This is a genomic window from Bacteroides sp. AF29-11, assembly GCF_003602895.1.
GTDB lineage: Bacteria > Bacteroidota > Bacteroidia > Bacteroidales > Bacteroidaceae > Bacteroides > Bacteroides uniformis.
Genome location: NZ_QTLY01000003.1, coordinates 372869 through 488211, shown reverse-complemented (window position 1 = coordinate 488211; position 115343 = coordinate 372869). Strand labels below are relative to the sequence as shown.

The window sequence follows — 115343 nt, the reverse complement described above, 5'->3', positions numbered from 1 at the left end:
CAGACCGGAATAAATATGGTTCACATTGTTTTGGAAATCAGAGAGGACCGCAATGCCATTGGTCGCTTGAGCGTACGCATGGGCATAGCCTTTGGCTGTTTCCAACCATTCATCCATGTCACTTTCCGCGTTGAAATTCTGCCCTGTCAGCAGGGATTGTAATCTGTGTTCCTGTTCGTGCATCCGGAAAATTGGTTATTATTCACCATTGCGGCATTGTCCTATTTTGCCTAATTTTGCGGCAAAAATACTAATAATAAACAACTTAGGCAATGAAAAAGACAATTATTTATCAGGCAATCCTTGCCGGATGCCTCACGTTGGCCGCATGCCAACCAAAAAATGAGACCACACAGAATGAAGCCAGACAAACCGGAAGCACCGATGTGGCAAGCAGAATTGCAGACTGCAAAGTCACTTTGGGCGATGTCACTTTTACCCATGCCATCAATGGCGCAGATACGTGTGTAAGTTTGCTGGCTGACGGGGCATTGGAATTCCGTTGTGCCGAAGGACTTGATTTCTTCTGCGACCCGAACGAAGGGAAGCTATCCAACAACACACTGCCCGTATTGCTTATTCCTACGGACAATACCAAACCGTTCACGCTGACAGCCAAGGTAACTCCTGAGTTCACAGCAGAGGGACTTTACAATGCAGCCGACCTGTTTGTGTATGTCAATGATACGCTTTGGCAGAAACTGGCCTTCGAGCAGGACGAATATGGCAATCACCGCATCGTATCGGTACGGACACAAGGCACATCGGACGACAACAACCATGACAAGATAGATGCCCCATCGGTCTATATGAAAATATCTTCCGATACCCGGACCATCGCCAGCTACTATTCATTAGACAAAAAGGAATGGCACATGGTACGTCTGTATCGTAATTACTATCCCGACCGGATTTATCTCGGTATCAGCAGCCAGTGTCCGCAACGCGGCAGATGCACAAGCCGTATCGAGGAAGTCACGCTAAGCCATGACAATGTGGGCGATTTCCGTATGGGAGAATAAAAGATTTGAATAGAGAGATTAAGGAAAATGGGCAAACGCATATTGATTTTGACCGGCAGTCCGCGAAAAGGCGGTAACAGTGACCTGATGGCAGACGCTTTTGCAAAGGGAGCGTCAGAGGCAGGCAATATTGTCGTGCGGTTTGATACTGCACATAAACATATTCAAGGTTGCAGGGCTTGCGACAACTGTTTCAGCAAGGGGAAAGCCTGTGTTTTCAATGATGATTTCAACGAACTGGCATCATTGATGGCGGAAAGTGACGCCATCGTATTCTGTACCCCTCTTTATTGGTACTCGTTTTCCACCCAGATGAAAGCTGCCATAGACAAGTTCTATTCTTTCATAATAGGCAAAAAGGAGTTGCCTGTCAAGGAGTGCATGCTCCTTTCATGCGGAGAGTTGGAAGGCCCTCATGTATTTGACGGTATGGTACGCTCTTTTGAACTCATTGCACAAGACAGGGGATGGAAAGACAGAGGCCACTATCTCGTCAACAGTGTCAGTGAGAAAGGTGCAATTTTAAATACCAACCACCTGCAAAAAGTTTATGATATGGGAAAAGGATTTTGAAATGTTTATTGAGAACACTATAAAAACATTTTGATGTAGTAATCACATTGGATAAAGCCACAAAGACTATGCAGCCCGTAAGCCGATAAAGACCTACGGGCTGTATTATAATCAATCAACAGCAGCTACCCATGAAACGACATACCGCAGACACAAAACATTTCCGCACGATGATTGCCGCAGGCTACTTGTTGGTATGCCTGTTGGCAGGAGGCATCATGTACCTGTGGCTTCAAGAATGGCAGGAACTTGAGGCATTGGAAACGGAGAACAAGCAGATAAATGCTTTCCGTCAGGAGATACATCATGCCTATGCCAAGACGATAGAACTTTCCCTTTTGGGTGAAACGATATTGGAATGGGAAGACGATGATGTGCAGACCTATCATCGTAAGCGTTTGGAGGTGGACAGTATGTTGTGCCGTTTCAAGCAATCTTACCCTACAGAGCGCATTGACAGCGTGCGCCACCTATTGGAAAGCAAGGAACAGCATTTGCGGCAGATAATGCAAGTCCTTGACGAGCAAGAGGCCATCAATGAACGGATAGCCGAACGTGTACCCGTCATTGCATGGAAAAGCACACAGGAAGAGCCGAAGAAAGCGAAGCGCAAAGGCTTGTTCAGGCTGTTCGGTAAGAAAGAAAAGCCGGAACCCACAGCCACTACAACCATGCTCTACACACTGAACCGTGACGTGATAGCACGACAAAAGACGCAAAGCCGCCAATTGTCCGAATACGCCGACAGCCTCGCCGCAAGGAACACGGAACTGAACCGCCAACTGCAAACGCTCATCCACCAAATGGACAAAAAGGTACAGACAGATTTACAACGGAGGGAAGCGGAAATAATCGCCATGCGTGAACGGTCATTTATGCAGATAGGAGGTTTGACAGGTTTTGCCGTTCTCCTTTTGTTGTTTTCATATATCATCATTCACAGATATGCCAAACAAATAGGCAAATACAAGAAAGATACCTCTTCTCTGATTGGACAACTCCGTGAATCCAACAGGAAAAACGAGGAATTGATAATATCCCGAAGAAAGGCTATGCACATAATCACCCATGAACTGCGTACACCGCTGACCGCCATACACGGTTATACGGAACTGATACGCAGCAACGGCACGGCGGAAAACAAACGCCATGCGGAAAGCGTGCTGCAAGCCTCAAAACGGATGATTACAATGCTTAATTCTCTGTTGGGTTTCTTTCGGTTGGAAAGCGGAAAAGAGAAGATGAATATCACCCTTTTCAGATTGCAAAGTATAACTGATGCACTGGAGGCGGAATTTCGACCTATGGCGGAAGTCAAGGATTTGAAACTCACCGTGGAAAATGATGCGGACGTTATCCTCATGGGTGACAGGGAGCGCATCATGCAGATAGGTGGCAACCTGCTTTCCAATGCCATAAAGTACACACAAGCCGGAAGCGTTTCTTTCCGTTCGGGTTATGACGGAAAGACGCTTGCCCTTATCGTGGAGGACACGGGCAGCGGCATGAGTGAGGAAGAACGGCAACGGGTGTTCGGGGAGTTTGAACGGCTCTCGAATGCCGCCACGCAGGACGGCTTCGGGCTGGGATTGTCCATCGTCAAACGCATCGTGGACATGATGCACGGTACAATCCGACTGGAAAGCGAAAAAGGCAGGGGTAGCCGTTTCACGGTGGAAATCCCCATGAATACGGTGGATAGCGTTTCCGATGAAGAAACGAACAAGTCGGAAAGCCATTTTGAACGGTCATTCTCCGTCATGGTGCTGGACGACAACGACATTCTTCTTTCGATGGTGAGGGACATGTACGCCCATTGCGGTATCCGTTGTGATGCGTGTGACAACACGAGCGACTTGATGGAGGCGATACGCACACGGAATTATGATTTGCTGATTACCGACCTGAAAATGCCGGAAATCAACGGTTACGAAGTATTGGAATTGCTGCGCTCATCCGACATCGGTAACTCCAAGACTATTCCCGTAATCGTGGCGACCGCTTCCGGCAGTTGTACTGAAGAGGAATTGTTGGCACACGGTTTTACCGCCTGCCTGTTCAAGCCTTTCGATATGGCGGAACTGATAGCAGTTTCAAGGAAATGCCTTTCTTTGGTAACGGACAAGGAAGAACAGCCCGATTTGTCTTCCCTGCTCGCCTATGGGGATAAAGCTGCCATACTCGACCGCCTGATAACCGAGACGGAAAAGGATATGCAGATTATAAGGGAAGCCGCAAACAGAAACGACCGCAATGCGTTGGACGAACTGGTACACCACCTGCGTAGTTCGTGGGCGGTAATCCGTGCGGACAGGCCATTATGGAAACTGCATGAATTGCTCCACCGTGATGAGGAATGCTCTAATGACGAGATAAAGCGTGCCGTGGACTCTGTATTGAAAATGGGTGAAATGATTATGGAACTGGCGAGAAAGGAAAAGAAGGAGGAAGTCAGATGAGAGTGTATGTGATTGAGGATAATCCCATCTATAACGATTACGTCTGCAACCTGCTCAAAAAGGGAGGGTTCGATACCGTGCAGGCTTACCGGATTTCAACCGCCAAGAAACTGTTGGCAAAAGCGGAGGAGGGTGACATCGTACTTGCCGACCTGCGCCTGCCCGACGGTGAGAGTATCGACCTGTTGCGGTGGATGCGCAAGGAAGGAAAGATGCAGCCGTTCATTGTCATGACCGATTATGCCGAAGTCCATACGGCAGTGGAGAGCATGAAACTCGGCTCTTCCGACTATATACCCAAACGACTGATTGAGGACAAACTTATTCCACTTGTCCGTTCACTGCACAAGGTACAAGAAGGGAAAAAGCATACTCAAATACCTATCTTCACACGTCAGGGCGAGGCATACCAAGATATCAAGAGGCGTGTCCGCCTTGTCGCTCCCACACGGTTGAGCGTATTGATACTGGGTGAGAACGGCACGGGCAAGGAACATATCGCACAGCACATCCACGCCCAAAGCAAACTGTCGGACAGGCCGTTTGTTCCCGTGGATTGCGGCTCATTGTCGCCAACATTGGCTCAATCCACCTTCTTCGGGCACAAGAAAGGTTCTTTTACGGGTGCTGACAGCAACAAGGCAGGCTACTTCGAGGAAGCCGAGGGAGGTACACTCTTTCTTGACGAGGTGGGCAACCTCTCGTTGGAAACGCAGCAGATGTTGCTCCGTGCCATACAGGAACGGCGTTACCGTCCCATCGGGGCAAAAGAGGACAAGACCGCCAACGTGCGGATAGTGGCGGCGACCAACGAAGATTTACAGAAAGCTGTTGCCGATAAACGGTTTCGGGAAGATTTGTTCTACCGCCTGAAAGAGTATGTGATAACCGTACCGCCATTGCGTGATTGTCAAGAAGACATACTGCCGTTGGCGGATTTCTTTCGTGAAACGGCAAACAAGGAGTTGGAACGTAATATTAAAGGTTTCAACGCCACCGCCCGTAATGCCCTGCTCACTTACCCGTGGCCGGGCAACGTGCGTGAATTGAAACAGATGATATTGGCAGCGGTACTGCAAACGGAGGGCGACACAATAACAGTGGAGGATTTGGAACTTGCCGTAACGAAACAGACCTCTTCCGTCAGTTTCGCCCTGCGTAACGATATGGAAGAAAAGGACAGGATTCTGCGTGCCTTGAAGCATGCGAACGGGAACCGTAAGGTCGCCGCCGAATTGCTCGGAATAGGACGTACAACGCTGTACAGCAAATTGGAAGAATACGGATTGAAGTATAAATTTCAGCCATAGCCTGTAATTCTCTGAAAATGGAGGCAACGATTAAACCGGATATATTCGGTTAAGATAAAAACGTCCTATAATAAAAATCATGGGACGCTTTGATATGTTTCCGATTTTTATTGCTACTTTTGCATCAAGACGAGTGACATTGATAGCAACTCACGGCAAAGCGCAGAAACAGACACGGTTGCCAACTCGTTACCTCAATTTTATTCTTCCTTTCAAACCTCTTATAAATAAAGAGGTTATAAAAGTTTTCCAGAATTTTGGCAAAATCTTGCCAACTTGTCGGCAAGAAAGACACACACTGTTCCCTATACCTTTATTATAGTGTGATAGCGTGACAAGTGTTTTTCCTTTTTAAAACTTTTATGTAGAATGATGATGGGCTTCTTTTATTCTGTTTTGTCGGATGGCATCAGAAGCTCTTCTTCATTGTAGCGCGGTCGGTCTTTCACTTCAATGTATATTTTGCCGATGTATTCGCCCACAATTCCCAAGGACACAAGTATCACGCCTCCTACCAACCAGACGGAAATCATCAGTGATGACCATCCGGGAACGGTGTTATGCTGTGTGTAGGAGTGAAGTGTCCATCCGGTGACACATAGTGCCACAAGAATAAAGATGCAGCCTATCCAAAAAATCATACGGACTGGTTTGACGGAAAAAGAAGTGATGCCGTCAATGGCAAAGTTGAGCATCTTCCGGAAAGGGTACTTTGATTCTCCGGCAAAACGCTTGTCACGATTGTAGTACACGCTGTCCGTCTGGTAGCCGATGAGGGGAACCAGCCCCCGAAGAAAAAGGTTGCGCTCGCGGAAGCGGCATAGGTGTTGTATAGCCCGCTGGCTCATCAGGCGGTAGTCGGCATGGTTGTAGACGGATTTTACCCCCATTGCCTTCATCAGCCGATAAAAGACCAAAGCGGTGTTGCGTTTGAAGAAAGTGTCGGTCTTCCGTTCTTTACGTACGCCATAAACGATGTCATTGCCCGCTTTATAGCTGTTTATCATGTCCGGAATCACCTGGATGTCATCTTGCAAGTCTGCATCAATGGAGATGGCTATCTCGCAACGCTCTTTTACTGCATTGAGTCCTGCTAGCAGGGCATTCTGGTGTCCTACGTTTCCTGCCAGGTTCAGTCCGCAGGCATAGGCCGTATTTTGGTGCAGTTCTTTGATGATAGCCCATGTCTGGTCGGTGCTTCCGTCGTTTACATATAATATATAGCTTTCCGGGGAAATTTGCCGGGCTTGTATCAGCCGGTCGAATAATTGGCTCAATCGTTTATGGGTTTCATGCAGCACTGCCTCTTCTTTGTAGCAAGGTACGACAACGGCGAGTATGGGAGAGTTTTCCATCATAGAACAAATCTTTTTGCAATATTCGTAAGAAATCGGGAGAAAAACAAATTATCACTCTTTTCTTTTGAAAACGAAACGTACGAGTAAGAAGTTGACCGGAATGGCGATGGCGAAAACCGGAATGGGGGCCAGAGGTTTGGGGATGCCCATCCAGAGAGAGAGGTTCAGCAACCCCATGTGTAGCAGATAGCTGCATAAGTGTGCTCCTCCAAATCCGAAGGCTTTTCTCCATGAGGGCTTTCGGCCGAAGGTAAAGTAAGCAGTCAGATAGAAATTGGCGATGAAGCTGAGAGCATATCCCAGTGTATAGGCTATGTTTACATTGATAACCCGTTGTAATACAAAATACAATCCGTAGTGCAGAGCTGTCGCAAAGATGCCCACCATTACGAAGCGTACAAATTCCGGTAGTTGTTTCAGCCGCTTCATCTTAACATTAAATATCTACTCTCTGTTGCCATTATCATTGGGGCGGCAAAGTTAGGCATTGTTTCAGAATTATTTGTAATTTTGCTTTGCGAAATTAAGCTGCATCTCAGCAAATTGCAAATAAATTTGCATCTGCTTTCGGTTTGCGCTATCTTTGCGTCCAGAAAACATAAAAAACAAATAAGGTATGTCGGACAGAAAGAAGGCGTTCTGGTTTATTGCGCTGCTGAGTGTGCTTGTGGTTGTTCCCTTTCTGGGAGAAACCATTTTTTATTCCAAGGGGGAACCGCGGGAGGCGATTGTTGCCCTTTCTATGCTGGAAAGTGGAAACTGGATACTTCCGGTGAACTATGGTACTGATATTGCTTATAAACCCCCTTTCTTCTACTGGTCAATAGCCGCCGTCTCTTCCCTTTTTGGAGAGGTGACGGAGTTTTCCGCCCGTTTCCCGTCTGCATTGGCTTTTTTAGCCATGCAGTTAATGTTCTTTGCCTTTGTGGCAAAACGTAAAAACGTTCAAACGGCGTTTCTGGCCTCTATTCTTCTTTTGTCTTCTTTCGAGGTGCATCGGGCGGCTGTCGCTTGTCGGGTCGATATGGTTCAGGTTGCCTTTATCGTTATTTCCCTTTGTCTGCTGTTCCGCTGGGATGAGAAGGGATGCCGCGGAGTGCCCTGGCTTGCGGTGTTGCTGATGGGATGTGCCACGTTGACCAAAGGGCCGGTAGGCTCCATATTCCCTTGCGCGTGTATCGGTGTGTATCAGTTGTTGCGCGGACGTTCTTTCTGGAAAGCGTTTTTCTCGTTGGTAGGTATCGGCTTGCTTTCTTTTGTTCCTTATTTAGCTTGGGTATACGTAGCTTACAGACAAGGTGGACAACCGTTCCTCGATTTGGTTCTGGAGGAGAATACCGGGCGGTTTATGGGCAAAATGTCCTACGAGTCCCACGAAAATCCTATATGGTATAATTTCCTGACTTTGATTTGGGGATGGATTCCCTGGACGTTGGTTCTGGTAATTTCCTTGTTTGGCTTGAAGTGGAAAAACATGCATTGTCTGCCGGAAGGGGAGACCCTGCTGTTGCGGTTGAAGAAGGGCTGGACTGCTTTCCGCAACCAGTCTCCGGTACAATTGTTCACGTGGCTGGTCATTCTGATAATCTTTGTCTTCTACTGCATCCCCAAGAGTAAGCGGAGCGTTTATCTGCTTCCCATCTATCCGTTTATGGCAGTGCTGATAGCTGAGTATCTGTTGGCTTTGGTACAAAAGGGGGCACGAGTTTTCAGGATTTGTGCAATCATCTTTGCTTCTTTGGGCTTGTTGCTTACGCTTGTTTTTGTCGTAGTTCGTCTCGGCCTGGTTCCCGACAGCGTTTTTGGAAGTGGACGCCATGCCGCTGAGAATGTAGCCTTTATGCATGCGTTGGAGGATGTGGCTTTGTCTGTTCCCAAGTGGCTCCTGGTAGCGCTTCCCGTAGTAGCCGCTGTCTGCACATTACGCATGGTGATAAAGCGTGCGGATAGCCGGTCATTATTATATGGCATAGCAGGATGTATGCTCTGCCTTTTCGTATCATTGGATTCGGTTTATCAGCCCACGGTGCTGGCTGTGAAATCAGATAAACATTTGGCTGAAAGGGTCAATACGTATGTTCCGGAAGGTGTGGTCTATTCTTACTCGAAAATGAGTTTCTATGGTGTTAACTTCTATCTGAAAGACCGCATGCGGCACATTGAAAAGGAACGTCCGTCCAGCGGGGAGGGCTATTTGTTGGTTCCCGTAAAGGAGGAGGAGAATATGTTGGGAGAGCTGGAACAGACGTATCATCTGGAAAGGATATTCCGTACAGACAGACGCAGTTGTGATATGCGTAATGAAATCTGCATGTATAAATTTAGGGCGATTGACATTCATAACCCATAATTTATAACTCATAACTTAAAATGAATCCGATAGATATCATTAACAAATATTATCCGGAAGAGAATGAGTTGCGGCATATACTGTTGACGCACAGCCGTTCCGTAGCCGACAAGTCGTTATGGATTGCCGACCGCCATCCGGAACTTTCATTGGATAAGGATTTTCTGTACGAGGCTGCCATGCTGCACGATATAGGCATTTTTCTTACAGATGCGGCAGGTATCCATTGTTTTGGCGACAAGCCTTATATCTGTCACGGTTATTTGGGAGCCGACCTGATACGCGGCGAAGGCTATCCCCGCCATGCTTTGGTTTGTGAACGCCATACGGGTGCCGGACTTTCATTGGAGGGAATCATTGCGCAGGATTTGCCCGTACCGCATCGTGAAATGGTTCCGGTCAGCTTGGAAGAACAAGCTATCTGTTTTGCCGATAAGTTTTATTCAAAAACTCATTTGGAAAAGGAGAAAAGTGTAGAAAAAGCCCGAAAAAGTTTGGAACGTTATGGTGAAGAAGGGGTACGGCGCTTTGATAATTGGTGCGAACAGTTCTTGTAGCAATCTAAATTTCTTTAAAAAGGGAGATTATCCGTATAAATTATGTACTTTTGCCCCTCCAAGCGTAAACTATTAGTTAATGACGCCATTGAAAGCAAATACATTCATATCATTCATACTACTATTCGTCTTGCTTCTTCTCTCCGGTGGGGCTGCTTCTCAGCGCCGTAGAACGAAGGTCGCGCCTCCGAATGTTCAGCGGACAGACACGTTGCAGGTAGGGGATAGTTTGCAGATGGGAGTCTCCCTGCAAGGGGGAAAGGGGCTTCCTGCCGATTCGTTGCAACAAGATACGGTAGCGGCTGCGCCTCCCAAGAAGGATGCATTGGATGCTCCCGTAGCCTACGAAGCCAATGACTCCATTGTATTTACGCAGAGTGGCTTTGCCCATCTTTACGGCCAGGGAAAGGTGAGTTATCCGGGTGCTGACCTGGAGGCTGATGTCATCTCTATGGATATGGACAACAGTACGGTTTTTGCCCGTGGCGTGGTCGATTCTGTAGGAACAGCCAAGGGAAGACCGGTCTTCAAAGACGGGGACACCTCCTACGAAACCGATACTATCCGTTATAACTTCAAGAGTAAAAGAGGTCTTATCAGCAATGTTGTCAGCCAGCAGGGCGAGGGATACGTGACCGGTAATAATGCCAAGAAAGGGAATAATGATGAACTCTATATGAGGAGCGGTCGTTACACGACTTGTGACCATCATGACCACCCCCATTTTTATATGCAGATGACTTATGCCAAGGTACGTCCGAAAAAGAACGTGGTGACGGGACCTGCCTATCTGGTAGTAGAGGATGTGCCGCTTCCGCTTGCCGTTCCATTTTTCTTTTTCCCGTTTTCTAGCAGTTACCAGTCCGGTTTTCTGATGCCTACCTATATGGATGACTCCAATCGTGGCTTCGGTCTGACGGACGGTGGATATTACTTCGCCATCAGTGACCAAATGGACTTGAAGCTGCGGGCGGATATCTTCACGAAAGGTTCTTGGGCGCTGAATATGGAGTCGAACTATGTGAAGCGTTACAAATATTCCGGTTTGCTGCAGGCAAGCTATCAGGTGACCAAGACCGGTGACAAAGGCTTGCCCGACTACTCGGTTGCCAAAGACTTCAAGGTGGTGTGGTCTCACCGGCAGGACCCGAAAGCGAGTCCGAATTCTACTTTTTCTGCCAGTGTGAACTTTGCTACCAGTAGTTATGAGCGTACCAATATCGGCAATATGTACAACTCCCAGGCAATGTCGCAGAATACCAAGACTTCCAGTGTCAGCTATTCGCGTAACTTTCCCGACCAGCATCTGAGCATCTCCGCTTCAGGTAATATTGCCCAAACCATGCGCGACTCCTCTATCGCGGTGACTTTACCGGACATGACCATTTCCTTGAGTACCATTTTCCCTTTCAAGCGCAAACATGCAGTGGGAGATGAAAAGTGGTATGAGAAGATTTCCGTTCGCTATACTGGCCGTGTGAAGAACAGTATCAAGACGAAGGACAATCTGTTGTTCAAGAAGAACCTGATACGCGATTGGGAGAACGGTATGCAGCATGAGATTCCGGTAAGTGCCACGTTTACTTTGTTCAAGTACTTCAATGTGACGCCTACCGTAAACTATACGGAGCGTTGGTACACCCGCAAGGTGAAGAAGGACTGGGACGATGAGCAAGGCAAGGAGGTGAATGATACGACCTACGGTTTTCACCGTGTATACGACTACAGTGCCAGTCTGGGTATCAATACCAAAGTTTATGGTATGTACAAGCCATTGTTTATGAAGAAGAAGGAGATACAGATACGTCACGTCATCACTCCCTCCATCAGTTTCAGCGCTGCACCCGATTTCACTTCGTCCCGTTTTGGCTATTATGACTCTTATATAAAAGACCAGAACGGCATTCGCGATACCGTGCAGTATTCCTATTATGCCGGTCAGGTGTTCAGTCCGCCAAGTGGAGGAAAGCAGGGGCTTATCAGTTTCAATATCTCCAATAACCTTGAAATGAAGTTCAAGGATAAGAATGACTCTATCCGCAAGGTGAGCCTGATTGACGATTTGAGTATGGGTATCAGTTACAACACGGCTGCCCAGGTGCGTCCTTGGAGTGACTTGAGCTTTAATCTCCGTCTGAAGTTGAGCAAGAGTTATACGTTGAGTATGAGCTCTACCTTTGCCACTTATGCTTACGAGTTTGATGAGAACGGAAGGGTGGTGCCCGGTAACCGTACGGAATGGTCGTATGGCCGTTTCGGTCGTTGGTCGGGATATGGTACGTCGTTCAGTTGGACCGTGAACAATGATTCGTGGAAGAAAATAAGGAACTTCTTCACCGGTCAGAAGGATGACGAGGAGCAGGACCAAGACCAGAATGCCTCGACGGAGGGAGACAGTGACATGGAGGGCGAAACCACCGAGGACGGCACTCCGAAGAAGAAGAAGGAAAAGGCTGCTGCCGATGCTGACGGCTATCAAGTATTCAAAATGCCTTGGTCCATCAACTTCAGTACCGGTTTCAATATAACGGAAGACACCAGTAAGCCCATTAATCGTAAGAACATGCGTTATCCGTACAAATTCAGCCTGAACTCCCTTAATATAAACGGTAACGTCAAGCTTACCAACAAATGGGCTATCAGCTTCAACTCCGGTTATGACTTCAATGCGAAGGAGATAACGCAGACCGCTTTCAACATCACACGTGACCTACACTGTTTCAGCATGACGGCTGCCATATCACCTTTCGGACGCTGGAAATACTATAACTTTACCATCCGTGCCAATGCAAGTATCCTGCAAGACTTGAAATGGGAACAGAGAAGCCAGACTCAGAGTAATATTCAGTGGTATTGATGTTTACCAAATTATTTCCGTCTCTCCATGTTCCCGCAAATACTCGTTTGTTTTGCTGAAATGCTTGTTCCCGAAGAAGCCGTTATAGGCGGATAGGGGAGATGGATGTGCCGAGGTAAGTACCAGATGTCGGCTACGGTCGATGAATGCCCCTTTACGTTGGGCGTAGGCTCCCCAAAGAATAAATACAAGATGCTCTTTTTCTTCGGCGAGAATGCGGATAGCCGCATCTGTAAATGTTTCCCAACCTCGGTTTTGGTGAGAACCGGCTTGGTGTGCACGTACGGTGAGGGTAGCATTGAGCAGCAATATGCCTTGCTCTGCCCAGCGTGTCAGATTGCCGGTAGTGGGGGCATCAGTGCCAATGTCATTTTTTATTTCCTTGAAAATATTAAGTAAGGAAGGAGGGAAAGGAACACCGTCATTTACGGAGAAACAAAGTCCGTGTGCTTGTCCCGGACCATGATAGGGGTCTTGACCGATTATCACGACTTTTACTTTGTCAAAAGGGCATAGGTTGAATGCATTGAATATCAGCTTTCCCGGAGGATATATTGCATATTTCCCATATTCGTCCCGTACAAAATCAGTCAATGTACGGAAATAATCTTTCTCAAATTCAGGTTGCAGATGTGCTTTCCAGCTTTCTTCTATTTGAACATTCATAATTGGATCTGTTAGTAGTTTCGGATGCTAAAGTACAAAATAAAAAATAAAGTCCAACCTTTTGAGGGGGTGAACTTTATATTATATGACGGGATAAATGTATATCAAATCAGGTGTATATTGTGTTCCTTGCACTCTTTGCGCATATCTTCCGGCCAGATACTGGCTTGTATCTCACCGATATGCGCCTTGCGCAGATAGAACATACAGAGGCGGGACTGCCCTATACCGCCACCGATGGAAAGCGGCAGTGTATCATTCATCAAGCGTTTGTGGAAGTAAAGTTCCAGGCGTTCCTCTTCGCCTTCCTCTTTGAGCTGGCGAAGCAGGGCTTCCTTGTCTACGCGGATACCCATGGAGGAAAGTTCGATGCTGCGTTGCAGGATGTGGTCCCATAGCAGGAGGTCACCGTTCAGTCCGGGGAGGTCGTTCAGCCCTTTGCTGGTATAGTCGTCGTAGTCCGGGGCGCGTCCGTCGTGCTTCTTGCCGTCGCTCAGCTTGCATCCGATACCGATGATGAACACTGCACCGTATTTCTTGCAAATGGCATGTTCGCGGCATTTGGGTTCCAAGTCCGGATACAGTTGGCGCAATTCTTCGGCATGGATAAAGTGAAGTTTCTGGGGCAGGCAAGGCTTGATTTGCGGATACATCTCATATACCATATATTCTGTGCGCACCATAGCTGCATAGATACGGGTTACTATCTCCTTGAGGAATTCCACATTGCGGTCTTCGGCAGTAATGACGCGTTCCCAGTCCCACTGGTCTACATAAAGGGAATGCAGATTGCCCAGTTCTTCATCGGCACGGATGGCATTCATGTCTGTGTAGATGCCATATCCCGGTTCGATATGGTATTCGGCAAGCGTGAGGCGTTTCCATTTGGCGAGGGAGTGCACCACTTCAGCTTTGGCGTCGCCCAAATCTTTGATAGGGAAAGTTACGGCACGTTCCACTCCATTGAGGTCGTCATTGATACCCATTCCTTTCAATACGAACAGTGGAGCTGTCACACGTCGCAGGCGCAGTTCGGAAGAGAGGTTCAATTGGAAGAACTCTTTAATTTGTTTAATCCCTAATTCAGTCTGTTTTAGGTCCAATAAAGGTTTGTAACCTTCAGGTGTTATCAGGTAGCTCATAAATTTATTCAGTATAACTTCTATTAAATTGCTCGGCAAAGATAGGAATAATATTGATACTTGCTTCTGTTTTGTGGGAAAAAAGAACAAAATGTTTGTGTAATTGCGGTTAGTCTTCTCAAAGTAATAATAAAAATATTCCTCGGTTTGATATAAAAAGCGTTTGAATGTTAGGAATCTGCTAATTTTTTTATACTTTTGCATCCACATTTGGCTCCGTAGCTTAGTGAATAGAGCGTCAGATTCCGGTTCTGAAGGTCGTGCGTTTGAATCGCACCGGGGTCACAAAGAAAGGAACTCCCTTTGCATGAATATTTTGCAAAGGGAGTTTCTTTTTATACAATACATCCAGAAAAGTCAACCATACGGTTCTCTTTCTTGTTATAATTTCCATAGAGTTAGAGGTATGAAACAAATAATATTTATTTTTGCAATGTTAATGACTTGTCTGTCCTATGCCGGTAAGCCGGAAGGACGGTCAGAAAGGAGAACAGACATGAAACCAATGAAAGAGATTTATCTGGCAGGAGGATGTTTTTGGGGTACCGAACATTTCCTGAAACAAATAGAAGGTGTGGAGGCTACCCAGGTGGGATATGCCAATGGAAATATAGCCAATCCTACCTATCAGCAGGTGTGTACCGGTACCACGGACTTTGCCGAAACCGTAAAAGTACAGTATGATCCCGATGAGGTGGACTTACCTTTCCTTATCGACCTTTATTTCAAAACGATTGACCCTACCAGCCTCAATAAGCAAGGGGGGGATAGAGGTACACAGTATCGCACGGGTATCTATTATACGGATACCGCCGACCTGCCTGTTATTCGTGAAACCGTTGACCGGCTGGCTGCCAACTACTCCCGTCCGTTGGTTGTAGAGATAGAGCCTTTGAAGAACTTCTATCTCGCCGAAGATTATCATCAAGACTATCTGGACAAAAATCCTGGTGGATATTGCCACATTAACCCCACCTTGTTCGACCTGGCACGTAAAGCGAAGATGAAGAAAGAAGGAGATGGCGAGTATTTAAACCTGGAAAAGTAACGGACAATGGATATACTGTTAATAAGTAATGAAGATACGTGCCGCAGCCGTATCGCGCAGGAACTCCTGCATGCATTTGGCAGGGGAATGAATATCTCTACGGCAGGAATTATGGAGGGGAACTGCGTTCCCGATGCCGTGTGCAATGTGATGGAACAGAATGGTTTCAGCGTGTCTCGCAAGAAACCGTCTGGTGTCGGGACCTATACGCACCGGTCGTGGGACTACGTGATTACCCTATGTAAAGAAGCCGGAGAAGAACTGAAATTTATCACTCTGGATGCCAAGCAGCAGGTGCATTTTGATTTTGAAGATCCCTTTAAAAATCGTTTTCAAAATGAAAGTGAGCAGGATCAACAAGTTGCCACACTCTATGAAACCGTGTACCGGCGGCTGTATGAATTTTACCGCGATGAACTGAGCGAGCAGCTGTTGCCTCGTTGTACGTGCGGTGCAAATACCTATTGCCGTTGTGAATAGTGAAATATGTGTTTTTTTTTTGAAGCAATCTCTTGACTCGTCCCTAAGGGCAGGACCTATCTTTGCATCATAAACAAAATGCGCATGAGTTTATGAAGAATAAAATGAAGTTTAAAATCGGAGAGTTTTCCAAACTTTGCCAAGTGACCGTTAAGACGCTTCGTCATTATGAAGAGATAGGATTGATGATACCCGTTGAAGTGGATGAGTGGACGGGGTATCGCTATTACGACATCAGCCAGCTCCGGTGTATGAGCCGTATTGTTTACCTCAAGCAATTAGGGTTCAGCCTCGAAGAGATATCCGAGTTGTTTGCCGATGGCAAGGAATTTCCGGATGCTGAATTGTTGAAGGTTAAAATAGAACGTTGCAAAAACGAGATTGAACACTTGATATGGCGGCAGACCGAACTTGCCAAATTGGAAAATTTACTCCATAAACAAGAGAATGTTATGGAAAAAGTGTTTAAGAAATCCCTCCCTTCAAGAATTTTTGCTACCCATCGCCGTAAAATAGACTCTTATCAGGAGCTGTTCAATCTTTGTCCGAATATCATCGGGCCTGAAATGTACCGTTTGGGTTGTGAATGTCCTGCCCCGGAATATTGTTTCACGGTGGAATATAATGAGGAATATGGGGTTGATATTGATATCGAGTTTTTTGAAGCGGTGGCTGAACGCAAGGAAGATTCGGAACTGATTAAATTCAAGGAACTTCCGGAAGTGCCGGTTGCGCTCTGTGTCAACCATTACGGTGCTTATGAGCATATGCCCGAAACTTTCGCCGAGCTTTTTGCGTATGCCGAGACAAATGGATACGAGGTCATTGACCGTGCCCGGTTTTGCCATATTGACGGCATTTGGAACAAAGAAACGGTGGATGAATGGATGACGGAAATTCAGTTGCCCATCAAACTTTCTTAATCAGCCTTTGATTTCTGCGGAAAGCTTTCAACCGTGAGAATACCTAAAAATAGGGATAGGTAGTCAACTTATTTTCTGCGAACTTTGCAGACTGAAAAAAGAATTGAAATGAGAAGCCTGCATATTCTGTTCATATTGGTAGTTGTCACTTGGCTCGGTTTTCCGCTGAGAGCGCAAGAAGCTATTTCTATCGGGACTCGCCACACTTTGTTTTCGCATGTCTTGAATGAGGCTAGAGAATATTGGGTGTATGTACCTGCAACCCGCCCGGGTGAAAAAGAGGAAAGTTATCCGGTTCTTTATTTGCTGGACGGTGATTCTTTTTTTCATTCGGTGGTAGGTTTTACTCGCTTGTTTTCCACCTCCAAAGTTTCTTCCTTACCGCCCTGTATCGTTGTGGCTGTCCTGAATACAAACAGAACCAGAGACTTTACGCCAACCTGTTCCGCTGCCCGGCGTGACGGAACTGTCCGTCCGGGCGATAAACCGGAAGGGGGTGGGGCAGGACAATTTTGCCGTTTTCTGACGGAGGAACTACGCCCCGCAGTGGAACAAGACTTGCCGGTGAATGGACAACACTTGTTGGCTGGACATTCTTATGCCGGGTTGTTCACGCTGCATGTTTTGCTGAATTATCCCAGTGCATTTGATACATACATCGCCATAGACCCCAGTTTATGGTGGGATAAAGGATATTTTCAGAAACAGGTAGAACGGCAGGTGGATAAGGTTGACTTTTCAGGAAAGCAACTGTATGTTGCGTTTGCCACTCAGCCGCGTCTTGATAGGAAGCTGATCCACTTTCCCCTGACAGATGATTTTATAGGGAGTGCAGTTCCTCGTATGGAGAAGCGGCATTTGCGGGTGGTATCAAAAAAGTTCCCGGAAGAGACGCATGGAACGGTTGCTCTTCCGGGATTTTATGACGGACTGAAAACGTTGTTCTTCCGTTCTGCGGTTGGAATTTCTCTGCCGAACGAACCTCTCTGAAAAAAAATCTATTTTTCAGTAAGCTGAATGATATGCGCCATTGTACTAAGGGGACTACCTATACCATGGTGAGGTCTGCCAAAATCCTAAAAGCGTCATAGCCTGAGTCGCCTTCCGGCAGGAAGCGCCGAGAAGCGCCGTTTCCTTATAAATCAGTATTTTCAGCTCCGGAGAAGGTTGAGTGTCCTTCTCCGGACACACTGATTAAAAAACTGCAAAAGTGCAGCCGGGGCTTCGTTGACTCCGGGCAATTGGAATAGTAGTACAACTACTGTTGTACAATGAGCGCAGCACCATATGCCCTGCTACCGTACGGAAGTGCATAAAAAAACAGTTGCCTGGAGAAACCCTCTCCAAGCAACTGTTTTCAGCTTCTTGATACTTAACTTTATAATCTACATATTCTAAATCTTTCTTGTCATCAATCGTCAATGTCAATCACCCTCATTTTAGAGTCAAATGTAATTTCCCAACGATTAGACAACTTTATCTCATACTCATTGTCATCGTACTCAATCTGAAGAATTCTTGCATCCGGATAATTGGTCTTTACATAGTTACGTATCGCTTCCGGTACAATCTGTGCAGGAACTTCACTTTGTCTGCATCGTACCTCCTTCCATTCTCCCGGTTTATCAAATTCTACCTTCTCCCCATTCGTGAACACCACATCATAGCTTTTATAAAACATTCCCGACTCCAATTTAGCCATTGCCACCTTATGGTCTTTAAAATAAGTCTTGATAAATGTCTGCGCCTTCGCCGGCAACTGGCTCACCTCTATCGGCTTATCATTATCTGCCATTACCATTGTGTGCACTGCAAACATACAAACCAACATCATAACTAACTTTTTCATACTTTTCTATTTTTAATAATTAATACTTTATTTGTTTTCTGTATTGCAAAGATGGGAAGGAAATCTGGAAAGAATTGGGAAAAAAACTCTATTTTTGGAAATGAAAAAAAATCTATTTTTGAAAATGGGTGTTGCGGCTCTTCACCTATGAATTTTTGTTTGCAATGAATATTATTTAAAGACACAATAGACTATTATGGCTATGAAAATATTAAATCAGTTTATCGATGATTTTGTAGGTGTTTTCCAATATCGGTTTATGGATACCTTTCAATATTTTAAAGAAAGGAAGAAAAGTAAATATTTGGGAGATAGATTTGAGGAATGGGTTGTGAAGAACTCTAATATTAGTAAAGAAGGTTATCCGGACCTCTGTGACAAGAAAATATTTTGGCGGCTTTTAGATTGGAGAGGTGATAAATACATTGAGGGTTATAGACCTCTGTCTTCATCATCTCCGGATTTGTTGATGGAGTGTGTTACCACTACGAGTACCATTCATGAAGTTGGAGATATTATAGCTGTAGAATGTAAATGGCGAAGTAAGATAGGTTTTTATCTCGATATAAAAGACATTGAAAAGTACGAAAGGTATATGAACTCTAATCTGTTGAACCGTCCGATAAAAAACTTGTTTTATGTTTTTGGCTTTGGATGGTGTGGTGACGGTCCGGAATCTGTTTATGTAGTTCCTGCCAGAGAATTGTACGATTATGATAAAGATACTCGTAGGATAACGTTCCCTATTAAAGAAACCGAGAAGGAGAAAATGAGTAGATTGGAGCGTTTTAAGAAGAAAGACAATAGATGCCTTCTGTATATCAAGTAATGGTATTACTTGGTTATATAAGCTCCAATCAACTGTTATATTGTTTGGGTCGCCGTCAATCTTTGTGGCGAAGGCTATTACTGGCATCTAATGCGGTTTGCAACCTTTCCCAGTCGTCACAAAGCGCCTGCATGGACGGAAACAATAAATCTGCTCCGGCATCCAGTAATACCTGCCTGTCCAGCGGACCGGTATTGACTGCCACAGTGAATATGCCGGCTGCTGTTCCGGCTTGTACTCCGATAGGTGCATTTTCTACAACTATAGCTTCGTTGGCTTGTACTCCGGCTTTTTCCAGTCCCATTAGATAAGGCTCAGGATGAGGCTTTCCGTATTTCACATCAAAGGCGGTCACCATGTGGTCGCGCTGAAACATACCAGGGAAGTTGTGGGCAAGGCGGTTCAGCAGGGAGTGTTGGCCCGAACCGGTGACAAGTACCGGAATAAGTCCTGCCGCTTTTACCTTTTGCAGCACTTCCCAAGCACCCGGCATACGTTCCGGTTCCGGGTGGGTACTGAATTCGGCGCTTTTCTCTGCATAGATGCTTTCTATCATCTCGGGAGTGGCATCCTTGCCATACTGGCGTTGATAAACGATGTTGATGGTGGAGGCTCCGGTACGTCCCTCGTGCATGTATGCCTCTTCACGGCTCAAGTGCAGGCCATGACGTTCCATTACTTTATGCCAGGCATCGGCATGGTAGGGCATGGAGTTGAATAACACACCGTCCATGTCAAAAAGAACGGCTTTCAGTTGGATGTAGGGGTGCCCGTGCTTTTCCAGATAACGGGCGATAGAGTTTTCGAACACTTGGTAGATTGAGGATTAAAAATTAAGGAATGCAGGGTAAATAAATTGAGAGTTGAAAATCGGGAAACGGCTTTTCATTGCGCTTATTGCACAGTCATTTCTCAATTCTCAACTCTCAATTCTTGATTTATCAAAGTCTTGCCTGGATGGCTTTGGACTCTTCTTCGTAGCCCGGCTTGTTCAGCAGTGCAAACATATTCTTCTTGTATGCTTCCACACCCGGTTGGTTGAATGGGTTGACTCCCAGAATGTAACCGCTGATGCCGCAAGCTATTTCAAAGAAGTAGAGCAGACCTCCGATGCTTTCTTCATTCAGTGCAGGGATAACGATGCGCATGTTGGGTACGCCGCCGTCAACGTGGGCAAGCTGTGTTCCCAATTCAGCCATCTTGTTCACTTCGTCCACGTGCTTGCCTGCCAGGAAGTTCAGTCCGTCGAGGTTGGCTTCGTCCGAAGGTACTTGCAGGGAGTGCTGTGTCTTCTCCACGGAGATGACAGTTTCGTAGATGGTACGTTCGCCTTCCTGAATCCATTGTCCCATGGAGTGCAGGTCGGTGGAGAAATCTACGGCAGCAGGGAAGATACCCTTGTTTTCCTTACCTTCGGATTCACCATAAAGCTGCTTCCACCATTCGCTTACGTAGTGCAGTTTGGGATTGTAGTTTACGAGGATTTCAATTTTCTTACCGTTCTTGTAGAGCTCGTTACGCGTAGCTGCATAGATGGCAGCAGGATTTTCTGCAAACGGAACATCTTTTCCACAAGCCTTTTCCATGGCAACTGCACCTGCAACCAGTTTCTCAATGTCGAAACCTGCTATTGCGATGGGCAGCAAGCCTACCGGAGTCAGTACGGAGAAACGTCCGCCCACGTTATCGGGGATGATGAAGGATTTGTAGCCTTCGTTGTCGGCCGTTACGCGGGCAGCGCCCTTTTTGGCATCGGTGATGGCAACGATAACCTTCTTTGCCATATCCTTGCCGCGTTGGTCTTCGCATTGCTTTTTCAACAGACGGAACGCCAAGGCCGTTTCAGTGGTAGTACCGGATTTGGAGATGTTGATAACACCGAATTTCTTGTCTTTCAAGTATTCGGTGAGTTCATATAGATAATCTTCACCGATATTGTGTCCTGCATACAGAATGACCGGAGCCGTTTTCTTGTCTTGCAACCAAGTGAAGCTGTTTGACAAAGCCTCTATCACCGCACGTGCACCGAGGTAACTTCCGCCAATACCGGCAACTACTACTACCTCGCAGTTGTCACGCAACGTCTGTGCGGTAGCCTTTAGGTCGGCCAGGTGCTCTTTAGTGATGGAAGAGGGGAGGTGCAGCCAGCCTAAGAAGTCGTTGCCCTTACCGGTACCATTCTCTAATGCTTCCTGTGCAGCCTTTACTTGGGCTTCATAGGCGAAAACGTTTTCTTTGGAGATGAATCCAAGAGTCTTTTCAATGTTCAAACTAATCATAATATTCTAGGTTTTAAATTCAGTATTTCGTTTTATCTTTTTTCGCGCTTACCGGAATGAATCGGTAAGCAGCTTGATTTCAATCGTCGGCGAGATACGCTCATACAGAATGTTGTATACTGCATCTACAATAGGCATGTTGACATGATAATGCTTGTTGATTTCCTTGATACATTTTGTACCGTAATATCCTTCAGCAATCATTTCCATCTCAATCTGCGCGCTTTTCACGGAGTATCCCTTGCCAATCATCGTACCGAATGTGCGGTTGCGGCTGAAATTGGAATATCCCGTCACCAGCAGGTCACCTAAATAAACGGAATCACTTACGTTTCTGTTCAGCGGATGTACCGTTTGCAGGAATCTGTTCATTTCCTGTATGGCATTGGACATGAGCACAGCCTGAAAGTTGTCGCCATATTTCAGACCGCTGCAGATACCGGCTGCAATGGCATATACATTCTTCAGCACCGAACTGTATTCAATGCCGGCAACGTCATTACTGACAGAGGTCTTGATGAATGAACTGGCCAGTTTGCGGGCAATGGTGCAAGCCTTGTCGGTGTCGGGACAAGCAATGGTCAAATAAGAAAGGCGTTCCAGAGCCACTTCTTCCGCATGGCAGGGACCTGCCAATACAGCAATATTCTCAGCCGGGACGCCATATTCCTTAGTGAAATATTCCGAGACAATCAAGTTGTCATCGGGCACAATACCTTTAATGGCAGTGATGATGAATTTATCCTTAATCTTAGTCTTCAGTTTCTTCAAGTGAACCTTCAGATAAGGGGAAGGTGTAACGAAGATGAGCGTATCAGATTCTTTCACGACATCATTGATGTTGGAGTTGAAGTTGATACGCTTGGTATCAAACTTGACGCCCGTCAAGTAGGCAGGGTTATGACCAAGCCGTTTGAAGTCGGCAATACGGTCATCGCGTCGCATGTACCAATTTATAGACTCCGCTTGTGACAGAACCATTTTTGCAATGGCAGTTGCCCAACTTCCTCCGCCCATGATGGCTATCTTACCGGGTAGTTTCATATCGAAATTAATAATTAAAAATTAAAAATTAAAAGAGGGGAAAGGAGTACCTTCCTCCTCCTCTTATCTTTAATCTTGCCTATTTAATTCTTTAATTTTTAATTCTTAATTCTTCCGACCCAGTCAGCAACTTCGTTTACGGTCGGGTTTGCCAGTTCCAATTTATATTTCTTGTTGATACCGCAGATGTCCATGTGGAGTTTTTGCGGATTCACATCTTTCATGTCACTCACCAGGTTGTAGCCGGCTTTCTGGATTACAGCCACCCAGTCTTCGGGGATGCCCAGCTCTGTGTATCGTGCAGGAGCATCTTTGGGGATAACCTTTTCCGGACGCATCTGCGGGAAGAAAAGCACTTCTTGGATAAAGGATTCGCCCGTCATTAACATGGTCAGACGGTCGATGCCGATACCGATGCCCGATGTGGGAGGCATACCGTATTGCAATGCTTTCAGGAAGTCCTGGTCGATGAACATCGCTTCGTCGTCTCCCTTTTCGCTCAAGCGGAGTTGGTCTTTGAAGCGTTCTTCCTGGTCTATCGGGTCGTTCAGCTCGCTGTAAGCGTTGGCAAGTTCCTTGCCGTTCACCATCAGCTCGAAGCGTTCGGTCAGTCCCGGCTTGCTGCGGTGCATCTTGGTCAGCGGGCTCATCTCTACGGGATAGTCGGTGATGAAAGTGGGCTGTATGAAAGTACCTTCGCAGAATTCTCCGAAGATTTCATCAATCAGCTTGCCCTTGCCCATGGTGTCGTCAATTTCCATATTCAGTTCCTTGCACACCTGGCGGATTTCGTCCTCGCTCTTGCCTTCGAGGTCGTATCCGGTCTTTTCCTTGATGGCTTCCAGGATGGGCAGACGGCGGTAGGGAGCTTTGAAGCTAATGGTCTTGCCGTCTATCTCGGTTTCTGTGCAGCCGTTTACGGCGATACAGATGCGTTCCAGCAATTTCTCCGTAAAACTCATCATCCAGTTGTAGTCCTTGTACTGCACGTACAGCTCCATACAAGTGAATTCCGGGTTATGGTTCTTGTCCATACCCTCGTTACGGAAGTTCTTGCCTATTTCATATACACCTTCGAATCCGCCCACAATCAGTCGCTTCAAGTAAAGCTCGGTGGCGATACGCAGGTAGAGGTCTATATCCAGAGAGTTATGGTGGGTGATGAACGGACGGGCGCTTGCTCCACCGGGGATGGATTGAAGAATCGGCGTCTCCACTTCCGTGTAGCCGGCTTCATCCAGCACAGCACGCATGGTCTTGATGACGGTGGCGCGCTTCAGGAATTTTTCTTTCACGCCGTCGTTCACGATAAGGTCTACATAACGCTGGCGGTAGCGGAGTTCGGGGTCTTCGAAAGAGTCGTAAGCCACGCCGTCCTTATATTTCACGATAGGCAGGGGCTTGATACTCTTTGCAAGTACGGTCAGCTTCTTGGCATGGATGCTGATTTCGCCCATTTGGGTACGGAATACGAATCCTTCAATGCCGATAAAGTCGCCTAAATCGAGCAAACGTTTGAACACGGTATTGTACATCTCCTTGTCCTCGTCCGGACAGATGTCATCGCGGGTGATATATACCTGGATGCGTCCTTTGGAGTCCTGCAATTCGATGAAAGATGCTTTACCCATGATACGGCGGCTCATGATACGTCCGGCAACGGACACTTGGCGAGGCTCTGCATCGTCGTTGAATTCAGCTTTAATATCGGTAGAGAAAGCATTTGTTACATACTCTGCTGCGGGATAAGGCTCAATGCCCATCGCGCGAAGTTCATTCATACTGTTGCGACGAATGATTTCTTGTTCACTTAGTTCTAATACGTTCATTTCGCTATATTTCACTCAATTTGGGTACAAAAGTACGAAACATTTTTCAGATAGCGAACCTTTTGACGGAAAATACGTACCTTTGCACCCGGTAAAAAGAAATAGGTATATAGTATGACAGCACAAAAGACACCCACAGCGTTGGGTACGGAGAGCATCGGAAAACTCTTGATGCAGTATGCCGTGCCGGCAATCATTGCCATGACGGCATCTTCTTTATATAATATGGTAGATAGTATTTTCATCGGTCACGGTGTGGGGACCATGGCTCTGTCGGCATTGGCACTGACTTTCCCGTTGATGAACCTCGGGGCTGCTTTCGGTGCATTGGTAGGCGTAGGTGCTGCTACACTGATTTCGGTAAAGCTGGGACAGAAGGATTATGATACGGCGCAACGGGTGCTGGGCAATGTGTTTGTACTGAATATTTTGTTGGGTTTGGCGTTTACCGTTATAGTCTTTCCTTTTCTTAATCCTATCCTTTATTTCTTTGGTGGCAGTGATGAGACGGTGGAATATGCGCGGCAGTTTATGGAGATAATCTTGTTGGGCAACGTTGTTACCCATCTCTATCTGGGTCTGAATGCGGTGCTGCGTGCTTCGGGACATCCCAAGCAGGCGATGTATGCCACTATTGCTACGGTGGCTATCAATACGATATTGGCTCCTATTTTTATATTTATGTTCGACTGGGGGATTCGCGGGGCTGCCATTGCTACGGTGTCTGCGCAGGTCATTGCCTTGCTGTGGCAACTCAAGCAGTTCAATAACGCCAATGAATTGCTGCACTTCCGCCGGGGTATCTTCCGTCTGAAGCGTAAGATTGTATTTGATTCACTGGCTATCGGTATGTCTCCTTTTCTGATGAACCTGGCGGCTTGCCTTATTGTAATCCTTATCAATCAGGGATTGAAGAAGTACGGAGGCGACTTGGCTATCGGTGCCTTTGGTATTGTGAACCGCTTGGTGTTTATCGTAGTTATGATTGTGATGGGATTAAACCAGGGAATGCAGCCCATTGCCGGATATAACTTCGGAGCAAAGTTGTACGACCGGGTGAACAAGGTACTGAAACTGACAATAATCTATGCCACCTGTGTGACAACCTTTGGCTTCTTGGTAGGGATGCTGGCACCTAATCTGGTGGTGGGTATCTTTACATCAGACGCAGAATTGACGGAACTTTCGGCTACGGGATTGCGTATTACGGTGATGTTCTTCCCCATTATCGGTTTCCAGATGGTAACCTCCAATTTCTTCCAAAGTATAGGGATGGCGGGCAAGGCGATATTCCTTTCACTTACGCGGCAGATGCTGATTCTGCTTCCTTGTCTGCTTATTCTGCCGCACTTCTTTGGCGTGGCCGGGGTGTGGTATAGTATGCCGGTATCCGATTTGCTTGCAAGCTTGATAGCACTGGTGATGCTGGTTTATCAATTCCGTAAGTTTAAGACTGCTGCAGCACATTAAAATAAAATTTTTCATATGCTTTCTGTAGATATTCCGTAAGAATATTTATATTTGCTATCTGCAAACTAATAGATTAACAAGCATATGGACAATAATTTTATAGTCAATATAGGCCGTCAGTTGGGTAGTGGTGGACGGGAGATAGGCGAGAAGCTGGCTACCCGTCTGGGAATTGATTTTTATGATAAGGAGCTGATTAGGCTGGCTTCCGAAGAGAGTGGACTATGTTGTGAGTTTTTTGAAAAAGCTGATGAGAAAGCTTCACAAGGCATTATTGGAGGGCTCTTCGGCATGCGTTTCCCTTTTGTCAGTGACGGGGCTATCCCTGCTACGAATTGCCTGAGTAATGATGCTCTGTTCAAAGTGCAAAGTGACGTGATACGCCGATTGGCGGAGGAGAAGTCCTGCGTGTTCGTGGGACGTTGTGCTGATTATATTCTTCGGGATAATCCACGCTGTGTCAATGTTTTCATTTCCTGCTCCAATGAAGAGCGCATCAAACGCCTTTGCCGAATGCATTCCATTTCTGAGCGTGAAGCGGAGGAGATGATGAACAAAGCGGATAAGAAACGCGCCGAATACTATAACTACTACAGCTATAAAAAATGGGGGGCTGCCGAGACATATCATTTGTGTATCGATTCCTCTGTATTGGGAGTTGAGAGAACGACGGATTTCATCGAGGAATTTGTGAAACAGAAACTCAATCTTAGGTGAACTGAGTGCTCGGTATGTCACGATTGGGATTCCTCTTACTGCTGTGGGTGTTCTTTCTGCCGGGTATAAAGGTATACGGAAGTTCCGAGACTTCGGCAAGTGTGGACCGGATGTCTTTCAATGCACACTGGAATACTCCTATCGAATCAATGAACGGTACACTAAACCTGGCGGATGACTATTACCTGACGGACGGTACTCCGGTGACCGACCGTAACTACGGGGAAATGAACAATGGAGTATTGGATGTGACGCGCCCCAATGCCGCCCATTTTGCCAACCGTGACCCACGGCTTTACAGCACTTTGTTTGTACGCGGCATGTCGTGGAACGGCAAGGGCGGGGAAGGCAATTGGTACGGTGGCGCAGCCGCTTCTTTGTCCATGGTCTACGTCATGAAATATTTCGACCCTAAGGACACCGGTAACTCCTGGGACAATGGGCAGGACTTCTACGTGGTACGCTATAATATCAGTATCGGCGATGGTATTCGTCCCAAAGAAACCCGTGCAGGGATGTTTTCGCCGAGCATACATGTTGCCGGTCCTGCGAAACATGTGCTGGTAGAACACAATATTATTCATGCCAATGCAAAGCCGGCTGCTAACGTGGACCGTACGATGATTACTTCCGATTCTTGGGATGGTTTTGCTGATGACACGTTTTTCAAACAGAATACTTTCTATGCTGCCGAGGCAAGCAGATTCTCTATGACAAGCTCTACAAACAATCTGTTTGACGGCAATTGGTACATTGGTACTTACCAGCAATTGCCTGCTGACGAAAAGGCGCATACCGTTTCAGAAACCTATCAGAGGAGGTGCTGGATGTGGACCGGAATGGGTATGAAGGGTTGCTTATGAACAACCGCATGGTATGCGGGGTGAAAGGCTACTTTGTGGATAAGGAGGCGATAGAATCTTTCTTTGATCGTTGCCGTTGATGGATAATCTTCAAAATAAAGCCTCCAGTCTTTTCAAAACTATAATATGAAAAGACCGGAGGTTTTATTTTAAGGAGGTTATTGCATTTCCTATTACATCATTGTCAGCAATATCATCTGCCCCGCCAAAATACGCAGGAACATAGTCAACGGATATACTGTAGAATAGCCTACTGCCGGAGCGTCATTGCCCGATGTCTGGTTGGCATATGCCAATGCAGGAGGGTCTGTGTTACTACCGGCAATCAGACCCATTAACGTGAAGTAGTTCACCTTGCAGTAGAAGCGGGCAATCATACCGATTATCAACAAAGGAATAACGGTTATCAGGAAACCATATCCCACGTACAGCAATCCGCTGCCTTCTACCACGGTCTGCACAAAATGCTCACCGGCTTCTATGCCGACGCTGGCAAGGAAGAGCACGATACCGATTTCACGCAACATCAAGTTGGCACTCATGGTGGTGTATGTCACAAGATGCATTTTGTGACCGAAACGTCCGATGAGGATGGCCACTACCAGCGGACCACCAGCCAAACCTAACTTAACCGGTGTCGGCATACCCGGGAATGCGATAGGCAGACTACCCAGCAGGATTCCCAAAAAGATTCCCACAAAAATAGTTACGATATTCGGAGTGTCCAAACGTTTCAACTGATTACCCAATACGCCGGCTACACGTTCTACGGCATCCTGCTGGCCGACCACCATTACACGGTCACCTACCTGAAGTACCAGATTGGGATCGGCAAACAAGTCCATACCCGAACGGTTGATACGGGTTACATTTACACCGTACATGCTGCGGAAGTGGAGGCTTCCCAACTTCTTGCCATTGATTTCGGACTTGGTGACGAGGATACGGCGGGAAACCATCGGAGTGTCCTGCTTTTCCCAGTCTACGTGTATTTCTTTTCCGATAAAGGCAGCCACCGCTTCGGCATCTTCTTCGGAACATACGATGAAGAGCTGGTCTCCTACGTGGAATATTGTTTCATGATTGGGGATACTGACGTGCCCCTCGTGGCGTATGCGCGAACATACAAACGGACGTCCCAGGAAATCCTTTATCTGGAGCAGGGTCTTTCCGGAAATTGATTCATTGCGTACTTCGAGGTGAAGCATGTGCGGCTGATGCTTAACATCGGCTTCCTGCGTGTTGAGTTCCTGTTCCTCTTTCTTGAGGTTCACCCGGCAGATATAGCGGATGGCTATGATGGAACCTATGATACCTACCACACCAAGCGGATAGGCGCAGGCATATCCCAGTGCAATGGGGTCTCCCGTATAGTTTATCTGGTTCAGGGCTTCTTGTGCGGCACCCAGACCCGGAGTATTGGTTACGGCACCATAGAGAATACCTACTATCATTGGCAAGTCTATCCCTCCGTCAATGAAGTAGATGCTCAATGCTACTGCGATATTCAGCAATACGATGCCGACAGCAAGCATGTTCAGCCGCATACCCCCTTTCTTAAAGGAAGAGAAGAAGGAGGGCCCGACTTGCAGACCGATACAGAATACAAATAAAATCAAACCGAATTCGCGGATGAAATGCAAAATGTGTGTTTCGCCCGTGAAGCCAAAATGGCCCATCAGGATACCGGCAAAGAGGACGAATGTAACCCCCAACGATACCCCGAAAATCTTAATCTTACCCAGCAATACGCCCACAGATATTACGAATGCATACAAACAAACGATGTGAGCGACAGATGAAGGGTCCCATAGCAAGCTTTCTAACCAATTCATAGTACCTTATTAATATGTCGTTTTTTAAATTTCGCGCAAAATTACTTAATAAAAAGGAGGTAGCAAAGGCTTTGTGGTACTTTTTGCTATATCAACTTTGCAAAAGTAGAGTATGCTTCCGGTGAATACGCTGAATCCGTATGGACACGGAGTCATCTGTAAGTGCAATTTTCTCTAAAAAAAGATTTTGTTCTAAGTATTTGTTTATATTTGCAAGTCTCTTGATGACAAAAATGAATAGTATTCATCTATTTAAATTTTAAATAAACTATGGCAGACAGTAAAGAAAAACTCTTCTCCGACTTTTCTCCCGTTTCCACTGAGCAGTGGATGGAGAAAGTTACCGCAGACCTGAAAGGGGCGGATTTCGAGAAGAAGCTCGTTTGGAAGACAAACGAAGGATTTAAGGTGAAACCTTTCTACCGTATGGAGGACCTGGAAGGTTTGAAGACGACAGATGCCCTTCCCGGCGAGTTTCCTTATCTCAGAGGTACCAAGAAAGACAACAATGAATGGCTTGTTCGTCAGGAAATCAAAGTGGAATGCCCCAAAGAGGCCAATGCCAAGGCGTTGGATATCTTGAATAAAGGTGTAGATTCACTCTCTTTCCATGTAAAGGCCAAGGAATTGAACGCAGAGTATATTGAAACTTTGTTGAAAGATATCTGCGCGGAATGTGTCGAGTTGAATTTCTCTACCTGCCAGGGGCATGTGGTGGAACTTGCAGAACTTCTTGTCGCTTATTTCCAGAAGAAGGATTATGACTTGACGAAATTGCAGGGCTCCATCAACTATGACTACTTCAACAAAATGCTGGCCAAAGGTAAAGAAAAAGGTGATATGGTGGCAACAGCCAAGGCGCTGCTCGAGGCTACCGCTTCCCTTCCGAAATACCGTGTATTGAATGTGAACGCGTTGACATTAAACAATGCGGGTTCTTATATTTTTCAGGAACTGGGTTATGCTTTGGCTTGGGGTAATGAATATATGAATCAGCTGGTTGATGCCGGTCTGCCGGCTGCAATGGTAGCCAAGAAGATTAAGTTCAATTTCGGTATCAGTTCCAACTACTTCCTTGAAATAGCCAAATTCCGCGCTGCACGTATGCTGTGGGCTAATATTGTGGCTTCTTACAGTCCCGAGTGTCTGCGCGACTGCGACAACAAGGGTAAGGATAACGAATGCCGCTGTGCAGCCAAGATGAAGATTCATGCGGAAACTTCTTCATTCAACTTGACTTTGTTTGATGCACACGTAAACTTGTTGCGTACGCAGACTGAGGCGATGAGTGCCGCCCTTGCCGGCGTTGACTCAATGACGGTTACTCCGTTCGACAAGACTTATGATGCTCCTAACGAATTCTCTGAGCGTATGGCGCGTAACCAACAACTGCTGTTGAAAGAAGAATCGCACTTCGATAAAGTTATTGACCCAGCTGCAGGTTCTTACTATATTGAGAATTTGACCGTCTCTATTGCCAAGCAGGCTTGGGACCTCTTCCTCACTGTAGAAGAAGACGGTGGTTTCTATGCTTCCGTGAAAGCCGGAAAAGTGCAGGCTGCCGTAAACGAAAGCAACAAGGCCCGTCATGCTGCAGTCGCCAAGCGTAAGGAAGTGTTGCTGGGTACCAACCAGTTCCCCAACTTTAATGAAAAGGCGGGAGATAAGAAACCGGTTGAGGCTACTTGCTGTTGCGGCGGCGGACATACCTGCGAAAAAGATGTTCCGACACTGAACTTTGACCGTGCTGCCAGTGAATTTGAAGCGTTGCGTCTCGAAACAGAGGCTTCCGGTAAACGCCCGAAAGCGTTTATGCTGACTATCGGTAATCTGGCCATGCGCCAGGCACGTGCACAGTACTCTTGCAACTTTCTGGCTTGTGCCGGATACGAAGTTGTGGATAACCTCGGTTTCCCCACCGTAGAAGAAGGTATAGAAGCAGCTATGGCTGCCAAGGCCGACATCGTGGTATTGTGTTCAAGTGATGATGAATATGCAGAATATGCTGTTCCTGCCTTCAAGGCTCTGAATGGCCGTGCCATGTTTATCGTAGCCGGTGCTCCTGCTTGCATGGACGACTTGAAGGCTGCCGGTATCGAGAACTTTATCCATGTCCGTGTCAACGTATTAGAGACATTAAAAGAATTCAACGCCAAACTTTTGAAGTAAGCAACTTCAATCGTAAATCGTAAATCGTCAAATCGTAAATAACATGATGCGAAAAGATTTTAAAAACTTAGATATATATGCCGCTTTTCAGCCCGTCAACGGTGCTGAGTGGCAAAAGGCTAACGGCATCCATGCTGATTGGAAAACGCCGGAACACATTGAGGTGAAGCCTGTTTATACAAAAGAAGACCTTGAGGGAATGGAACACTTGGGCTATGCTGCCGGGCTTCCTCCTTATCTGCGTGGTCCGTACTCGGTGATGTATACGTTGCGTCCTTGGACCATCCGCCAGTATGCAGGCTTTTCCACAGCGGAAGAATCAAATGCCTTTTACCGTCGTAATTTGGCTTCCGGACAGAAAGGTTTGTCCGTAGCTTTCGACTTGGCCACTCACCGTGGCTACGACCCCGACCACGAACGTGTAGTGGGTGACGTTGGTAAGGCAGGTGTATCTATCTGTTCCTTGGAGAATATGAAGGTGTTGTTCGATGGAATTCCTTTGAACAAGATGTCCGTCTCTATGACTATGAACGGTGCCGTACTTCCTGTTATGGCATTCTACATCAACGCAGGTCTGGAGCAGGGTGCCAAGTTGGAAGAAATGGCTGGTACTATCCAAAATGATATCTTGAAGGAATTCATGGTGCGTAATACCTATATCTACCCGCCTGCATTCTCTATGAAGATTATCTCTGACATCTTTGAATATACTTCCCAGAAAATGCCTAAGTTCAACTCTATCTCCATCTCCGGCTACCACATGCAGGAAGCGGGTGCTACGGCAGACATCGAGTTGGCTTACACCCTGGCAGACGGTTTGGAATATCTGCGTGCCGGAACGGCTGCGGGTATTGACATCGATGCTTTCGCACCGCGTCTCTCTTTCTTCTGGGCCATCGGAACGAACCACTTTATGGAAATTGCCAAAATGCGTGCCGCACGTATGTTGTGGGCAAAGATTGTGAAGCAGTTCAACCCGAAGAATCCGAAGTCGCTGGCTTTGCGTACGCACTCCCAGACTTCCGGCTGGTCGCTGACAGAGCAAGACCCGTTCAACAATGTGGGCCGCACTTGTATCGAGGCGATGGCTGCTGCATTGGGACATACCCAGTCACTGCATACCAATGCTCTTGACGAGGCTATTGCCTTGCCGACGGATTTCTCTGCACGTATTGCACGTAATACGCAGATTTATATTCAGGAAGAAACTTACATTTGCAAGAATGTAGACCCATGGGGTGGCTCTTATTATGTGGAAAGTTTGACTAATGAGTTGGCTCACAAGGCTTGGGAATTGATTCAGGAAGTAGAGAAGCTGGGCGGTATGGCAAAAGCCATCGAAACCGGTATCCCCAAGATGCGTATCGAAGAGGCTGCTGCGCGTACACAAGCCCGTATCGATAGCGGTTCGCAGACCATTGTCGGTGTGAACAAGTATCGTCTGGAGAAAGAAGCTCCGATTGATATTCTTGAAATCGACAATACGGCTGTCCGTCAGGAACAGATTGAGAACCTGAAGCGTCTGAAGGAAGGACGTAACCAGGCGGAAGTGGACAAGGCATTGGAGGCTATTACTGAATGTGTAAAGACCGGTAAGGGAAACTTGCTGGAACTGGCAGTCGAGGCAGCCCGTGTCCGTGCCACTTTGGGGGAAATCTCTTATGCTTGCGAAAAGATTGTAGGACGTTATAAAGCAGTAATTAGAACTATATCAGGCGTGTATTCATCAGAAAGTAAGAATGACAGCGACTTCCACCGTGCTTGTGAATTGGCGGAGAAGTTTGCGAAGAAAGAGGGACGTCAGCCTCGTATCATGGTAGCCAAGATGGGCCAGGACGGTCACGATCGCGGTGCCAAGGTTGTTGCAACCGGATATGCCGACTGTGGCTTCGATGTGGATATGGGACCCTTGTTCCAGACACCGGCCGAGGCTGCCCGCGAAGCGGTTGAGAACGACGTTCATGTAGTGGGGGTTTCTTCATTGGCTGCCGGACACAAGACATTGGTTCCGCAGATTATCGAAGAGCTCAAGAAGTTGGGACGTGAGGATATCGTAGTGATTGCCGGTGGTGTAATTCCCGCACAAGACTATGACTTCCTTTACAAGGCAGGTGTAGCTGCCATCTTTGGCCCCGGTACTCCGGTTGCCAAGGCTGCTTGCCAGATATTGGAAATCTTGTTGGATGAAGAATAATCCGACACGTTAAATGTTAAAAGAGGGACGGTATGTGTTTACATATCCGTCCCTTTTTCTTAATCTGTGTTATAGAACATACTTTTTTAGTTGGATAATTTGCAGATTTATCAGAAGTCCGTATCTTTGCAATGTGTTTTTCATAGTATTAGATTTAAGGTTAACAAAGGTTGGAGTACAGCGGTACTCCTTTTTTTATGTTCATATGTCAGCTTTTGGGGAGAAAAAATTACCAGGTCTATGTTATCGTTCCTTGCTTATCGTTTCGTTCTTGCCCCCTTTTTATTACCTTTGTCCCACTAAATAAAATAGCGAATGATAGTTTGTATTGCCGAAAAGCCCTCTGTGGCGCGTGACATAGCCGATGTATTGGGAGCGAGAGAAAAGAAAGATGGATACATCGAAGGAAATGGATACCAGGTGACCTGGACATTCGGTCATCTTTGTACGCTGAAGGAGCCGCATGAATATACCCCTAACTGGAGGTCATGGAGTTTGGGAAGCCTACCCATGATACCTCCCCGTTTCGGTATCAAGCTGATTGGCAACCCTACCTACGAGCGCCAGTTCCATACGATAGAGAACCTCATGCAACATGCCGATATGATTATAAACTGCGGTGATGCCGGTCAGGAGGGAGAATTGATACAGCGCTGGGTGATGCAGAAGGCCGGGGCGCGTTGCCCGGTGAAACGCCTCTGGATTTCTTCGTTGACGGAAGAGGCTATCCGCGAGGGCTTTGCCAAGCTGCGCGATGCGTCGGATTTCCAGCCTTTGTACGAAGCAGGCTTGTCGCGTGCCATCGGCGACTGGTTGTTGGGCATGAATGCCACTCGCCTCTACACCATAAAATACGGGCAGAACCGGCAGGTGCTTTCTATCGGTCGTGTGCAGACACCGACGCTGGCATTGATTGTAAACCGTCAGCTGGAAATACAGAATTTTGTTCCCAAGCAATACTGGGAACTGAAGACTGTCTATCGTGATACCACTTTTTCCGCCATCCTTCGGAAAAGTGAGGAGGAACTGGTACTGGAAGCCGAGAAGCAGAAAGAGGCCATAGCTGCCGGGAAGAAACCTAAAAAAGAAGAAGAGAATCGGGGTATCGACCCCATTACCGACCGCGAACGTGGGCTTGTTTTATTGGACCAGATTAAGAATTCTCCTTTTACCGTGACGGATGTCACCAAGAAAGAGGGGAGGGAGGCGCCACTCCGCTTGTTTGACTTGACTTCTTTGCAAGTGGAATGCAACAGGAAGTTTGCCTATTCCGCTGATGAGACGCTGAAAATCATTCAGTCTTTGTATGAGAAGAAAGTGGCTACCTATCCACGTGTAGACACTACCTATTTGAGTGATGACATCTATCCCAAATGCCCCGGCATCTTGAAAGGTCTGCGTGATTACGAGACATTTACAGCCCCTTTGACAGGAACTGCATTGTTGAAGTCCAAAAAGGTTTTCGATAACTCGAAGGTAACAGACCACCACGCCATTATTCCTACCGGCCAGCATCCGCAGAATCTGACGGATATGGAGCGTCGCGTATTCGATTTGATAGCACGCCGTTTCATTGCTGTATTCTATCCCGATTGTAAGTTTGCCACTACCACCGTATTGGGCGAGGTAGAGAGCATAGAGTTCAAGGCCACCGGCAAGCAGATTCTGGAACCGGGTTGGCGTGTTATCTTCGGCACCCCCTCGGCACAATCGCAGGAGGAGAAAGAGGAGAAGGGAGAAGAGGAGAATGTGCTTCCGGCTTTTGTGAAAGGAGAAAGCGGGCCGCACGTTCCCGATTTATATGAGAAGTGGACGCAGCCGCCCCGGCCTTATACGGAAGCCACCCTGCTGCGTGCTATGGAAACGGCGGGCAAGCTGGTGGATAACGACGAACTGCGTGATGCGCTGAAGGAAAATGGTATCGGTCGTCCGTCTACCCGTGCAGCCATCATCGAGACGCTGTTCAAGCGAAACTATATCCGCAAGGAAAAGAAGAACTTGATAGCCACCCCTACCGGTGTGGAGCTGATACAGATTATCCATGAGGAGCTGTTGAAGTCGGCGGAACTGACCGGTATTTGGGAGAAGAAACTGCGTGAGATAGAAAAACGGACTTACAATGCCGGACAATTCTTGGAAGAATTGAAGCAGATGGTATCGGAAGTCGTGATGAGTGTACTTTCTGATAACAGCAACCGCCACATCACCATCCAAGCGCCTGCTCCCGAAAAGGGCAGTAAGGCTTCTGCCAAGACAGAGGCTGCCGATAAGCCGAAAAAGGAGCCGAAGAAAAGAGCACCGAGAAAGTCTGCCGCCGCAGGTAAAAAGACGGAACAGGCTTCGGGCGCTGTGGCAGCTTCAAGTGTGGAGGTTCCCGTACAAGCTGACGATTTCGTCGGTCAGCCTTGTCCGATTTGCGGAAAAGGTACCGTTATCAAGGGGAAAACGGCTTATGGTTGTTCCGAATGGAAATCCGGATGCACATTCCGCAAGCCGTTTGAATAAGGGTAATCACATTAAATAATTCTCTCCGCCATGTATTTCCAGAGGGGAGCAGCCATCAGCGCCTGGCGGATGCTTCCTTGCTGCAGCAATTCCTTGACCTCTTGCAAGGAAAGCAGGTGTACGGTTAGGTTTTCCGTATCTTCCAACTGTTGCTCGGAGATTTTCTCCACGTCCGTAGCCAGGAAACAGTAGGTAATGTTGGTGTGGGTACTTGGATTGGGAGAGATTTGCATGAACTCTTTCCATACTCCGTTTCCATAGCCGGTTTCTTCCAAAAGTTCCCGTTGTGCGGAAACCATCGGAGAGCCGTCCTCTTCTTCGCATACCCCTGCACAGAGTTCATAGGATGTTTCTTGTATGCCATGCCGGTATTGGCGGATAAAGACGAATTGTCCGTCACGGGTGATGGCAATGGTATTCACCCAGTTGGGATATTCCAATATATAATAGGAGGGAATGTGGTTGCCGTTGGGCAGTACTACATGGTCCTTACGCACAGTGAGCCATGGGGCCCGATGAAGGTATTCGCTGGATAAGACGGTCCAGGTGTCTTTTGATTTTTCCATAATGGTAAAATTGACTATATTTTAAACAGCATCCCTCCGATATTATCTGTCGTGGCTCCCGTCACCGAGGCGAGGCATCCGGGTGTGTCCGCCATATAGAGGGCACCCAGGAAAGCAAAGATTAGGGCTTCCTTGTACTCTATGATTTGCCGACTGGGAATCACGATTTCACACGGACACAAGGCGTCGATACGTTCTATGAGGAACTTGTTGAATGCACCTCCGCCGGTAATCAGCAGCTTTCCGTTACCATCGGGCAAGGGGTGGGCGGTGATGATGCGTGATATTTGCCAGGCGGCATGCTCGTAAAAGGTACGTAGCATATTCTCCATACTCAAGCCATAACGCTCGAGCATGGGATATACCAGCGTTTCCACCCACTCCCGTCCCAATGACTTCGGTCCGGACTGATGGTAGAAATCCATTCCGTTCAGTTCGTCCAGCAGTTCTTGGCAGATGTTGCCTTGCCGTGCTATCTCGCCGTCACGGTCAAATTCCAATCCTATTTGCCGGCAGTAATGGTTGATGACGTAATTCACCGGACTGATGTCAAAAGCGATGCGCCGCCCGTCCTGCTCGAATGAGATGTTGGAGAAACCGCCGATATTCAAACAGAAGTCGTAGTCGGCAAAAAGCAACCGGTCGCCAATAGGTACGAGTGGAGCGCCCTGCCCACCCAGCATGATGTCCAGCCGCCGGAAATCCGAAACGGTAGGTATACGGGTTTCAGCGGCAATGGCGGCTCCGTCACCTATTTGGTACATGATTCTCTTTTGAGGCTCATGGAAGATGGTATGCCCGTGGGAGGCGATAATATCGGGGTGGACTCCAAATTCTTGCATGAACTCGTTGACACGTTCACCGAGAAACTTTCCATAGGAGCTGTGGAAAGTGATGAACTCCAAAGCACTCATTGTCTGTGCACCGGTACCCAATATCTGCTTCATGGCGTCGGGGTAGCTATAGCCTTTTGCACAGTCTATGTGGAAAGACCATTTTCCGGCTTGCTGCCGGAAAGTGCAACAACATACGTCCAGCCCGTCAAGGGAAGTGCCGGACATCAGGCCGATGGCTTGAATTTGGAAGTCTTTCATCCTGATTTTCTTGTTTTATTTATAATTGAGGTAGAATTCGACAACAGCTTCTATTCCTTTACGGAAGATGTCCAACGGTATATTCTCATTAGGTGAGTGGATGGCGTTGGATTCGAGCCCGAAGCCCATCAGAACGGTTTTGATGCCCAGTACTTGCTCGAAAGTGGAGATGATGGGGATACTTCCACCCCGACGCACTGCCAGCGGTTTCTTTCCAAAAGCTTTTTCAAAACCTTTTTCGGCGGCTTGGTAGGCGGGTAGGGTGATGGGACATACATATCCTTGGCCTCCATGCATCGGAGTGACTTTTACCTGTACTGAATCCGGCGCTATGTCCAGAATGTAGTCGGCAAAGAGCCGGGATATCTTGTGGTGGTCCTGGTGGGGAACCAACCGGCAGGATACCTTGGCGTATGCCTTGGATGGGAGCACGGTCTTGGACCCTTCACCCGTATATCCGCCCCAGATGCCGCATACGTCGAAAGACGGACGGCAACTGTTACGTTCCAGCGTACTGTAACCTTTCTCTCCGAAAAGTGCTTTTACATGGATAGCCTTTTTGTATTTCTCTTCGTCGAAAGGAATGCGGGCTATCATGTCGCGCTCGGCTTGGGGAACTTCTTCCACATCGTCATAGAAGCCCGGTACGGTGATACGTCCCTCTGCGTCCGTCACTTGGCTGATTATCTGGCAAAGTACATTGATGGGGTTGGCAACAGCACCGCCGAAGTGACCGCTGTGTAGGTCGCGGTTGGGGCCGGTCACTTCTATTTCCCAATAGGCCAGTCCGCGCAGTCCGGTGGTCAGTGAAGGCAGGTCTGCACCAAGCATGCTGGTGTCCGAAACCAGAATGACGTCTGCTTTCAGCAACTCTTTGTGCTCCTGGCAGAAGCTTTCTAAGCTGGGCGAACCGATTTCTTCTTCTCCTTCGAAGATGAATTTTACGTTGGTTTGCAGCAGTTCGTTGCGTACGAGGTATTCAAACGCTTTCACTTGTATGAAAGATTGCCCTTTGTCATCATCAGCACCACGTGCCCAGATATGTTCGTCGCGTATTTCCGGTTCAAAGGGGTCGCTTTTCCAAAGTTCGAGAGGTTCGGCTGGCATCACGTCGTAGTGGGCATATACCAATACGGTCTTGGCGTCCGGGTCTACGATTTTCTGTCCAAAAACAATCGGGTTACCTTTGGAGGGCATTACGAGGGCTTCATCCGCTCCGGCTTCGAGCAGCAACTGTGCCCAGCGTTCGGCGCAGGCAAGCATATCGTCGTGATGCTCGGGTTTGGCACTGATGCTTGGAATGCGAATGAGGCTGAACAAGTCTTCCAGCATTTTAGGCTCGTTCTCGGTGATGTATTTCTTTATTTCCATGGGTGAATATTATAGTTGTGTTGTTCTGTCAATCAGGTAATAATCCAACAATGTCATTGCTGTCATTGCTTCCACGATGGGTACTGCGCGTGGCAATACACACGGGTCATGGCGTCCTCGGGCTTTCAGGGTGGTGTCTACACCGTCAATGTTCACGGTGTGTTGCTCCATCAGTACGGTTGCCACGGGTTTGAAGGCTACACGGAAATAGATGTCTTGCCCGTTACTGATTCCACCTTGTATACCGCCCGAATGATTGGTGCGGGTCTCGATACGTCCGTTATTGTTGTAGAACACATCATTCTGCTCCGAGCCTTTCTGCTTTAATCCCTTGAAACCGTCTCCATACTCGAATGCTTTTGCTGCATTGATGCTGAGCATGGCTGCTCCAAGTGCTGCATGGAGCTTGCCGAATACGGGTTGTCCCAGTCCGATGGGGCATCCTTTGACGACACAAGTCACCACTCCTCCGATGGTATCTCCTTCTCCCTTTATCTTGAAGATGAGTTCTTCCATTTCTTTTGCCTTCGCCGGGTCGGGGCAGCGGACCGGATTGGTCTCTATCAGGTCGAGGTCGTATGCGGTATAATTTTCTTCAAGGCGGATAGGACCTACTTGTGAAGTGTACGCCGTGATGTGTATACCCAGCTGCTTCAGCGCCAATTTGGCCAGGGCACCCGCTACTACACGCGAGATTGTTTCACGGGCTGATGAACGTCCACCTCCGCGGTGGTCGCGGATGCCATATTTCACTTTATAAGTATAGTCGGCATGTGACGGTCGGTAGACTTCTTTCAGATTATTGTAATCGTCAGAATGTTGGTTTTGGTTCCATACAATGAATCCTATGGGGCAGCCTGTGGATTTTCCTTCGAAGATGCCGGAGAGGAACTCCACTTTATCACCTTCTTTCCGGGCGGTAGTGATACGTGACTGTCCGGGGCGGCGTCGGTCGAGCTCTGCCTGGACGAAATCCATATCAATGACTATTCCTGCAGGGAATCCGTCTATCACTCCTCCCACGCCCTTACCGTGCGATTCCCCAAAACTGGTAAGACGGAGAATATTTCCAAATGAGTTGAACATATCAAATGCTTTAAAGGTTTATATATGAGGTTAATGTGCCAATACGCTTTATAAGAAATGCTTTTGACTTTATAAAGATAACAACTTTTTTTTGGATTCGTTTGAACAGAATACATTTTTTTGCAAACAATAGTCCCTTGTGACGAAGATTTTATGCCGTATTAGGGCAGATCTTAATCTTTGGGTCGCATAAATTTATTCGTTATACCCAGGTTATACTTTCGTTAAACCATTGTATAGCGAAAGTATAACCTGGGTATAACGAAAGTATGACCTTAGTCTAATGAATTATAATTGGTGGAAAAAGTAGTTGGTTTCCGGTACCCGGCTAATTAAAATTAAAAATAGTAATGATTATCTTTAATATGTTAGTAAAACGTACCTTAAAAAAAGAACATCCTTTTTTTAGAAAAGACCTTGTCTGGTATTCTTAAAAAGTGTTACTTTGCACCTTTGATTTAAAATTGGGAAATTAATAGCTTCTTTGGAAGCTTTTTATTAACTAAACAAGTACTCAAAAAAGTATGAAAAAGAATTTATTTTATTTATTTGCATTGATCTGTTCAATGAGTTTATTCACGGCTTGTAGTGATGACGATGATGATACTTGGCAGCAAATTCCTCAGACAGAGTTATCTGGAGATAAGGCTGATTTGACTGTCAATGGCGTGAAATCAACCTCTGGTTCTGTTCAAATGTCTGTTAAAAATGAATCTGAGGGTATTTTAACCTTGAAAAATGTAATTCCAGGTTATGAGAATGTGCCTGTTAATGTTGAATTACAGAAACAATCAGGTGATTCTTTTATTTTTGCAGGTACTGCAAAATTGAATACAGCTCCAGCCATAACGAAAGAAGCTGCAAGCGTTCCGGCAATTATGACTGTTGAAGTAAGCGGCATTGTTTATTTAGATGGATCTATCAAAGTTGATATGAAAGCTTCTGGATTGGGATTATATGTAGGTACTTACAATGGAGAAAAGCTGGCACTGAAATATGGCGGTTCAGTAATGATTGGGAAAACGGCTGTTTTGAGTGCTGTGGATGGTAGCAATATGGAGCTTGTTTTGCAAGGTGTTGTTCCGGGAGAAGATCAAGTGAAGATTTCCAATGTGCAACCTGATGCTTCCGGAAGTTTTTCTGGTGAAGCTACTACAGCGGCAAATAATACGGTTAAGTATTCAGGTTCATTTTCTGCTGCTACCGGAGTGCTTTCTTTGGAGTTGAATGCAACTCTGGCAAATACATCAGATTGGGCAAAGACTTATGAACTCGCATCCTATTCAACAGTTGAAGGCTTTGAATGTATGGGAATGACATTGGCCAATTATCCAGTTGCCGGAGCTCTTTATTCAACTTGGAAAGCAAATGTAATGGAAGAGGGTGTAGTAACGGAAAAACCGGAAGAATATGTTGACCTAATGACTGGCTTGTTCAGATGTTTGGGAGGAGCTTTGCTGCCACAGACCTTGCATGGTGTAACTTTGTCTGCGGATGGTAATATTACTGCCGATTATGTTGCTAAGCCCAATATAGTTTTTGAAGCGAGTTGGATGATGGGAGTCATCATGTCCGGTGCTTTTCCTGCACAAAATACAATTAAGGATTTAGTAGCGGAAAGTGGTTGGACAACTTCACCTAAAAATTTGGCCTATTGGTTCCCGAAAGATGGCAAAATTTATGTAAAACTTGATATTGCTTCCATTTTAGCTACAGTCGGAGGCGAAAATATGGGTAATCTTAGTGGAATCATAGAACAAGTGTTGAACGGTCAGCCGGCTATGATTAAAGAACTTTTGAAGACTGTTGGATTTGATTTAGACAAGGTTAGTGATGCTTCTTTTGAGCATTTGCTGGGTATGGTTAAGAATGGTTTTCCTATGGTACCGGTTTCAAAAGATGGACATACATATTTATATTTAGATAAGGATGTATTCGACCCGTTGTTCAAAATGACCAATACGGGAGAAGTTGATGCTTGGGGGGATCCTGTTTATGCATCTGATTTTACTTATATTTGGGATGCTTTGGCTGCCTCTGGCATATTGCCGGAAGAAGCTAAGGCTGCAGGAATATTTGTGCAGTTGATTGGTAACTATTGGAATCTTTCTGCTCAAACCTCTGAATTTAATTTGGGATTGGATTTGATTGCGAAGTAAACTGATTCATGGAGCTGTATTTTGAAGTAGTTCCATAGCTATATAGAGAGTTCTCTCTTTCCAATTTGATAGAGAGAACTCTCTATATATCAGGGGGCAGGATGAGTTGTGGATTACTCGATTTTTCTTTAAATCAGAACATCTTTTCCATAGAAAAGATCTTGTATCTTTATTCTTTTTAAGCGTACTTCGCCCTTTAAATTAAAGAGATTTTATGGCCCTTTTAGGGGCTTTCAATAAACTGAAACTATTAAAAATATGAAGAAAAATTTGCTTTACTTATTTGCATTGATTTGTTTTATGGGTATGTTTACTGCTTGTAGTGATGAGGACAAACCAAACTGGAAAAAGCTGCCTACACAAGAAATTTCTGCCGGAAACTTGGCTTTGACAACAAATACTTTACCGCAAGTAGGTGCAAGTGTCAAATTAGCTATGGTAGATGAAAATAATGGGGTGCTGACTTTGACTAAAGCAATCAGAGGTGTCAATGAGATTGAGATTGATGTAGTTGTTACAGAACAAACAGGTGGGCTCTTTCAGTATCAGGGGACGGCCTCTGTTCCGACAACAAAAGTAGTATCTGAATTGGTTAGTTCCATTGCTGTGAAAGTTAATGGTAATATAACTATGGATGGTAAAGCTAAAGTTGAAGTGACGACGGAAACTTCAGGGGATTTGGTGAAGAAGTGGTTGCTTTGTGATAAGCTTTACACTACCACGGGAACTGATGTGAAAAGGAGACCTTATGCACCTGCCAAGATAAATTTACTTTCAACTTATAGTGGAGGTAAAACAGCTGATAATATTAGCAATTTGGGCAGTGGAATTTTGTCGGCTGTGATGGTGAAACTGCTAAAAGATGTAGAGTTCAAGGCAGACGGGAATATTGTAGCTGATTATGCACAAGAAATCAATATTGAAACAGCTGATATTGTTAAAGGTATATTGTCAAGTTTGCCTTCTACGAGCAATGTTTCCTGGGTGACTTCTCCGACAAATTTTGCTTATTGGTATGTTAGCGGCGACCATATCAATCTTGTATTGAATCTCTCAAGCATTATCAATAAGATTATGGAAAATCAAGATGGTGCTGATACTAAAAATACGGTTGCTTTAACGGAGATTCTGGAAGGATTAAGAGGAATGAAAGGTGCTGAAATAAAGGCCCTCTTGTCTGGACTTTTAGGAAATCTCGGTAGCGAAGGAATTTTGTCCAAGTTGGATCTTACAAAGATTTCGGATGCAGATGTTGAAAAGTTAGTGGGTTATCTTTTGGATGGCTTCCCGTTGAATTATGAAATATCTGAGATTACTGTATCCGATGGAGTTACAATAGATAACATTTATGTGTATCTCGATAAAGATTTTTTTGATATGCTGATGCCGCTTATTTATCCATTGTTGCCGGAATTGGATGCTTTGATAGATGGTTTGGATATAAAGATATTGGGAAGTCCGGTTGGTAAATACATTAGAACCATGTTGAATATTGAATCTATGACAGATTTAGAACAGGTGTGGAAAGAGAGCACCGTATTCAAAATAGGAATTGATATTTCATCAGGTTCTCATAAAGTTTCTAAGTAGTCTTGTTAAAATAGCGTTGCAAGCGAAAGAAGAGGGCGTTTTCAATTAGCACCCTCTTTCTTTTTGACTTATGTTTTGCCACCGAATCTGATTTTTTTATTAGTTTTTTCCTACATTTGCATATTGAATAATCAAACAGTGGAAACAAAATGACAGAAATTGAGAGACGACAGATTAATGCTTTAGTTAAATCTGAGGTGGTTCCTGCCATAGGTTGCACAGAGCCTATAGCTGTGGCATTATGTGTGGCAAAAGCTACAGAAGTTCTTGGTAAACGTCCGGAAAAGATAACAGTCCTTTTAAGTGCTAATATCTTGAAGAATGCAATGGGGGTGGGTATTCCTGGTACCGGTATGATTGGATTACCTATTGCTGTGGCATTGGGAGCCTTAATCGGTAAATCAGCATATCAATTGGAAGTTTTGAAAGATAGCACTTCTGATACCGTGGAAGAAGGAAAGCGCTTTATTGATGAGAAGCGAATCCATATATCATTAAAAGATGGCATTGAAGAGAAACTTTATATTGAAGTTTGTTGTGAGGCGGGAGAAGATAAATCTACGGCAGTCATTGCGGGCGGGCATACTACCTTTATATATATAGCGCTCAACAATGATATATTGTTGAGCAGGCAAGCAGAAGCCTCTACAGAAGCAGAGGAGAAAGCTCTTGATTTGTCTTTACGTAAAGTCTATGATTTTGCAATGACCACTCCGTTGGACGAGATTCGATTCATTCTCGAGACAGCCCGTTTGAATAAGGCTGCGGCCGAGCGTTCTTTTGAGGGTGATTACGGTCATGCTTTGGGGAAAATACTTCGTGGTACCTATGAACATAAAATTATGGGGGATAGTGTGTTTTCTCATATCTTATCTTATACCTCTGGTGCATGCGATGCTCGTATGGCAGGTGCTATGATTCCGGTTATGAGTAATTCCGGTAGTGGTAACCAAGGTATTTCAGCTACTTTACCGGTACTTGTTTATGCAGAAGAGAACGGAAAGTCGGAGGAGGAAATTATCCGTGCTTTGATGTTGAGTCATTTGACGGTAATTTATATCAAGCAGAGTTTGGGACGGTTATCTGCCTTATGCGGTTGTGTGGTTGCTGCCACGGGTTCCAGTTGCGGTATAACTTGGCTGATGGGAGGCACATACGAGCAGGTGGCATATGCTGTACAGAACATGATTGCCAATCTTACCGGAATGATTTGTGATGGTGCCAAACCCAGTTGTGCATTGAAAGTAACCACCGGAGTTTCAACCGCAGTGCTGTCGGCTATTATGGCTATGGAAAACCGTTGTGTAACTTCCGTGGAAGGTATTATTGATGAGGATGTGGATCAAAGTATCCGTAATCTGACAAAAATCGGTTCTAAAGGAATGAATGAAACGGATAAATTGGTATTGGAGATAATGACAAGTAAATAATATAGAAATTAAAAATTAAAGAATTAGAAATTAAAGAACCAAGCTACACTGTATTAAGCATGCCGCGTGGTAATTCTTTAATTTCTAATTCTTTAATTTTTAATTCTTTAGTGGCAGCATCCGCCTCCACATTCATGGTCGCCGCATCCGTCGCCACAGTCACCACAACCGCAGCTGCCGCAACCGCCACCCATCATACGGGCAACTTCAGCAAGCTCTTCGTTCGTAGCCGGACGGCTTTCCACCACTTCTCCGGTAAAGTTCAAATCACAACCTGCGAGTGGATGATTCATGTCCATTACAACTACGTCTTCCTTTACTTCTACTACACTTCCATTGATGCGTTGACCTTCAGAAGTCATCAAGGGGATGACGGCGCCTTCCACTACACGGTCGCTGTCGAATTCTCCTTCTATCATGAAGATTTCTTTGGGGAGGTCAATAACATGGTCGTCGTCATATTCACCATAAGCTTCTGATGCCGGAATGGTAAAGTCGAATTTATCGCCTATCTGCAAGTCTTTTATCTGGGCTTCAAAGGGTTCGAGTGTCATTCCCAGACCTGAGATAAACTGAAAAGGATGCTCTACGGGTGCTTCTTCTTCGAAATCTTTTTCTCCGTTTTCGATTGAGTACAGCTTATATGCTACGGTGATGTACTTGTTTTCTACTGTTTCCATTAATTTTCTATCTTTATTTAATTAGTAAATACTTTTTTTTGAGTATTTGAAGAGACAAAGATACGAATTTTTTGTTTCGGGATGTAGAGAGCCTTTGGTAATTTTCAGATTATTAAATGGTTTCAATGATTGGCAATACATTTACATTGGCTGTCTGAATGGTTCTATTTAGAACTGTTAAGTGATAAAATAGGATTTTAGGGCGACATTTTCTTACGATTATTCATATTTATCTTATTTTTTTCTTCAATTTGTTTGGAGATTATAAAAAAGCCCTTACCTTTGCAGCACGTTTGAAACAAAAAAGAAGAATTAAGTTATGAATTTATATACATCTATTAACCTGGCAGTCCTGCATATTATTCGCGTCGTGGTGGTGGCATCAAGAGCGTGAGAAAGGTTATGTATGTATTCGTACGTTAGAAGATAATTTATTAAGCCTTTCTCACTATAGTGGGAGAGGCTTTTTCATTAAAAGGAGATTTGAAAATGAAGCATCAGTTACGCAGCTCGTTCAGCACACAAGGTCGCCGCATGGCGGGAGCCCGTGCATTGTGGACGGCGAATGGTATGAAGAAGGAACAGATGGGTAAGCCCATTATCGCTATAGTCAATTCATTTACACAATTCGTCCCCGGACATGTACACCTGCACGAAATAGGCCAGTTTGTAAAGGAAGAGATTGAAAAGCTGGGGTGTTTTGCTGCGGAGTTCAATACGATTGCCATTGACGACGGTATCGCTATGGGACACGACGGTATGCTTTATTCCCTGCCTTCAAGAGATATCATTGCCGATAGTGTGGAGTATATGGTAAATGCCCATAAGGCGGATGCTATGGTTTGCATCAGTAACTGTGACAAGATTACTCCGGGGATGTTGATGGCGGCTATGAGGCTGAATATACCGACTGTGTTTGTTTCAGGCGGTCCGATGGAAGCCGGGGAATGGAACGGACAGCATTTGGATTTGATTGATGCCATGATTAAATCTGCTGATGAAAGTGTGGGCGATAAAGAGGTGGCACAGATTGAGCAACATGCCTGCCCCACTTGCGGATGCTGCTCAGGCATGTTTACCGCTAATTCCATGAATTGCTTGAATGAAGCGATTGGATTGGCACTGCCCGGTAACGGCACGATTGTAGCCACTCACGAAAATCGCAAGAAACTATTTGAGGATGCAGCCAAGTTGATTGTAGAGAATGCCTTTAGATATTATGAAGAAGGGGATGAGAGTGTACTCCCGCGCAGTATTGCTACCCGCGAGGCATTTTTGAATGCCATGACGCTGGATATTGCGATGGGCGGTTCCACTAATACGGTACTTCATTTGTTGGCTGTGGCTCACGAAGCCGGAGCGGATTTTAAGATGGACGACATTGACATGCTCTCCCGCAAGACCCCCTGCTTATGCAAGGTGGCTCCCAATACCCAAAAGTATCATGTACAAGACGTTAACCGTGCCGGTGGTATCATTGCCATCATGGATGAGCTTGCCAAGGGCGGATTGGTCGATACGAATGTCCACCGTGTGGATGGAATGACGTTGGCAGAGGCAATCGACCGGTATAGTATTACCAGCTCTAATGTATGTAAAGAGGCAATCAAGAAATACTCCAGTGCGGCAGCCGGAAAGTTCAATCTGGTACTCGGCTCACAAAATGCGTCTTATAAGGAACTCGATACGGACCGTGCGACCGGTTGTATCCGTGATTTGGAACATGCATACAGCAAGGATGGCGGTCTGGCGGTTTTGAAGGGAAATATAGCTCAGGACGGTTGCGTTGTCAAGACTGCCGGTGTAGACGAGAGTATCTGGAAATTTACGGGGCCAGCGAAAGTCTTCGACTCACAAGATGCGGCTTGTGACGGTATTCTGGGTGGAAAGGTGGTCAGTGGAGACGTCGTCGTCATCACTCACGAAGGGCCGAAAGGTGGACCGGGTATGCAAGAGATGCTTTATCCTACTTCTTATATCAAATCCCGCCATCTGGGTAAGGAGTGTGCATTGATTACCGACGGGCGTTTTAGTGGCGGTACTTCCGGACTAAGTATCGGACATGTTTCTCCCGAAGCGGCTGCCGGTGGTAATATCGGCAAGATTAAGGATGGGGACATTATCGAAATTGATATACCGAACCGTTCTATCAATGTGAAGTTGACGGATGAAGAGCTTGCAGCACGCCCTATGACTCCGGTAACCCGCAACCGTGAAGTCTCCAAAGCATTGAAAGCATATGCCAGTATGGTGAGTTCCGCTGACAAAGGGGCTGTGAGGCTGATTGATTAAAAGCCCCCCTTTCCGAAAGCGAGGGGAGGAGAGAATGAAACAAATTTTTCAAGCTACTATTGAGCTTTTAAATATAATGAATAGATAAAGTATGGCTGATAATAATAAAAAGAGTAACTTTTCCTCCCTCTCCCAAGGAGAGGGTCGGGGTGAGGCTCTAATAACAGGCGCAGAAGCATTGATGCGCTCTCTGGAGCATCAGGGAGTAAAGACTATTTTCGGTTATCCGGGAGGGAGCATCATGCCGGTATTCGATGCCTTATACGACCACCGGAAGGAATTGAACCACATCCTGGTTCGCCATGAACAAGGAGCAACCCATGCGGCACAAGGCTTTGCACGTGTATCAGGCGAGGTTGGCGTTTGTCTGGTTACCAGTGGACCGGGTGCTACCAATACTATCACGGGCATTGCAGATGCCATGATTGACAGTACGCCTATCGTTGTCATTGCCGGCCAGGTAGGGACGAACTTCTTGGGTACGGATGCATTTCAAGAAGTGGACTTGGTAGGCATTACTCAGCCTATCACGAAATGGAGTTACCAGATTCGTCGTGCAGAAGATGTGGCCTGGGCAGTGGCACGTGCTTTCTATGTGGCAAAGAGCGGACGTCCGGGACCGGTCGTGCTGGATTTTGCTAAAAACGCCCAAGTGGAGAAAACAGAATATGCGCCTACTAAGGTGGACTATGTCCGTAGCTATCTTCCCGTTCCCGAAATGGAGCCGGAGGCCATACGGCAGGCTGCTGAATTAATAAATGGTGCGGAACGGCCTTTGGTGCTGGTAGGACAAGGCGTGGAGCTGGGAGAAGCCCAGCAAGAGCTTCGTGCTTTCATTGAGAAAGCCGGAATGCCTGCCGGATGCACTTTATTGGGACTTTCCGCATTACCTACGAACCATCCGTTGAACAAAGGAATGCTTGGTATGCACGGTAACCTGGGGCCCAATATCAATACCAATAAATGTGATGTCCTTATCGCCGTAGGCATGCGCTTTGATGACCGTGTGACGGGTAAATTGGAAACATATGCCAAGCAGGCGAAGATTATCCACTTTGATATTGACCCTGCCGAAATAGATAAGAATGTAAAGACCGATGTTGCTGTCCTGGGAGATTGCAAAGAGACACTGGCTGCCGTTACCCAATTGCTGGAACCCGCCAACCATCAGGAATGGATTGACAGTTTCCGGCAATACGAGGAAGTGGAAGAGGAAAAGGTAATCCGTCCGGAATTACATCCGGCAGGAAAAGCGCTAAGCATGGGTGAGGTGGTGCGTGCTGTGAGTGAGGCTACCCATAACGGGGCGATATTGGTGACTGATGTCGGCCAGAATCAGATGATGTCCGCCCGTTATTTCAAATACAGCAAGGAACGTAGCATTGTTACTTCCGGTGGCCTGGGTACTATGGGCTTCGGCCTTCCGGCAGCTATCGGTGCCACTTTTGGACGTCCGGACCGCACGGTATGCGTATTCATGGGAGACGGCGGCTTGCAGATGAACCTGCAGGAACTGGGTACCATCATGGAACAAAAGGCTCCGGTGAAGATGATTCTGTTGAACAATAACTTCTTGGGCAATGTTCGTCAATGGCAGGCGATGTTTTTCAATCGTCGTTATTCGTTTACTCCGATGATGAATCCGGATTATATGAAGATTGCTTCGGCATATGATATTCCTGCACGCAGGGTAATGACCCGCGAGGAGCTGGCAAAAGCGATTGACGAGATGATAGCAACCGACGGACCGTTCCTGCTCGAAGCTTGTGTGGAGGAAGAAGGAAATGTAATGCCGATGACACCTCCGGGCGGTTCGGTCAATCAGATGTTGTTGGAATGCTGAAGTCATGCGAAATTAAAGAATTTACTCTATCTATGGATAAAAAACTATATACAATCATTGTTCATTCGGAAAACTTTGCCGGTTTGCTGAATCAAGTGACGGCTGTGTTTACCCGTCGGCAGATAAACATCGAAAGTTTAAATGTATCGGCCTCCTCCATCAAGGGGGTACATAAATATACCATTACCGCTTGGACGGACAAGGATACCATTGAAAAGGTGACCAAGCAGATTACCAAGAAAATAGATGTGCTGCAAGCCCATTATTTTACGGATGATGAAATCTATCAGCACGAGATTGCTCTCTATAAAATAACGACCCCTACGCTGGAAGAAAAACCGGAGGTGTCCAAAGTAATCCGTAAGTACAATGCCCGTATTGTGGAGGTGAATGCTGTATTTGCCATTGTTGAGAAGAATGGCATGAGTGAGGAAATAACCAATCTTTATGAGGAGTTGCGCCAGTTGGATTGCGTACTTCAGTTCGTCCGTTCGGGTCGCGTAGCCATTACGACCAGCTGCTTTGAGCGTGTCAATGAATATCTGGCGGACCGTGAAGCAAAATATCGTCAAAGTAAACACCAGGAATCATGATGAGCGAGAACAATAAGATAGGTACCTACAAGTTTGTTGCCGAACCGTTTCATGTCGACTTTACCGGACGGCTGACAATGGGAGTATTGGGCAACCATTTGTTGAATTGTGCGGGTTTCCATGCCAGCGACCGCGGTTTTGGCATCGCGACTCTAAACGAGGACAATTATACTTGGGTATTGTCCCGTCTGGCTGTCGAACTGGATGAAATGCCTTATCAGTACGAAGATTTCTCCATTCAGACTTGGGTGGAGAATGTCTATCGCCTTTTTACAGACCGTAATTTCGCTATCATCGATAAGGAGGGTAAGAAGATTGGGTATGCACGTTCCGTTTGGGCGATGATTAGCATGAATACCCGTAAGCCGGCAGATTTGCTGGCTCTTCATAGTGGCAGCATTGTAGATTATGTTTGCGATGAGCCTTGCCCGATAGAAAAACCTTCGCGGATAAAGGTGGCCTCAAAGGAACCGGTTGCTGCTTTGGTAGCCAAATACAGTGATATTGACATTAACGGGCATGTGAACAGCATCCGTTACATCGAGCATATCCTTGATTTGTTCCCGATAGAGATGTATAAGGAGAAGCGCATCCGTCGTTTTGAAATGGCATATGTAGCCGAAAGCTATTATGGGGATGAGTTGACTTTGTTCATGGATGATGCCGGTGAGGGCGTTTACGATGTGGAGGTGAAAAAGAATGGCAGCGAAGTGGTCTGTCGTTCTAAAGTGATATTTACAGAGAAATAAATAAATTTATCAACGTTGGCGTAAGCCACAAATAAAAATTAAAACAAAAAATGGCACAATTGAATTTTGGCGGTGTTATTGAGAATGTAATGACCCGCGAAGAATTTCCTTTGGAAAAAGCACGTGAGATTTTGAAAGATGAAACAATTGCAGTAATCGGTTATGGCGTACAAGGCCCGGGCCAGGCTTGCAACTTGCGTGATAACGGTTTCAATGTGATTGTAGGACAACGTCCGGGTAAGACATACGAAAAGGCTGTGGCTGACGGATGGGTACCGGGTGAGACTTTGTTCGGCATCGAAGAGGCTTGTCAGAAAGGTACTATCGTCATGTGTCTGTTGTCTGACGCAGCTGTAATGTCTGTATGGCCGACTATCAAACCTTATTTGACTCCCGGGAAGGCTCTTTACTTCTCTCATGGTTTTGCTATTACCTGGAACGACCGTACCGGCGTGGTTCCTCCTAAAGATATTGATGTTATTATGGTTGCTCCCAAAGGTTCCGGTACTTCACTTCGTACCATGTTCCTCGAAGGGCGTGGCTTGAACTCATCATATGCCGTCTATCAAGATGCTACGGGTAAGGCTTTTGACAAGACGATTGCACTGGGTATCGGTATCGGTTCGGGATATTTGTTCGAGACAACTTTCATCCGCGAAGCCACTTCCGACTTGACCGGTGAACGCGGTTCATTGATGGGTGCTATCCAGGGATTACTGTTGGCTCAGTATGAAGTATTGCGCGAAAACGGCCATACTCCTTCTGAAGCATTCAATGAAACAGTGGAAGAGTTGACTCAATCTTTGATGCCATTGTTTGCCAAGAACGGTATGGACTGGATGTATGCCAACTGTTCTACTACGGCACAGCGTGGTGCGCTGGATTGGATGACCCCGTTCCATGATGCCATCAAGCCGGTTGTACAGAAATTGTATGCAAGTGTGAAGTCGGGCAACGAAGCCCAGATTTCTATCGACAGTAACTCCAAACCCGATTATCGTGAGAAGCTGAATGCAGAATTGAAAGCCTTGCGTGAAAGCGAAATGTGGCAGACAGCTGTTACAGTTCGTAAACTTCGTCCGGAAAACAATTAATCAGCTTTATATAAATAGGTGAAATACCCTCTTCGGTGTTACCGGAGGGGGTATTTCTTTATTATTGATTCCCTATATTTTGAATAAACTCCAATAGCTTCCGGTAAAAACCGTGATGTTTCAGCGTCTCTGCCTCTCCCAATATCACCAGCTTCATACGTGCCCGGGTGATGGCTACATTCATTCTCCTTAAATCATTCAGGAATCCTATCTGTCCTTCTTCGTTGGCACGGACAAGGCTGATGAAGATAACATCGCGCTCTTGCCCTTGGAAGCCATCCACCGTATTTACAGTGAACAAGCTGCGATAAGGCTTGAGTGAAGCGTCTGCCTTTATCTTGCTACGGAGATATTGCACTTGTGCCTTGTAAGGGGAGATGATGCCGATGTCTATTTTTTCTTCCAGAATGCGGTTGCCACCGATACGGTTGATGTAGATTTTCAGTTCTGATAGGAGCAGGTCCGCTTCCGCCTTATTAATGCGTCCGAAAGTCTCTCCCACAAATTCTTCTTTGAAATCCATTTCGGAGGTGTCAATCCAGTGGATGGGGGTATCCCAGTCCAGGATGCCCCGGTAACGCACTTCGGGAGCGGCTTCCAACTCGCCATTATAAAACCATTGGGAAGGAAATTTCATGATTTCCTCGTGCATGCGGTATTGCACTTTCAGCAAAGAGACAACGGCAGGTTTGTTGGACACCACTTTCTCCATCAATGTTCGTTCCAGACCTCCACGGGCGGCTTCGTGGCATTTTATGGTGGGCGGAAGTTGGCAGTGGTCACCCGCCAATACCACGCGGTCTGCTTTTCGGATAGCTATCCAGCAGGCAGCCTCTAAGGCCTGGGCTGCTTCATCAATGAAAAGGGTGCCGAAACGGCGTCCGTTCAGCAGCCGGTGATTGCTGCTTACCAGCGTGGAGGCTATGACGTGTGCCCCATCAAAAAGCTCTGCATTGATTTGTATTTCCAATGCGGTGGCGCGGTCGCGCAGGCGGCTCATACGGCTGCGTACTCCTTCGCGTTCGTCATAGCTGCCACGGCGGGCACGGCTGCCCAGTTCACGGAGATTTTTCCGGATGCTCCACAGTTCCGGATAAAGCGGATGGTTCTCGAAACGACGCTCGTAGGTAAAGGAAAGCATCTTGTCGTTGACACGGGTCGGATTGCCGATACGCAGGACATTGACGCCACGGTCCACAAGTTTTTCCGAAATCCAGTCGACGGCAGTATTGCTTTGGGCACATACTAGTACCTGCGGTTCCCGATGCAGGGTTTCATAGATGGCTTCCACTAAGGTGGTCGTTTTTCCGGTTCCCGGAGGACCATGTACAATGGCCACGTCGCGGGCACACAGCACTTTGTTTACAGCTGTCTCCTGCGTGGAGTTCAGCCAGGGAAACCGTACGGGGTAGAGCTCTCGGAAACCGGCTTTCGAGGTTCCCAGCAATATGTCCCGCAATTCGGCCAGGCGGTTGCCTTTGGAGCGTAACGTATCTTCCAAGGCTTCGAACATGGTCCGATAGGATGTTTCGTCGAAATAAAGTTGCACGCCGAGGTTGTCCGTTTCCTGCACTTCCATCACGGCACCGGCTCCGGGCATTATCGCTACCATCCGTGTCTCGTCGGCATAGCTTACGGTAGCGGTGAAGTTCATATAGGTTATTTTTCCATCGGCAGACTGGCGGAAAAAACATACGGGACGGCCGAACTCAAAATTATGTTCTATATCGGTATTTTCTGTGTGTGTAATTTCTATTACTAATTGATTCAGTGAATTATAGTAACTTCGTCCCGGAGTGGCAGGATACCAGCAAAGTCCCCGTTTCACTTTCCGGGCAACCCCCATGTTTTCGGTTTGGCGTTTGAATTCCTCTTTTTCGTATTCGTATTCCATGCGCAGCAAAAGTTGTTGCTGCTGGAGGTGAATAATAGGACTATTTGAATCTTGTTCCTTCATGGTTGCAAAGGTAATCATTCTTCGCTTCCGACAGAAAAAATGCTTTATTTTGTTAAACTATTCAGCCTTTTTATTTGTTTATGATATTAATTTGTAATCTTTACAATAATGAAAAACTAAAAAATAGTGGTTATGGTATATGATTTAACGATGCTCAAAACGTTTTATGCCGCTTATTCGGAGAAGATAGAACGCGTACGGAACGTACTGCGGCGTCCGATGACTTTAGCAGAGAAAATTTTGTATGCTCATTTGTATGATGGGGATAAAGTGAAGAACTACAGACGGGGAGAAGACTATGTGAATTTCCGTCCCGACCGTGTGGCCATGCAGGATGCAACGGCTCAAATGGCCTTATTGCAATTTATGAATGCAGGCCGTGAGCAGGTTGCCGTGCCTTCCACTGTGCACTGTGACCATTTGATTCAAGCATATAAAGGTGCAAAAGAAGATGTTGCGACTGCTACGAAGACCAACGAGGAGGTCTATAATTTTCTCCGTGATGTTTCTTCCCGCTATGGCATAGGTTTTTGGCAGCCGGGAGCAGGCATTATTCACCAGGTGGTATTGGAGAACTACGCATTTCCGGGTGGAATGATGGTAGGCACGGACTCTCATACGCCCAATGCCGGAGGTTTGGGCATGGTGGCCATTGGTGTGGGTGGTGCCGATGCGGTGGATGTGATGACTGGCATGGAATGGGAATTGAAAATGCCGCGTCTGATAGGCGTACACTTGAAGGGTAAATTGAGTGGCTGGGTAGCTCCCAAAGATGTTATTCTGAAGTTGGCGGGTATTCTTACTGTAAAAGGGGGAACCAATGCCATCATTGAATATTTTGGACCGGGAACCGCTTCATTGTCTGCCACTGGAAAGGCTACCATCTGCAATATGGGGGCAGAGGTGGGGGCGACTACCTCCCTTTTCCCTTACGATGAGCGCATGGGTACTTATTTGAAGGCTACCGGACGTGAAGAAGTGGCAAAAATGGCTGCTTCCGTAGCTGCCGACCTTCGCGCCGACGACGAAGTGCTGGCAAATCCGGAAAAATATTACGACCGCATCATTGAAATAGACCTCTCGCTGTTGGAACCGTATATCAACGGGCCCTTTACGCCGGATGCAGCAACACCGATATCGAAATTTGCCGAGGTAGTGATAACCAATAACTATCCCCGCCGGATGGAAGTCGGCCTGATAGGGTCGTGTACCAATTCGTCCTATCAGGATTTGAGCCGCGCAGCCTCCCTTGCCCGGCAGGTAAAGGAAAAGAATTTGAAGGTTGCTTCCTCGCTGATTGTCAACCCCGGTTCGGAGCAGATACGTGCCACTGCTGAACGCGACGGCATGATTGCCGCTTTCGAAGATATTGGCGCAACGATAATGGCGAATGCCTGCGGACCTTGTATTGGCCAGTGGAAGCGCCATACTGATGACCCTGAACGAAAAAATTCCATCGTCACCTCTTTTAACCGTAATTTTGCCAAACGTGCCGATGGAAATCCCAACACTTTTGCTTACGTCGCTTCCCCGGAGATAACGATGGCGCTGACCATTGCCGGTGACCTTTGTTTCGACCCGTTGAGGGATACGCTGGTCAATGCCAAAGGAGAGGTTGTGAAACTGTCCGAACCGGTCGGTGAAGAACTGCCGGCACACGGGTTTATAGGAGGAAAGGAAGGATACATTGCTCCAGGCAAAGGACAGACGGAAATTACGGTCAATCCTCATTCACAGCGCTTGCAACTGCTGACTCCCTTCCCTGCCTGGGATGGCATGGACTTGCTGAATATGCCTTTATTGATTAAAGTGCAAGGGAAATGTACCACCGACCACATCTCTATGGCGGGGCCATGGCTCCGTTTCCGGGGACATTTGGAGAATATTTCGGACAATATGCTGATGGGGGCTGTCAATGCTTTCAATGGAGAGACGAACAAGGTTTGGAACCGCTCCACCAATACCTATGGAACAGTGTCAGGCACTGCGAAGCTGTATAAATCAGAAGGCATCCCTTCCATTGTCGTTGCCGAAGAGAATTATGGTGAAGGTTCCAGCCGTGAGCATGCTGCCATGGAACCACGCTTCCTGAATGTACGCGCCATTTTGGCGAAAAGCTTTGCCCGTATCCATGAGACGAATTTAAAGAAACAAGGCATGTTGGCGCTGACCTTTACGGATAAGGCCGATTATGACAAGATTCGGGAACGCGACCTGATTTCTGTCATGGGGTTGAAAGATTTTGCTTCGGGACGTACGTTGAAGGTGGTTCTTCATCACGAGGACGGGAGTAAAGAAAGTTTTGAAGTACAACATACGTATAACGAACAGCAGATAGCCTGGTTCCGGGCCGGTTCTGCACTTAATGCAAGATAGAATATGGAAAAAATTACTGTACCTTTTATTACCGGCGATGGAGTGGGAGCAGAAGTGACCCCATCCATGCAGGCTGTCGTGAATGCCGCTGTCAAGAAATCCTATGGTGACCGGCGTGGCATTGAATGGAAAGAAGTGCTGGCAGGAGAACGTGCTTTCCACGAAACCGGCTCCTGGTTGCCGGACGAAACCATGGAAGCCTTCCGCACCTATAAGGTGGGCATCAAAGGTCCTTTGACAACTCCCGTCGGTGGAGGTATCCGTTCCTTGAACGTAGCCTTGCGTCAGACGCTCGATTTGTATGTCTGCCAACGTCCGGTACGTTGGTATAAGGGCATTGTTTCTCCACTCAAAGAGCCACAGAAGGTGGATATGTGCGTATTCCGTGAGAATACCGAGGATATTTATGCAGGCATCGAATGGGAAGCCGGAACTCCGGAGGCTGAAAAGTTCTATCGTTTTCTCCGTGATGACATGGGGGTGACAAAAGTCCGTTTTCCCGAAACCTCCTCGTTTGGCGTGAAGCCCGTTTCGAGAGAAGGAACAGAGCGCTTGGTGCGTGCCGCCTGCCAATACGCCCTTGAGCATCATCTGCCTTCCGTGACGTTGGTACACAAAGGAAACATCATGAAATTTACGGAAGGTGGCTTCAAGAAGTGGGGGTACGAACTGGCAGAACGTGAGTTTGGTAAAGAACTGGCAGAAGGGCGTCTGGTCATCAAGGACTGCATTGCCGATGCATTCTTGCAGAACACGTTGCTTATCCCCGAAGAATATTCCGTGATTGCCACGTTGAATCTGAACGGCGATTATGTGTCCGACCAACTGGCTGCCATGGTAGGCGGCATCGGCATTGCACCGGGTGCGAATATCAACTATAAAACGGGGCATGCCATCTTTGAGGCTACTCACGGGACGGCTCCGAACATTGCCGGGAAAGACATTGTGAATCCTTGTTCCATCATCCTTTCCGCTGTGATGATGCTTGAATATCTGGGTTGGAAGGAAGCTGCCTCTCTTATAGAGAAAGCTTTGGAGCAGAGTTTCACCGAAGCCCGTGCTACTGCCGACTTGGCACGTTTTATGCCGGGTGGCGTCTCGCTGTCCACTTCGGCTTTCACCCGGGAGATTGTAGGAAGAATAGAAAATGGGAATAACGAATAAAACGAAACGATTATGAAGAAGGAGTACCTGATTTACAAGCTTTCCGAAGATTTGAAGGAAGCTACCCGGATTGAGAATGAACTGTTCAGGAAGTTTGATGTGAAGCGCGGTTTGCGTAATGAGGACGGCACGGGAGTCTTGGTGGGGTTGACCAAAATAGGCAATGTGGTCGGCTATGAACGCATCCCCGGTGGAGGGCTGAAGCCTATTCCCGGCAAATTGTTCTACCGCGGTTATGATGTGGATGACTTGGCACACGCCATCATCAAAGAGAAGCGTTTCGGTTTTGAGGAAATTGCCTACTTGTTGCTTTCCGGTCGCCTGCCCGACAAGGAAGAACTCTCTTCTTTCCGTGAACTCATCAACGACAACATGCCGCTGGAGCAGAAGACCAAGATGAATATCATTGAACTCGAAGGAAACAACATTATGAACATCCTGGCGCGCAGCGTGCTCGAGATGTATCGTTTTGACCCTGATGCAGATGACACTTCCCGCGATAATCTGATGCGGCAGAGCATTGAGCTTATTTCGAAATTCCCGACCATCATTGCGTATGCCTATAACATGCTTCGCCATGCCACCCATGGCCGTTCGCTGCATATCCGCCATCCGCAGGAAAACCTTTCCATTGCCGAGAATTTCCTCTATATGCTGAAGAAGGACTACACGGAGCTGGATGCCCGCACGCTCGACTTGCTGCTGGTTCTTCAGGCCGAGCACGGTGGTGGTAACAACTCCACTTTTACCGTACGCGTCACTTCTTCTACCGGGACGGATACTTACTCTTCGATAGCGGCAGGTATCGGTTCCTTGAAAGGGCCGCTTCATGGAGGTGCCAATATCCAGGTTGCCGATATGTTCCACCATCTGCAGGAAAACATTCAGGACTGGACGAACGTGGATGAGATTGATACTTACTTCACCCGCATGCTCAACAAGGAAGCCTATAACAAGACCGGCTTGATATATGGTATCGGACATGCCGTCTATACCATTTCCGACCCGCGCGCCATTCTGCTGAAGGAGCTTGCCCGCGACCTTGCCCGCGAAAAAGGGAAAGAACGCGAGTTCGCTTTCCTTGAACTGCTCGAGGAGCGCGCCATTGATGTGTTTGGCCGTGTGAAGAATAATGGCAAGACGGTTTCGAGTAATGTGGATTTCTATTCGGGTTTTGTCTACGAGATGATTGGGCTGCCGCAGGAAATCTTCACGCCTTTGTTTGCCATGGCACGTATTGTCGGTTGGTGTGCACATCGCAATGAAGAATTGAACTTTGAAGGTAAGCGTATTATCCGTCCTGCCTATAAGAATGTTTTGGATGAGGTGGCTTATGTGCCCATTAAGAAACGGTAAGGATTAGACTTGTATCTTTTAAATCGTTCCATCACGGGGGAAAAATCGTTCCACCATGGTGGAACGATTTTTTCTCCATGGTGGAATGAAATTTACTCCATGATGGAACGATTAGATTTTCGTATCTCTACTGCTTAATCTTCTCAGTAAAAAACACTGGTTTTTGCATGAAAAAACAATTATCCGGGGAAAACGATTTGTTTGTTGTGAGTTTTCTTTATCTTTGCTTCGCATAAATAAAGAACTATGAATCAGGAAACTTTTCAGATATTTCTGTGGGTAATGAGTGCTGTGGCATTGGTTGTCTTTATTGCACTCTATTTTGTCAAAGCGGGTTATGGCATGTTCCGTACTGCCTCGTGGGGAATCTCCATCAATAATAAATTGGCGTGGGTGCTTATGGAAGCGCCGGTATTCATCGTCATGTTTGGGTTGTGGGGGAAGAGTGGAGCGGGATTTGCCGTGCCGGTATATTTCTTCTTCCTGCTGTTTCAGTTGCACTATCTTCAGCGGGCCTTTATTTTTCCGTTCCTGCTGAAAGGTAAAAGCCGGATGCCGGTAGCTATTATGGCGATGGGTATCGTCTTCAACCTTTTGAACGGGATGATGCAGGCGGGCGGTTTGTTCTATTTCGCTCCCGAAGGCTTGTATGCCGATGGCTGGGCCTATTTGTTGAAACCTCATGCCTTGTTGGGAGTCATTCTGTTTTTTGCGGGTATGTTCATCAATTTGCATTCCGACTATGTGATACGTCATTTGCGTAAGCCGGGTGATACGAAGCATTATCTTCCCGGAAAAGGACTTTACCGATACGTCACTTCTGCCAATTACTTCGGTGAACTGGTGGAATGGACGGGGTTTGCCATACTCACAGCTTCTCCCGCCGCCTGGGTGTTCGTCTGGTGGACGTTTGCCAACCTTGTTCCCCGTGCCGATGCCATTCACTGCCATTATCGGGAGGAGTTTGGCGATGAGGCGGTAGGAAAGCGCAAACGCATCATTCCATTTCTTTATTAATGGAAAATGGAAAGTTGAAAATGGAAAATGAATAATTCATAACTTATAATTCATAACTCATAACTCATAACGATGGAATCCAAGTTATTCACACCCGTCACTTTCGGACCGTTGACCTTGCGTAACCGTACCATCCGTTCGGCTGCTTTCGAGAGCATGTGTCCCGGAAACGCTCCGTCGGACATGTTGCTCGACTATCATCGGTCGGTAGCGGCGGGAGGTATAGGTATGACTACTGTTGCTTATGCGGCAGTTACTCAGAGCGGCCTGTCTTTTGACCGCCAGTTGTGGATGCGTCCCGAGATTATCCCCGGACTCCGTAGGCTGACTGATGCCATACATGCGGAAGGGGCTGCGGCAGGCATCCAGTTGGGACACTGTGGCAACATGTCCCATAAAAGTATTTGCGGTTGTATGCCCGTCGGCGCATCTTCCGGATTCAATCTTTATTCTCCTACCTTTGTGCGCGGACTTCGTGCCGATGAGCTGCCGGAGATGGCGCGTGCATACGGACGCTCGGTGAATCTGGCACGGGAGGCCGGATTTGATTCTGTAGAGATTCATGCAGGGCATGGTTATCTCATCAGCCAGTTCTTGTCCCCGTCCACCAATCATCGGAAAGACGAATTCGGGGGCTCGTTGCAGAACCGTATGCGGTTTATGGATATGGTGATGGAAGAAGTGATGAAGGCTGCCGGCAGTGATATGGCTGTGCTGGTGAAGATGAACATGCGCGACGGTTTCCGTGGAGGGATGGAGCTGGACGAGACGATGCAGGTGGCGCGCAGGCTGGAGCAGTCGGGAGCACATGCGCTGGTCTTGAGCGGTGGGTTCGTCAGTAAGGCGCCGATGTATGTCATGCGGGGCGAAATGCCTATCCGCAGCATGACGCATTACATGACCTGCTGGTGGTTGAAATACGGTGTACGCATGGTAGGCAAATGGATGATACCGAGCGTACCGTTTAAGGAAGCTTATTTCCTGGAAGATGCCTTGAAATTCCGTGCCGCCTTGAAGATACCGTTGGTTTATGTGGGTGGCCTGGTTTCCAGGGACAAGATAGATGAGGTGCTGGATGACGGCTTCGAGGCTGTGCAAATGGCACGCGCTCTGCTCAATGAGCCGGGGTTTGTCAACCGCATGCGTGCCGAAGAGAATGCACGTTGCAACTGCCGGCATAGTAATTATTGCATTGCCCGGATGTATTCCATCGAGATGGCATGCCATCAGCATTTGAAGGAGGAGCTTCCACCTTGTCTGAAAAGGGAGATAGAGAAAATCGAAGCGAAAGGCTGATTTTTAGTTTTTAATTTTCAATTTTTAATTATTAAAGTGAATTTAGCTGTTATAACCGGGGCAGACGGTGGCATGGGCATGGAAATTACCCGCGCAGTGGCAACTGCCGGCTATCAGGTCATCATGGCATGCCGTGACCCCCAAGCTGCCGAACCCAAGCGGCAACTACTGATGCGTGAAACCGGTAATCCGCGTATTGAGACTGCTCCCATTGATTTGGCATCTCTGGCTTCAGTGGCCGCATTTGCAGAGCATCTGTTGAAGCGGGGAGAGCCGTTGGCGTTGCTGATGAACAATGCCGGAACCATGGAAACGGAACGCCGCATTACCGAAGACGGACTGGAACGGACGGTGAGTGTCAATTATGTAGGGCCTTACCTGCTGACCCGCAAGCTGCTACCATTGATGGGAGAGGGGAGCCGTATTGTGAATATGGTATCTTGTACGTATGCCATCGGTCATCTTGACTTTCCGGATTTTTTCCTCCGGGGAAGGAAGGGTGGCTTTTGGCGCATTCCTATATATAGCAACACGAAGCTGGCATTGACTCTGTTCACCATCGACTTGGCCAGTCGCGTCAAACACAAAGGTATTGTTGTGAATGCGGCCGACCCGGGGATTGTGTCTACCAATATCATCACCATGCATATGTGGTTTGACCCGCTGACAGATATACTTTTCAGGCCTTTTATCCGTACTCCCCGTAAGGGAGCTGCAACAGCTGTCGGCTTATTGCTGGATGAGGATGCCGGTAAACGTACGGGGACATTGAATGCCAGTTGCCGTCCCAAGTCTCTTTCGGAGAAGTACACCCGGCATGTACAGATGGAAGAACTGTGGGAGAGGACGGAAAGTATAGTGAAAAAATGGTTGTAAAAAACAGAGAAGGCGCATATGTCGCCTTCTCTGTTTATGGGGTATCTGAACTGTCTGTCATTAGATAGACAGTTCTCTCAATACATTTACAAGGTCTTTCTTGATGGGTTTGTCATTCTTGATGGCCTTCGTGAAGGGAACGTATACCACTTCATCGTGGTCAATGCCTATCATGACATTGCGCTGTCCTTCCATGATGGCGTCGATGGCGGCTGCGCCCAGACGGCTGGCAAGGATACGGTCGTGTGCCGTAGGGCTACCGCCGCGTTGCAAGTGACCGAGGATGGTTACGCGTACGTCATATTGGGGGTATTCGTTCTTTACACGCTCTGCATAGTGCATTGCACCGCCGGTCAGTTCACTCTCGGCTACCAGTACGATACTGCTGTTCTTGGATTTCCGGAAACCGTTCTTGATGAATTCTTCCAGTTGGTCCACTTCCGTACTGAATTCCGGGATAATGGCTGCTTCTGCTCCGGAGGCGATGGCGCCGTTCAGAGCGAGGAAACCGGCATCGCGTCCCATGACTTCTACGAAAAACAAGCGCTCATGGGAAGTGGCTGTATCACGGATTTTGTCCACAGCATCCAGGATCGTGTTCAGCGCGGTGTCGTAGCCGATAGTGGTATCTGTTCCATAAAGGTCATTGTCGATAGTTCCCGGCAGCCCGATACAAGGCACGTCAAACTCTTGTGCAAAGATACGAGCACCGGTCAGCGAACCGTCGCCTCCGATAATCACTAAGGCGTCAATGCCTTCTTTCTTCATGTTGTCGTAAGCAATCTGGCGGCCCTCGGGAGTCGTGAACTCTTTGCAGCGGGCTGTCTTCAGGATTGTACCACCCAGCTGGATGATGTTGCTGACATTTTGGCTTTTGAATTCTTTGATTTCGCCGGTTACCAGACCTTTGTAACCTCTATATATACCTTTAACTGAAAGTCCGTTGTAAATAGCCGAACGTGTCACGGCACGTATGGCTGCGTTCATTCCCGGAGCATCACCTCCTGATGTCAAGATACCAATGCACTTAACTGTTCCCATAACAATCTTTTTGTTTAGTATTAATAATCATGATGAAAAATAGATTTGGACTATTTTTTCATGCCGCAAAGATAGTAAAAAGCTGAGGCGGTGACTAATAAATTACGTTAATTTGCTGTTCCAAAAGGATGACAAACTGTTATTTAAGTTTTGACTTTATGGCTTCTGAAATTTCTTCCATCAGCCATTTGGGGGTGGAAGTGGCTCCGCAGACACCGATGGAATTGGCACCGGCTAACAGAGAACTATCTATTTCTTCGGCACTGTCTATCAAATGTGAATTGGCATTGACTTTTTTACACTCACTGAACAGCATCTTGCCGTTAGAGCTTTTTTTGCCGCTGACAAAGAATATTAAATCATGGGAAGCTGCAAATTTCCGGATATTAGGTATCCGGTTTGCTACTTGTCGGCAGATAGTGTCATAGGACTCGAAAGTGACTTTCGGTGAGATATGTCCCTCTATGTATTTCACAATGTTTTGAAATCCGTCCAGAGACTTTGTGGTCTGGGAGTAGAGACGGATGTCTTTGCTGAAATCCAGTTTCCTTGCCTCTTCCTGCTTTTCGATGACGATGGCCTTTCCGGTGGTTTGTCCTACCAGACCCAGTACTTCGGCGTGTCCATTTTTGCCATAGATGACAATTTGCTTGTCGCGGTTGTCTTCCTGGACGTACTCTTGCTTAATCTTCTTTTGCAGGCGGAGTACGACCGGGCAGGTTGCGTCAATGATTTCTATATTGTTGCGGCGGGCAATGTCATAAGTTTCAGGGGGCTCTCCATGAGCACGCAGCAGCACTTTGGCGTTGTGGAGGTGGTTGAATTCCTCATGGTTGATGGTAATCAGCCCCATTGCCTTCAGGCGTTCCACTTCACGGCTGTTGTGCACGATGTCTCCCAGACAATAGAGGGTTCCTCCTTTCGCCAGTTCCTCTTCTGCCTTGTTTATTGCGGTGACAACTCCGAAACAGAAGCCGGAGCCTTCGTCTATTTCTACTTTTGCCATATCCGGTTCAGTTCTTCTCCTTTATAACCCGTTCGAATTGTTCCGCCAGCCATTCCTTTTGTTGGGAAATGCTCAGGTGGCTGTTGTCCAACAATAAAGCGTCAGAAGCTTTGCGCAGCGGACTTACATCCCGGTTTTGGTCAATATAGTCCCGTTGTTTCACATTTTCCAGAATTTCGTCAAAGCTGGCTTCTTCCCCTTTGGCCTTTAGTTCGTCATAGCGGCGTTGTGCCCGTATCTCGGGGGTGGCGGTTACAAAAATTTTCAGCTCGGCATCCGGAAAAACGGTAGTGCCGATGTCGCGCCCATCCATAACGATACCCTTGGCCTTGCCCATCTCTTGTTGCTGTGCTACCATAGCTTCGCGTACGAAATCCAATGTTGCAATGGGGCTGACACGTGAAGATACTTCCATGGTACGGATTTTGTTTTCTACATTTACTCCGTTCAGGTAGGTATCTGGGCGTCCGGTTTCGGGGTTCAGGCGGAAAGAAATATGTATATCCTTTATTAGACTTTTCAGTTTTTCGGCATCTATGCGGTCACCCTGGAAAATACCATTCTCTATACTATATAATGTTACTGCCCGATACATGGCACCACTATCTATATATATGTAACCGATTTCGCGGGCGAGGTCTTTGGCCATAGTGCTTTTCCCGCAAGAGGAAAAACCGTCGATTGCTATTGTTATCTTTTTCATGACTTTTATGCTATAGTTATATAGGTATAACACCTGCAAAACAGAAAATTTCAATATTTCATTTAAAATTCTTGCCAAAGATACGGTATTTTTAAAATATCTCGTTACATTTGTGGCACAAAAGCACATGGAGGTTTTTGAAGGATTAAAAAAATGAAAATGGAGCGCCTATTGTGTAAAAAAAAACAGCAGAGCGTGAACATTCTTGGGAAAAGTGCTATATTTGCCCCAAATGAGAAACACTAAAATTATATTATAAATTATGGAAATTAAGAAATCACCTAAGGCAGACCTGGAGAGTAAGAAGTCGACTTGGCTGCTTGTCGGTTATGTAATCGTGCTCGCTTTCATGTTTGTTGCGTTCGAGTGGACAAAGCGTGACATCAAGATTGACACGAGCCAGGCTATTACCGACGTATTTTTTGAAGAGGAAATCATCCCTATTACAGAACAGCCGGAGCAGGTTACTCCTCCGCCTCCCGAAGCCCCTTCAATTGCAGAGACGTTGACTATCGTTGAAGACGATGCTGACGTGGAAGAAACGGCCATTGTATCTTCTGAAGAATTGAACCAGGCTGTGGAAATCAAATATGTTCCCGTAGCAGTGGAAGAGGAAGAACCGGAAGAACAGACTATCTTCGAGGTGGTAGAACAGATGCCTGAGTTCCCGAATGGTGGTATGGCTGGTTTGATGCAGTATTTGAGCAAGAATATTAAATATCCTACTATTGCACAGGAAAACGGAACTCAAGGCCGTGTAACTGTACAGTTCGTGGTTAATAAGGACGGTAGTATCGTAGATGCTAAAGTTCTGAGAGGCGTTGACCCGTATTTGGACAAAGAAGCTGTCCGCGTGATTATGGGCATGCCGAAGTGGAAACCCGGTATGCAGCGTGGTAAACCCGTTCGTGTTAAGTATACCGTGCCTGTAATGTTTAGATTGCAGTAATAAAATATCTATAAGTGGGAGAGGCTGCCGGAATGCAGCCTCTTTTCATTATCCGCTATTCCCTAAATTCTGAAAATGCCATGTTTACAGCTTCCGAGCTTTTAGAAAGAATAAATTCTCATATTGCAGAATTGCAGTTTACCCGTACTCCTCAAGGTTTATATGCTCCCGTTACCTATGTGTTGTCCATGGGCGGAAAAAGAATCCGTCCGGTATTGATGTTGATGGCCTACAATCTGTATCAGGAGGATATTACCCGTATTTTTAACCCTGCAACGGGGATTGAAGTGTATCATAATTATACTCTTTTGCATGACGACTTGATGGACCGTGCAGACCGTCGCCGTGGTAAGGAGACGGTACATAAAGTTTGGGATGACAATGCTGCCATCCTTTCGGGGGATGCAATGCTTGTATTAGCTTATCAGTTTATGGCTCAATGCCCGGTTGAACACCTGAAAGAGGTGATGGATATATTTAGCCTGACTGCACTGGAAATCTGTGAAGGACAGCAGCTGGATATGGAGTTTGAACATCGGAAGGATGTGAAGGCAGAGGAGTATCTGGAAATGATTCGTCTGAAAACTTCGGTATTGTTGGCTGCAAGCTTGAAGATTGGCGCTCTTTTGGGAGGGGCTTCTTCTGAAGATGCGGAGCAGTTGTATGATTTTGGCATGAACTTGGGTGTCGCTTTTCAGTTGAAAGATGATTTCCTGGATGTTTATGGCGATGCTGCCGTCTTTGGAAAGAATATTGGAGGTGATATTCTGTGCAATAAAAAGACCTACATGCTGATAAAGGCTTTTGAACATGCGGATGAGGAGCAGTTGACCCGCTTGAATGCTTGGGTGGATGCTGTTGCATTCAACCCGGAGGAGAAAGTTGCTGCGGTGACGGAACTGTATAACCGGATTGGCGTCAAGGAACTGTGTGAGAAAAAGATGGAAGAGTATTGTGAACGCGCAATGGAAAGTCTGTTGGCGGTGAAGGTGGCAGATGAAAAGAAAGAGGAATTGAAGAACCTGATGGCTAACCTGATGCATCGGGAAGTATAACTTTAAATCCGGGAGAAAATGCCTTATAGAAGATTGCCTAATACAGATCAAGCGAGAATACGGGCGCTGAAAGCAGTGGTCGTCAAGGGTGATATATGTAATGTGTATGATTTGGCCGTATCTTTGAAGGCGTTGACTGATGCGCGGAATTTTCTTACAAAGTTTGAAGCTGCGCAAGCTTATTATGCCGACTGTTTTGAGCGGCAGGCTCGGGCGGGACGTAAGCATCAGGCTAATGTAAAGACTGCCCGTCTGTATATTTCTCATTTTATCCAGGTGTTGAATTTAGCTGTCATCCGTTCTGAAGTGCGTATTGCTCATAAGGAATATTACGGTTTGGACACAAGCAACAATAATGTGCCTGATTTATCGACAGAGCCTGCCTTGGCAGAGTGGGGGCGTAAAATCGTGGATGGGGAAAACAAACGTATATCCCAGGGAGGAATTCCCATTTATAACCCTACGATTGCAAAAGTGAGGGTGCATTATGATATTTTCATGGATAGTTATGAGAAGCAAAAGAATCTTCAATCTTTGACAGCCCGCAGTTTGAACACCTTGGCTTCGATGCGTGCAGAGGCAGATGGTTTGATTTTGGATATATGGAACCAGGTTGAAAAGAAATTCGAGGAGGTCACTCCCAATGAGAAACGTTTGGATTTATGCCGTGATTATGGAATAATCTATTATTACCGTACCGGTGAGAAACGCAAAGAGTAAGTTGAAGAATGAGATTGATTGATTCACATTCCCATCTTTTTTTAGAAGAGTTTGCAGAGGATTTGCCTCAAGTGATGGCTCGTGCCCGTGAGGCAGGAGTCACGCATATTTTTATGCCCAATATCGATAGTACCACCATAGGACCTATGCTTCGGGTGTGCCGTGAATATAAAGGGTATTGCTATCCGATGATTGGATTGCACCCTACCTCTGTGGGTGCGGATTATGAAAAGGAGTTGGAAATAGTGGCCCGGGAGCTGGCTTCACCGAATGAATTTGTTGCGGTTGGCGAGATTGGTATGGACTTGTATTGGGATAAGACTTTTCTTAGAGAGCAGCAAAGGGTGTTGGACAAGCAGATTGAGTGGGCTTTGGAATACGGTTTGCCGGTAGTGCTGCATTGTAGGGAAGCGTTCGACCATATATATAATGTGTTGAAACTCTATCAGCAGACTCCTTTGAAAGGAATTTTCCATAGTTTTACGGGAACCTCGGAAGAGGCCTGCAGGATTATGGAATTTGCGGATTTCATGATAGGAATAAATGGTGTGGTGACTTTCAAGAAATCAACTTTGCCCGAAGTCTTGAAGAATATTCCTTTGGAACGCATCGTGCTGGAAACCGATTCCCCTTATCTGACTCCGGTTCCCAATCGAGGCAAGAGGAACGAAAGCGCATATGTTAAGGATACTTTGGTAAAGGTGGCCGGAATCTATGGGAACTCTCCTGAAAAGGTGGCCCAGGTTACTTCTGATAACGCTTTAAAAGTGTTCGGAATGCTCAAATAAGCTCTTTAAGATTTTAAAGTTTATTAATTTTGAGATTTTATTTAATATAAAACGGGGAGAATGAGGCAGAACAACAAAAAAAAGAATACATTTGTAGCTGAAAACGCTGGTGGTTCGCATTTTTTTTGTAATTTGCACCCGATTTCAGAAAAGGCGTCTATTGGAGAGATGCTCGAGTGGTTGAAGAGGCACGCCTGGAAAGCGTGTATACCCCTAAAGGGTATCCGGGGTTCGAATCCCCGTCTCTCCGCAGTGTGATAAAATGGAGATAAAACAACAAATTATAATAAATAAATTAATTAATTAATCTTAAAAATTAGACACACAATGAAAAAGTTATTTGCAATTGTTGCTGTGATGGGAGTCTTAACATTTGGCTCAACTCAACTTGCTCAGGCTCAAGATGCTCCTGCAGCTGAACAAACTGAACAAGCAGCTGTAGCACCTGCTGCTGACGCTGCTGCTCCTGCCGCAATGGAAGCTGCAGAAGGTGGTATCCACAAAGAACTCAAAACTAAGTTTATTGAAGGTACTGCATCTTTCATGAGTTTGGTAGCTATCGCATTGGTTATCGGTCTTGCATTCTGTATTGAACGTATCATTTATTTGAGCTTGGCTGAAATCAACACAAAGAAGTTCTTGGCTGCTATTGAAGCTGCTTTGGAAAAAGGTGACGTTGAAGCTGCTAAAGACATCGCACGTAACACTAGAGGTCCTATCGCTTCTATCTACTATCAAGGTCTGATGAGAATTGACCAAGGTATCGACGTAGTAGAAAAGTCAGTAGTTTCTTACGGTGGTGTACAAGCTGGTTACCTGGAAAAAGGTTGCTCTTGGATTACACTGTTCATCGCTATGGCTCCGTCTTTGGGATTCTTGGGTACTGTAATCGGTATGGTGCAGGCATTTGATAAGATCCAGCAGGTAGGTGATATCTCTCCGACGGTTGTAGCAGGTGGTATGAAGGTTGCCTTGATTACAACTATCTTCGGTTTGATCGTTGCCTTGATTCTGCAGGTATTCTATAACTACATCCTGGCTAAGATTGAAGCTTTGACCAGCGAAATGGAAGATTCTTCTATCTCTCTGTTGGATATGGTTATCAAATATGACTTGAAATACAAAAAATAATTAAGATGGCTAAGTTATCATATAAAGTATCATACTATGCACTGTATGTCATGTTCGCTATCATCTTGGTAGTGTTGGGCATGTTCTTCTTCGGTGGAGATGCTCAGGGCGATGCAGTGTTGGCAAGCGTTGACGCAGAAATGTGGCAACCGGCTCATACAGACGCATTGATTTATTTGATGTACATTCTGTTCTTTGTAGCTATTATTGCTACCGTGGTTGGTGTTTTGTTCCAATTTGGAGCTGCACTGAAAGACAATCCGGGAGCAGCGTTGAAATCTTTGATTGGTTTGGTTATATTGGTTGCAGTTGTTGTTATTTCTTGGACTATGGGTAGTGAAGAACCACTTGTTATTCCGGGTTATAGCGGAACTGAGAACGTACCTTTCTGGTTGAAGCTTACTGACATGTTCCTTTATTCTATCTATATCTTGTTTGCTGGTACAGTCTTGGCAATCATTTTTAGTAGCATTAAGAAAAAATTATCATAATCAATTGAGGTAACTCAATTTAAAGATATAATTACAATGGCTAAAAAGAAAAGAGAAGTTCCTGAAATTAACTCAAGTTCTACTGCGGACATCGCTTTCTTGTTGCTGATTTTCTTCTTGATTACAACATCTATGGATACCGACCGTGGTTTGGCAAGACGTTTGCCGCCTCCACCGGAAAAGGACCAGAAGTTGGACGATGCAAAGAAGAAGGAACGCAACGTATTGCAAGTCTTCTTGAACATGCAGGACCAGTTAATGTGCGGGAATGATTATATTACTGTTGACCAATTGCGTGCAAAAGCAAAAGAATTTATTGCCAATCCGTATAACGAAGATACAAAACCGGAAAAGATTTCTAAGAATGTTCCTTTCTTCGGTACAGTACAAGTGACGGAAGGCCATGTGATTTCTTTGCGTTGTGACCGTGGTTCTTCATACAAAGCATATATGTCTGTACAGAATGAGTTGGTAGCAGCTTATAACGAGTTGCGTGATGAATTGGCTCAGGAAAAGTGGCAGAAGAATTATATGGAGTTGGATCAGGAACAACAAGATGCAATTCGTGAAATTTATTCTCAGAAGATTTCTGAGGCAGAACCTAAAAAGTACGGAGAAAAGAAGTAATGGGAAAATTTAATAAGACTGGTAAACGTGGAATGCCGGCGTTGAACACTTCTTCTCTGCCTGACCTTATCTTCACCTTGTTGTTCTTCTTCATGATTGTAACAACGATGCGTGAGGTAACATTGAAGGTTGAGTTTAAGGTTCCGCAAGCTACAGAATTGGAGAAACTTGAAAAGAAGTCTTTGGTTACGTTTATCTATGTAGGAAAACCTACTGCCGAATTTCGTAAGAAGTTAGGTAATGAGAGCCGTATCCAGTTGAACGACAGCTATGCTGAAGTTGCTGAAATTCAAGATTACATTATTGGTGAACGTGCCAGTATGAAGGAAGAAGATCAGCCGCAGATGACAGTGTCTTTGAAAGTTGACCAAGATACGAAAATGGGTATCGTAACAGATATCAAAGAAGCGCTTCGTAAGGCTTATGCTTTGAAGATTAACTATTCTGCGCAACCGCGTCAGTAAAAGTTAGTTTAATGATATAATAAAGGTCGTTTCATTTGTTGAAACGACCTTTATTGTTTTAAGTATATTGGGTTTTTAAGATTTCACATTATATACTTCGCGGTAGATGTGTTCCTTTACAGAGTCAAAATCCTTTCCACATTCTATATCTCCATAGGCCATGATGAGCATAGGCAGGTAGTTGTCGCCTGTTTTATAGGGTGGTTGTTGGTAGGGCTTTTCCCATAAGGAGAATCCTTGCCGTTGATAGAAGTTAATGCGGCGTTTAGCCATTTCTTCTTCGGGTATTTCCACTTCCAAGACGATGGGATGTTTTAAGAGTTGGCATAAATGGTTTAGTACGCTCTTTCCATATCCGCCGTTACGCTGTGCGGGGTCAATGGCAAAATGCTCTATATAGTAAAAATGTCCGAAATCCCAGTAAGTGATGAGACCTACCGGGGTGTTGTTATGGAAGATGATATTGTTATAGAAGTGCGTTTTGGTATCTGTATACTTGCGCAATTCCTCCAGTTCCCGGTACTCCTCTGAAGGGAATGATTGAGTCATTAATTTCTCCATGTAGCTGTACAAGTCTGTGTCAGCTGTTGTAATACGTTGAAGTCTGATCATAAGTTCTTTTAGTTTAGTTTGTTTTTATTCAGTATAAAATTCAATGACGCGGCAGATGGCCCGTTGGCAGACCGGGCAGAAAGTAGGGTATTCATTGGTGCGCATGCGGCAATTGTCTGCCGGACGGTAGATGCCTTTGGCAGAATAGCCAGCTCCTTCATATACGCCTACGGGATATGTTCCACTTTCAGAAGAGGGAGTAGGAACGGGAGTTCCTTGAGCAAGCATATCTTTCCATTTGGAAGTGAAATCGATTCTTGTGCTGATGTTCTGTTCCCAGGGTTCCACATCTAGTGGATAGGTATCTGTCATCACGTCATTGTCGTAGAAGTATTCATCGGCCAGTCCGCCAAAGCTATGCCCGAACTCATGTACCACAACGGGGCGGAACATGGGATGGTGGGCGGTAGTAAGGGTATAGGAATTATAGATTCCACCGCCTCCGTATTCTTCCGTATTGGCAAGGATGATGATGTGTTCATACGGTATTCCCGCCAGCGCATCGTGTATGGATTTGACACGGGAGGTTGTCAGATACCGGTCTGAATAGAATGTGCTGAAATGAGAGCTGAATGCTGTCCGTTTCCATTCTCCGAGGCGTGGTACGCTTACTCCGCTGTCTTCGGAGGGGCTGGCCACTGCTACAATGTTGAAGTGCTTTTTCATGGACCGGAAGGGTTCGTGGGCAAACAGACTTTCGCAGGCAATGGCTGCGTCTTCGTAGAATACCGGCATCTCTTCGGGAGTATATCCTTCTGCAAGGATGGCTACGTCGATGCATTTGGCCGTATTGCCGCTTTGCAGCAGATATTTATGTGGTGTGATGTGGGCAGTACCTTTCTGATGTATCAGGATGTCGTCGGGACTGACCGTATGTTTCATGCTTGCCCGTACATTTCTACGCGGGTCGAGAAGTGTTATTTCTATTTCTGCAGGACGAAGGGGATAGGGAAGGAGAAAGGTGTTTTCGAATCCTTTGGTCACTGCTTTGGCTTCATCCGTTTCCAGCCACTCCTGGAAGAGCGAAGAAAAGGATGTTTTGTAGATTACGCTGCCATTGGCTGCATCCCGCATAATGATTTGTCCGTTTCCTTGCAAGGGCAACTCAGACAAATGATGCTTCCTTCCTGCCCAAGAGGGGAGACAAGACAATCCGTCCAGGCATATTTCTTGTCTGGCTGCATTTCCGGTAAAGATATAGTCGACACGCAGGGTCTTATCTGCAAAATAATCGGCAAAGCGTTGGGCATGCAAGGATATTGCCGCCATCAGGCATAATAGGAATAAGGAATACTTTTTCATAACAGTTCATTATTATTGCTACTACAAAGATAATATCTTTAAAGCTCATCTGCAATTTTCCGGTCGTGCGAGATGGAATTTTGCATATGCACTTTGAAATGCCTGATATGCGGTATTATTCTTTTTTTTGCAAGAAAAGTTATAAACCGTATTTTTATTGGCGAAAAAATAGCTAACTTTGCATGTTGCCGTATAGATATGCGGGAGATATAGTAATTTATTAATCATTAGAATTTGAAATGGGACATCATCAATTGGATACTTTAGACGAACAGATTTTAAAACTTATAGCCGATAATGCACGCATTCCTTTCCTTGAAGTGGCCAGAGCTTGTAATGTATCGGGAGCAGCCATTCATCAGCGCATTCAAAAGCTGACAAACTTAGGTATATTGAAAGGTTCTGAATATGTGATTGATCCGGAGAAGATAGGATACGAAACATGCGCCTATATCGGTATCTATCTAAAGGATCCCGCTTCCTTCGATGCTGTGACGAGAGCATTGGAAGCCATTCCCGAGATTGTGGAATGCCATTTTACGACAGGCAAGTATGATATGTTCATAAAGCTTTATGCCCGCAACAACCATCATTTGCTGAGCATCATACATGATAAGTTGCAACCGCTGGGACTGGCGCGTACGGAAACCTTGATATCTTTCCATGAAGCCATCAAGCGGCAGATGCCTATAACGGTAGAAGAAGAGGAAGATTAATTCTACCGGCGGATATAATCGACGAATGCATAAGGGCAGGGATGCTTCTCATCTGCGGGATGGGACTCCCTGCTTTTTTCTTGCCATACAGTCGGAGCGACTTCGGGAAAGTAGGCATCCACCTGAGGGGCTTCTGCATCCACCTCGGTCAGGCAGAGGGCACCTGCAAAGGGGAGTGCCTGGCGATAAACGCTTGCACCGCCGATGATGTAGACGTGTTCGTCGGGCTGGCAACTGTTCAGTGCTTCTTCCAGTGAGGAAAAAACTTCTGCATCGGGACAAATCAAATCTTTTTGAGTGGACAGAACAACGTTGCGGCGGTTGGGAAGCGCGCCTTTGGGGAGAGATTCAAAGGTCTTTCGGCCCATGATGATGGTATTTCCCGTGGTGAGGGCTTTGAAACGCTTCAAATCATTGGGAAGCCAGAATAACAACCGGTTCTGATAACCGATACCTCTCTTTCTATCTACTGCGGCGATAATACTAATCATATGTGTGTAAAATTCTTTTCTCTTTCTATCTTTTTATTGTAGGATTTATACTGACACTTTCCCTGCAATATGCGGATGCGGGTTATAGTTGACCAACTCAAAATCCTCGAACTTGAAATCGAAGATGTTTTTCACATCCGGATTGATTCTCATCTGCGGCAAATCCCGCGGTTCACGAGATAGTTGGAGCTTTACCTGCTCCAGATGGTTCAGATAGATGTGGGCGTCTCCTAAGGTATGGATGAAATCTCCGGCTTTCAGTCCGGTGACTTGCGCCATCATCTGCAGGAGCAGGGCATAGGAAGCAATGTTGAAGGGCACTCCTAAAAAAATGTCCGCACTACGCTGGTACAGTTGCAGGCTCAGCCGTCCGTTGGCGACATAGAACTGGAAGAAAGCGTGGCAGGGAGGGAGGTTCATGTTGTCCAAATCGCCTACATTCCATGCGCTGACTATAATCCGGCGTGAGTCGGGATTGTGCTTGATGGTTTCTACAGCTTCGCTGATTTGGTCGATGAATCCACCTTTATAGTTCGGCCAGGAGCGCCATTGATACCCGTAGATATGTCCCAGGTCACCGTTTTCGTCCGCCCATTCGTTCCAGATGCGTACACCGTTGTCCTGAAGATATTTCACATTGGTGTCTCCTTGGAGGAACCATAGCAGTTCGTATATGATTGATTTCAGATGCAGCTTCTTGGTAGTAAGGCAGGGGAAGCCTTCATCCATGTTGAAACGCATCTGGTGGCCGAATACGCTGATGGTGCCGGTACCCGTACGGTCGCTTTTCTCTACGCCTTCGGTCAGTACGCGGTTCAGCAGGTCTAAATATTGTTTCATGATGTAATGCTCTGTTTTTATCCGAACGCAAAGGTAGGAGAATTAATTAATAATTAATAATTAATAATTAATAATTAGAGGAAGGGGGTCATCAGGTTTCCCACCCAGCCTACGAATTTCTTCCATCCGGAACGCTTTTTCCAGACTTCGGGAGTGAGTAGCGTACTGTTTTGCACGTCCCGTTCGAACATGGCATTCAGCTCATTGGTGGTCTTGGGGTCGAAGATGAAAGCGTTTGTCTCGTAGTCATAGCGCAGGCTGCGGCTGTTGAGATTGGCAGTACCCACCGTGCAGAAAGTGCTGTCTACCATCATTATCTTGGAATGGTGGAAGCCGCCGTTGAAGAGATATATCTTGGCTCCTTTCTTCATCAGCTTGTGTGCTATGTAGAATGAGGCATCCGGAGTAAAGGCTATGTCCGACACGGCAGGTATCATGATTTCCACTTCAGTACCTTTTTTCAGTGCGTTCTTGATTGCCTTGCGGATTGATTTGGTCGGAACGAAATAGGGATTCACGATTCGGATATTCTTCTGTGCGGCTTGTATGGAAGCTGCATAGGCATGGCTGATGGAGCGTGGTGTTTCGCGTGGCGTGCGGTCCACGATGGCTATTTCTTCGGCAATACTGTCGGGCAGTTGCGGAGTGTCCGGAAAATAGGCTGGACCTCCAACGTGTTGTCCCGTCTCCCGGTTCCACATGGTCAGGAAGATGCCTTGCAGATAGCGCACAGCATCTCCTTCAAGATGTATGTGCATATCGTGCCATTTACCGATTTTAGGCAATCCGTTGATGTAGTAGTCGGCGATGTTCATGCCACCGGTATAACCTATCTTTCCGTCAATCACTACTATTTTCCGATGGTCGCGGTGTATGGCATGGTTTACCCAGGGAAAAGTGATAGGGTCGAACTTGACGATTTCGATGCCTTGGGCATGGATGGATTTCAGATGGTGTTCCTTCAATGGTTGGTTGTTGGACCAGTTGCCGAAGGCATCGAACATGGCGCGGACTTCAACCCCTTCCTTGACCTTCTCTGCCAGAAGGCTGAACAAGGCATTGGCTATGGAGTCGTTGCGGAAATTGAAATATTCCAAATGGATATGATGCCGGGCATGGCGGATATTCTCGAAGAGATCGACGAACTTGTCATGGCCGGTCATCAGCAATTTCACTTCATTGTTATAAGTGACGGGGGCGCCCATTTCCTTCAAGTAATTCATGACGATGGAATCGCTTGTTGCTTGCGCCCCGGCATTCCCAATAGAAAAAACGAATAATATGATGAATAGAATCTTTCTCAAAACTTTCTCCTCTTAGTTAGTTTTATGAGGGGACAAAGATACGATTTATCATTGAAAAACAACTATGCCATAGATGAAATCTTGCGGTAACCGAAATAGAGCAATACCACTCCGGCAATGATTAACGACTTGGGGTCAAGCTCCGAAGCTCCGCTCCGGATGGCAGTATCGAAGGTTTCGCGCAAGGTGTCCAGTATCAGCTGCACTCCGTCGAGGGAGACGAACAGTACGAGGGCCAGAGTAAAGCAGAATGCTGTCCATATCTGCGCCAAGTGGCGGCTACGGTCGGGCAGATGTCGCAGTACGCGGCGGCTGAACCCGTTATCGGCTATTTCCTGCCGGTGTTCGGCAAAGAATGAAGTCAGGAGTTTATCATCATTTTCCATCATAACCATTTTGTTTTAAGTAGGAAGCCATTTTGTCTTTCGCCCGCGAGAGGTGGCTTTTTACCGTTCCCGCCGGACATCCGGTGATACCTGCAATCTTTTCGATGCTTTGGTCTTCCATGTAGAAGAGCGTGATGCAGGTGCGTTCCATTTCCTTCAGTGTGGCCAGGGCACGGTAAATGTCCATGTGCTGTCCCACGTCCTGCTGCAGTGTGCTGCATTGAGCGTCCACTCGGTACGTATCCAAATCGTCTGTTTCCTTCCGGCTGCGAATATAATCATAAAAAACGTTATAGGCAATACGGTAGAGCCAGGTTGAGAAGCTGGACAAATTCTTGAACGAAGCGATGTTTGTATAGGCCTTGATAAACGTATCTTGTGCCAGGTCGTCACTCAACTCGCTGTCGCCGCAGGTCTGGTGCAGGAAGAACCGCCGCACGGGCGACTGGTACTTCTTTACCAACTGGTCGAAGGCCCTGGTGTTGTGAAACACCACGACCTGTGCGACTAACGATATGTCACCCATCTGACTCATTTTTCTTCGTTCTTCTTCTGTTGGCTGTAGAAAATCACCAATTGTCCGAAGCCGGTGAACATGACGAGCAAGCCGATACATCCGAGACCGAATTCTCCGGTAATGGCCCAAAGGAAGATGAACAGGCCGATGCCGACGAATATGTTGTTGATGCCTTTGCTGCGGATATCCGTTGCTGCGGTTTCTTTGAAGAAGTTTTCAGGCAGTTGCTGTCCGCTGGCCAGGGCCTGTTCCGCCAGGCGGTACTTGGCTTTCCGGTTTTTATAGCGGAAGAAGAATACTACGAATATGATGAGTAGCGGCAGTCCGAATACAAAGACGATGGCTGTTACGGCAATCACGGTTTCCGAGGTCTTGCTCCCGAGGTCGAACCCGTTCCAGTCCATACCGCTGCTATGGTGGGTTCTCCATTTTTCCGGAGCATTGCTACTGCCGGCACCGTTTTCATAAGTCATGACACTGAGTGTGTCTGTTACGGTTTCTCCATTGATGACAGTGTCCCTCAATTCGATGACTCTTTTCTTGTTCCCTTGACCGTCGTTCTCTGTTACGGTTCTGTTTGCGCCTTGCATCAGTGTGCAGAACATCATGGCAAGCATTAATCCAAAAATGATACGTTTCATAATCTATGGTCTTTTAATTTGTTTCTTTGTTGGTTAGACGTATCGTCACCTTTATAAAGTTGCAAAGAGAAGATATTTTTTTTAGAAAACCGGAAATAAGGCGATATTTTTCCGTGAAAATGTCTTATTGTCTTTTTTCCGGAATAACAAGAAGTAGGTATTTGCGACTGTAAATAGAGGTAAATATACAAACCGGGTTGTTTCTTATTGTAAATACTGTTATCTTTGCGCATCTGTTTTTATTGGGAAGTCTTGATGAAGTTGAGGAATATAATGAAGTGTTTCCTCCCTCTGCTGTTCATTGCCTATCTGGGAGGAATTACGCTGTTTACCCACTCGCATGTGGTGAATGGTGTTATCATTGTGCATTCCCATCCATTCAAGGGCCAGCATGAGCATACAGAGGTGCAGTTGGAAACCATTTTCTATCTAGCCTCTTTCGTCTCTTCTTCCCTTCCGTTGCTTCCGGTTGCCGCGACGGTTTTCCTTGTTTTGTTGTGTGTACTGAGCATTCTTACCACGGAATGCATCAAGTGTGTAAAGCTTCGTGGCGGTATTTGCCTGCGTGCTCCCCCTTCTTTTTTTCAAATCCGATAGATTAAGGCAATTCCGTTGTGGGATTGCGTCAACCTCATTGATTAACATATTATTTTAGAAGTACATGAAAAAATATATATTTTTTGTGGTGGGAGCAGTATGTCTGTTACTCTCATCAACCGTTTATGCCGAAGATTTGAAGAGTACCGATGCCAATATTGTCGGTCATGTAATAGAAAAAAGTACAAGGGAACATTTGCCTTATATGACAGTTTCGCTGAAAGGCACCACCATCGGGACCATGACCGATGCCACCGGTCACTATTTCCTAAAGAATCTGCCTGAAGGTGAGTTCACGTTGTCCGTCAGTGCCGTAGGTTATAAGTCGCAGGAGCGCAAAGTCGTTCTGAAACGTGGTAAGACCTTGGAAGAGAACTTTGAGTTGGAAGAAGACATGGTGGCACTGGACGGGGTGGTAGTCACAGCCAACCGCAATGAGACTGCCCGGCGCTTGGCACCCACTTTGGTCAAAGTGGTCACTCCTAAACTGTTTGAGCAGACAAACTCGCATACTTTGTCGCAAGGACTGGCCTTTCAGCCAGGTGTGCGGGTGGAGACCGATTGCCAGAATTGCGGTTATTCACAAGTGCGCATCAACGGGCTGGATGGGAAATATACCCAAATATTGATAGACTCACGTCCCATCTTTTCCTCTCTGGCCGGTGTGTATGGGTTGGAACAGATTCCCGCCAACATGATAGAGCGTGTGGAAGTGGTGCGTGGAGGTGGTTCAGCCTTGTTCGGTTCTTCGGCCATTGCCGGGACGGTGAATATCATTACGAAGGAACCGATTCGCAATTCCGGTTCTTTCTCGCATACCATTTCCAATTTCGACGGTTCCGGCTCGTTCGACAACAACACGACCCTGAATCTTTCCTTGGTTTCTTCGGACAGTAAGATGGGGGCTTATGTGTACGGCCAGAGCAGGCATCGTTCGGCATGGGACTCCAACGGAGACGGTTTTTCCGAATTACCGAAGCTGAAGAACCAGACTGTCGGTCTGAATGCTTACTACCGGACAAGTGCCTATTCCAAGCTGAGCCTTGAATACCATCATATGGAGGAATTCCGCCGTGGTGGAAGTGGCTTCAGCCTTCCCCCTCATATAGCCGAGGATGCCGGATTGAACGGTACCGGGGCGCCCGGACTGGTGGAACAGCTGAAACATTCCATCAACACGGGTGGGCTCAAGTTCACGGCTTTCTCCAAAAACCAGAAACATACGTTCAGTACCTATGCTTCGGCTCAGCACATCGTGCGCAATAGTTATTACAGCGCTTATGGAATGACTACGGACTTTACCGGTGTGCTGGGTGCCCAGTATATTTATCATTTTGACAAGTGTCTGTTTATGCCTGCCGATTTGACCGGAGGCATTGAGTTCAATCACGACAATCTGCATGACAAGGCAACGGACGTACAGAAGTATCGTGATGCTGCTTTGGCCGAAGATCCTACGGCAACGGGTGACCGCTTGCAACAACTGATTGAGAAATATACCCCCGCCCCGTTGAACCAAGTGGTGAATATAGCAAGCGTCTATGCCCAGAATGAGTGGAAGAACGAACAGTGGAGTTTCCTGATTGGCGGGCGCGTAGATAAAAACAGCATCATGGACAAGGCTGTTTTCAGTCCCCGTGCCAATATCCGTTACAATCCTACTCAGGATGTGAATATCCGTTTCAGTTATGCTGAGGGATTCCGTGCTCCACAAGCGTTTGATGAAGATCTGCATATCAGTAATGTGGGTGGAGAGTTGGTTTCCATTGTCCGCGCCAAAGGATTGAAGGAAGAGCGTTCGCGCAGCTTCAATGCTTCGGTAGATTGGTACCACTATTTCGGAGATTTCCAGGCAAACCTACTGGTGGAAGGCTTCTACACGAAACTTTCCGACCCGTTTGTCCTGACGCCTCCGGTGAAAGACCCGGATGGTAGCGCTTATCTGATACAGACCCGTATCAATGGTTCGGGAGCTAAAGTGTATGGCGGCACATTGGAAGGAAAGGTTGCCTATAAGGATAAGGTTCAGTTGCAGGCAGGGCTGACGCTTCAACGAAGTATCTATGACTCTCCCGAAGAATGGAGTGCGGATGAGGAGCACTTGTCGGAGAAAGAACGTTACAGCGACAAGATACTGCGTACTCCCGACGTCTACGGCTACTTTACAGCTACCTATATGCCGGTTAAAGCCTTCTCAATAGCTTTGAACGGCAATTATACCGGGCGGATGTACGTTCCCCATTTGCTTTCGGAGGTGAACGGTGAGGCGGATGTATTGGTAAAGAGTCCGGACTTCTTTGAGCTTGGAACAAAGATAGCTTACGACTTTGATTTTCAAGGGTTCTGTTTGCAGCTCAATGCCGGTGTACAGAATATATTCAATTCTTATCAGAAAGATTTTGATAAAGGAGCGAGCCGCGATTCCGGTTATATCTACGGACCGGGTGCACCGCGTTCCTATTTTGCAGGGGTGAAACTCAGTTTTTAAAAAGAGTATTGAACCGTGCTTTTTGTTTAGCCCCGTAGATTGGTGAAACGTATTTTGCACTATCTTTGCTGCCATAAAACAGTTCAAAGCATGAAGCTACCCTCATCTTTCACCGATTATACACGCGCCCTCTTGGGTGTGGAAGAATATGAAAAGCTGGCTGCCGCCCTGGAAGGGGAGCAGCCGGTCAGTATCCGACTGAATGAAGATAAATTACCGGAATCTTCATTCAGTCTTTTTCGTTCCTCTTTTAGGCATGTCCCTTGGTCTACTGCCGGATACTATCTGGACAAGCGGCTGACATTCACTTTTGACCCGCTGTTTCATGCAGGCTGCTACTATGTGCAGGAGGCTTCGTCTATGTTTGTGGAGCAGGCTTTGAGGCGGTATGTGGGCGAAGGACCGGTGGTGATGCTTGACCTCTGTGCGGCTCCCGGCGGGAAATCCACGCATGCCCGTAGCGTGTTGCCCGCAGGCAGTCTGCTGGTGGCCAATGAGGTAATCCGCAACCGCTCGCAGGTATTGGCGGAGAATCTTACGAAGTGGGGGCATTCCGGTGTGGTGGTCACTAATAATGACCCGGCAGATTTTTCTTCCTTGACGGACTTCTTCGACGTCATATTGACGGATGTCCCCTGCTCTGGCGAGGGGATGTTCCGTAAAGACCCCGTTGCGGTAAGTGAGTGGAGTGGGGAGAATGTGGAAATCTGCTGGCAGCGCCAGCGTCGCATCGTTACGGATATCTGGCCTTGCTTGAAGTCCGGAGGCATTCTCATCTACAGTACTTGTACCTATAATACAAAGGAAAACGAAGAGAACATCCGTTGGATACGGGATGAATTCGGGGCGGAGGTATTGCCGTTGGAAATTTCTACTGACTGGAATATTACGGGTAATCTATTGTCGGGAGAGGACTTTCCCGCCTATCGTTTCCTGCCCCATCGGACGAAGGGGGAAGGATTCTTTTTGGCAGTTCTCCGCAAACCGGGCGTGAGCGATGGGAATACCTGGGCCGGGCAGGTGAAATCCTGGGAAAAAGGAAGAAAACCTCAAGGAAAAGGAGCGAAAACTCCGGGTGTTTCCAAAGAACAGCTTTCGGCACTGCATGAGTGGTTTGCGGTTCCGGATAATTACGAATTTATCGTCAATGGCAACAACGTCAGCGCTTTCCCTAAAGCGTATCTCTCCGAACTGTCGGCTTTGCGTTCGTCACTCCGTATCGTGCAGGCTGGGGTAGATGTTGCCGAGTTGAAAGGAAAAGACTGGATGCCTGCTCATGGGCTCGCCATGAGTATAGCACTGAATCCGGATGCCTTTGCCCATGAAGAGATAGGCCGCGAGCAGGCCATCAGCTATCTGCGCAAGGAGGCTGTTGTCCTTTCGGAGACTGCTCCGCGCGGCATTGTCTTGCTCACCTACAAACAGATACCTCTAGGATTTGTCAAGAATATAGGTAACCGTGCCAATAATCTTTATCCCCAGGAATGGCGCATACGCAGCGGATATTTGCCGGAAGGGGTGCTGGAATTGGCAACAATAACCGGGTGAAATCAATCACGTTACTGCAAAGCTGCTGTATATATTTTGCAGTAGCACTGCAGAGCTGTTGCAGTGACACTGCAAATATATATGCAGCGCGACTGCAACACATATGCAGTGCGACTGCAAAAAATATGCAGAACTTTGCAGTATGATAATAGAGTAGGAATGTACTATTTTTTATTGTTTCTTCAATGCAGTATTTTGTTTGTTCAAGCATTTTCTATATATAGATAACTGTTTTAAAACTAATACTATTTGCTTATGCTTAAAAAAACGATTACTGCCTTAAGCCTACTTTGTATCCTTGCAGCCTGCCAGAGTGACGACAACTCTTCACCACAACCCAAGCCTCGCAAAGACATTGCCTTGACCCGTGCCGAGCAGGAGATGATGGATTTAGGAACGGATTTCGCTTTCCGTTTCTTTAATCAGGTTTGTAAAACTGAGGTGGAAAAGCCCAATCTGTTCATCTCTCCTTTGAGCGCTTCGCTCTGTCTGTCTATGATTGCCAATGGAGCGTTGGGAAACACACTATCTGAGATGACAGATGTCCTGGGCTTTTCGGGCTATTCGTTGGAAGAAATGAACAACTATAATAAGAAGCTGGTGGAGGCGTTGCTCGATTTGGACAATACCACACAGTTGGGAATTGCCAATTCCATCTGGATAAAGAAAGGGTTCGGTGTTCATGACGACTTTGTAAGCGTAAACAAAAAGATGTATGACGCGCAAGTGCAGGAGCTGGATTTTGCCTCTCCCAAGGCTCCGGACATTATAAACGGCTGGTGTGCCGGGAAAACGAATAATTGCATCCCCAAAGTCTTGAATGAGATTCCGGAGACGGCGCGTCTTTATCTGTTGAATGCGCTTTATTTCAAGGGGATTTGGAAGAATCAATTCAAAAAATCGGATACGGCAGAAGAGGCTTTTACGAATGCTGACGGAAGCAAATCGACTGTACACATGATGAATCTTCGTGACGAGAGATTCAACTATGCCGAGAATGAGTATTTCTCAATGGCAGAGTTGCCTTACGGCAATGAGGCTTTCAGTATGGTGGTGCTCTTGCCGGCAGAGGGAAAATCGTTGGATGAGTGCCTGCCGCAGCTGAATGACGAGCGCTGGGGGGAATGGAACAGTAGTTTATCAAGCTCTGCCTTGAACCTTAAGTTACCCCGGTTTGAAATGGAATATGATAAAGAACTCATTGACGATATGATGGCAATGGGAATGCAGGAGGCTTTTACTCCATCGGCCGATTTTTCCGGAATGGCGGATGAGGATTTGTTTATCAGTTTGCTGCAACAGTTCACTTATGTGAAAGTGAATGAAGAGGGGACGGAAGCTGCGGCTGTAACTGTCGGAGGAATGGACGTGGCCGCTCCCGGACCAAGTACGGTAATTCCGTTCTATGTGGACCGTCCTTTCATCTTTCTGATAAAGGAGAAGAGTACGGGAGTTATTCTGTTTATGGGTAAAGTCACAAAACTATAACTACAATATATTGAAATAGAAAGAGCTGTCTGTCAACCGCAGACAGCTCTTTCTATTTATAACCGGCTCTTGTATATCTGTGCCATTGCCTTCTGATACTGGTTTTCCAGTTGCAGGAGGTTTGTCTTGCTTTGATAGACAACCGATATTTCAACGAAGTATTCAATCATACTGATTTGTCCTCCCATAAGTGCTTGTTTCAGTAAAGAAAGGTCTTGCTGTTGATGGAAGGTGCGCTCGTATTCCTCCATGGAAGCGTGCAGGTTCTTGGCCTCTTCATAGAGTTGCCACAAGGCAGAGCTGGCTTGCAGTGCGGCGTTCTCCTTTTGGTAGTCAATGTTGAGCGCTTGTGTCTTGGCTATCTTGACCTTATTGCGGTTTTCGAAAAGCGGGAAAGAGAAGCCTACTACTACACCGTTTAGCGGATGCCCCGATTCGGTATTTCTACGGTAACCCAGTTCCAGTTTGGGCAGCCAGCCTTGCTTGCTTGCCGAAATCTGTTTCCGGGCGGCAGAACTTTCACCCTGCAAGGATTGCAGGGTGGGGTCTGAAGCCAGCAGTTCGTCGGCCAGCGGGTGGAAGTCGGCCGGCAACGGCACTGCCGGGTATTCTGTCAATCCGAGTGTTTGGGCGTCGGGTGTGGTATCGGGTCTGGGACGTCCCGGTGTGAGCGGCTGGTTTCCGTTGAGGACAAGCAGCTCTTTCAGTTTATTGTTAAGTGCCGTCTGGTTCATGCGGGCTTCCGTGCGTACATTCAGCAACTCCAGATTAATCTTGTTGGTTTCCAGTGCATTGGCATCTCCCGTTTCCAAACGCCGGGTGTACATGGCCGACAGTTCCTCCGCATTCTTCAACCGTTCGTCGAGCAGGGCTTGCTGGCGTTGCAGCATGATGATGTCCAAGCATACTTCCTTCGCTTGCAACAATATCTGCTGGCGGAAGGCGGTGGCTTGTGCATCCAGTGCATTTGTCTTGAGTCGGTTCATCTTCCCTCGGGTGGCGTAAAGCGTGGGGAAGTCGAAGCTTTGCGAGATGACCATTTCGCCGACTGTCTCGTCACTGTTCTTGGAGTCCCAAAGGTGGGCGTATGACAGTGTAGGGTCGGGGAGGTTGTTGTTTGTCTTGTTCTCCAGTTTTTGTGAGGAAATGAGGTGGGAGTTAGCCTGCAATTCCTTGTTGTTGGCCTCTATCTGCTGGAGCACGGCATCAATGCCGGACGTTTGTGCGCTCATCCCCGCAAAAGCGAGGATGGCGGCGCTGAATATGAAAAATCTTTTATTCATTGTCTGACGTTTTAGGTTGTTGGTTATGGTGCATCATCAGGTAAACAATCGGAATGATGAAACCGTTCAGGAACGTGGATGTTAAAAGGCCGCCCAAGATAACCTTTGCCATCGGGCTTTGTATCTCGTTGCCCGGCAGGTCGCCACTGAGAGCCAGCGGGATAAGTGCCAGTGCACTGGATAGGGCGGTCATCAGGATTGGATTCAGACGGTCGAGCGAACCGCGGATAACGCTGTCGTAGACGCCATAGCCTTCTTCCTGCTGCAAGTGGTTGTAATGGCTGATGAGCAGCATTCCGTTTCGGGTGGCGATACCGAACAGTGAGATGAAACCGATGATGGCGGGGATACTCACTTCTCCCGTTGTGATGAGCAGGGCGAATACACCGCCTATCAATGCCAGCGGCAGATTGATAAGGATGATGGCACTCTCCTTCACACTGCGGAATTCATGGTAGAGGAGCAGGAATATCACCACGATGGACATGAACGAAGTAAGTGCCAGCGTGCGGCTTGCTGCCTGCTCGCTTTCGAATTGTCCGCCGTATTCGATGTGGTATCCTTCCGGCAGTTTGATTTGTGCGTCTACCTGGGCTTGTATATCATTGACTACACTTCGCAGGTCGCGGTCGGCCACGTTGGCGGAGATGACGATTTTACGCTTTACATTCTCGCGGCTGATGGTGTTCGGACCCATGGCCGAGCGGATTTCCGCTACATAGTTCAGTGGAATTTTCTGTCCGTCGCCCGTATCAATCATCAAGTTGCGTATTTTTTCCATTTCGTCGCGTAGGTTGTCTTTCACGCGTACGGTCAGGTCGAAGCTCTTTCCCTTTTCGTAAACTTGGGAAACGGCTTCACCGGCCAGGCAGACATTGACAAACTCCGAAAATTCGGGCAGTGAAATGCCGTATTTGGCAAGCATTTCCCGTTTGGGTGAAATGACAAGTTGCGGACGCTCAATCTGCTGTTCCACGTTCAGGTCGGCAATACCGGGAATCCCCTGGATGGCACTCTTGATTTCATTGCCCAGAGTGAACATGCGGTTCAGGTCGTCGCCGAACAGTTTGATGGCGATGTTCGCCTTTGTACCGGATAGCATGGCGTCTATACGGTGGCTGATAGGCTGGCCTATTTCCACGTTTGCCCCTACAATGGTACCCAGTTTTTCGCGGACTTCTGCCACGAGCTCGCTGCGCGAGCGGTCTTTCAACTCAAACGGTGCCTCGATCTCAGAGACGTTTACTCCCAGAGCGTGTTCGTCCAGCTCTGCACGTCCCGTTTTACGGGCCACGGTCTGTATTTCGGGGATGGAAAGCAGCAGCTCCTCGGCACGGTGCCCCATCTTGTCGCTTTCTTCCAGGGAAATGCCTGGAAGCGAGGAGATATTGATGGTGAACGAACCTTCATTGAAAGGCGGCAGGAACGAGCGGCCCAGGGTGAAGAAACAGCCGAGCGCTACTACAAATAGTCCGATAGTACCTCCCAGTACCCCTTTCTTATGCCCCAATACGAAAGTCAGTGCAGAACCATACCATTGCTTCATCTTGCGTGCTACGGCAGAATCGCTGTTTTCGTTGTTTTGTTTTTTCGTTTTCTCTTTTCCCAATAGATAGGAGCAAAGTACCGGCGTTACGGTCAGTGCCACAACAGTTGAAGCCGCCAATGCCACAATGAACGCAATACCCAGTGGTACCAACATCCTACCTTCCATACCACTAAGGAAGAACAGTGGTACGAAGCTGACAATGATAATCAGCGTTGAATTGAGGATAGGCATACGCACTTCTTTCGAAGCATTGAACACCACTTCCAGAATAGGAAGTTGCTCGCCGGCAGGTTTCAGTCGGTTTTCGTGCAAACGCTTGTAGACATTCTCCACGTCCACGATGGCATCATCCACCAGCGAACCGATGGCGATAGCCATACCTCCCAGGCTCATGGTATTTATCGTAAAGCCCATATAGTGCAGGGCAAGGATGGAGGCAATCAGTGACAACGGCAGTGTCACCAGCGAGATGACTGTGGTACGTATGTTGGCAAGGAACAGGAAAAGCACGATGACAACGAAAATACCTCCCTCCAACAACGACTTCTGAACGTTTCCGATGGAACTTTCGATGAAACGGCTTTGACGGAAGATGTCTGTGGAAACCTTTACGTCCGCCGGTAGATTCTTCTGCAGGTCTTGCAGGGAAGCTTCCAGTTTGTCTGTAAGCTCCAGCGTGCTTGTGGCGGGTTGCTTGGTGACTGTCAGCAGTACGGCATGCTTACCGCGTTCCGAGGCGGTACCCAGTTTAGGAAGTTTGGCTCCGATTTGAACGTCGGCAATATCTTCCAGCAGGATAGGGGCGCCGGAGACTCCGTTGCTCCGCACCACGGCCTTGGCTATCTGGTCTACCTTGTCGGTAGAAAGTACGCCGCGTACGATATATTCATTGCCATATTCATAGAGTACTCCACCATTGGCATTCAGGTTCATTTCGCGGGTGATGTTCATCACTTCGCTCAATGTCACGCCGTAATGGCGCATCCGTTCCGGGTCCAGCTGCACTTGATATTCCTTGATGTCGCCGCCCAGTACGGCTACTTGTGCCACACCGCCCGTAGAGAGCAGGCGGGGACGTATGGTCCAGTCGGCAATGGTACGCAAATCCAGCATAGAGGTCGAATCTGCTGTCAGACCTACAATCAGCATCTCGCCCAAAATGGACGATTGTGGGCCTAGTGTCGGTTTGCCTACGTTGGCCGGTAAGGATTCGTTGACGACTGCCAGTTTCTCACTGACAATCTGCCGGGCAAGATAGATATCTGTATCCCAGTCGAATTCTACCCAGACTACAGAAAAACCGTTCGTTGAGGAAGAGCGTACACGGCGCACACCCGTTGCACCGTTTACAGCCGTTTCTACGGGAAAAGTGACCAGTTGTTCCACTTCCTCTGCTGCCATACCGTTTGCTTCGGTCATGATGACCACGGTCGGCGCATTGAGGTCAGGGAACACATCCACTTCCGTATGCATGGCGGTATAAGTACCGCCAATCAGCAACAGCACCGATGCTACCAGCACCAGGATGCGGTTCTGAAGAGAAAAACCAATTATTTTGTTTAACATCTTTCTATTTACTATTTACAATGTACAATGTACAATTGGGCTGCGCAATGTCAGCCGCACTTGCTGTTTTATCTAATATTTCTTGTTTATCTGACTTTACACTCCCATTCGTCACGTAACCCTTATACTGCATAGCGAAATGGTACTTTGTAAATTGTCAAATTGTACATGAGATTAGTGTTCATGGCTATGTGCCGGAATAGCATTCGTTGCCGATGCCAGCTTCACTTGATAGGCTCCTTGGGTTACGACGCGATCGCCTGCTTTTATGCCGGAAAGGATTTGTACACTCTCGCCATTGTCGGCACCCAGGGTGACAAGCTGTTTTTTGTAGCCCTCTTCATCCAGTTGCAGGTAGACAAAGAAGCTGCCTTGTTCCTCGGTCAGCGCACTGTGAGGAAGAGACAACACGTTCTCCATTGGTGAGGATAATAGGAATACTTCTACAAACGAGCCGGGAATAACGTCTCCCTTATTGTCGAATTCAAAAGTTACGGGTACATAATATCCGTTCTCACCCGAAGCCTTTCCATAAGAAAGCATGCGCCCGCCCAGTTCTTTCAATGTATATACCTTATTATTATAAGGAGTACAGAAGTTGGCGGAACCGATGCTGTTCAAGTAAGGATAGTACTTTTCGGATACGTCTGCACGCAGGAAAAGCTTGCGGTTCTGGGTGACGCTTACCAACGGCTGGCCGACGCTGACGTAGTCCCCTTCTTTCACCAACAGATTCTTTACATAACCGCTGATGGGAGAAACAACCGCCTGGCCGCTTGCCGAATGGTTCTTTGCGACTGCCTCGTAACTGATACGGGCATTTTCATAAATCTGTTCAGCTTGCGCGAATTCCTTTTCAGATACGATTTTGTTGCCTACAAGCGCTTTCATACGCTCATATTCCTTTTTGGAAACTTCGTAGGCTATCCGGGCTTTCTGCACCGGGTCTCCGTCGGCCATGTTTTTGGATGACAATACCACCAAAGGAGTACCTTTGCTGACACTCATTCCTTCGATAACTTTTCCCTTGAAGGAAACCACGCCTGCTACTGTAGCTACGGCTACGCTCTCGTCTCCCTGGGCTGCCATCACCTGGCCGCTGGTCTTGATGACTTGATGGAAACTACCCGGTTCAACAGTGCTGACTGCTACGCCGGCAGCTTGCGCCTTTGCTGGTGGCAGGATGATTTCATCGCTTCCTCCGGCATGGTTTTCCTGCTCTTCGTGCTCATGGTTGTGTCCCTCATGTTCGTGGTCATGTCCCTCGTGGTCATGTCCGTCATGATTGTGCTCTTCTGTTTCGTGATTATGTCCTTCGTGGCTGTCTCCGGACTTGCTGTTACAGGAGCCTAAAAGGAATAATCCCAAGACTCCCATGAAAATAACTTTTTTCATGATGATATTTGTTCTTACTTTTTGATTTTGAATACAAAGTTAGGGCATAGGGCGTGCAACCAAATTGCATTGTTCCTTATGCCGGATAGAAATCTGTCCCGGTGATGTTCCGGTAACAGTTAAGCAAGAAGAGACGGAGGGGCACGAAGTCCCGTAGCACATATGATAAATGTGCTATGAAGAGATTCCAGATAGATACACTCCTGCCTGCTTATGTCAAACTCGGGTAGGATGAGTAACTTGGAAAAAGGTTCAATGAGTAGGGTAACTGCCCACAAGGCATCCGGATGTGAACACACATCATTGGAAGAGCTGGGCGTCTGTTGTACAAAGTGGGTTGTCATGCATCCCGTGTCGCAACAGCAGTGCTCGTTGCCCGGGCTATGACGGTGTCCGCAGCAATCGGCGGTGATATCATTCTTCATGCATATCATTCCGTCGGCATGATGATGGTGGGGAATGACGGGTATCACCAGCATTATCAAGCTGATGAAAAAAAGAATATAGGTTATGTACTGTTTCTTTTTCATTCCTCTATCTTTGGACGGATGCAAAGATAGAGGTTAAGGACTTAATTACCAAATAGAAAATGCTAAAAAGGTTTGAATAACATATTCAATCCCTCATTCATGCTGGGGTGGGTGAAAATGAAGTCCCGCAGGAAATGGTAACGCTGTCCCGTTTTCATGATTGATGCTACGGTATTGATTACTTCTGGTGCATCGGCACAAAGTAGGGTACAACCCAGAATCCGTCCGGTATGGATGTCTACAATAGCTTTGAGCATACCGTCTATGCTGTGTAGCGTACGGGCACGTGGAATCATGGCAGCAGGGATACGTGCCACATGTATGGAATAACCGTTCTTCATCGCTTCCTCTTCCGTCAGTCCTATATGTGCCAGCGGTGGGTCGGTGAAAATGGCAAAGGGGATTGGATACCGGTCTTTTGTACTCCTTTTTTTGTTTTCAAAGAGTTGATTACGGATGATACGGAAATCATCGATGGACAAGTAGTCGAACTGTTCGTCTCCTTTTACGTCCCCCAGGGCCCATACGTGTGGGGCTGTAGTCCGTAATTGGTTGTCGACAACGATGGCTCCCCGCTTGTCTGTTTGTATACCCGCTTTTTCCAGATTCAGCTCTGCAGTCATAGGCTTGCGGCCGATGGCTACCAGCAAGGCATCTCCTTTCAGGTAGTAGGGAGTGCCGTTTGCACTGTCCGTATAGGTCAGAGTTATTCCTTCGGCTGTGTCGTACACGGATTGGACACGGGCGTTCAACCGGACATTGATACGCTTTCGGTTCAATGCTTCCAGCATGGAGGCGGCAATGTCGCGGTCCACTTTAGGCAGAAAGCGGTTTCCCGCTTCCAGCAGTGTGACATGGCTTCCAAAGCCTGCATACATAGTGGCAAACTCCAATCCGACAGCACCGCCGCCGATGACGAGCAGGTGTGCGGGCAGTTTGTTCGATTGCAGCAAGGTCTCACTGGTATATACGTACTTGCTCTCCTTGAGTCCGTCGATGGCAGGCAGGATAGGGGTGGACCCGGTGTTGATGAATATCTCTTTTCCCTCAAGAATCGTTTCGTCCTTGCCGGAGACTATACGGATTGTATTTTCGGACAAGAAAGAAGCAGTTCCGTCATAGAGGGTTATATTAGGCTTGTTTTTTACATTTTCATAATTTTTCTCACACAGGAAGGATACAAGCTTGTCTTTCCGCGCCACGGCAAGTGCATACAGTTTGGACTGGTTCTTATAATCGTCATAGTATCTTTTTTCCGCATATTCCGATTCGTGAATCAGAGTTTTGGTAGGGATACATCCTACGTTTACACATGTTCCTCCGTACATCTGAGGGGAACGTTCCACGATGGCTACTTTCCAATTCCGTTCGGCCAGTTCGGCGGCCAATAACTTGCCGCCCTTGCCGAATCCTATTATGATGGCATCATATTGTTTCATTTTAATATCTCTTAGTTAAGTGTTTAGTAAAATGAAAACAATATGTATCGGCCATTTGTTCGGACGCCGGGTTTAGCAGATGCTTATCGTTCCAGTTCGCGGAGGGAGTCCATTTTCTTCTTTTCAAGGAATTCGTAGATGCCGCTCAAGTGCTCTTTCACTTGTTTGTTGCCGAATTCATATACCTTGCTTACCAGTCCGTCCAGGAAGTCACGGTCGTGGCTGACGAGGATAAGGGTACCGTCAAAATCCAGTAACGCTTGCTTCAGGATATCTTTGGTTTTCATGTCCAGATGGTTGGTCGGTTCGTCCAGTATCAGCAGATTCACCGGTTCGAGCAAAAGCTTTATCATGGCGAGGCGCGTGCGCTCTCCACCGGAAAGCACCTTGACCTTCTTCATGGACTCTTCGGGGCCACCGAACATGAAGGCACCCAGCAGGTCGCGTATCTTGTTGCGGATTTCCCCTTTTGCCACATCGTCGATGGTCTGGAATACGGTCAGGTTCTCATCCAACAATGAGGCCTGGTTTTGTGCGAAATATCCAATCTGCACGTTGTGTCCTATCGTGAGGGTGCCTTCATGTTCTATTTCCTTCATGATGCACTTCACTAACGTTGACTTTCCTTCACCGTTCTTACCAACGAAAGCAACCTTGTCTCCCCGTTCTATGGTGAGGTTGGCATTCTTGAAGACCACATGGTCACCGTAACTTTTCCCTACTCCCTCCATGATGACGGGATAATTGCCTGAGCGGGGAGAAGGAGGGAATTTGAGGCGTAACGCTGAAGTGTCTTCTTCATCCACTTCCAGCAGTTCCAGCTTCTCCAGCATTTTTACGCGGCTTTGCACTTGCAGGGTTTTGGAGTAGGTGCCTTTGAACCGTTCGATGAATTCCTTGGTTTCGGCAATGAACTTCTGCTGGTCGTCGTAGGCTTTCTGTTGCTGTTCGCGGCGTTCCTTGCGGAGTTCCAGGTATTTGGAGTAGTTTACTTTGTAATCGTATATCCGTCCCATGGTCACTTCAATGGTACGGGTGGTGATGTTGTCCACGAACTTGCGGTCGTGGCTGATGACGATGACAGCCTTTCCGTTGCTGATAAGAAAATCTTCCAGCCATTGTATGGATTCTATGTCCAGATGGTTGGTAGGCTCGTCCAGCAACAGTACGTCGGGCTTCTGCAGCAACAGCTTGGCAAGCTCGATGCGCATGCGCCATCCACCGCTGAAGTCACTGGTCTGGCGGTTGAAGTCTTCGCGTACGAACCCCAGTCCGAGCAGTGCTTTTTCCACATCCTCCTCGTAATTGGTGGAGTCGATGGCATAGAACTTTTCGCTCAAGGCGGAGACGTTCTCGATAAGTTCCATGTAACTGTCGCTTTCGTAGTCGGTACGCGTTTCCAGTTCCTTGTTGAGGCGCTCTATCTCGGCTTCCATTTCATGCAGGTGGGCAAAGGCTTGCGCCGCTTCCTGGAATACGGTACGTCCGTCTTCCGTCATAAGGTGCTGTGGAAGGTAAGCTATGACACTGTCCTTGGGGGCTGAGATTTTTCCACGGGTAGGTTGTCTTACACCTGCCAGGATTTTCAACAATGTACTTTTCCCCGCTCCATTTTTACCCATCAGGGCGATACGGTCTTTTTCGTTGATAACGAAAGATATGTCACTGAATAAAGTAGTTCCGCCGAATTCTACGGCCAGTCCGTCTATAGAAATCATTATATATTTTTTTAATGAGCTGCAAAGATAGTGCAAATCTATTATTTTTTATATCTTTGCCCCTATATAAACAAAACGCATAGGTCATGGAAATAGAAAAAGTGTCAGGAGATTACCGTCCGCTTATTCTGGTTGCGGAAGATGATGATAGTAACTTTAAACTGATAAAGGCTATTATCGGCAAGAAATGCGAGATACTATGGGCAAAGAATGGTGAGGATATTGTAAATTTGTTCGAAGAGAATCGCGACAAGGCGGAAGCTATTCTGATGGATATAAAAATGCCTATTATGAACGGGCTGGATGCTACGGTGATTATTCGCAAGAAGGATAAGGAACTTCCCATCATCATGCAGACCGCTTACGCCTTTACTGCCGACCGCGAAAAAGCCTTGGAGTGCGGAGCCTCGGAAGTGTTGGTAAAACCCATCACTCTGTCTGCTTTGCGTACATGTCTGAGCCGTTATTTACCTAAATTAGTTTGGTAAGGCTTTACTGATAATAAAAAGGGAACCGGATGACTAAGTAATGAATATATCATCCGGTTTCCTTCTTTTTATTCTTATGCATTGTCTTTTCTCTCTTCCATCTTCTTTTTTACAAATTCGATTTTGAGATTGGCTTCTTCCATATTCTTCTTTATTTCCGTCATGGATGACAGCAGTTGTGCCAGTTCGTAGACGCTGGCAAGGGCCTGGCGGTCGGCGGCAGTCATGGTGATGGAATAGGGACGTTCCCCTTGATAGTTGACTTTGATATTCTTGTCCTTGTTCAGATAAAGGAACCCCATGACGTTTCCGTCTTCTCCCAGTTTGAAGTCTGCCTTTTCAATCTTTTCACCGAGGTCAGTGGTTTCGTAGCTGTCTTTGGCGGCGGGTGTTTCGGCAAAGCTACCATCGGGAGCAGTGACTTTGACGGCCACATGGTGGATATTATGGGCTCCGCAATAAATGGAAGTCATGCTCATGACTCCGTTTTCGTCTACCTGGAAGCGAAGGAAAGAGCGATGCAGATTTTTTTCTATCACTTGGGAAGGATGAAGGTAATTGCCGATATTCTGGTATTCGGCATCTTTTTCAAAAGTGTATTTCCCTTTGATTGCATCGAAATCCTTTTGCTTGGCTTGAAGCATACTGTCCAGATAGACCAGGCTCTTTTCCTGCTCTTTCAGTTCCACTTCCTGCATCAGGCCGATGCCTGCACGGCGAGTTTCAAACGCTTTGGGATAGAGCATCTTGATGCTGTCAATCAGAATCTTCGCTTCATTGTAGTTGCCGAGTTCAAACGCTTCGCGGGCAGCTTGTAGTTTTTCACCGGCCTTCTTCTCCACATCTTCGCAAGAGAAGAGTGTACAGCATAGGCATGCAAGGAGTATTACTTTTTTCATATTTGTTGTTCTTGGAGTTAGAGTCCACAAAAATAGAAATAATATCTTTATCTTTGCAGCATTTTAATGTGCAAATGTGCTAATAGACCATTAACACATTTGCGTATTCATTACATTAGCGCATTATTTATGATAGATTTGACGGCAGAAGAACTGAAGCAATATTTTAGTGATGATATATTCAAGCGGATATCCGAAACGGCTGATGAATTGGGATTGGAATGTTACGTAGTCGGTGGATATGTACGTGATATTTTCCTGCAACGTCCTTCCAAGGATATTGATGTGGTGGTGGTAGGCAGTGGCATTGCCATGGCCGAGGCGCTGGGTAAGCGTCTGGGGCGTGGGGCGCATGTTTCCGTCTTCAAGAATTTCGGTACGGCACAATTGAAGTACTATGGTACGGAAGTTGAGTTTGTGGGTGCAAGAAAAGAATCGTATACACACGATTCCCGCAAGCCTATTGTAGAGGACGGTACATTGGAGGATGACCAGAACCGCCGTGATTTTACCATCAATGCACTGGCTGTTTGCCTGAACCGGGTGCGTTATGGCGAGTTGGTCGACCCCTTTGGCGGTATTGGAGACTTGAAGGAAAAGACCATCCGGACTCCCCTCGACCCTGATATAACTTTCAGTGATGACCCTTTGCGCATGATGCGCTGTGTCCGTTTTGCCACCCAGCTGGGATTCTATATTGACGATGAGACATTCGATTCTCTGGAGCGTAATCGCGAACGCATCTCCATCATCTCCAAAGAACGCATTGCAGACGAACTGAACAAAATCATCTTGTCACCTATTCCGTCTAAGGGATTCATTGAGCTGGACCGCTGTGGTCTGCTGGAACTGATATTCCCGGAACTTGTCAGGCTGCAAGGCGTGGAGACGCGCAATGGACGCGCCCATAAGGACAATTTCTACCATACGCTCGAAGTACTCGACAACATCAGCAAGAAGACCGACAACCTTTGGCTACGCTGGGCAGCTCTTCTGCATGATATAGCCAAGCCTGCCACCAAGCGTTGGGAACCCCGTGCGGGCTGGACGTTCCATAACCATAATTTCATTGGCGAGAAGATGATACCCGATATTTTCCGCAAGATGAAGCTCCCTATGAATGAGAAGATGAAATATGTGCAGAAAATGGTGAGCCTGCACATGCGTCCCATTGTGATAGCGGATGATGTAGTGACCGACTCGGCAGTGCGTCGTCTCTTGTTTGAGGCAGGTGATGATATAGACGACCTGATGACACTGTGCGAAGCCGACATTACTTCCAAGAATATGGAGCGTAAGAAACGCTTCCTTAATAATTTTCAGTTGGTACGCCAGAAGCTGAAGGATTTGGAGGAACGCGACCGTATCCGTAATTTCCAGCCTCCGGTCAGTGGTGAAGAAATCATGAAGACTTTCGGCCTTTCTCCTTGCCAGCAGGTAGGTGCCTTGAAGAGTGCCATTAAGGATGCCATTTTGGACGGCATCATTCCCAATGAATACGAAGCCGCCCGTGCATTTATGTTGCAACGGGCGGAGAAGATGGGGCTTAAGGAGTTATGAGTTATAAGTTGCATGTTATGTACCATGCGTTATAACTCATAACTTATAACTTATAACTCTTCTTTTTCTACTTGGAACTTGCGGCTTACTTTCATCAGGTTGATGGTGTAGGTCACTACGTTCTGGGCTTCCTGTATCATAGTCAGGTATACCATGCTGACTTTGATGCTGCCGCTCTGGCTTTGGATGCGTTGCAGCTCTTCGCGTTTCAGGTGAGACAACTGTCCGTTGAGGTCGTTGGCTTTGCGAATCTCTGTTTCCAGTTCATCATAATTGTTCGTTTCCAGCTTGTGGCGGCATACTTGTAACAGATAGCAGATGTCTTCGGCTACGTCTGTAAATTCTCCTTTCTGAATGGCATCCAGCGGATTGAAGTTATTGTCTATGTGCTCTAAGCAAGGTTCGCAAAGACGGCCTACGCTGTACACCAGTTCGCTGGCAAAGTCGTTGCCTTGATAGTAATAGAGTCCTTTTTCCAGTACGGTATTGTTGTCGAGACGGCACATGGCAAGTGTTCCGGTACGCTTCATCTGCTTGATGAGTTGTTTTTCGAATTTTACTGAGCCCATGGCACGACGCAGTCCGCGTAGATTCTCGTGTAGGAAGGAAGTGACGGTACGTTCAAAATTCTCTTCTGTGAATTCCATAATCTTCACCAGTTCTTCACGGGTATGCTTGCGGAGCAATTCGATGACTTCATTGTTGTCCGTACTCTTCATCAACTGTTTCAGGGTCTCGTTGCCTTTTTCTTTCTCCTTGCGCTTTTTGTACATCACTTGGCTACGAATCAGCATGAAGACTGCCAGACCAATCAGTGCCAGGATGGCAACCGTACCGCCGAAATGGATAATCAGTGCTACGAAGAAACAGATGGTGAACGCTGCTCCGGCAGTGATGAACCAACCGCCGATAACGCTGAGCACACCCGTAATGCGGAATACCGCCGAATCACGTCCCCAGGCACGGTCGGCAAGCGATGTACCCATGGCTACCATAAAGGTGACGTAAGTGGTGGAAAGGGGAAGTTTCAAGGAAGTTCCCAAGGCGATGAGCAGACCAGCCAATACGAGATTGACGGAGGCGCGAACCAAGTCAAAAGCGGCGCCGTCGGCTATGATGGCTTCATCCTTCTGGAAGCGTGTGTTCATCCACCGCTTGCTGCTTTCGGGCATCGTTTTGGATATTCCGTTAGCCAGAGTCATGCTGAAGCGTACCAGCGTACGGGCTATCGGGGTACTTCCGAAGTTCTCTTCACCGTCATCCTGGCGGGCAAGGTCCACGGAAGTCTTGATAACGTTGTGGGCTTTCTTGGATGTGCAGAGTGCATAAACCATAATGGCGCCTGCACCGATAAGGAAATACCACGGGGTTTTGGCTGCACCGAGGAGTGAGGACATCAGGAATCCGTCGGGGCCGGCGGCCGTACCATTGGCTGTATAGTCAATAAATGAGGAATATCCTGCGAGGGGGACACCGATAAAGTTCACCAAGTCATTGCCGGCAAAGGCAAGAGCGAGGGCGAAAGTACCCATCAGAACCACTACTTTGAAGACATTTATCTTGCACCAATGCAGTATCTGCATCAGTATGGTGAAGAATACAAAGAAACCGGTTATCAGCAATGCGGTATTGTCGTGTATCCATTGCTTGTTTTCAGGGGTCATGAATGAGCTGTCTTTCAGCCCCTTTATCAGCATGAAGTAGATGATGCTGGTGGCAGCTATACCACCGAACAGCGCGATGCTGTATTTCATGTTCTTCTTGTAGTTGAAGGTGAACACGATACGTGCCAGCCACTGTACCAGCATACCGAAGAAGAAGGCAATGGCTACGGATACAAAAATGGCCATGATGACAGACAGTGCCTTGTCTGTATTGATGAGGTCGCCCAGTCCCAATGTATCGCTGTTATAGACCTTGATGAGCGCCAGTGCGAACGTACCTCCCAACAGTTCGAACACCATGGATACAGTGGTGGAGGTAGGCATTCCCATAGTGTTGAAGACATCTAATAGCACGACGTCCGTCAACATGACGGCAAGCAGAATGCACATGATTTCGGCAAAGTAGAAGTGCTCCGGTTGATAGATGCCGTGTCGTGCAATGTCCATCATGCCATTGCTGAGTGCCGCACCGATGAAGACGCCAATGCCTGCAATGAACAGTATGGTTTTGAAAGATGCTGCCTTTGCTCCGACAGCCGACTGAAGAAAATTGACCGCATCATTACTGACACCTACCACGAGGTCGAAAATCGCGAGTACGAACAGAAAGATGACGATACCCAGATAAATTGTTTCCATAGACATGTATTTTATTTCCGGCTGCAAAGGAAAGAGTTTGGTGTTGCAGGGAAATGTCATACATGTTACAGAAATGTTACAAAGCGATTGACGATTGATAATTGACGATTGATAATTATCGTTAATCCTTAATCCCTTGTTTCAAGTATTCGTAAAAGCTATATTGCGACCGTACCTTCTCCTTTTGCGGTCGCGACGACTTCCAGCGGTTTCGCAACCGGTCGTCCACAAAGCAGGCTTTCCGTTTGTCCGACAGTTGTATGGATAGCATATCGATGAGCTCTTGCTTCAAGTCCGGGTCCAGAATGGGGGTGACGGCTTCGATACGGCGGTACAAGTTACGCCGCATCCAGTCCGGCGAGCCGAGGAAGAGCTTGGGTGCGCCGCCGTTGCCGAAGTACCACACACGGGCATGTTCCAGAAAGGTATCCACGATGCGTGTCACGCGGATGTTGTGGCTGTACTCCTGCCCGGGGATGAGGCAGCAGATGCCGCGGACAATGAGGTCTATCTCTACACCGGCTTGCGAGGCTTCGTAGAGGCGGTCTATCATGGCGGGGTCTTGCAGGGCATTCATTTTTAGGATAATCCGTCCTTGCTTGCCTTGCCGGGTCAGTTCTATTTCGTGATTGATGAGGCGGTTCAGTTCAGGAATCAGGTTGAAGCGGGCCACAAGCAGGCGGTGGAACACTGGATTTTCCTTTCCCTGCAGAGTACGGAACAAGTTGTGCAGGTCGTTTACAATCACCGGGTTGCAGGTGAATAGTCCGCTGTCCGCATAGAGGGTGGCGGTCTTTTCGTTGAAGTTGCCGGTGCTGATGTAGGCGTAGCTTGTCAGTTTGCGCCCTTCCTTATCGCGGCGTAGCACGAGGGCTACTTTGGCATGTACCTTTAGTCCTGGTATGCTGAAAATGATGTTGATGCCGGCGGCTTTCATCATCTCGGCGGTGGCGAGGTTGTTTTCTTCGTCGAAGCGGGCTTTCAGTTCCACAAAGACGGTGACTTTCTTTCCGTTCTGTGCGGCGGCTATCAGGGTGTTGATGACGGTGGAGTTCTCTGCCACGCGATACTGGGTCACCATGATTTCACGCACGGTGGGTTCGTGGACGGCTTCATATAGAAAATGGATGAAGTGGTCGAAGGAGTGGTAGGGATAATGCAGCAGCAGGTCCTTCTTCTCCACATAGCGGAAGACGGATTCGCGTTCGTCCAGGCAGGTCAGCTTCATGGGCTGGGGTTTCTTGATGGGACGTACGCTTTGGTTGGGATTGGGCAGATGCCGCAAATCCTCCATGTTGAGGTGCTTGTCTCCCGGCACCAGCTCCCGGCGGTCTATGCGGTAGGCATCTACCAGAAAGTCGAGGAAGTCCTGGGGCATGGCGCGGTCGTATACAAAACGGCACACGGCGCCTATCTTGCGTTTCTTTACCTTCTTCTTCACCTGCTCGATGATTTCGGAGGTATTGGCGGCATCGTCTATCAGAATATCCGCATCGCGTGAAATCTTGATGCAATAACTGCTGTCCACTTCATAACCGGGGAAGATGGTATCCAGATTGGCCTTGATGATGTCTTCAATGAACATCAGATAATAGTCTTTCCCCACCTTGGGCAGCTGGATGAAGCGCGGCACTTTGCTGTACGGCAGTTTCATCACGAAATACTGGATGCGGTTTGGAGAACTGGCGGGAGCTCCTTTCAGATGAAGCCGTACGGCTAGATAGAGACGGTTGTCGCGCAGGAATGAAATCACCTTGTCCTTGCTTACGGGCACCGGGGCCAGATAGGGGAATATCTCTTCGCGGAAGAAGCTGCGCACAAAGTCGCGGTGAAACGGTTCTACGTTGCGGCTTTGATAGAATATGATGTGATGTTTCCGCAGGGCGGGCAGTATCTTCTGTTCGTAGATGCGGATACGTTCCTCCAGTTGGCGATTGACTTCTTGGTTGATTTCATCTACCAGTTCGGCGGCAGACTGCATAGTCTCTTCATCGCTTTGCGAGGCTCCGGTGGCTATGGCCTTATGGTCGGCTACGCGTATCTTGTAGAATTCTTCCAGATTGGAAGAGTATATAGAAATAAAGTTGATGCGTTCGTATAGCGGCAATGTCTCGTCTTCCGCTTCCAGCAGTACGCGGTAGTTGAAGGAAAGCCAGCTGATGTCACGTTTGAAATATCTGTTGTCCATGGTGTTAAGGTGTTAATGTGGCATATTAGCACATTACCACATTGTATTCTTCCCAAATATAATTACCTTTGTCTTAATAAACAAAGGAAAGATGACAAAAGTTGGTTTATTATCGGATACGCATGGCTACTGGGATGAAAAGTACCTGCAATATTTTGAGGGCTGTGACGAAATATGGCATGCCGGTGACATCGGTTCGCTGGAAGTGGCACAGAAGCTGGCGGCTTTCCGTCCCTTCCGTGCCGTGTATGGCAATATTGACGGGCAGGAGATACGGCAGCTCTATCCGCAGATTCTCCGTTTCACGGTGGATGGGGCGGAGGTGCTGATGAAGCATATCGGCGGTTATCCCGGCAACTACGACCCTTCCATCAAGGGCAGCATTCTGGTGCGTCCCCCAAAGCTGTTCATCAGCGGGCACTCGCATATACTGAAGGTGAAGTATGACAAGACGTTGGATGTACTCCACATCAATCCGGGCGCTGCGGGCATTCAAGGTTTCCATAAGGTGCGTACGATGGTACGCTTTGCGGTTGATGGGGGAACGTTTAAAGATTTGGAGGTGATAGAACTTGCTGACCGATGATGTAGTTTGTTTATTTTCAATGGATTGTATTTACCGATTGTTTACGCTGTAGTGTAAAAGCCGTTACATGCTAATGTAAAGGTCGTTACGCTATTGGGTAAAGGCCGTTACACTATTTGGTAAAGGTCGTTACACGCTGAGGTGAAGACCGTTTCATCAAGGGGTGACGGCCGTTACGCACTGAAGTAAGCAAAACAATGTACCGGAGTAAGCAAAGCAATGAAGTAAAAAGATGAAACCAAGCCTTCACTTAATCGAATTTTTCCATTATCTTTGTACCCGAATAGCAAGTAGAGCCGTGGGGCATCGTCCTCCTTCTTATTTTATTCTCCATTTTGAAGTATCACCGAAAAAGAACTGAAATATGAAAGGAATTATTCTTGCAGGTGGCAGTGCCACTCGTCTCTATCCGTTGTCCAAGGCTATCTCCAAGCAGATAATGCCCGTCTACGACAAGCCGATGATATACTACCCGCTCTCTACACTGATGTTGGCGGGAATTCGCGAAGTGCTTATTATCTCTACTCCACGTGACTTACCCATGTTCCGCGAGCTGCTGGGAACCGGCGAAGAACTCGGTATGTCCTTTTCCTATAAGATACAAGAGAATCCCAACGGACTGGCACAAGCCTTTGTGCTGGGTGCAGAGTTCTTGGACGGCGGACCGGGCTGCCTTATTCTGGGCGACAACATGTTCTACGGTCAAGGCTTCTCCGCCATGCTGAAGCGTGCCGCTTCCATAGACAAGGGTGCCTGCATCTTTGGTTATTACGTCAAGGACCCCCGTGCCTACGGTGTAGTGGAGTTTGATGCCAACGGCAAAGCCGTCTCGCTGGAAGAAAAGCCTGCCAATCCTAAAAGCAACTATGCCGTCCCCGGACTGTACTTCTACGACTCCACCGTGACAGAGAAAGCCGCCTCCTTGAAGCCCTCTGCTCGCGGCGAATACGAAATTACCGACCTCAACCGTCTCTATCTGGACGAGGGCACGCTGAAAGTGGAGCTCTTCGGCCGTGGCTTTGCCTGGCTCGACACCGGCAATTGCGACAGCCTGCTGGAAGCCAGCAATTTTGTCGCCACCATCCAGAACCGTCAAGGCTTCCGCGTGAGCTGTATCGAAGAGATTGCCTGGCGCAAGGGCTGGATAGATGTAGACCAGCTGTATCGCTTGGGTGAACAGCTTGGCAAGACCGAATATGGCAAATACCTGATGGAACTGGCTGAATCGAAGCGATGAACTCTTTGTTCCCCAAAAAGAGAAGGAGAATAGTTCTCCTATAAAGGCCCGCTGACTTTAATTTTTAATTTATAATTTTTAATTCTCATGAAGACTTATCTCGTAACCGGTGCCGCCGGTTTTATCGGCGCCAACTATATTAAATATATCCTGGCAAAACATAATGATATTAAAGTGGTGATACTGGATGCCTTGACCTACGCAGGCAATCTGGGCACCATTGCCAATGACATTGACGATGAACGTTGCTTTTTTGTAAAAGGTGACATCTGCGACCGCGTGCTTGCCGACGAACTGTTTGCCAAGTATAAATTCGATTACGTAGTGAATTTTGCTGCCGAGAGCCACGTAGACCGTAGCATAGAGAATCCCCAGCTTTTCCTGATGACCAACATCCTGGGTACACAAAACTTGCTCGATGCCGCCCGCCGTGCCTGGGTCACGGGTAAGGACGAGTCCGGTTATCCCACTTGGCGCAAAGGCGTTCGTTACCATCAAGTGTCTACCGACGAAGTTTACGGCTCACTTGGTGCCGAAGGCTACTTCACAGAGCAAACCCCGCTCTGCCCGCACAGCCCTTACAGCGCCAGCAAGACGAGTGCCGATATGGTAGTGATGGCCTATCACGATACCTATAAGATGCCCGTCACTATCACCCGCTGTTCCAACAACTACGGTCCTTATCATTTCCCCGAAAAGCTGATTCCGCTTATCATCAAGAATATTCTCGAAGGCAAGAACCTCCCCGTCTATGGCGACGGCAGTAACGTGCGTGACTGGCTCTACGTGGAAGACCACTGCAAAGCTATCGACCTGGTTGTCCGCGAGGGTGTGGAAGGCGAAGTCTACAACGTAGGCGGTCACAACGAAAAGACCAATCTTGAAATCGTGAAGCTGACTATTGCCACCGTCCGCCGCTTGATGGAGGAAGAACCCCGTTACCGTGCAGTGCTGAAGAAACAAGTAAAAGCCGCCGACGGCACGATTGACATCAGCTGGATAAACGAAGACCTTATCACCTTCGTCAAAGACCGCCTAGGTCACGACCAGCGTTATGCCATCGACCCCACAAAGATTACCAATGCCCTGGGCTGGTATCCGGAGACGAAGTTCGAGGTCGGCATCGTCAAGACCATTGAATGGTACCTGAACAACCAGCCGTGGGTGGAAGAAGTGACCAGCGGTGATTATCAGAAGTATTACGAACAGATGTATGGAGGTAGAGGTTAAGGTTTAGGGATTAGGGTCTAACCGCTAATCCTTAACCTCTAACCTCTCAATTCAGCGCCACCGCTAACAGTAATCCTAAGAACAGCATATTGCGCGACGTCTCGCCCAGTATGCTGTTCAGCTTTTTACCGCTACCTATCTGTATCATTTTGCGCCACGTCAGTGCGTGCATATAGAGATAGACGCAGGGAGCCCAGATAAATTCCAGTGGAGTCAGCTTGCCCGTGTAGACAAACCAGAAGCAGAGCAGCACGGCGGCGGTGCCCAGTGCCAGATACATATTCTCACCGAACTTCTTGCCGTAGCGTACCACCAGCGTACACTTGCCGCTCACGGCATCCTGCTCGCGGTCGCGATAGTTGTTCACCATCAGCAAGGTGTCTATGGCGAGGCCACTGACGAGCGACAGCACCACCACATCCATATTCAGCGTATAGGCCTGCACGTAGTAGGTGCCGCATACGGGCACGAAGCCGAAGAACACCAGCACCAGTACGTCGCCCCAGCCCCGATAGGAGAGCAGCGTGGTATAGAGGAAAGCAAACAGTATGCACACCACGCCCAGCACCACCAGTTCCCAGCCTCCGTGGGGCAGCTGCCCCCAGACGGTGAACAGCACTGCCAGCCCTGCCAGGCACGACAGTGTCAGTGCGATGCCGATGCCGGTTTTCATGGCTGCCGGCGTAATCCAACCTTCGGCGCAGGCGCGCTGCGGCCCCAGCCGGTCTTCCCGACGGTCGGTCCCTTTCTGGAAGTCGAAGAGGTCGTTGATAAAGTTGGCGGCAATCTGCATGCCGCAGGCAAAGAGGGCGCACAGCAGGGCGGGTGCGGTCTTGAACTGTCCGTCGCTGAAGGCAAGGGCACTGCCCAGCAATACCGGGATGATGGCTCCCGTCAACGTCTTGGGGCGGGCGGCGAGAAACCATGCGTAGGGTGAATTCTGTTTAATCTCGTTCATCGTAGTTCCAATTTAGTTCGGCATCTGCCAGCAAAAATACTGAAAATCCCTATATTTGTACCCACTTATGATGAAGAAGTTAGTCTACATATCCATTCTTTCTCTGCTGCTCTTGTCTTCCTGCCGTTCCAAGCGGATGATTACCGTGTCGTTGCCGCAGCCAGTCATGCAGGCAGACAGCACGCAGCTTGGCGATACTATCGGGTTGCCTGCCCGCCTTTCGCCGATGTTCACCTTTGACCAGTCTGATTTGCGTAATGTCCGCCGCCAGCCGGCGAAGGGCGAGGTAAAGAAACAGCAGATAAAGAAAACGGCACCGGTACAAAAGGTAATTGTGCAGCGAGGTACAAGAATCACATCGAAAACCACCCACGTAGGCTCGGCCTATAAGGGCGTCAGCCGCATTAAGACGTACGACTTCACGCATCGCGACGTGCCTGCCGCCTTCGAGGGCTTCCGCATCGCCTTTGTCTCCGACCTGCACTACAAAAGCCTGCTGAAGGAGGAGGGATTGAAGGACCTGGTCCGCCTGCTCATAGACCAGAAGGCCGACGTGCTGCTGATTGGCGGTGACTTTCACGAAGGCTGCCAGTACGTGCCGCCCGTCATGGCTGCCCTGGCGCAAGTGAAGACGCCGTTGGGCACCTATGCCGTGCTTGGCAACAATGACTACGAGGCTTGCTATGACGACATCGTGCGCGAAATGAGGCATTATGGCATGCATCTGCTGGAGCATAAGGTGGACACCCTGCGGCGTGGCGGTGAGCGGATTCTTGTGGCGGGCGTGCGCAATCCTTTCGACTTGGGCAAGAACGGCACATCGCCCACACTCGGCCTTTCGCCCGACGATTTCGTAATCCTGCTGACGCATACGCCAGACTATGCCGAGGACGTCCCGGTGACAAACTCCGATCTCATCCTGGCCGGACACACGCATGGCGGGCAGGTGACGCTGTTCGGGCTTTATGCACCGATAGTCCCCTCGCACTACGGGCAGCGGTTCCTCTCCGGGCTGAAGTACAACTCAAAGAACATCCCGATGATTGTCACCAACGGCATCGGCACTTCGCAGAAGGCCATCCGCATGTTTGCCCCCGCAGAGGTGGTGATGATTGTGCTGCACCGGCTGACGGACTGATTTATTCTTCGGGCATCAGCACCACTCCCAGTTTCTTCTTGCCATCCATCTTTACCACCATCGGCTGGCGGAAATGTACATGCCGCAGGTACTTCGTCTCGTGTATGGCAGGCTGTGCATTCAGGAATTCCTGGTTGTATACGCCGTCATTCATAAAGGCGTTGATGGTAAAGTATCCCACTCCAAAGGAGGTCAGGTTCTGGAAGAAGTGGGTTCCCTGGCTGGGGTCTACCCGGTAGTTGGTCAGTCCGGCTTCCACTATCACGCGGGCAGCGCTGATGTGCGGCCACTTCACGGGGATGCCGAGCCAGGTGTCACTGCTACCCCAGCGTCCGGGACCTACAAGGACATAGTTGCGGCCTTCGTCCAGGAACTGCTGGTTCAGCTTCTCTATCTCCCAGGCAATCTCCTGGTTGTGGGAGGCACTATAGTCGTCTGTCTTCACATAGATAATGTCATGTATCTCGTTCATGATGCCATGTCCCAATGAGTTGTTGGAACGGAGCAGTACCTGGTCGTCCGGAATGGCGGTAAGGTCTTCATCCAGCATCTCCTTGGTGTCGACTATCGGGCGGATTTGCAGCAGGTAGAAGGTGCCGGTTTTGTCCTTCTCGCGGCTCATGGTGGCGGCAAACTCTATCTCTACGGGACGGCGCATCTCCTGCTCTCCGTATTTCAAAGCCAGTTGCAGGATGCGTGGCAGGGGGAATACGTCGTGTTGCAGGATGTTGGCAAAGGTGATGACTTTGCGTCCGCCGGGATAAAGCCCGTCGCGGATAATCTGGTCGTAAGGGTCGTAGGTGGAGGCTATGTAGTTCAGTGCTCCGTCCTTTTCCGCTTCTTTGACGTGCAGTTTCAGCAGGTTGAAGCCGTCGTCGATGGAGAAGTCGTGACCGGCATTGCGCAGGTCGAGGGCATAGAAGCGGGTCTGAGTCTCTTTGAGGGCAATCTCCATTTCGCTGGTTTGCAGCACCTGGTTGGGGTGATAGGGCGAGAAGCGGAGCGTCATGCCACCGTCCACGATGTATTTACCTAAACCGAGCGCCAGATTGACGATACCTTCTTCTGCCTTCTCGTCGCCGATGGGGTAGTAGTTGAGCGAACGTGCCACGCCGGACATGCTGGGGTAGTAGCGGTCACCATACTGGTTGCCCACTACCTCTTGCAGGATGACAGCCATCTTTTCCTGGTCGATAACGTTGCTCGTTGCCTGCATGTATGCCTTCGAGTCGCGGAAGTAGACCGAAGCATATACTCCCTTGATGGCATCGCTCAGCATGCGCAGCATCTCGTACTTGTCGTCCAGATAGGGAATCATGTAGGTGTTGTAGATGCCGGCGAAGGGTTGGTAGTGCGAGTCTTCCAACAACGAGGACGAACGGATGGCAAGCGGCGACTTCACCACGTCGAAGAAGGTGAAGAAGTCCTCCACCAGGCGGTCGGGCAGCTTTGCTTTGAGGAAGTAGCGCAGGATGACGTCATCGTCGGCATCGGACAAGGCTATCTGATACAGATTGTTGGTATCCATAAACTCGTCGAACACATCGGTACAGAGCACGATGGTCTTGGGGATGGCGACACGGGCATTCTCAAACTCTTCGAACTCGGGGTGATGCTTCACCAGGTTGTCGATGAAAGCCAGTCCGCGCCCCTTGCCTCCCAGCGAACCGTCGCCAATACGGGCAAAGTTGGAGTATCGGTCAAAGCGGTCGCGCCTGAAGACTGCCACTACTCCCTGGTTTTTCATCTTGCGGTATTTCACGATAGCCTCGAAGATAATTTTACGGTGGGCATCCACGTCTTGCAAGCTATTCCAGGTGATGGGCCGCAGGAACTCTGCCACGGGAAACATGGCACGTGAGTAGAGCCAGCGGCTGACGTGGTTGCGGCTGATGTGGTAAAGGAATGATTCTGCCGGAACAGCAAAAAGAATGTTCTGCAGCTCTTTGAGATTCTTTACGCGGGCAATCTCTTCCAGCGTGTCCGGGTTGCGGAAGATAAAGTCGCCGAAGCCGAAATTGTCTGATACAATACGGCGCAGGTCCACATCCATCTTTTTGGAATTCTTGTCGATGAAGGCGGCATCGTATTTGGCTGCATACGCTACGTTGTCCGATTCGCTGGACTGTATGATAAGGGGTACAAACGGGTCTTCCTTGCGGATGGCGGCACAGAGCTTGATACCGGCCAGTCCGTCCTTCTCGCCCCGTTCTACGCGGGGGAAGCGTACGTCGGTGATGACACCTAATATATTATTCTTATATTTTTGGTAGATGCCAAAGGCTTCTTCATAGGTACGTGCCAGTACAATTTTGGGACGTCCCCTCATGCGCAGTGTGCGCTGGTGGGCATTCAGTGCTTCAGTAGAGAATTCCTGGCTCTGCTTCAATACGAATTTATACAGATTGGGCAGGATGGAGGAGTAAAAGCGGATGCCGTCTTCCACCAGCAGGATGAGCTGCACACCCACTTCGTTGACGTCGTGCTCCAGGTTCATCTTGTCCTCTATCAGCTTGATGATGGAAACCAGCAAGTCGGTGTTTCCCAGCCAGCAGAACACATACTCAAAGGGACTGAGGTCTTCATTGGCAATACGCTTGGTGATGCCGTGGCTGAAAGGGGTAAGTATCACCATCGGAATCTGTTCATACAGGTTTTTGATGTATCGTGCCACGTCGAAGCTGTCGTTGTCTCCCGTGCCCGGCATGCAGATGATGAGGTCGAAAGAGATGGAGGACAGCTGTGTCAGCGCCTCCTCGCAAGTGGAAACCTGCGTGAAACGGGGAGGGTAGCGCAAGGAGAGCGAAGTGTATTCATTGAATATCTTTTCGTCGATGCGGCCGTCATCTTCCAGCATGAAAGCATCGTAAGGATTGGCTATCAGAAGGACGTTGAAAATGCGCCGTGTCATGAGGTTGGCAAACTGTGTGTCCTTGAAATAGAGCTGGTTTAATTTGAACTTACTGAGCATGGCTTCTCATGATTTGTTGGTTTCGGAAGGCAAAAGTAATAGAAATCGAACCTATTCGGATAGTTTTTCGACCGTTTTTTTTATATTTATGCGTAATATTGCATCCGAAAAACAATATATGACCTATGTCTGCTCCATATCCGTTTCCATATAAATCCGTTGCATGTACATTTCTGCTGTTATGGGTGTTCGTTTTTTTGTCCGCTGACTTGTTTGCCGGTTCATTCCGCACCTTGGGTATCAAGGAGGGATTGGGCAGTCGGCAAGTATTCCAGATAAACAAGGATTCAGCCGGATTTGTCTGGGTGTATACTCATGTCGGGATAGATCGTTATGACGGGAATGAAATCAAGCATTACAAGCTGGACGGAATGGTTGATTCCAGGGACAATATCCAGTCTTCCACTACCATGATGTGTGATAAGGAGGGTATTGTCTGGGTTGCATTGAAGAATGGAAAAATCTATGCATACAACAAACTGACGGACTCTTTCCAATTGCGTGTGGACTTGGCCGATTACCTGCCTTCTCCGGTATTGTATAATATGCTGTTTGATGACGAAAACCGTTTGTGGTTGTGTATGTCGAAGGGGCTTTATTCTTGGGAAGAAAGTGCAGGACTGTCTTTTGCCGGATTGAAGGGGCAATCTGTCCGTTGCATGGTCCAAATGGAAGATGAAGTGTTTTTTGCAGGCACCGACAAGGGTGTCTTCCGGCTGAAGAAGGCAGGAGCGGCAGGTTCTTCGTCTTTTGAGACGAGGCCGGTTGACCTGCATACAGAGATGCATGTGGAATCGCTCTATGTCTTCGGAGCGAAGCTGTTCATCGGTACCTTTTCAAACGGCGTATTTGTGCTTGACGGTCCCGAAGGGCAAATACATTCCTTGAATGACCGGATTCCTCATGTGCCTATCCGTTCGTTTGCAAGGACAAAGGATAATTTGCTGCTGGTGGGAGCCGACGGTGCAGGTGTTTTTTGCATGGATGTCGCTACCGGAGAACTTTTGAACCATTATATGAATAACGGGGATGATGACAAAAGCTTGAGTGGTAATACGGTATCCGATATTTGTGTGGATGAATCCGGAGTTGTATGGATTGGCACTTCTACGAATGGCATCAGCTATCTGGATCCGGAGATGCCGGATGTCTATAGAATCAGGCACGAACGCAATAATGATAATTCCCTGAAGTCGGACCATGTAAATGTGATGTTTCAGGACTCGGAGGGAGATTATTGGTATGGTACAAACAACGGCGTCAGCCTCTATCAACCTCGGTCACGCAAATGGACCCACTATCTGGACGGTACGGAATATAGTGGCAAAGTGGTATTGGCGCTTGCCGAAGACTCCGGGGGAAACATCTGGGTAGGTGGCTATGGTATCGGTGTCTATTGTATTCATAAACAGACCGGACGGGTACAGAAGAAAGAGAAAAGAAATGCACATCCGGAGAAGGGAATGGCCACCGACTATGTTTATGCCATTTATGCGGAAGGGGATTATGTCTGGTTCGGTGGTATTGAAGGAGAGTTTACCCGTTACGATATACGGACGGATACTTATACATATTACCCGATTGATTGCATAGGTGACATAAAGCCGGGTAAGGGGGGCTCATTACTGATTGCCGGTTGCAGCGGGTTGGCCGTCTTTGATAAGAAGTCGGGAGACACGCAGTGGCATCAGACGTTTGGAGACATCTCTCTGCATTATCCTATCCGTTGCCTGATGCAGTCCTCATCCGGTGATATTTGGCTGGCGACAGACGGGGAAGGCCTTATACGTGTTGGTCCGGATGGGAAAGAGGTGCATGCATATACCGTAGATGACAATCTGGTTTCCAATTCCATCAATAGTCTGCTGGAGGATAACGAAGGGCGTATCTGGTTCAGTACGGAGAAGGAATTGTATTGCTTGGATTGTTCCCGGGATATTATCATCAGTGCCAATGATTTTTTGGATGTCAGCTGGGGATATTACAATCCGAATGCTGCCCTTAAGTTGAAGAATGGATGTCTTGCTTTCGGCACCGCAGAAGGGGTTCTTTCCTTTCTCCCGTCTTTGGACTTGGGGACTCATGCACCCGTTGAGCTGATTCTGACAGACTTTAAACTGCTTTATGAATCGGTCAAAGCGGGAATGAAAGGCTCTCTTTTGCAAACGAATATCAATGATACCCGGAAAATAGATTTGAAGTATAATCAAAACTCCTTCTCTATTTCCTTCTCTGCCATCAACTTTGCAGTCCCGCATCGTATCAGGTATGAGTATAGGCTCGAAAATCACAATGAAGAGTGGGAACACTCCAATTCAGTGCGGAACGTGAGCTATATGAATCTCTCGTCCGGTAAGTATGTATTCCGCTTGCGGGCATTTGATAAGTACACCGGGCAGCAGGTGGGAGAAAGAAGTCTGGACATTGTCATTCATAACCCTTACTGGGTTTCGTGGTGGGCGCTGCTCCTCTATTTCATCTTGTTGTCTGTCTTTGTCTGCATGTTTGTGCAGTATAGGAGGCATAAGGTGAACGAAGGGCGTATAAGGGACAAGATACGTTCCTTTATCAGTATAGCCCATGATATCCGTACACCGGTTACTTTAATAAAGGCTCCGCTGAGCGAGCTCGAAGCGCAGGAGGGACTTCCGGAGCAGGGTAAGAAAACCGTTGCGGTGGCAATGAAGAATGTGGAAAAACTGATGGGAATGATTACTCAACTGCTTGAGTTGCAGAAAACGGAACTGCATGCCGAGGAGTGTCTGAAGGTTTCTCCATACAACATTAAGGCTTATCTGGAGGAAAAGATGGCGGAGTTTCATTTAGCTGCCATGCAGAAGAGCGTCGGGATAGAGTTGGAGGTGGAGCCGGATATGCCCAAGGTTTGGATTGACCGGGAGAAGATGGATCATATCATAGACAATCTGCTCTCCAATGCCTTGAAGTATACAGAGAAGGGAGTCATCCATATACTGGTGAAGACTGCAAGAAAGAAATGGACTATTGAAGTGAAGGATACGGGCATCGGCATTCCGAAAGAGGAGCAGGGCAATATCTTCCACGAATATTATAGAGCCCAGAATGCCATGAACTTTGAGGAAACCGGTTCGGGCATCGGTCTGATGATTACGCGCCGCATTGTGAAACAGCATCACGGCACCATCTCTTTCAGTAGCGTGGAAGGACAGGGAACTACGTTTACGGTAACTTTCCCGCAGAGGATAAAGGCGAGCGTGGCGGTGGAAGCGAAGGCTGACGGCCGGGAAGAAGCTCAGGCCGCTACCGGGGCTGTGCATGAAGAAACGGAACGTGCCGGGAAGAATGTCCTTCTTCTGGCGGAGGACGATGCGGATATGAGGGAGTATCTGGTGGACAGCTTGTCTTCCGAATATAAGGTAGTTGCCGTGCCCGACGGCGGAAAGGCATTGGAGACGGCAAGGGAAATCAATCCTGATATCATTGTCTCGGACATTGTGATGCCGGTACTGGAAGGTGATGAATTGTGCCGGATTCTGAAGTCATCGGTAGATACAAGCCATATACCTATTATATTACTGACCGCACTGAGTGAGAGGGAAAATATCATCTTCGGACTGGAGGCCGGTGCCAATGACTACATCATCAAGCCTTTCGACTTGTCTGTGCTGAAAGTGCGTATCAGGAATATTCTTCAGAATAGGCAGCATTTGCGCGAAACCGTGTTGGCGATGGATGCGCAGCCCGAAGAGACAGACTATACCAGCCAGTTGGACAAGGAGTTCCTGGACAAGGTTATGAAAGTGATTGAGGAGGAGTTGTCCGATTCGGAATTCTCCATCAATGACTTCTGCCGGATGCTGGGCATGAGCCGCACTTCTGTCTACAATAAAATAAAGACGCTGACCGGGCAGGGACCGAATGACTTCATCCGCATTGTCCGTTTGAACAAGGCAAAAGAGCTGCTGGTTTCCCGGAAATATTCGATAGGGGAAGTGGCGAATATGGTCGGATTTTCTGACCCGAAATATTTTAGTACATGCTTCAAAAAGCAGTTTGGCACCAGTCCCAGCAAAATTTAGAGCCATGAAGACTGCTTTTGAACCACCGCTGACAAGTATTAAACCTTTTTTGTCAGAGAATAAACCCTTGTCTCCCTGATAGTGCGTAATATTGTGGACAGTAAACAATATAAAAAAACATATATAAAAATGGAAACATATTTGGGTCTTGATTTAGGGGGGACAAAGTTGCTGATTGGCGAAATGGACAGCCGTGGCAACATTTTGAGGTATAAGAAATATGACTCCGGTTACTTCAATCAGCAGGCTGCGCTGGAAATCATCAAGTCTTCGCTTGATGATTATATCCGCACTGTGGGCTGGTATGACCAGAAGCCGGTAGCGATGGGCGTTGGCCTGATAGGGCGTGTAGACCCCAACGAAGGTGTTTGGTTGCAGATTGACCCGAGCAGGACACAGCGGATTGAGTTGGCAAAGGAACTGTCGGATATATATGGTATGCCTTGCCATATAGATAATGATGTGAAGAGCGCTACAAGAGCCGAACGCGTCTGGGGATTCGGACAAATTTCCAAAAACTTTATTTACGTAAATGTAGGCACAGGCATTGCCGTAGGTACGGTGATAAATGGCAGACAAATCCGTGGCAGTCATTTTAATGCCGGTGAGGTGGGACACTTACGTGTAGGCGTGAACATAGGCATCAAATGCGGTTGCGGACGAATGGACTGTGTGGAGGCGATTGCTGCCGGCATAGGCTTTGACAATTGTGCCCGTCTGCTCCGCAATCAGTATGAAACCAGCCTGCATATTCCGGCAGAAAAAGGAGAACGGGTGATTGTGAGTGAGGTGTTTGCACTCAGTCAGAAAGGTGACCCTCTTTGTACGGTACTGGTGGAGAATGCAGCTGAGGCGCTTGCCAATCTTATCATGAATCTGGTACGTGTGATTGACCCGGACACGGTGGTGTTGGGTGGTGGTATTGTAGCCGACGGATATATGCACGAGAAGATTCTGGAGAAACTTCATCCTACGACCATGCGTTTTGTCAGCAACGGGGTTGTCATTACGAAACTGAATCCCGGATTTATCGGGCTTCTGGGGGCCGGTGCGGTGGCGATGAATATGTGATTAGGAATTAATGATTAAGAATATGAAAATAACAATAACAAAGAATGAAAAGGAGTTTGACTGCACGGCTGCATGGCGCATCATCGGGCAGATGTTGAATGAACCGGAGAGTGTGATAGGACTTTCGACGGGACGTACTACCGGCAATCTTCATCGGTTGGTGGGAGAAATCTATACTAAATATCCGTTTAAGGTGGATACCGTTACTTTCTTCGGATTGGATGAGGTAATGAATGTGCCGCGCGAATATGCCGGAGCATGCTACACGATGCTGAAAACGGAGTTGATGGATACATTGGGCATCAAGGAAGAGAATTTTTTGATGCTGCCTACCATTTCTGGTGATTTTGAACA

Annotated in this window: 93 protein-coding genes, 2 tRNA genes and 1 pseudogene (2 of these 96 running past the window's edge); 57 read left to right on the top strand and 39 right to left on the bottom strand. The window is 47.4% G+C overall.

The window, feature by feature from the left end; translation table 11 throughout:
• Window positions 1-183 carry the start of a response regulator transcription factor gene (locus DWZ03_RS07495; protein WP_120129424.1) on the bottom strand. Its footprint begins 570 nt before the window's first position, so 183 of the gene's 753 nt are visible here — the first part of the coding sequence; the start codon lies at window positions 181-183; the stop codon falls past the left edge of the window.
• An 89-nt stretch (window positions 184-272) separates the two neighbouring features.
• Between DWZ03_RS07495 and DWZ03_RS07490 the strand changes: the two genes are divergently transcribed.
• The 5 genes from DWZ03_RS07490 (at window position 273) to DWZ03_RS07470 (ending at window position 5686) form a co-directional block, all read left to right on the top strand.
• Complete coding sequence (locus DWZ03_RS07490) at window positions 273-1022, top strand: DUF1349 domain-containing protein (RefSeq protein WP_120129422.1); 750 nt, start codon at window positions 273-275, stop codon at window positions 1020-1022.
• 27 nt (window positions 1023-1049) lie between these two features.
• Window positions 1050-1595, top strand: a complete 546-nt coding sequence (locus tag DWZ03_RS07485) for a flavodoxin family protein (protein ID WP_120129419.1) — start codon at window positions 1050-1052, stop codon at window positions 1593-1595.
• Between the two features lie 131 nt (window positions 1596-1726).
• A complete protein-coding gene (locus DWZ03_RS07480) occupies window positions 1727-4054 on the top strand; it encodes a hybrid sensor histidine kinase/response regulator (protein ID WP_120129416.1) in 2328 nt (775 codons plus the stop codon).
• The gene (locus DWZ03_RS07475) at window positions 4051-5364 is read left to right on the top strand and encodes a sigma-54-dependent transcriptional regulator (protein WP_120129413.1); all 1314 of its coding nucleotides are present in this window, start codon (window positions 4051-4053) and stop codon (window positions 5362-5364) included. The genes DWZ03_RS07480 and DWZ03_RS07475 overlap by 4 nt, the downstream gene beginning before the upstream one ends.
• A gap of 79 nt (window positions 5365-5443) precedes the next feature.
• Window positions 5444-5686: a hypothetical protein gene (locus DWZ03_RS07470; RefSeq protein ID WP_120129410.1), complete on the top strand. Its 243-nt coding sequence runs from the start codon at window positions 5444-5446 to the stop codon at window positions 5684-5686.
• A 64-nt stretch (window positions 5687-5750) separates the two neighbouring features.
• Here DWZ03_RS07470 and DWZ03_RS07465 read toward each other — a convergent pair whose 3' ends face one another.
• Window positions 5751-6722, bottom strand: a complete 972-nt coding sequence (locus tag DWZ03_RS07465) for a glycosyltransferase family 2 protein (RefSeq protein ID WP_044467808.1) — start codon at window positions 6720-6722, stop codon at window positions 5751-5753.
• A 51-nt stretch (window positions 6723-6773) separates the two neighbouring features.
• Entirely contained in the window at window positions 6774-7151 is a 378-nt protein-coding gene (locus DWZ03_RS07460) for a GtrA family protein (RefSeq protein WP_005833184.1), read from the bottom strand.
• A 187-nt stretch (window positions 7152-7338) separates the two neighbouring features.
• On the opposite strand from DWZ03_RS07460, the gene DWZ03_RS07455 reads away from it, so the two are divergent.
• The 3 genes from DWZ03_RS07455 (at window position 7339) to DWZ03_RS07445 (ending at window position 12486) form a co-directional block, all read left to right on the top strand.
• Complete coding sequence (locus DWZ03_RS07455; protein WP_120129407.1) at window positions 7339-9072, top strand: ArnT family glycosyltransferase; 1734 nt, start codon at window positions 7339-7341, stop codon at window positions 9070-9072.
• 20 nt (window positions 9073-9092) lie between these two features.
• Entirely contained in the window at window positions 9093-9629 is a 537-nt protein-coding gene (locus tag DWZ03_RS07450; protein ID WP_005827246.1) for an HD domain-containing protein, read from the top strand.
• A 79-nt stretch (window positions 9630-9708) separates the two neighbouring features.
• Window positions 9709-12486, top strand: a complete 2778-nt coding sequence (locus tag DWZ03_RS07445) for a putative LPS assembly protein LptD (protein ID WP_117749122.1) — start codon at window positions 9709-9711, stop codon at window positions 12484-12486.
• 3 nt (window positions 12487-12489) lie between these two features.
• Here the strand turns inward: DWZ03_RS07445 and ung are convergent, their stop codons facing one another.
• Complete coding sequence (gene ung / locus DWZ03_RS07440) at window positions 12490-13152, bottom strand: uracil-DNA glycosylase (protein WP_005827240.1); 663 nt, start codon at window positions 13150-13152, stop codon at window positions 12490-12492.
• A gap of 104 nt (window positions 13153-13256) precedes the next feature.
• Window positions 13257-14294: an aspartate--ammonia ligase gene (asnA, locus tag DWZ03_RS07435; RefSeq protein ID WP_008664075.1), complete on the bottom strand. Its 1038-nt coding sequence runs from the start codon at window positions 14292-14294 to the stop codon at window positions 13257-13259.
• 212 nt (window positions 14295-14506) lie between these two features.
• Between asnA and DWZ03_RS07430 the strand changes: the two genes are divergently transcribed.
• The 5 genes from DWZ03_RS07430 (at window position 14507) to DWZ03_RS07410 (ending at window position 17735) form a co-directional block, all read left to right on the top strand.
• A tRNA-Arg gene (locus DWZ03_RS07430) sits at window positions 14507-14579 on the top strand.
• A gap of 121 nt (window positions 14580-14700) precedes the next feature.
• Window positions 14701-15342, top strand: coding sequence for a peptide-methionine (S)-S-oxide reductase MsrA (msrA, locus tag DWZ03_RS07425; protein WP_034522775.1), 642 nt, complete (start codon window positions 14701-14703; stop codon window positions 15340-15342).
• 6 nt (window positions 15343-15348) lie between these two features.
• Window positions 15349-15822, top strand: coding sequence for a hypothetical protein (locus tag DWZ03_RS07420; RefSeq protein ID WP_120129404.1), 474 nt, complete (start codon window positions 15349-15351; stop codon window positions 15820-15822).
• Between the two features lie 92 nt (window positions 15823-15914).
• Complete coding sequence (locus tag DWZ03_RS07415; protein WP_005833169.1) at window positions 15915-16745, top strand: MerR family transcriptional regulator; 831 nt, start codon at window positions 15915-15917, stop codon at window positions 16743-16745.
• 108 nt (window positions 16746-16853) lie between these two features.
• Window positions 16854-17735 (top strand): alpha/beta hydrolase, encoded by an 882-nt coding sequence (locus tag DWZ03_RS07410; protein WP_120129402.1) that lies wholly within the window; start codon window positions 16854-16856, stop codon window positions 17733-17735.
• Window positions 17736-18156: 421 nt separating this feature from the next.
• Here DWZ03_RS07410 and DWZ03_RS07405 read toward each other — a convergent pair whose 3' ends face one another.
• A complete protein-coding gene (locus DWZ03_RS07405) occupies window positions 18157-18594 on the bottom strand; it encodes a PepSY-like domain-containing protein (protein WP_120129399.1) in 438 nt (145 codons plus the stop codon).
• 202 nt (window positions 18595-18796) lie between these two features.
• Between DWZ03_RS07405 and DWZ03_RS07395 the strand changes: the two genes are divergently transcribed.
• Window positions 18797-19423 carry a hypothetical protein gene (locus DWZ03_RS07395; protein ID WP_016273017.1) on the top strand — a complete coding sequence of 209 codons (627 nt, stop codon included), beginning with the start codon at window positions 18797-18799 and terminating at the stop codon, window positions 19421-19423.
• Between the two features lie 55 nt (window positions 19424-19478).
• On the opposite strand, the gene DWZ03_RS07390 is transcribed toward DWZ03_RS07395, so the two are convergent.
• The 4 genes from DWZ03_RS07390 to lysS all read right to left on the bottom strand — a co-directional run bounded on the left by DWZ03_RS07390 (window position 19479) and on the right by lysS (window position 24575).
• Window positions 19479-20234 carry an HAD family hydrolase gene (locus DWZ03_RS07390; protein WP_008664065.1) on the bottom strand — a complete coding sequence of 252 codons (756 nt, stop codon included), beginning with the start codon at window positions 20232-20234 and terminating at the stop codon, window positions 19479-19481.
• Window positions 20235-20364: 130 nt separating this feature from the next.
• Window positions 20365-21702 (bottom strand): glucose-6-phosphate isomerase, encoded by a 1338-nt coding sequence (locus tag DWZ03_RS07385; protein WP_005827213.1) that lies wholly within the window; start codon window positions 21700-21702, stop codon window positions 20365-20367.
• A gap of 48 nt (window positions 21703-21750) precedes the next feature.
• Window positions 21751-22746 (bottom strand): NAD(P)H-dependent glycerol-3-phosphate dehydrogenase, encoded by a 996-nt coding sequence (locus DWZ03_RS07380; RefSeq protein WP_009037944.1) that lies wholly within the window; start codon window positions 22744-22746, stop codon window positions 21751-21753.
• Window positions 22747-22844: 98 nt separating this feature from the next.
• Entirely contained in the window at window positions 22845-24575 is a 1731-nt protein-coding gene (gene lysS, locus DWZ03_RS07375) for a lysine--tRNA ligase (RefSeq protein ID WP_005833162.1), read from the bottom strand.
• Between the two features lie 114 nt (window positions 24576-24689).
• Here lysS and DWZ03_RS07370 point away from each other — a divergent pair, with 114 nt between their 5' ends.
• The 3 genes and pseudogenes from DWZ03_RS07370 to DWZ03_RS07360 all read left to right on the top strand — a co-directional run.
• Complete coding sequence (locus DWZ03_RS07370) at window positions 24690-26045, top strand: MATE family efflux transporter (RefSeq protein WP_009037946.1); 1356 nt, start codon at window positions 24690-24692, stop codon at window positions 26043-26045.
• An 84-nt stretch (window positions 26046-26129) separates the two neighbouring features.
• Window positions 26130-26762: an AAA family ATPase gene (locus DWZ03_RS07365; RefSeq protein WP_016273014.1), complete on the top strand. Its 633-nt coding sequence runs from the start codon at window positions 26130-26132 to the stop codon at window positions 26760-26762.
• A 113-nt stretch (window positions 26763-26875) separates the two neighbouring features.
• Window positions 26876-27705 (top strand): annotated as a pseudogene (locus DWZ03_RS07360) (xylose ABC transporter); the annotation flags it as partial.
• Between the two features lie 93 nt (window positions 27706-27798).
• Here the strand turns inward: DWZ03_RS07360 and DWZ03_RS07355 are convergent.
• Window positions 27799-29460: a putative transporter gene (locus tag DWZ03_RS07355; protein ID WP_016273012.1), complete on the bottom strand. Its 1662-nt coding sequence runs from the start codon at window positions 29458-29460 to the stop codon at window positions 27799-27801.
• A 270-nt stretch (window positions 29461-29730) separates the two neighbouring features.
• On the opposite strand from DWZ03_RS07355, the gene mutA reads away from it, so the two are divergent.
• The 3 genes from mutA (at window position 29731) to DWZ03_RS07335 (ending at window position 36328) form a co-directional block, all read left to right on the top strand.
• Window positions 29731-31629 (top strand): methylmalonyl-CoA mutase small subunit, encoded by a 1899-nt coding sequence (gene mutA / locus DWZ03_RS07350; RefSeq protein ID WP_009037951.1) that lies wholly within the window; start codon window positions 29731-29733, stop codon window positions 31627-31629.
• A 46-nt stretch (window positions 31630-31675) separates the two neighbouring features.
• Window positions 31676-33823, top strand: coding sequence for a methylmalonyl-CoA mutase (gene scpA, locus DWZ03_RS07345; RefSeq protein ID WP_005833154.1), 2148 nt, complete (start codon window positions 31676-31678; stop codon window positions 33821-33823).
• Window positions 33824-34138: 315 nt separating this feature from the next.
• Window positions 34139-36328 (top strand): DNA topoisomerase 3, encoded by a 2190-nt coding sequence (locus tag DWZ03_RS07335; RefSeq protein WP_120129396.1) that lies wholly within the window; start codon window positions 34139-34141, stop codon window positions 36326-36328.
• Between the two features lie 11 nt (window positions 36329-36339).
• Here DWZ03_RS07335 and DWZ03_RS07330 read toward each other — a convergent pair whose 3' ends face one another.
• The 4 genes from DWZ03_RS07330 to aroC are packed head-to-tail and all read right to left on the bottom strand — an operon-like array spanning window position 36340 to window position 40445.
• On the bottom strand, window positions 36340-36894 hold the full coding sequence (locus DWZ03_RS07330; RefSeq protein ID WP_005827192.1) for an NUDIX hydrolase: 555 nt from the start codon (window positions 36892-36894) through the stop codon (window positions 36340-36342).
• 14 nt (window positions 36895-36908) lie between these two features.
• The gene (locus tag DWZ03_RS07325) at window positions 36909-37988 is read right to left on the bottom strand and encodes an anhydro-N-acetylmuramic acid kinase (protein ID WP_055288325.1); all 1080 of its coding nucleotides are present in this window, start codon (window positions 37986-37988) and stop codon (window positions 36909-36911) included.
• Between the two features lie 15 nt (window positions 37989-38003).
• A complete protein-coding gene (locus tag DWZ03_RS07320) occupies window positions 38004-39359 on the bottom strand; it encodes a dipeptidase (protein ID WP_057087210.1) in 1356 nt (451 codons plus the stop codon).
• 9 nt (window positions 39360-39368) lie between these two features.
• Window positions 39369-40445 (bottom strand): chorismate synthase, encoded by a 1077-nt coding sequence (gene aroC / locus DWZ03_RS07315; protein ID WP_008664052.1) that lies wholly within the window; start codon window positions 40443-40445, stop codon window positions 39369-39371.
• Between the two features lie 524 nt (window positions 40446-40969).
• Between aroC and DWZ03_RS07310 the strand changes: the two genes are divergently transcribed.
• From DWZ03_RS07310 to DWZ03_RS07300, 3 genes are all read left to right on the top strand, one after another.
• On the top strand, window positions 40970-42604 hold the full coding sequence (locus DWZ03_RS07310) for a DUF4925 domain-containing protein (protein WP_120129394.1): 1635 nt from the start codon (window positions 40970-40972) through the stop codon (window positions 42602-42604).
• 258 nt (window positions 42605-42862) lie between these two features.
• On the top strand, window positions 42863-44194 hold the full coding sequence (locus DWZ03_RS07305; protein WP_120129391.1) for a DUF4925 domain-containing protein: 1332 nt from the start codon (window positions 42863-42865) through the stop codon (window positions 44192-44194).
• Between the two features lie 149 nt (window positions 44195-44343).
• Window positions 44344-45624 carry a serine dehydratase subunit alpha family protein gene (locus DWZ03_RS07300; protein WP_120129388.1) on the top strand — a complete coding sequence of 427 codons (1281 nt, stop codon included), beginning with the start codon at window positions 44344-44346 and terminating at the stop codon, window positions 45622-45624.
• A gap of 107 nt (window positions 45625-45731) precedes the next feature.
• On the opposite strand, the gene DWZ03_RS07295 is transcribed toward DWZ03_RS07300, so the two are convergent.
• Window positions 45732-46304 carry a peptidylprolyl isomerase gene (locus tag DWZ03_RS07295; RefSeq protein ID WP_005833142.1) on the bottom strand — a complete coding sequence of 191 codons (573 nt, stop codon included), beginning with the start codon at window positions 46302-46304 and terminating at the stop codon, window positions 45732-45734.
• A gap of 489 nt (window positions 46305-46793) precedes the next feature.
• Here DWZ03_RS07295 and ilvD point away from each other — a divergent pair, with 489 nt between their 5' ends.
• The 5 genes from ilvD to ilvC all read left to right on the top strand — a co-directional run bounded on the left by ilvD (window position 46794) and on the right by ilvC (window position 52875).
• Entirely contained in the window at window positions 46794-48596 is a 1803-nt protein-coding gene (gene ilvD / locus DWZ03_RS07290; RefSeq protein WP_120129386.1) for a dihydroxy-acid dehydratase, read from the top strand.
• Between the two features lie 91 nt (window positions 48597-48687).
• Window positions 48688-50439, top strand: a complete 1752-nt coding sequence (gene ilvB, locus DWZ03_RS07285) for a biosynthetic-type acetolactate synthase large subunit (protein WP_057087213.1) — start codon at window positions 48688-48690, stop codon at window positions 50437-50439.
• A gap of 32 nt (window positions 50440-50471) precedes the next feature.
• Window positions 50472-51032, top strand: a complete 561-nt coding sequence (gene ilvN / locus DWZ03_RS07280) for an acetolactate synthase small subunit (RefSeq protein ID WP_005833135.1) — start codon at window positions 50472-50474, stop codon at window positions 51030-51032.
• Window positions 51032-51781: an acyl-[acyl-carrier-protein] thioesterase gene (locus DWZ03_RS07275; RefSeq protein ID WP_034523242.1), complete on the top strand. Its 750-nt coding sequence runs from the start codon at window positions 51032-51034 to the stop codon at window positions 51779-51781. Before ilvN ends, DWZ03_RS07275 begins: the two co-directional genes overlap by 1 nt.
• A 50-nt stretch (window positions 51782-51831) precedes the next feature.
• Complete coding sequence (gene ilvC / locus DWZ03_RS07270; protein ID WP_005833131.1) at window positions 51832-52875, top strand: ketol-acid reductoisomerase; 1044 nt, start codon at window positions 51832-51834, stop codon at window positions 52873-52875.
• A 61-nt stretch (window positions 52876-52936) separates the two neighbouring features.
• Here ilvC and DWZ03_RS07265 read toward each other — a convergent pair whose 3' ends face one another.
• Window positions 52937-54832 carry an AAA domain-containing protein gene (locus DWZ03_RS07265; RefSeq protein WP_057255858.1) on the bottom strand — a complete coding sequence of 632 codons (1896 nt, stop codon included), beginning with the start codon at window positions 54830-54832 and terminating at the stop codon, window positions 52937-52939.
• Between the two features lie 132 nt (window positions 54833-54964).
• Here DWZ03_RS07265 and DWZ03_RS07260 point away from each other — a divergent pair, with 132 nt between their 5' ends.
• The 6 genes from DWZ03_RS07260 to DWZ03_RS07235 all read left to right on the top strand — a co-directional run bounded on the left by DWZ03_RS07260 (window position 54965) and on the right by DWZ03_RS07235 (window position 62917).
• Entirely contained in the window at window positions 54965-57208 is a 2244-nt protein-coding gene (locus tag DWZ03_RS07260; protein ID WP_057087214.1) for an aconitate hydratase, read from the top strand.
• Between the two features lie 3 nt (window positions 57209-57211).
• Window positions 57212-58372, top strand: coding sequence for an NADP-dependent isocitrate dehydrogenase (icd, locus tag DWZ03_RS07255; RefSeq protein ID WP_005833125.1), 1161 nt, complete (start codon window positions 57212-57214; stop codon window positions 58370-58372).
• Window positions 58373-58384: 12 nt separating this feature from the next.
• The gene (locus tag DWZ03_RS07250) at window positions 58385-59728 is read left to right on the top strand and encodes a citrate/2-methylcitrate synthase (protein WP_009037962.1); all 1344 of its coding nucleotides are present in this window, start codon (window positions 58385-58387) and stop codon (window positions 59726-59728) included.
• 246 nt (window positions 59729-59974) lie between these two features.
• Window positions 59975-60745, top strand: a complete 771-nt coding sequence (locus DWZ03_RS07245) for a DUF1295 domain-containing protein (protein WP_016272993.1) — start codon at window positions 59975-59977, stop codon at window positions 60743-60745.
• Between the two features lie 72 nt (window positions 60746-60817).
• Window positions 60818-62041 carry an NADH:flavin oxidoreductase gene (locus tag DWZ03_RS07240; RefSeq protein ID WP_008664036.1) on the top strand — a complete coding sequence of 408 codons (1224 nt, stop codon included), beginning with the start codon at window positions 60818-60820 and terminating at the stop codon, window positions 62039-62041.
• Window positions 62042-62077: 36 nt separating this feature from the next.
• Window positions 62078-62917, top strand: coding sequence for an SDR family oxidoreductase (locus DWZ03_RS07235; RefSeq protein ID WP_005827139.1), 840 nt, complete (start codon window positions 62078-62080; stop codon window positions 62915-62917).
• 60 nt (window positions 62918-62977) lie between these two features.
• Here DWZ03_RS07235 and pfkA read toward each other — a convergent pair whose 3' ends face one another.
• The 3 genes from pfkA to cmk form a co-directional block, all read right to left on the bottom strand.
• The gene (gene pfkA, locus DWZ03_RS07230) at window positions 62978-63958 is read right to left on the bottom strand and encodes a 6-phosphofructokinase (protein WP_005827137.1); all 981 of its coding nucleotides are present in this window, start codon (window positions 63956-63958) and stop codon (window positions 62978-62980) included.
• Window positions 63959-64097: 139 nt separating this feature from the next.
• Window positions 64098-64964 carry a 4-hydroxy-3-methylbut-2-enyl diphosphate reductase gene (locus tag DWZ03_RS07225; RefSeq protein ID WP_005827134.1) on the bottom strand — a complete coding sequence of 289 codons (867 nt, stop codon included), beginning with the start codon at window positions 64962-64964 and terminating at the stop codon, window positions 64098-64100.
• Between the two features lie 7 nt (window positions 64965-64971).
• Window positions 64972-65667 (bottom strand): (d)CMP kinase, encoded by a 696-nt coding sequence (gene cmk, locus DWZ03_RS07220; protein ID WP_034525522.1) that lies wholly within the window; start codon window positions 65665-65667, stop codon window positions 64972-64974.
• Window positions 65668-65929: 262 nt separating this feature from the next.
• On the opposite strand from cmk, the gene DWZ03_RS07215 reads away from it, so the two are divergent.
• From DWZ03_RS07215 to DWZ03_RS07175, 9 genes are all read left to right on the top strand, one after another.
• On the top strand, window positions 65930-66616 hold the full coding sequence (locus DWZ03_RS07215) for an energy transducer TonB (protein WP_005827130.1): 687 nt from the start codon (window positions 65930-65932) through the stop codon (window positions 66614-66616).
• 80 nt (window positions 66617-66696) lie between these two features.
• Window positions 66697-67671, top strand: coding sequence for a polyprenyl synthetase family protein (locus DWZ03_RS07210; protein WP_034525526.1), 975 nt, complete (start codon window positions 66697-66699; stop codon window positions 67669-67671).
• A gap of 18 nt (window positions 67672-67689) precedes the next feature.
• The gene (locus DWZ03_RS07205; RefSeq protein WP_057087216.1) at window positions 67690-68391 is read left to right on the top strand and encodes a hypothetical protein; all 702 of its coding nucleotides are present in this window, start codon (window positions 67690-67692) and stop codon (window positions 68389-68391) included.
• An 8-nt stretch (window positions 68392-68399) separates the two neighbouring features.
• On the top strand, window positions 68400-69179 hold the full coding sequence (locus tag DWZ03_RS07200) for a TatD family hydrolase (RefSeq protein WP_117749852.1): 780 nt from the start codon (window positions 68400-68402) through the stop codon (window positions 69177-69179).
• Window positions 69180-69341: 162 nt separating this feature from the next.
• Window positions 69342-69429: transfer RNA gene (locus tag DWZ03_RS07195), tRNA-Ser, on the top strand.
• Between the two features lie 77 nt (window positions 69430-69506).
• Window positions 69507-70310 (top strand): MotA/TolQ/ExbB proton channel family protein, encoded by an 804-nt coding sequence (locus DWZ03_RS07190; protein WP_009037966.1) that lies wholly within the window; start codon window positions 69507-69509, stop codon window positions 70308-70310.
• A 5-nt stretch (window positions 70311-70315) separates the two neighbouring features.
• Complete coding sequence (locus DWZ03_RS07185; RefSeq protein ID WP_005827118.1) at window positions 70316-70801, top strand: hypothetical protein; 486 nt, start codon at window positions 70316-70318, stop codon at window positions 70799-70801.
• Window positions 70802-70837: 36 nt separating this feature from the next.
• Window positions 70838-71428 carry an ExbD/TolR family protein gene (locus DWZ03_RS07180; RefSeq protein ID WP_005827116.1) on the top strand — a complete coding sequence of 197 codons (591 nt, stop codon included), beginning with the start codon at window positions 70838-70840 and terminating at the stop codon, window positions 71426-71428.
• Window positions 71428-71892, top strand: coding sequence for an ExbD/TolR family protein (locus DWZ03_RS07175; protein WP_005827114.1), 465 nt, complete (start codon window positions 71428-71430; stop codon window positions 71890-71892). Before DWZ03_RS07180 ends, DWZ03_RS07175 begins: the two co-directional genes overlap by 1 nt.
• 75 nt (window positions 71893-71967) lie before the next feature.
• On the opposite strand, the gene DWZ03_RS07170 is transcribed toward DWZ03_RS07175, so the two are convergent.
• Together DWZ03_RS07170 and DWZ03_RS07165 are read right to left on the bottom strand one after the other, a co-directional pair.
• Window positions 71968-72504, bottom strand: coding sequence for a GNAT family N-acetyltransferase (locus DWZ03_RS07170; RefSeq protein ID WP_005827111.1), 537 nt, complete (start codon window positions 72502-72504; stop codon window positions 71968-71970).
• A 24-nt stretch (window positions 72505-72528) separates the two neighbouring features.
• Window positions 72529-73806 carry an IgA Peptidase M64 gene (locus DWZ03_RS07165; RefSeq protein WP_016272989.1) on the bottom strand — a complete coding sequence of 426 codons (1278 nt, stop codon included), beginning with the start codon at window positions 73804-73806 and terminating at the stop codon, window positions 72529-72531.
• Window positions 73807-74045: 239 nt separating this feature from the next.
• Here DWZ03_RS07165 and DWZ03_RS07155 point away from each other — a divergent pair, with 239 nt between their 5' ends.
• Window positions 74046-74522, top strand: coding sequence for an Lrp/AsnC family transcriptional regulator (locus DWZ03_RS07155; RefSeq protein WP_005827104.1), 477 nt, complete (start codon window positions 74046-74048; stop codon window positions 74520-74522).
• Window positions 74523-74524: 2 nt separating this feature from the next.
• Here the strand turns inward: DWZ03_RS07155 and DWZ03_RS07150 are convergent, their stop codons facing one another.
• The 6 genes from DWZ03_RS07150 to DWZ03_RS07125 form a co-directional block, all read right to left on the bottom strand.
• The gene (locus DWZ03_RS07150; RefSeq protein WP_005833093.1) at window positions 74525-75013 is read right to left on the bottom strand and encodes a dihydrofolate reductase; all 489 of its coding nucleotides are present in this window, start codon (window positions 75011-75013) and stop codon (window positions 74525-74527) included.
• Window positions 75014-75058: 45 nt separating this feature from the next.
• Window positions 75059-75853 (bottom strand): thymidylate synthase, encoded by a 795-nt coding sequence (locus DWZ03_RS07145; RefSeq protein WP_005827101.1) that lies wholly within the window; start codon window positions 75851-75853, stop codon window positions 75059-75061.
• Window positions 75854-75927: 74 nt separating this feature from the next.
• Entirely contained in the window at window positions 75928-77157 is a 1230-nt protein-coding gene (gene cls, locus DWZ03_RS07140) for a cardiolipin synthase (RefSeq protein ID WP_195657507.1), read from the bottom strand.
• Between the two features lie 62 nt (window positions 77158-77219).
• On the bottom strand, window positions 77220-77546 hold the full coding sequence (locus DWZ03_RS07135; RefSeq protein WP_005827095.1) for a DUF5056 domain-containing protein: 327 nt from the start codon (window positions 77544-77546) through the stop codon (window positions 77220-77222).
• Entirely contained in the window at window positions 77533-78078 is a 546-nt protein-coding gene (locus tag DWZ03_RS07130) for an RNA polymerase sigma factor (protein ID WP_009037971.1), read from the bottom strand. Before DWZ03_RS07130 ends, DWZ03_RS07135 begins: the two co-directional genes overlap by 14 nt.
• Window positions 78075-78701: a DUF6249 domain-containing protein gene (locus DWZ03_RS07125; protein ID WP_120129380.1), complete on the bottom strand. Its 627-nt coding sequence runs from the start codon at window positions 78699-78701 to the stop codon at window positions 78075-78077. The genes DWZ03_RS07130 and DWZ03_RS07125 overlap by 4 nt, the downstream gene beginning before the upstream one ends.
• Before the next feature lie 255 nt (window positions 78702-78956).
• Here DWZ03_RS07125 and DWZ03_RS07115 point away from each other — a divergent pair, with 255 nt between their 5' ends.
• From DWZ03_RS07115 to DWZ03_RS07100, 4 genes are all read left to right on the top strand, one after another.
• Window positions 78957-79298, top strand: coding sequence for a hypothetical protein (locus DWZ03_RS07115; RefSeq protein ID WP_008664012.1), 342 nt, complete (start codon window positions 78957-78959; stop codon window positions 79296-79298).
• 64 nt (window positions 79299-79362) lie between these two features.
• Window positions 79363-81786 carry a TonB-dependent receptor gene (locus DWZ03_RS07110; RefSeq protein ID WP_005827082.1) on the top strand — a complete coding sequence of 808 codons (2424 nt, stop codon included), beginning with the start codon at window positions 79363-79365 and terminating at the stop codon, window positions 81784-81786.
• A gap of 90 nt (window positions 81787-81876) precedes the next feature.
• Window positions 81877-83334 carry a methyltransferase RsmF C-terminal domain-like protein gene (locus tag DWZ03_RS07105; RefSeq protein ID WP_005827081.1) on the top strand — a complete coding sequence of 486 codons (1458 nt, stop codon included), beginning with the start codon at window positions 81877-81879 and terminating at the stop codon, window positions 83332-83334.
• A 255-nt stretch (window positions 83335-83589) separates the two neighbouring features.
• Window positions 83590-84822 carry a serpin family protein gene (locus DWZ03_RS07100; protein ID WP_005827075.1) on the top strand — a complete coding sequence of 411 codons (1233 nt, stop codon included), beginning with the start codon at window positions 83590-83592 and terminating at the stop codon, window positions 84820-84822.
• Window positions 84823-84878: 56 nt separating this feature from the next.
• On the opposite strand, the gene DWZ03_RS07095 is transcribed toward DWZ03_RS07100, so the two are convergent.
• The 6 genes from DWZ03_RS07095 to DWZ03_RS07070 form a co-directional block, all read right to left on the bottom strand.
• A complete protein-coding gene (locus DWZ03_RS07095) occupies window positions 84879-86105 on the bottom strand; it encodes a TolC family protein (protein WP_005827073.1) in 1227 nt (408 codons plus the stop codon).
• Window positions 86098-89220: an efflux RND transporter permease subunit gene (locus DWZ03_RS07090; protein ID WP_120129377.1), complete on the bottom strand. Its 3123-nt coding sequence runs from the start codon at window positions 89218-89220 to the stop codon at window positions 86098-86100. The genes DWZ03_RS07095 and DWZ03_RS07090 overlap by 8 nt, the downstream gene beginning before the upstream one ends.
• A gap of 174 nt (window positions 89221-89394) precedes the next feature.
• Window positions 89395-90615: an efflux RND transporter periplasmic adaptor subunit gene (locus tag DWZ03_RS07085; protein ID WP_005833077.1), complete on the bottom strand. Its 1221-nt coding sequence runs from the start codon at window positions 90613-90615 to the stop codon at window positions 89395-89397.
• Window positions 90616-90734: 119 nt separating this feature from the next.
• Window positions 90735-91145, bottom strand: coding sequence for a DUF6769 family protein (locus tag DWZ03_RS07080; RefSeq protein WP_005827068.1), 411 nt, complete (start codon window positions 91143-91145; stop codon window positions 90735-90737).
• A gap of 62 nt (window positions 91146-91207) precedes the next feature.
• Window positions 91208-92584 (bottom strand): FAD-dependent oxidoreductase, encoded by a 1377-nt coding sequence (locus tag DWZ03_RS07075; protein ID WP_117958944.1) that lies wholly within the window; start codon window positions 92582-92584, stop codon window positions 91208-91210.
• Between the two features lie 83 nt (window positions 92585-92667).
• On the bottom strand, window positions 92668-94302 hold the full coding sequence (locus DWZ03_RS07070) for an ABC-F family ATP-binding cassette domain-containing protein (RefSeq protein ID WP_005827062.1): 1635 nt from the start codon (window positions 94300-94302) through the stop codon (window positions 92668-92670).
• 86 nt (window positions 94303-94388) lie between these two features.
• Here DWZ03_RS07070 and DWZ03_RS07065 point away from each other — a divergent pair, with 86 nt between their 5' ends.
• The gene (locus tag DWZ03_RS07065) at window positions 94389-94790 is read left to right on the top strand and encodes a response regulator (protein WP_005827060.1); all 402 of its coding nucleotides are present in this window, start codon (window positions 94389-94391) and stop codon (window positions 94788-94790) included.
• Window positions 94791-94864: 74 nt separating this feature from the next.
• Here the strand turns inward: DWZ03_RS07065 and DWZ03_RS07060 are convergent, their stop codons facing one another.
• Entirely contained in the window at window positions 94865-95689 is an 825-nt protein-coding gene (locus DWZ03_RS07060) for a hypothetical protein (protein WP_057087224.1), read from the bottom strand.
• A gap of 129 nt (window positions 95690-95818) precedes the next feature.
• On the opposite strand from DWZ03_RS07060, the gene DWZ03_RS07055 reads away from it, so the two are divergent.
• A complete protein-coding gene (locus DWZ03_RS07055; protein ID WP_008664002.1) occupies window positions 95819-97249 on the top strand; it encodes a CCA tRNA nucleotidyltransferase in 1431 nt (476 codons plus the stop codon).
• A 50-nt stretch (window positions 97250-97299) separates the two neighbouring features.
• Here the strand turns inward: DWZ03_RS07055 and DWZ03_RS07050 are convergent, their stop codons facing one another.
• Both DWZ03_RS07050 and DWZ03_RS07045 read right to left on the bottom strand, forming a co-directional pair.
• Window positions 97300-99552 carry an inorganic phosphate transporter gene (locus DWZ03_RS07050; protein WP_034522753.1) on the bottom strand — a complete coding sequence of 751 codons (2253 nt, stop codon included), beginning with the start codon at window positions 99550-99552 and terminating at the stop codon, window positions 97300-97302.
• Between the two features lie 121 nt (window positions 99553-99673).
• A complete protein-coding gene (locus tag DWZ03_RS07045) occupies window positions 99674-101740 on the bottom strand; it encodes an RNA degradosome polyphosphate kinase (protein ID WP_120129374.1) in 2067 nt (688 codons plus the stop codon).
• A gap of 91 nt (window positions 101741-101831) precedes the next feature.
• Here DWZ03_RS07045 and DWZ03_RS07040 point away from each other — a divergent pair, with 91 nt between their 5' ends.
• The 3 genes from DWZ03_RS07040 to rfbB all read left to right on the top strand — a co-directional run bounded on the left by DWZ03_RS07040 (window position 101832) and on the right by rfbB (window position 104793).
• Window positions 101832-102326: a metallophosphoesterase family protein gene (locus DWZ03_RS07040; protein ID WP_005827049.1), complete on the top strand. Its 495-nt coding sequence runs from the start codon at window positions 101832-101834 to the stop codon at window positions 102324-102326.
• 364 nt (window positions 102327-102690) lie between these two features.
• A complete protein-coding gene (rfbA, locus tag DWZ03_RS07035; RefSeq protein ID WP_005827046.1) occupies window positions 102691-103563 on the top strand; it encodes a glucose-1-phosphate thymidylyltransferase RfbA in 873 nt (290 codons plus the stop codon).
• Window positions 103564-103650: 87 nt separating this feature from the next.
• Window positions 103651-104793 carry a dTDP-glucose 4,6-dehydratase gene (rfbB, locus tag DWZ03_RS07030; protein WP_005827045.1) on the top strand — a complete coding sequence of 381 codons (1143 nt, stop codon included), beginning with the start codon at window positions 103651-103653 and terminating at the stop codon, window positions 104791-104793.
• Window positions 104794-104839: 46 nt separating this feature from the next.
• Here rfbB and menA read toward each other — a convergent pair whose 3' ends face one another.
• Window positions 104840-105751 carry a 1,4-dihydroxy-2-naphthoate octaprenyltransferase gene (gene menA / locus DWZ03_RS07025; RefSeq protein ID WP_119957928.1) on the bottom strand — a complete coding sequence of 304 codons (912 nt, stop codon included), beginning with the start codon at window positions 105749-105751 and terminating at the stop codon, window positions 104840-104842.
• A 70-nt stretch (window positions 105752-105821) separates the two neighbouring features.
• Here menA and DWZ03_RS07020 point away from each other — a divergent pair, with 70 nt between their 5' ends.
• The gene (locus tag DWZ03_RS07020) at window positions 105822-106889 is read left to right on the top strand and encodes a metallophosphoesterase (RefSeq protein ID WP_034523237.1); all 1068 of its coding nucleotides are present in this window, start codon (window positions 105822-105824) and stop codon (window positions 106887-106889) included.
• Between the two features lies 1 nt (window position 106890).
• On the opposite strand, the gene DWZ03_RS07015 is transcribed toward DWZ03_RS07020, so the two are convergent.
• Window positions 106891-109860, bottom strand: a complete 2970-nt coding sequence (locus DWZ03_RS07015) for a PEP/pyruvate-binding domain-containing protein (RefSeq protein ID WP_120129371.1) — start codon at window positions 109858-109860, stop codon at window positions 106891-106893.
• Window positions 109861-109985: 125 nt separating this feature from the next.
• On the opposite strand from DWZ03_RS07015, the gene DWZ03_RS07010 reads away from it, so the two are divergent.
• The 3 genes from DWZ03_RS07010 to DWZ03_RS07000 form a co-directional block, all read left to right on the top strand.
• On the top strand, window positions 109986-113918 hold the full coding sequence (locus DWZ03_RS07010; RefSeq protein ID WP_120129368.1) for a two-component regulator propeller domain-containing protein: 3933 nt from the start codon (window positions 109986-109988) through the stop codon (window positions 113916-113918).
• A gap of 129 nt (window positions 113919-114047) precedes the next feature.
• Window positions 114048-114989 carry an ROK family protein gene (locus tag DWZ03_RS07005; protein WP_016272972.1) on the top strand — a complete coding sequence of 314 codons (942 nt, stop codon included), beginning with the start codon at window positions 114048-114050 and terminating at the stop codon, window positions 114987-114989.
• 22 nt (window positions 114990-115011) lie between these two features.
• On the top strand, window positions 115012-115343 hold the start of the coding sequence (locus DWZ03_RS07000; RefSeq protein WP_016272971.1) for a 6-phosphogluconolactonase. 400 nt of this gene lie beyond the right edge of the window; 332 of the gene's 732 nt are visible here — the first part of the coding sequence; it begins with the start codon at window positions 115012-115014; its stop codon lies beyond the right edge, outside the window.

Bases quoted from the DNA above. Each gene is read 5' to 3' on its own strand.
- DWZ03_RS07050 (WP_034522753.1), bottom strand. From the start codon at position 99,552: ATGGAAACAATTTATCTGGGTATCGTCATCTTTCTGTTCGTACTCGCG.
- DWZ03_RS07410 (WP_120129402.1), top strand. From the start codon at position 16,854: ATGAGAAGCCTGCATATTCTGTTCATATTGGTAGTTGTCACTTGGCTC.
- DWZ03_RS07215 (WP_005827130.1), top strand. From the start codon at position 65,930: ATGGAAATTAAGAAATCACCTAAGGCAGACCTGGAGAGTAAGAAGTCG.
- DWZ03_RS07170 (WP_005827111.1), bottom strand. From the start codon at position 72,504: ATGATCAGACTTCAACGTATTACAACAGCTGACACAGACTTGTACAGC.
- DWZ03_RS07480 (WP_120129416.1), top strand. From the start codon at position 1,727: ATGAAACGACATACCGCAGACACAAAACATTTCCGCACGATGATTGCC.
- DWZ03_RS07380 (WP_009037944.1), bottom strand. From the start codon at position 22,746: ATGAAACTACCCGGTAAGATAGCCATCATGGGCGGAGGAAGTTGGGCA.
- msrA (WP_034522775.1), top strand. From the start codon at position 14,701: ATGAAACAAATAATATTTATTTTTGCAATGTTAATGACTTGTCTGTCC.
- asnA (WP_008664075.1), bottom strand. From the start codon at position 14,294: ATGAGCTACCTGATAACACCTGAAGGTTACAAACCTTTATTGGACCTA.
- DWZ03_RS07310 (WP_120129394.1), top strand. From the start codon at position 40,970: ATGAAAAAGAATTTATTTTATTTATTTGCATTGATCTGTTCAATGAGT.
- DWZ03_RS07200 (WP_117749852.1), top strand. From the start codon at position 68,400: ATGAGATTGATTGATTCACATTCCCATCTTTTTTTAGAAGAGTTTGCA.
- DWZ03_RS07185 (WP_005827118.1), top strand. From the start codon at position 70,316: ATGGCTAAGTTATCATATAAAGTATCATACTATGCACTGTATGTCATG.
- ilvN (WP_005833135.1), top strand. From the start codon at position 50,472: ATGGATAAAAAACTATATACAATCATTGTTCATTCGGAAAACTTTGCC.
- DWZ03_RS07060 (WP_057087224.1), bottom strand. From the start codon at position 95,689: ATGAAAAAAGTAATACTCCTTGCATGCCTATGCTGTACACTCTTCTCT.
- DWZ03_RS07335 (WP_120129396.1), top strand. From the start codon at position 34,139: ATGATAGTTTGTATTGCCGAAAAGCCCTCTGTGGCGCGTGACATAGCC.
- DWZ03_RS07460 (WP_005833184.1), bottom strand. From the start codon at position 7,151: ATGAAGCGGCTGAAACAACTACCGGAATTTGTACGCTTCGTAATGGTG.
- DWZ03_RS07085 (WP_005833077.1), bottom strand. From the start codon at position 90,615: ATGAAAAAAGTTATTTTCATGGGAGTCTTGGGATTATTCCTTTTAGGC.
- cmk (WP_034525522.1), bottom strand. From the start codon at position 65,667: ATGAAAAAGATAACAATAGCAATCGACGGTTTTTCCTCTTGCGGGAAA.
- DWZ03_RS07205 (WP_057087216.1), top strand. From the start codon at position 67,690: ATGCCTTATAGAAGATTGCCTAATACAGATCAAGCGAGAATACGGGCG.
- DWZ03_RS07045 (WP_120129374.1), bottom strand. From the start codon at position 101,740: ATGGACAACAGATATTTCAAACGTGACATCAGCTGGCTTTCCTTCAAC.
- DWZ03_RS07475 (WP_120129413.1), top strand. From the start codon at position 4,051: ATGAGAGTGTATGTGATTGAGGATAATCCCATCTATAACGATTACGTC.
- DWZ03_RS07190 (WP_009037966.1), top strand. From the start codon at position 69,507: ATGAAAAAGTTATTTGCAATTGTTGCTGTGATGGGAGTCTTAACATTT.
- DWZ03_RS07015 (WP_120129371.1), bottom strand. From the start codon at position 109,860: ATGCTCAGTAAGTTCAAATTAAACCAGCTCTATTTCAAGGACACACAG.
- DWZ03_RS07040 (WP_005827049.1), top strand. From the start codon at position 101,832: ATGACAAAAGTTGGTTTATTATCGGATACGCATGGCTACTGGGATGAA.
- mutA (WP_009037951.1), top strand. From the start codon at position 29,731: ATGGCAGACAGTAAAGAAAAACTCTTCTCCGACTTTTCTCCCGTTTCC.
- DWZ03_RS07130 (WP_009037971.1), bottom strand. From the start codon at position 78,078: ATGAGTCAGATGGGTGACATATCGTTAGTCGCACAGGTCGTGGTGTTT.
- aroC (WP_008664052.1), bottom strand. From the start codon at position 40,445: ATGTTCAACTCATTTGGAAATATTCTCCGTCTTACCAGTTTTGGGGAA.
- ung (WP_005827240.1), bottom strand. From the start codon at position 13,152: ATGAATGTTCAAATAGAAGAAAGCTGGAAAGCACATCTGCAACCTGAA.
- DWZ03_RS07135 (WP_005827095.1), bottom strand. From the start codon at position 77,546: ATGATGGAAAATGATGATAAACTCCTGACTTCATTCTTTGCCGAACAC.
- menA (WP_119957928.1), bottom strand. From the start codon at position 105,751: ATGAACGAGATTAAACAGAATTCACCCTACGCATGGTTTCTCGCCGCC.
- DWZ03_RS07485 (WP_120129419.1), top strand. From the start codon at position 1,050: ATGGGCAAACGCATATTGATTTTGACCGGCAGTCCGCGAAAAGGCGGT.
- ilvD (WP_120129386.1), top strand. From the start codon at position 46,794: ATGAAGCATCAGTTACGCAGCTCGTTCAGCACACAAGGTCGCCGCATG.
- DWZ03_RS07070 (WP_005827062.1), bottom strand. From the start codon at position 94,302: ATGATTTCTATAGACGGACTGGCCGTAGAATTCGGCGGAACTACTTTA.
- DWZ03_RS07275 (WP_034523242.1), top strand. From the start codon at position 51,032: ATGAGCGAGAACAATAAGATAGGTACCTACAAGTTTGTTGCCGAACCG.
- DWZ03_RS07005 (WP_016272972.1), top strand. From the start codon at position 114,048: ATGGAAACATATTTGGGTCTTGATTTAGGGGGGACAAAGTTGCTGATT.
- DWZ03_RS07445 (WP_117749122.1), top strand. From the start codon at position 9,709: ATGACGCCATTGAAAGCAAATACATTCATATCATTCATACTACTATTC.
- icd (WP_005833125.1), top strand. From the start codon at position 57,212: ATGGAAAAAATTACTGTACCTTTTATTACCGGCGATGGAGTGGGAGCA.
- DWZ03_RS07250 (WP_009037962.1), top strand. From the start codon at position 58,385: ATGAAGAAGGAGTACCTGATTTACAAGCTTTCCGAAGATTTGAAGGAA.
- DWZ03_RS07095 (WP_005827073.1), bottom strand. From the start codon at position 86,105: ATGAATAAAAGATTTTTCATATTCAGCGCCGCCATCCTCGCTTTTGCG.
- DWZ03_RS07210 (WP_034525526.1), top strand. From the start codon at position 66,697: ATGTTTACAGCTTCCGAGCTTTTAGAAAGAATAAATTCTCATATTGCA.
- DWZ03_RS07125 (WP_120129380.1), bottom strand. From the start codon at position 78,701: ATGAAACGTATCATTTTTGGATTAATGCTTGCCATGATGTTCTGCACA.
- DWZ03_RS07465 (WP_044467808.1), bottom strand. From the start codon at position 6,722: ATGATGGAAAACTCTCCCATACTCGCCGTTGTCGTACCTTGCTACAAA.
- DWZ03_RS07225 (WP_005827134.1), bottom strand. From the start codon at position 64,964: ATGGCAAAAGTAGAAATAGACGAAGGCTCCGGCTTCTGTTTCGGAGTT.
- DWZ03_RS07020 (WP_034523237.1), top strand. From the start codon at position 105,822: ATGAAGAAGTTAGTCTACATATCCATTCTTTCTCTGCTGCTCTTGTCT.
- DWZ03_RS07320 (WP_057087210.1), bottom strand. From the start codon at position 39,359: ATGGAAATAAAGAAATACATCACCGAGAACGAGCCTAAAATGCTGGAA.
- DWZ03_RS07105 (WP_005827081.1), top strand. From the start codon at position 81,877: ATGAAGCTACCCTCATCTTTCACCGATTATACACGCGCCCTCTTGGGT.
- DWZ03_RS07305 (WP_120129391.1), top strand. From the start codon at position 42,863: ATGAAGAAAAATTTGCTTTACTTATTTGCATTGATTTGTTTTATGGGT.
- DWZ03_RS07330 (WP_005827192.1), bottom strand. From the start codon at position 36,894: ATGGAAAAATCAAAAGACACCTGGACCGTCTTATCCAGCGAATACCTT.
- DWZ03_RS07180 (WP_005827116.1), top strand. From the start codon at position 70,838: ATGGCTAAAAAGAAAAGAGAAGTTCCTGAAATTAACTCAAGTTCTACT.
- DWZ03_RS07365 (WP_016273014.1), top strand. From the start codon at position 26,130: ATGGACAATAATTTTATAGTCAATATAGGCCGTCAGTTGGGTAGTGGT.
- DWZ03_RS07325 (WP_055288325.1), bottom strand. From the start codon at position 37,988: ATGAAAGACTTCCAAATTCAAGCCATCGGCCTGATGTCCGGCACTTCC.
- DWZ03_RS07165 (WP_016272989.1), bottom strand. From the start codon at position 73,806: ATGAAAAAGTATTCCTTATTCCTATTATGCCTGATGGCGGCAATATCC.
- DWZ03_RS07415 (WP_005833169.1), top strand. From the start codon at position 15,915: ATGAAGAATAAAATGAAGTTTAAAATCGGAGAGTTTTCCAAACTTTGC.
- DWZ03_RS07245 (WP_016272993.1), top strand. From the start codon at position 59,975: ATGAATCAGGAAACTTTTCAGATATTTCTGTGGGTAATGAGTGCTGTG.
- DWZ03_RS07175 (WP_005827114.1), top strand. From the start codon at position 71,428: ATGGGAAAATTTAATAAGACTGGTAAACGTGGAATGCCGGCGTTGAAC.
- DWZ03_RS07395 (WP_016273017.1), top strand. From the start codon at position 18,797: ATGAAAATATTAAATCAGTTTATCGATGATTTTGTAGGTGTTTTCCAA.
- DWZ03_RS07470 (WP_120129410.1), top strand. From the start codon at position 5,444: ATGGGACGCTTTGATATGTTTCCGATTTTTATTGCTACTTTTGCATCA.
- DWZ03_RS07145 (WP_005827101.1), bottom strand. From the start codon at position 75,853: ATGAAACAATATTTAGACCTGCTGAACCGCGTACTGACCGAAGGCGTA.
- DWZ03_RS07010 (WP_120129368.1), top strand. From the start codon at position 109,986: ATGTCTGCTCCATATCCGTTTCCATATAAATCCGTTGCATGTACATTT.
- DWZ03_RS07080 (WP_005827068.1), bottom strand. From the start codon at position 91,145: ATGAAAAAGAAACAGTACATAACCTATATTCTTTTTTTCATCAGCTTG.
- DWZ03_RS07370 (WP_009037946.1), top strand. From the start codon at position 24,690: ATGACAGCACAAAAGACACCCACAGCGTTGGGTACGGAGAGCATCGGA.
- DWZ03_RS07385 (WP_005827213.1), bottom strand. From the start codon at position 21,702: ATGATTAGTTTGAACATTGAAAAGACTCTTGGATTCATCTCCAAAGAA.
- DWZ03_RS07065 (WP_005827060.1), top strand. From the start codon at position 94,389: ATGGAAATAGAAAAAGTGTCAGGAGATTACCGTCCGCTTATTCTGGTT.
- DWZ03_RS07240 (WP_008664036.1), top strand. From the start codon at position 60,818: ATGGAATCCAAGTTATTCACACCCGTCACTTTCGGACCGTTGACCTTG.
- DWZ03_RS07155 (WP_005827104.1), top strand. From the start codon at position 74,046: ATGGGACATCATCAATTGGATACTTTAGACGAACAGATTTTAAAACTT.
- DWZ03_RS07150 (WP_005833093.1), bottom strand. From the start codon at position 75,013: ATGATTAGTATTATCGCCGCAGTAGATAGAAAGAGAGGTATCGGTTAT.
- lysS (WP_005833162.1), bottom strand. From the start codon at position 24,575: ATGAACGTATTAGAACTAAGTGAACAAGAAATCATTCGTCGCAACAGT.
- scpA (WP_005833154.1), top strand. From the start codon at position 31,676: ATGCGAAAAGATTTTAAAAACTTAGATATATATGCCGCTTTTCAGCCC.
- DWZ03_RS07260 (WP_057087214.1), top strand. From the start codon at position 54,965: ATGGTATATGATTTAACGATGCTCAAAACGTTTTATGCCGCTTATTCG.
- DWZ03_RS07490 (WP_120129422.1), top strand. From the start codon at position 273: ATGAAAAAGACAATTATTTATCAGGCAATCCTTGCCGGATGCCTCACG.
- DWZ03_RS07455 (WP_120129407.1), top strand. From the start codon at position 7,339: ATGTCGGACAGAAAGAAGGCGTTCTGGTTTATTGCGCTGCTGAGTGTG.
- DWZ03_RS07355 (WP_016273012.1), bottom strand. From the start codon at position 29,460: ATGAATTGGTTAGAAAGCTTGCTATGGGACCCTTCATCTGTCGCTCAC.
- rfbB (WP_005827045.1), top strand. From the start codon at position 103,651: ATGAAGACTTATCTCGTAACCGGTGCCGCCGGTTTTATCGGCGCCAAC.
- DWZ03_RS07100 (WP_005827075.1), top strand. From the start codon at position 83,590: ATGCTTAAAAAAACGATTACTGCCTTAAGCCTACTTTGTATCCTTGCA.
- DWZ03_RS07300 (WP_120129388.1), top strand. From the start codon at position 44,344: ATGACAGAAATTGAGAGACGACAGATTAATGCTTTAGTTAAATCTGAG.
- DWZ03_RS07295 (WP_005833142.1), bottom strand. From the start codon at position 46,304: ATGGAAACAGTAGAAAACAAGTACATCACCGTAGCATATAAGCTGTAC.
- pfkA (WP_005827137.1), bottom strand. From the start codon at position 63,958: ATGGGAACAGTTAAGTGCATTGGTATCTTGACATCAGGAGGTGATGCT.
- DWZ03_RS07110 (WP_005827082.1), top strand. From the start codon at position 79,363: ATGAAAAAATATATATTTTTTGTGGTGGGAGCAGTATGTCTGTTACTC.
- DWZ03_RS07420 (WP_120129404.1), top strand. From the start codon at position 15,349: ATGGATATACTGTTAATAAGTAATGAAGATACGTGCCGCAGCCGTATC.
- DWZ03_RS07450 (WP_005827246.1), top strand. From the start codon at position 9,093: ATGAATCCGATAGATATCATTAACAAATATTATCCGGAAGAGAATGAG.
- DWZ03_RS07265 (WP_057255858.1), bottom strand. From the start codon at position 54,832: ATGAAGGAACAAGATTCAAATAGTCCTATTATTCACCTCCAGCAGCAA.
- DWZ03_RS07405 (WP_120129399.1), bottom strand. From the start codon at position 18,594: ATGAAAAAGTTAGTTATGATGTTGGTTTGTATGTTTGCAGTGCACACA.
- rfbA (WP_005827046.1), top strand. From the start codon at position 102,691: ATGAAAGGAATTATTCTTGCAGGTGGCAGTGCCACTCGTCTCTATCCG.
- DWZ03_RS07075 (WP_117958944.1), bottom strand. From the start codon at position 92,584: ATGAAACAATATGATGCCATCATAATAGGATTCGGCAAGGGCGGCAAG.
- ilvC (WP_005833131.1), top strand. From the start codon at position 51,832: ATGGCACAATTGAATTTTGGCGGTGTTATTGAGAATGTAATGACCCGC.
- DWZ03_RS07115 (WP_008664012.1), top strand. From the start codon at position 78,957: ATGAAGTTGAGGAATATAATGAAGTGTTTCCTCCCTCTGCTGTTCATT.
- ilvB (WP_057087213.1), top strand. From the start codon at position 48,688: ATGGCTGATAATAATAAAAAGAGTAACTTTTCCTCCCTCTCCCAAGGA.
- DWZ03_RS07055 (WP_008664002.1), top strand. From the start codon at position 95,819: ATGATAGATTTGACGGCAGAAGAACTGAAGCAATATTTTAGTGATGAT.
- DWZ03_RS07090 (WP_120129377.1), bottom strand. From the start codon at position 89,220: ATGTTAAACAAAATAATTGGTTTTTCTCTTCAGAACCGCATCCTGGTG.